Source organism: Luteolibacter yonseiensis, from assembly GCF_016595465.1.
In the GTDB taxonomy this organism is placed as follows: domain Bacteria; phylum Verrucomicrobiota; class Verrucomicrobiia; order Verrucomicrobiales; family Akkermansiaceae; genus Luteolibacter; species Luteolibacter yonseiensis.
In genome coordinates this window covers 1-115,343 of record NZ_JAENIK010000012.1, presented here as the reverse complement: position 1 = coordinate 115,343, position 115,343 = coordinate 1, and the positions used below count along the sequence as shown (strand labels likewise).

Here is a 115,343-nt window from a genome sequence, read left to right as displayed (position 1 = left end):
CTGAGCGAGCATTTGATGCGATCGACCTCTCCTGCAATCACCGAAGAACTTCAGGCGACACTCGCTGCTCTCGACATCCGCATCTCCATCGAGCAGGCGCGCTTGGAAACGCTGGAAAACGACAGCCTGATCCTCCGCGATAAGGCGGAGCACACGGCCCCCCTCACCTACCGGAAGAATCTTGAAAGCATCGCCCTCCGCAATGCCTACCTCAAGGCCTTGGAATGATCTTCATTTCCTACAGAGTTTTTCTTGAAACCCATGCGGTGGCCATTCATACCCCTCCCGCGACATCGCATCAGGAGAGGTGGTCGAGTGGTTTATGGCTCCGGTCTTGAAAACCGGCTTAGGGAAACCTAACGTGGGTTCGAATCCCACCCTCTCCGCCATCAGTCCCTGCCGCCAGGCTTTGCCCTCGCACCGTGCCCGTCAAGCGGTGGAAAATTCCTAACATCCGACGCTCTCTTGAGCTTGGCAATCGTCGGAAATGCGGACAGCTTACCGGCCATGTTTGATCCAGCGCGCTATGATGGCCGCATGCCTTACCGGCGTTGCGGTGATTCGGGACTTCTGCTTCCGGAAATTTCCCTCGGATTTTGGCACAACTTCGGCCACGTGGACGACTTCGAGGAAGCGCGCAGGATCATGCGCCGGGCGTTCGACCGGGGCGTCACCCATTTCGACCTCGCCAACAATTACGGTCCGCCTCCGGGATCCGCCGAAGAGAACGTGGGCCGCATCCTGGTGGAGGACTTCGCCAGCCATCGCGACGAACTGGTCATCACCACCAAGGCCGGCCATGACATGTGGAGCGGACCCTACGGACAGGCCGGATCGCGCAAGCACCTGCTGGCTTCGCTCGACCAGTCGTTGAAACGGTTGCGTCAGAACTACGTGGACATCTTCTACTCACACTGTCCGGATCCAAACACCCGTTTGGAGGAAACGATGTCCGCGCTCGCCACGGCGGTTCACAGCGGCAGGGCACTCTATGTGGGACTCTCGAAGTATCCGCTCAAGCGTTTGAAGAAGGCGGTGAAAATTCTCAAGGACATGGGCATCCGCTGCCTCATTTATCAACCGCCTTACTCGATCCTCAACCGCTGGCCGGAAACCGAGGGTATCCTGGACTACCTGCTGGAGGAAGGAATCGGCTGCGTCGTTTTCAGCCCGCTGGCGCAGGGCATGCTGACGCCGAAATATGTGGCGGGCATCCCCGAGGGTTCGCGCGCCGCCCGCTCGGAGGGATTCCTCCAAGCCGAGCAGGTCGTGGCGCAGCAGGAGAAAATCCGCGCGCTGGGCGATCTCGCGGCGGCGCATGGCACGCCGTTGAACCATCTCGCCATCCAGTGGTCGCTGCGCTCCCCTGCCGTCACCTCATCGATCATCGGTGCCCGCACGGTCGCGCAGCTTGATGATTCGCTCGACGCGCTCAGATCCCCGATGCCTGATGAAGGACTGTTGGCCGCCATTGACGCGATCGCGCCATGTGTGAAGAAAAAGCATGCGGAGGACTGATTTCCCCCTTCTACTACCACCATGACCTGGAACGACCAATTTCTCGCCCTCTTCGACCGCTGTCTCGCGAAATACCAGGAGGGCGACACCGACTTCGAAAAATACTACAGCTGCGAGGAAGCCAGATTCCTCGCGAGCATCGGCTGCAAGCCTCGTGAATTTTTCGACTTCGTCGAGGACTTCGGCAGCGAGGGAGAGCCGACGATCTCCACCGCCCTGCTCGTCGCCGCCGTCCGCCGCGACTATTTCCATACCGTGCAGAAAGGCATTCCAAGTGACAAGGAACTGACGCGCGACGACATCCCGACGTTCGGCGAGGAACTGGAAGGAATGGCCTACCTGCCGCGCATCCTCGCGAAGGGCCGGGCCAAGCTCCATGGCGAGCTTGATCCGGACCTCATGTTCGGATGCGGTGGAGACCGGAATTTCCTCAAGAAACACGGTGACATCCACCCGGCCGATTTCCTCCGCCATCTGTGGGCTTCCGGGAACGAGGACAACAAGATCGTCCACTGGATCAAGGAGCAGCAGGACTGAGACAAACCTGCGGAATCGCATCAGAATCAGTCGCGACAGAGACGCCGCGACGCCACAATCCTCAACTCCGTGCTTGCCTCGAAGGGCGGCGCGGCCTATCCCCCACCCACAAATCATGGCTAGCACACCCATCATCAACCTCCGCAAGGGACACGCCGTCCGCCACAACAACGAAGTCTGTCTCGTGATCGACCACGAACTCAAGACTCCTCCGCGCATGGCGTCGTATGTGCAGATGTCCATCCGCAGTGTCGCGACCAAGAAGGTTTTCAACCTCCGCATGACTTCGAACGACAGCATCGAGGGCGTGATCCTCGAGCGCACCCCGCACGAATACTCCTACAAGGACAGCAGCGGGTACCACTTCCTCGACCCGAACACCTACGAGGACGCCGTGGTTTATGAGGACCTCATCGAAGGAGTGAAGAACTACCTCATCGAAGGCCAGCTCTACAACCTCATGGTCGCGGACGGCATCGTCGTGGCCGTGGATCTGCCACTCACCATGGTGATGACCGTGGCCGAGTCCTCGGAAGGCGTCAAAGGCGATTCCGCGAACAACGTTTACAAGCCTGCGGTCATGGAGACCGGTCTGGTCGTCCAAGTCCCTCTCTTCATCAACGTCGGTGAGAGGATCAACGTGAAGACCGAGGACAACTCCTACACCGGTCGCGCGAACGGATAATCTCCCTCCCTTCCGTAAGATTTCAACCACCCGCGGGCTTCGGCCCCGGGTGGTTTTTTTGCGGAGGGACATTGTGACAATTCCGTCACGGATTAAATTTTGAGGATGTTCAGGAGTGAAGAACATTGGTCAGATCATGAAGAACATCCTCATTTCCATCACCGCGGCACTGGTATCCGTCGCAGGCGCCCAGACCATCAGCATCAAGGGCTCCGACACTCTGGGAGCCAAGCTGGTTCCCCAGCTCGCGGAAGCTTTCAAAGCCTCCGGCAAGTCCGGCATCAATTTCGAAATCGCTGCGGAAGGTTCCTCCACGGCGTTCCCCGCACTGGCGAACGGCACCGCCCAGATCGGCATGTCCTCCCGCAAGATCAAGGAGGACGAGGCGACCTCCGCCCGCTCGAAGGGCATGGCGCTGCAGGAAATCGCGGTCTGCCACGACATGCTGGCGGTGATCGTGAACAAGAACAACCCCCTCTCGAAAGTCACCAAGGACCAGATCGCCAAGATCTTCACCGGCCAGTCCAGCGACTGGTCGGAAGTCGGCGGCACCCCGGGAAAAATCTCGGTTTACACCCGGAACACCTCCTCCGGCACTTACAAGGACTGGCAGTCGCTGGCGATGGGCGGCCGCGACTATCCGTCGAGCTCGCAGAAGCTCGCCGGCAACGAACAGATCGTGAAGGAAGTCTCCGCCAACAAGAACGGCATCGGCTACGTCGGCCTCGCCTACGCCAAGGCCACGGGCATCAAGGCGCTCCCCATCGACGGAATCGCCCCGATTGCGAAAAATGCCAAGACCTACGTTTACGCCCGCGAATGCTACCTCTACACCTTGGAGAAGCCGAACGCCGAAACCCAAGCCTTCCTTGAATTCATCAAATCCCCCGCCGGTCAGGAAATCATCCGCAAGGTGGGATTCGTCGCCAACGGAGATCTCTGATTTCCGCCCGTGGCTTCGAGGCGAAATGGACAATCGCTAAGATTACGAAAAGACGCGTTCGGAGGGTCGCACTACGGGCGACCTGTCCGGCATGTCGAGCGGGCTGAATGATGGAAAATCCCGGGCGCCCGTCGACCTCGCGTTTCAATCCCATCACAGTTCCCGGCAAATGAGGTGACTCTCAATTCCGGGACACCATGTCATCGCATGATCCACGGGGATTTTCCCGCACGTAGTCCAGCCATTCAGGGCATCTTTCGAGCGCACGGAAGACGCCGTGAATGGCTGGACCACGTACGGACGCTCCGGCGGTTGCCCCGAAAGGAGCGCGTTCACTTGGAAGATGAAACGAGTGGGAAGCCGCATGACATCGCAAGGCGGTCCGCTTCAGGCAAGCGGAGTCAGGATGGCAATCCGATGCCGGAGGGTAGGACTACGGCCTACCCGAACAAGCCGCGGTGACCCACCCGCATGGTGGCGCGTCGGATAAATGTTATCACGAGCACGTCGTTTATCGCTTTGGCCCATCGCTTTGGCCCATCGCTTTGGCCCATCCCTTTGGCACGTCGCTTTGACACGTCGCTTTGACACGTCGCTTTGGCACGTCGATTCCAACGCCATCGATCCGGGTAGCCCGGAGTGCTACCCTCCATAAAAAAAGCCTGCCGGGAAACCCGGCAGGCTTTGGTGATTCAGACGCTTCTTACTTCTTCTTGCCGGGCTGGATGTCGGCGATGGTCACGTCCACATATTGTCCGCCGCCGGTTTGGTGGCAGTGGACCGCGATGACGTTCTTGCCGGGCTTGATGGCTGCCTTGCCGTCCTTGGTGAACGGGATGATTTCGTAGCCTTCATTGAATCCCGTGGCACCCGCAGCCAGGACTCCGTTGATGTAAACCTCGATGTCCTCATCGTGGTGCGCGATGATACCGATGCCGGACGGAAGCGTGTCAGGAAGAGTGACGGTGCGGCGCAGCCAGATATCGTCGGACTTCCACTCCGTGCGGGCCTTGGCGTTCGGAGTGCCGCTGGTGCCGAATCCGCCGGGATTGCGGTTCCAGAGGGAATCGTCGAAGTCCGCCTTTTCCCAACCTTCGGCGGGCTTCTTCGTGGTGTGGGTCCACAGCACGCTGTCATTCTCCTCCGCGCTGGGAGCGAGATTGGTGATGATCGGGGCGATGTATTCCGGCATGCTTGCCCAGCCCTTCGCCTTCGTCACATCACGATCCGCATACTTCTTCCAGAGCGGCTTGTCGTAGAGCGCCTTGAGGAACACGCCACCCACGACAGGGCGGGCGGTGAAACCGACCTTCTTCGCGGTCTTGGTTTGATACCAGTCCGTCATCGGCGAACGGTCGGGCGTCTCATTGAGGAAGCGGAAGACCGGGGTGACAAGAGCCTGGAAGTCCTTCTGATCCTCGGTAAGGGTGGCGCTCCAGAGGATCCAGTCGAGCTTGGAATAGTCCGCACGGTTGTCGAGTGCCAGGCCGTAGGTGTTCTGCGTCTTCAGGTAGAAATCCATTTCCGTGCGATACACGTCCGCAGGGAAAAGGTTCAGACCGAGGATCTTGTCCCAGACGAGGTTGTACTTCTGGCTCCAGGTGCCGGGGCGGTCGAAGGCGAGGCGGTAATGGTCGCCGTCCTTCGCGTCCTTGATCCAACGCTGGGCATATTCCCTCGCGGTGGCCATGTAGGAAGCGGCCTTCTCCTTTTCACCGCGCAATTCACAGAGCGTGGCAAAGGCACCGAGACCGCAGATGGCCTTGGCGCTCAGGTTCACGTTGTGCGCGAGATGGCCGGAGAAGTCATCGGTGCAGAGCTGGTTCGCGGGGTCGAAGCCTTCCTTCTTGAGATACTCCGCCCATTGTTCGAGACGCGGCCAGTAGAGGCTGGCATAGTCGGCATTGCCTTCCAGTTGGGCGATGGCGGCCATGAGAATGAGGACGTTTCCGCTTTCCTCGACAGGCATCTGGTTTTCCTCGGTCTTCTCACCACCGCCATAGACCTGGCCGTTGGCTTGCGGATAGGTTCCGAGGTCGTGCGGGGCGAACGGGAATTTCCAACGGTCGCTCTTCGCATACTCCATGAACGGAGCGAGGAAAGACTTCGCCAGGCTGGGTCCGAACAGCAGGAACTGCGGAGCCATCGGATAGAAAATGTCCGAGGTGGCGATGCAGCCGTTCGAATGGTTCTCCTTGCTGAACTGCAGCGGCTGGCCGTTGTCGTCCGCGACGAACTTGCCGGCGGCGAAGCACTGGCGGTAGGCGAGCGCGGTGATTTTCGCGTATTGTTCTCCGCCGATCTTCGCCATGTCGCCCATCAGCTCCTCGTCGAATGCGGCGCACTTTTTCTGCAGGGCGTCGTATTCCTTCGCGGAGGCGGCGAGCAGGTCCTTGGCTTCCCAGCCGTCCTTGCGCCAGAACGCGCGGAGGTTCTTGCGGTTGTACTGGATGCCGTAGATGTCGTCATAGGCGATCATCGCCCAGGTGGAAACGGGCTTGTCACCGACCTTCAACGCCTTCAGTTCGATACCGACACCGGCCTGGTCGGCACGTGCGGTTCCATCATTCTTGGCAAGCGTGTTACCTGCCGCGAAATTGGAGGCGAGTTTTTCCGGGCGGTCGAATCCGGTGGCGGCGGCGGCGCCTTGTGGCGCGGCGATGTAGGCGTATCCCCAGTCGATGCGGTGGTCGTCACCTTTCGAACCAAGGATCTTCTGGGTGGTGGAACCCATCTTCACCACGGAGAGGCCGGGAACGATGTCACCGGACCAGGAAACCGTCTGGTCGGGATTGTTCACCACCAGCTCGGCTCCGGCACCGAAGAAAACCGAAACATCGTGTTCCTTGCCGTCGGTGGCGCGGAAGTCGTAGGTCAGATAGGTCACCGGACGGGAAAGCACGGCGATGTCATCCGGCAGGGCGGGTGTGGTGAAGGTGAGATTCAGCGAGATCCCGGCACCTTCGAAGGTATAAATCGAACGGGTCGGCAGGACCGTGAGACTTTTCTGGGTCAGCGCGGGCACGCCGGCCGGCGAAGCCCCCATGACGCGGTGCGCCTGGCCATCGATGCGGATCACGCTGGTGAGCGGCTGCTTTTTCCCGGTCCAGTGGGTCGTTTCCACGTCCGTCAGCTTGTCGCCGGGCGACCAGACGCTGAAATACGGATCGCAGGAGATGAGAGGCGTGGACGGCGGGATGAGATCATTCTCGGTGGCTGGCTTTTCACGCCCGAAGGCGGAAGCGCTGAACAGCGTGGTCGCCGTCATCAGACAGGCGGCGGATCGGGTCAATCGTTTGGGCTTCATATGATTTGCTTGGTATGACTCCCCTTCAGGACCTGGGTGCGCCTGTTGGAGAGTCAGGCTCCGAGATTGGAACCTGCCGGGCTGGCGCGCAAAATCAAAATGCGCCACCGATCCACATGTGGATATTCAGGAAATCCCCGCGGCGCGGGACTCCCGCCACTGGCCCGGTGTCATGCCGTAGTGCTCCTTGAACAACCGGCCGAGATTTTTCGAACTTCCCAGTCCGGTCTCGATGGCGATCGGCTCCTGCTTGAAGTTCGTCTCGCGCAGCAGGTTCGCAGCGGCATCCAGCCGCCGCGTCATGAGGGCATCGCTCACGGTCGTACCCGTCGCCACCCGGAACAGCCGTTGCAACGAACGCACCGACATTCCGGAGTCCCTGGCCAGCGAGGTCACCGTGATCGGCTCCGAGTAGTCCCGGCGAATTTTCAGAACCGCCTTGGATATCCCCGGCACCGACGACACGAAGGTGGAGGTGGACCGGCGTTCCACCAAGCGCTTCGGCGGGATGACCTGACGGGGCGCGGTGACGGCCCCGCCGCGCATCATGCGGTCCAGGGTCTGCGCCGCCGTGTAACCGAGCAGCTCCAGGTTCATGTCGATGGAGGAAACCGGCACCGCCGAGCGCCCCTGCACCAGAGCAAGATCCTCACACCCCAGCACCGCAAGGTCCTCCGGGACCCGCAGCCCCATTGCGGTGGCCACGGTGATCACCTCCACGGCGAAACGATCGTCATCCGCCATCAGCGCACAAGGCAGGGGCAGCTTCTCCAGTTTCGCACGCAGCCATTGTTCACGTTGCACCTTGGGCAGGACAAAGCTGGGCGCGAGCTGGGGGTGATCTCCCGGATAATCCAGCACCGTCAGCGTCCGGCCGGCCTTGCGGCACGCGGCGCGGATCTGCGGCAGCAGCGCCTCCGACTCCCTCGGCTGGCAGTATTTATAAAAAGCGATGTTCGGCGTCCCCAGGGACAACAGATGCCGTGCCGCCAGTTCCCCCGCCTTTGTCAGATCCAAGGCCACCGTGTGGATCCCGTCCGGCGGCTCGTTGCTGGAAAACGGAGCCGCGTCCTCCAGCAGGCGGACCTTGGGTACGGAACAGGCGCGAAGCCAGTGCAACGCAGGGTCCGTCGCCGTGCTGCACAACACTCCGTCCGGAAGCCAGCCCTCGGGAAATCTCGAACCGTGATAGCCCCGGCAGCGCTCGTCATCCAGATTCCAATCCAGCTCGCGCGCCGCCCTCACCACTCCCGCGTGGATCTCTGGATAATAATGATCCATGATCAGGGAAACGACCAAACGCGTCTTCGTTGGCCTGCTCGTCTGCTGCATCGGCGGGTGGTTCAAATCCTTCTACGGTGGTTGGGCTGCGGCTTCACTCAGCCACAGCGATCGCGGCTCCGCAAGCCGCCGTTTACGGCGGGGATGACGCGGGCCTTTCATCAACCGCCCTATCACTTGCCGGAATCAAACATGGATCGCCGGTCCGACATTCTTTGGCTTTCCAAACCCGCTTCGGGGGCTATCACTAGCCCGGAACCCAACCCGCGTCCCCGCCCCCATCGAAAAGACCCGCTCCATCAACCGGCGAAGCCGCCTGGCCCTGTGCGTGGCGATGGCGGCCACGCCGATGACGTCCTACGCGGCCAGGATTCCCATGCGGTCCGTAGAAGCCAGCTATGCGGAGCGGCCGGCGGATGGCCTTCCATGTGTGATCGACGGCCAGGACGCCGGGCTCACCGGATGGTCGGTTTTCCCCCGCACCGACGAAGCCCACAAGCTGTTGATAAGGACGGTCTCGCCTGTGTACGCGGAGACGTTCGACGTGACACTGTGCTTTCTCTCGGGTCTTCCGAAACGTTATTTCGGAGATTTCACGATCTCCTGCACAAGCGATCCGCAACCCTCCTTGGAGGGAACGTGGCATCGGCTGGTCCCCCAACGCTTCACCGCCACCGGGACGGAACTCCGGCAGGGGGAAAACGGTCACCTGATCGCCGGGAGCGGTGACAACATGATCGCGGATGCGGTTTTTCAAGCGCGCTTTCCAGCCCCCCGCCAGGCGGTGACCGGGTTCCTCATCGAGGTCACCCCTTTCGTGAAACCCGGCTCGCCGGAACTCCGCGTCTCATGGAATGAATACCGCGATTTCTGCCTGACCGAATTCCGTGTCGAAGCCACGCTCCCCGGCACCACCAACATCGCGCTGGGCTGTCCGGTGACCTCCTCCCATCCGCTGTGGGCGGGGATGTCCGCGAACGTGCTGACCGACGGTTTTCCTGGGAGTTTCAATCACCCGGCGGAGGCCGGACACGGCGAGGCATTTCACTTCGGGATCGACCTGGGATCCGTCCGTGCGATCGACCACCTTGCCCTGCGCGGCAGGGCCGATGGATACGCGCTCGACCGGCTGACAAGGGTGCGCGTCCGGCTCTACGACCAACCCGCGGAATCGGGAGCGGCACCGGTTTGGGAAGCGATGGACCGGGCCGACGGTTCACATCCCAGCGCGGGTTCCATCGATGTTCTGCAGGTGGCCGGACATGCCCCCGTCCGGGGAAGGTATCTGCGGCTTTCCAGCGACAGTCCGGTACCGCTCTCCCCTCAATTGGCGGAGGTCGAGGTCTATGAGACCATCACTCCGTCCTTGGTCTCCATCAAGGTGGATGGACGTCCCATGCCCCATGAAAACAATCCGCGCGTTCCTCCGGGGACCTCGGTGATGACGGCGGCCCTGAGCATACCCGGTGCGGGACTACCGGAGAACCTGCCGATCCGCTGGCGGCTGCGCGGGCTGCACGATGACTGGCAGAGCATCCAGGGACTCAATGTGGAAGTCCACCGCCCGCCACCGGGTAACTATCACTTGGAGGCCCAGGTGGGACACTCGGACGGGAGGTGGGACAACAGCATGCTGAGCCTGCCGCTCACCGTGCTGGCACCCTTCTGGCGGACGCCGGTCTTTTATGGCTTGAGCGCGGCGGCCTGCCTCGCCACGGCATTCGCAATCCTACATACCCTCGCCCGGCGGCGGCGGGCGAGGGAGCTGGCAACCTGGCAACATCAGTCGGCCCTCGTCGAGGAGCGCCGGCGGATCGCCCGCGACATGCACGACGAAGTGGGCGCGCGGCTTTCCCAATTGGCGCTGATGCAGGATCTCATCATCCGTCAACATCCCATGCCCGCCGCCGCGGAACTCAGCCTGCGCGAACTCGCCGCCAACACCCGGCAGACCGTGGACGCCTTGGACCAGGTCGTGTGGGCGGTCAATCCCCTCAACGACACATTGGCGGGCGTCGCCGAATATCTGCCCTGCCTGGCCACCGGCTACCTGATACCGCTGGCGGTCCACTGCCGTCTGGACGCTCCATTCGAGTGGCCGGAAGTCGAGGTCCGCGCGCAGGTCAGACACGAGATCACGCTGGCTTTCCGCGAGGCGTTGCAGAACATCGCCAAACACTCCGGTGCGGGAATGGTGACACTCACCCTGCGCTACGAAGCTCCCGAGCTGGTGATCCGTCTCGCCGACGACGGGCGCGGCCTGCCGGAGACGCCCGCGGGTCCCGGCAAGGATGGACTGGCCAACATGCGATCCCGGCTTGCAACCATCGGCGGCGTCTGCGTCATTCGCGACCGTGAGGAAGGCGGCACCGAAGTCGAGATGCGCGCGCCCCTCATTCCTTCGAAATCGTGAACACCCCGATCCGTACCGTCCTGATTGAAGACGTGGCCTCGTTCGCCGAGGCCCTGCGGAAATACATCGAGGTCAGCGACCGCGGGGTGGAATGCACGGGCGTGTTCCACAACGCCGAGGACGCCCTGCGCCGCCTGCCGAAAAACCCTCCGGATGTGGCGGTGGTGGACATCAATCTTCCCGGCATGAGCGGCATCGAGCTTGTGGCACGGCTGAAGGATGCCTGCCCCGGCGTGCTCTGTCTCATCCTCACCACCTATGAGGACGGCGTTCCCATCTTCGACGCCCTCAAGGCCGGCGCTTGCGGCTACCTCCTGAAACGGGCTCCCGCGGAGGAGATCGTCAGCGCCATCATCCAGGTGCACGAAGGTGGTTCGCCGATGTCACCGCAGATCGCCCGCCGCGTCGTCAGATTTTTCCATCACGAACCGGCCTCCGACGAGCTCGGCGCATTGAGCGAGCGGGAACACGGGGTGTTGAAGCTTCTCGCCGAGGGATCCATGTACAAGGAAATCGCCGACCGGCTCGGCATCAGCATCGACACGGTCCGATCCCACGTCCGGAAGATCTACGAGAAGCTGCACGTCCATTCGCGCAACGGCGCGGTGCTCAAGTATCTCGGCAAGAACCGCTGATCCCGGCACGGAGGCCGGAGGACGAAAAATCACATCTTTATGCGGTAGAGGTATGCCGTGGAGGAATGGCAGGATGCCCGTCCTGACCGCGTGTCCGCGTGCCTGCCACCCAACCAGCCACATCCGGAAAGCGGCCATTTTTCCCATAACCCAATTTTTTCAAACCCCATGAAACCTACCCGCTCCATTTTCTCCCGGCCCGATTCCTCCGCATTTCCGGTGGTCGCCGTCCTGTCCGTCACTCTCGCATGCGCCAGCCACTCGTCCGCCGCGGATCTGGTCTGGACCACCAACGCCACGGGAGACTTCACCGACGCCTCGAAATATGTTTCGGCGACGGCTCCCGCCGCGACCGGCGACACCGTCGTCGCTAACGGAGCTTATGCCATCAATTATGTCGCCGGAAACACCCACCAGCTCGCCAGCCTCACCCTGAACGGCAGCAGCGGAGGAGGAGCCTTCAACCAGTCGGGTGGAGACCTCACGCTGGGAACCCTCTGGCTCGGCCGGACCTCGGGCGATGCGGGCGGAGCTTCCCGCATTCCCAACTACAACCTCACCGGAGGCACGGTGAGCGCCGGAGCGATCAACTGGGGCAATGGTTCGAACTCCCCCGGTGTCCGCATCTCGGTTTCCGCAGGAACATTCGGCTTCACGGGCACCTCGATGAGCATGGGCGGAAGCACCTCGGGAAGTTCCAATATCAACATGACCGGCGGCACCTTTGACGCCGGTTCCGCCACCACCCTTTATCTGGGAAATGGAGGAACCGGAAAAGGAACCATCAATCTGGCCGGCACCTCGGAATTCAACGCACCAGCCGCGACCCTCGTCCTCGGACAGTCCGGAAACTCCGGCAGCCTCGGCACCCTGACGCTTGCGGACAATTCGAAGATCACCACATCCACCGTCGTCCTCGGCGGAGCGAACGCCTCGTTCGCCACGAACGGAGTCATCAATCTGAACGGCGGCACGCTCGCGACCGGCTCCATCCGCAGGGGGGCCAGTTCTCTCGCCACCGGCACGACCGCCCTGGTCCTCCACGCGAACGGCGGGACGGTGAAGGCCCTAGCCCATGGCAACAACGGAGACTTTTTCCTCGGCACCTACGTGGATCTCGTCTCGGGAGGATTGAAATTCGACACCGGTGAAAACTATATCGCCATCTCCAACGCGCTCTCCGGCAGCGGCGGACTGACCAAACTAGGTCCCGGCTATCTCTCCCTCGGCAGCAACTCGCTTACCTACACCGGAGACACGGTGGTCACGGAAGGCACCCTCACTTTTACCAATGGCACGCTCCCGGACACCGCGAATGTCAGCATCGCCGGTGGGGACGTGGCGAAGCTGGACCTCGCCCACGGGATCGAAGACGCCATCGGCACCCTGACACTCGGCGGGGTCGTCAAACCGAACGGAGTTTACGGCTCCAGTTCCTCTTCCGCTCCTTTTGAAAACCAGGACGACACCTATTTCTCCGGTGCGGGAACCGTCCGGGTGGGTCCTCCCACGGCGGCGCCACGCAACCTCGCCTGGGATGGCTCATACAACCAGATCTGGAGCAACTTCGCGGATGACACGAATTTCCTCGAAGGTTCCACGCTCGTGGCCTTCAAGCCGTTCGACAACGTCACCTTCGGGAACGTCGCGAATCCGGATGAGTTCACGAACCTCCGTTCGGTTTACATCAGCACCGCCGTCCAGCCGACCAGCATCACCTTCAACAACGACACCGGCTTCGACTACACCATCAGCGGTGGATCCATCGGTGGGACGACGGGCATTGTGAAAAACGGCACGGGTTCGGTCACCTTGGGCAGCTCCGCCAGCTCCTTTCTCGGTCCCATCATTGTCAATGGAGGCCGCCTGATCCTGGGGCAGAACAAGGGCTTCGGCAACACCTCCGGCATCACCATCGCCAACCTCGCCCAGGTGGATATCAACGGCAGGACACCGGGCGTCAACCATGCCTACACCCTCGGCGGCACGGGCCCCGATGGCACCGGCCAGATCGTCAACAGCGGCGCGGATGTGGTGGGTGCCGGCGGAGTCGGTCCTGTCACGCTCACGGGGAACACCACGATCGGAAACGACGGGCAGCGTTTCGACATCGGCAGCGGCGGCGGCATCCTCACCGGGAACTCCCACACCCTCACCAAGGTCGGAAACAACAACATGGCCTTCCGTGGCAATGCTTCCGGAAGCCCCATCCACATCGTCGCAGCCGGAGGCAACATCTGGGCCGAAGGCACCGACGCTTTCGGAGGAACCACGGGAACACTCACGGCGAAGACGGGCACCCGTGTGGGCACCTACGGCACACGCTCCGTCACCACGCCGGCCACCCTCGAAAGCGGAAGCGGCATCAACAACCTGGGGAATGGCAAAGGCACCTGGAGCGGTCCCTTGTCGTTCGCGGGAAACATCACCATCGATTCCGGCGGCACCGCCAATGACCAGATCGATCTCACAGGTCCCATCACCGGCACGGCGGACGTCACCAAAAACGGCACCGCAAACGTAACCGTCTCCCATCCCTCTTGGAGCGGAAACACCACCGTCAACGGAGGCACGCTCGTCCTCTCCAATGCGGAACTCGCCGACAGCGGCAGCGTGTCCATCGCCGCCACCGCCTTCCTGAATCTGCCTCACGGGTTGGAGGACACCGTCGCCACCTTCTTCATTAATGGAACGCAGATGCCTGCGGGTGTCTACGGAGCCACAGGAAATCTCACCGCGGCCTTCACGACGGACCGCATCACCGGAGCCGGAAAACTCATCGTAACCTCCGGTCCGGTTGCGGGTGCCGCCTACGGGACATGGGCGGACGCCACGATCACCAACCCTGCCTATGCTTCCTTGAAAGGACGCCAGGACGACCCGGACACCGATGGATTCACCAACCTCCAGGAATTCCTGTTTGGCGGCGATCCGCAGGCAAACACAGGCACTCTCACCTCCATCACTCAAGGCGGGGGCAACCTCGTCCTGCGGTGGGTGCAGCGGGACAGCGGTGCCACCTACCAGCTCCTGCAGAGCGCCACGCTCGCGGATAACCCGTGGTCTCCGAGCGCCATCGTTCCCGTCAATTCGGTTGATCAAACCGGACTGCCCGGCGGCCATACCCGCAAGGAAGCCGCCATTCCGGTCGATGGCGACCGCAAGTTCCTCCGCGTCCAAGGAGCGGAAAACTGAACCGTCACCCTGACATCGACCAGACTCCCGGACGCGCTCCGGGAGTCGTTCATTCAATCAACACAAACCCGGAATCCCAAGCCATCCCCTCTCCATCGGGCTTCGATCAGGTGTAGGTTCCCAGGTAGCTGTGCACCCCTTCGATGGCGACGCCGCCCTCACCTACGGCGGCGGCGCAGCGTTTGACCGAACCGGAACGGACGTCACCGGCGGCGAACACGCCGGGGCGGCTCGTTTCGGCCGCGGCAGGCGGGCGGGAGGCCTTGACCCAGGCAGGCGAACCGGCGACGGCGGGGCCGGTTTTGATAAAGCCTTTTTCGTCACGCTCGATCTCCGGAGGCAGCCAGTGCGCACAGGGCTGGGCGCCGATCATGGAAAAGACCGCCGGGGTCTCGACGTGACGGATTTCACCAGTCCCGACGTTGTGGATTTCGACAGCCTCAAGTGTGCGCCTGCCGGTCATTTTACGGATCTCGGAGCGATAGAGGATTTCGATATTGTCCTTGGTTTCGACCCTACGGGAGAGGTAGCTGGACATGCTCTTGCCAAGCTCGGTGCCACGGACGACAAGGATGACCTTTTCCGCACATTCGGAGAGAAACATCGCCGCCTGACCGGCTGAATTCCCGCCACCGACAACAACGACCGTGGCTCCCTTGCAAAGCTGGCCTTCCATGGCGGTGGCGGCGTGGTAGACACCGAGACCATCGAAGTCCTCACGCCCCTCCGCCTCGATGCGGCGGTAGTTCGCGCCGGTGGCGATGATGACGCATCTGGCGCGCAGGATGGCGGAGGCCCCTTCGATGTGCAGGGTGTTCGGATATTCGCCATCGCTGAAAGTGAGCGCGAGAGCCTGCATGGGCGTGGAAAATTTCGCACCGAAACGGAAAGCCTGGAGCTGGGCCCTGCGGGTGAGATCTCCGCCGCTGATACCGGTGGGAAAGCCGAAGTAATTTTCGATCAGCGACGAAGTGCCGGCCTGGCCACCGGGGGCGTAGCTTTCGAGAACAACCGTCCGCAGACCTTCGGACGCGGAATTCAACGCCGCGGACAGACCGGCGGGACCGGCACCCACGATGGCGACATCACAGAAGACCTCGCTTTCGTCACCAGTGGTGAATTGGCGCATGAGTCCCGCCACTTGCGCGACTTCCCGCAACGAAGGACGCCGCAGGGGCGAGCCATTGGCGAGGAGCAGCGTGGGCAGGTCGCGCTTGCCGAGACCGAGGCGCCTGATGATGACGCCGCCATCTTCGGTATCGGCATCGATCAGGCAGTGCGGGATATGGTTTTTATCCAGGAAATCGTCCAACAGGCGGCCATCGGCACAATCGAGATGGGCGACGATGCGCATGCCCGCGAATTCACGATCACGCTTCAGGCGTTCACGGCGCATGATGAATGCGTTGACGATCGGTTCGCCAAGACCGGGCAGTTCCGCGAGGGCACGGCGGAGTTCGGGCGCGGGGACGACGAGGACCTCCGCTTCGTCACTGCTCACGCGGGCATCCGCATGGGCGACCGTGCCGGTGAGCATGGCCACGTCCCCGAGGAAATCTCTCGGACGGGCGGTGGCGAGGATCTGCTCCACCCCGTCACGATTTTCAAAAACCTCCACCTCGCCGGAAAGGATCACGGTCATCGGCACATCGCGCTGGCCGGAGCGGAAAACGCTGTCTCCCTTCGATATGACGCGCCGGGTGCCGATGGCCTCAAGCTGGGCGAGCTGGTGATCGCTGAGTTTGGGAAAGGCGATGGCTTCGGTATCGCGGTAGAATTGTTCGTCTGGATCTTCGTGGGAAACTTGCGGAACCATGTGGCGAAGCTAGTCATATTTCCACGGGAGTCGATCCGCTATTTCAGTGCCGCGCCGTGCGGCCATACGTTTCATCAAACGAAAGGGGATGAAGAATTGCCTTGTCTCCAATCTCCGGATCTTCCAACTCTTAAACTGTTAGGCCCTCGTGCGGGCCGGACTTGTTTTGAAAAACCCTTGTTCCCCATCCGAGTGAAACCACGCATCCTGCCCCGCTGTTCCATTTTCCAATTCACAGGAGCCATCCGCCTTCCCGGCGCGCTCGCGCTGGCAACGGCCTTCGTCACGCCCCTTCCCGCGGCCATCCTCGTCACGGGAAGCAACAGCCCGGCCAACGCGGACTGGGAGGACGGAGCGGTCATGAACGGGACGATAGGCGACAGCGGCATCGGCACCCTCACCCTTGACTCGGGCAGCACGCTCGGCAGCTCAAGCGCCACCATCGGCAGCGGCAGCAACGGCAAAGGCACCGCCACCGTGAGCGGAATCAATTCCGCCTGGCAGAACTCCGGCAACCTGTTCCTGGGTTCTTCCGCCACCGGAATCCTGACCATTGAAACAGGAGCGAAAGTCGTCACCAATGGGAACAGCTTCGTCGGTTACATGACCGGCGGCAACGGAACCGCCACGGTAAACGGAACCAATTCCCTCTGGCAGAACACGGGCAACCTTTTCCTCGGCCAGTCCGGCACGGCGGTTTTGAAAATCGAAGCCGGAGGAAAAGTCTCCAACTTCCACGCCAACATCAACTCGGGCAGCGCCACGGTCACAGGCACCGGTTCGCTCTGGCAGAACACGGGCAGCCTGGATGTCGGATTCGCCGGTACAGCCGCCTTGAACATCGAGAACGGTGGGAAGGTCTCCAACAGTGGCACCAATCTCGGATTCAGAGCCGGCAGCAGCGGCAGTCTCACGGTCACCGGCACCGGTTCGCTCTGGGAAAACTCCGGTAGTGTGATCGTCGGCTTCGATGGCACAGGGATCCTGAAAATCGAAGACGGAGGAAAAGTCACCACAACGCACGCCACGATCGGCTTCAACAGTGGCAGCAACGGCACCGCCACCGTCAAGGGCATCGGCTCCGTCTGGCAAAATGATGGGATGCTGAGCGTTGGGAACGATGGAACAGGGATTCTGAAGATCGAGGACGGGGGTAAGTTCACCAGCGATCTCGCCACCATCGGCAACCACGGCACGCTTTCGGTAACCGGCGCGGGTTCCCTGTGGGAGAGCACCCGTGACCTGATGGTTGGCTCTGGCGGTACGGGCACTTTGAAAATCGAAGCGGGCGGGAGGGTCGTCAGCCCCTCTGCCTACGTGGGATTCAACGCCGGGGACGTCGGCATCGTGACCGTCAGCGGCGCCGGTTCCATCTGGCGGAATGAAGGTGATTTGATCCTGGGATTCGGAGGATCGGGCATCTTGAACATCGAGGCCGGAGGAGTGGTGAGCGTTGGCGATGGCTTGGGCAACCTCGACCTCGCCAGGGATTTCAGCGACCCCAGCGCGCTCAACATCGGGAACAACAATGCTCCGGGACAACTCATGGCCGCGGAGGTCACCAGTACGGGCGATGCCGCCGTAAACTTCAACCACACGGCCGCCAGCTACAATTTCACCACGAAAATCTCGGGAAGCGCCGCAGTCAATCAGATCGGAACCGGCACGACCACACTCGGCTCGGTCAACACCTATGCCGGCACCACCCGTGTGACCGGTGGCAAGCTCATCATCACCGGCAGCATCAATGGGAGCACCGGCATCATCGTGAATGATGCGGAACTCGAACTGGCAGCCGGAAACATCCTGAAAGACAGCGCCTACATCACCCTGGAAAACGCCAGTCTCATCACCCGGGGAAACCGGGAAACCATGGGCGCCCTCACCGGGCTCGCGGGAGCCAATCTGCTCGATCTCAAAAGTGTCGGCAACATCCTGCATTTCGCCGATTCCTCATCCGCCACCTGGACCGACAGCCTGACCATCCTCGACTGGACCGGCAAAAGCAGTGGTGGCGGTGCGGACCAGGTTTTCTTCGGCAGCAATGCCGCCGGCCTCACTCCGGCCCAGCTCGCGAAAATCACGTTCCTCAATCCAACGATCAACGGCACCTCATTTCCCGGAATCTTTGTCGCCAACATGCTATCCAGCGGAGAAATCGTCGCAATCCCGGAATCATCCACCGGGTTGCTCGTGATTTGTTCCATACTTGGATTAGGCGTCCGACGCCGGAGGTAAGCGGGAGGGGCCCGCCTCTCATTTTTTCGGCACCGCTCTCGTCGCCCCCGTGGAAATCCCGCCGTCGATGAGCAGGAGCTGCCCGGTCATGTAGCGGCTTTCCTCCGACGCGAGGAAGACCAGCGGTCCATCCAGGTCGCCTGTCTGCCCGGGGCGCTTCAGGGGGATGCGGTCGCTCAGGTATTCCACCCACTCCTTGTCCTCATACATCACCGCGTTTTGGGCGGTCTTGAACCATCCCGGAGCCAGGCAGTTCACCGTGATGCCGTGGACGCCCCAGTCATCGGCGAGGCTCATCGTGAGCTGCTTCGTTCCGCCACGGCTGGCGCAATAGGGAGCGAGGCCCGCGTAGCCGGCGACGGAAGTGACCGAGCCGATGTTGATGATGCGCCCGTAGCCGGCCGGAATCATGAACTCCGCCGCCACCTGTTGGGCGACGAAAAAGGTGCCGCGCAGGTTGGTATCCACCACCAGGTTCCAGTCGTCCCAGGTGATCTGCGTCGCCGGTTTCCGCACGTTGCAACCGGCGTTGTTCACGAGGATGTCGATGCGGGCGGTGTGGTTCCTCATCTCCCTCACGGCGGACTGGATGCTCTCGAACGAACCGACATCCAGGGCCACCGGAAAAAACTTCCGCCCCAGTGCCTCGACCTGCCCGCGGATGTCCTCCATAGCGGCGACGTTTCTACTGGTGCCGATGATGTCCGCGCCCGCTTCGGCGAGAGTGAGGGCGAACCGCGCGCCCAGCCCGCGGCTGGTCCCGGTGACAAGGGCCGTCCGGCCTGTTAGATCGAATGATTTCATGATTGTAAAAGTAAGATGGGGCGCCGGCTTCAGGGCTTCAGCACCACCTTGAGAAGTCCCTCCGTGTTGCCCGCAAGCCTGGCGAACCAATCTCCGCCCTCCGCCAGCGGCACGCTCGCGCTCAGCAATGGCTCGACCTGGATCGACCCATCCCCAATACGCCGGATGGCTTCGGGATACTCGCCCGCACAAGCGCATGAGCCGCGCAGCGAGATCTGCCTCGTCACCACTTCCTGCAGCGGCATGGGCACGCTTGGCTGGAGATTGCCCACCAGCACCACGGTCCCCCCCTTGCACACACAACGGATGGCGAGATCCACCGGAGCTGCCGCGCCCACCACCTCGAAGGCGACCGCCGCGCCATCGCCGCCGCAGATGTCGCGGAGGTGGGAGGCCAGGTTTTCCTGTCTTGCGGAGAATGTGAGGGATGCTCCGAGTTCCTTGGCAAGCGCGAGGCGGGACTCGTCGAGATCCACGGCGATGACGGTTTTCCATCCCCGGGCCTTGAGCGACTGGATCACCAGCAGGCCGATCAGCCCCGCACCGATGACGACGGCGGGTGCTTCTAAATCCTCCGGTGCCAGATTCACCGCGTGCAGGGCGATGGCCACAGGTTCGGCGAAGGCGGCCTTTTCAAATGACAGGGAATCCGGGATGCGGTGCAGGATTCTCTCCGGCAGCACGATCTCCTCCGCGAAACACCCGTGACGGCGGTAGTCCCCGCAGGACACCCCCAGCACCTTCCGGTTCGCACAGAGATTGAAATTCCCGCGTTCACATTCCGCACACTCGCCGCAAAACTCGGTGGAATCGAAAGTCACGCGGTCTCCCACCTTCCAATCCACCACGCCTTCCCCGATCTCGGAAACGACACCCGCCGCCTCATGTCCCATCACGATGGGCGGGATGCGCCTGCCGCTGCGGCCGTCCATCCCGTGGATGTCGCTGCCGCAGATGCCGCACGCCTTCACGGAAATCCGCACCTCGCCCGTGCCCACTTCAGGAGCCGGAACATCGGTGAAATCAAAAGTGGACGGCGCGGTGAGCAGGAGGGCTTTCATGTGACAAACTCACTAGCAGGATTTTCCTCGAGACGGCAATGCCAAGTTGGAGGGCACGCTGTGACCGCCCCGGACCGGGAGAAACTTTCCGATCCTTATCTGGTTGAAATCCACCCGCAACGCTCCGAAACTCAGCGTCATGAAAAAACCGCGCGTCGTCATCGTCATGGGAGTCTCGGGCTCCGGAAAGTCCACCATCGGCGAGCTTCTGGCGGAGAGAAACGGCGGCGTTTTTCATGATGCCGACGATTTCCACCCACCGGCAAATATCGCGAAAATGGCGTCGGGCCACCCGCTGGACGATGAGGACCGTGCACCGTGGCTCGCCCGGCTGCGTGAGGAGGTGGTGGATGCCACGCCGGCTGGGAAATTCACCGTGCTCGCCTGCTCGGCATTGAAAAAGACCTACCGCGAAATATTGGGAACCCGCACCGGCGATGTGGCCCTGGTCTACCTCCACGGAACCGCCGAAACACTCACCGAGCGCCTTTCCAACCGCATCGGCCATTTCATGAAGCCGGGAATGCTGGAAAGCCAGCTCGCCACGCTTGAAGAACCGGCGGCGGATGAAGGACTGAATGTCAGCATCGAAGGCACGGTGGATGAAATCCTCTCATCCATCGAGTCGGCACTGGGCTTGCACTTTCCCTCACAACCGACAAACTCTCCTACGTAATGCCACTGCTCGACGTCCGGAATCTCACCACCCGCTTCCACACCCGCAACGGAGTCGTCCACGCGGTGGAAAACGTTTCGTTCTCGGTAGATCCCGGACAGACCCTCGGCATCGTCGGCGAATCCGGATCGGGCAAATCCGTGACCTGCTATTCCCTGCTCGGGCTCATCCCCCAGCCTCCGGGCCGCATCCACGCCGGACAGGCGTTGTTCGATGGCGTGGATCTCTTGAAAACATCTGAAAAGCAGCTGCAGAAGATCCGCGGCAAGCGCATCTCGATGATTTTCCAAGACCCGATGACCTCGCTGAACCCGTTCATGAAGGTCAGCGCGCAGATCACCGAACCCCTCGAACTGCATGAGAACTGCCACGGCAAGCAAGCGCTCCACCGCGCGATCAAAGCCTTGGAAGAAGTCGGCATCCCGGAGCCGGAAAAGCGCATCCATTCCTACCCCCACGAATTCTCCGGCGGCATGCGCCAGCGCGTGATGATCGCCATGGCTCTCATCACCCGCCCCGAACTCCTCATCTGCGACGAACCGACCACCGCGCTGGACGTGACGGTGCAGAAGCAGGTGCTGGATCTCATCCGCGACCGCCAGCGCGAGCTCGGCACCGCCGTCATCTTCATCACCCACGACCTCGCGGTGGTCTCGGAAATGTGCGACAAGATCAATGTCATGTATGCGGGCCGCATCGTGGAAAGCGCCCCGAAGGCCGAGCTTTTCCGCAACCCGCTGCACGCCTACACCCGCTCGCTGCTGAAATCCATTCCCGCGAGCCACCCGAAGGGCGAGCCACTTTACACCATTCCCGGCCTCCCGCCGGATCTCTCCCGCCCCGCGCCCGGCTGTTCGTTCCAACCAAGAAACCGGCTCGGGAATGCCAGGCTGTGCCTGACGGACAAGTCCCCCTCGCTCGACGAGATCGAACCGGGGCATTTCGCGCAGAACTGCCCGGGGTGTCTGGCTGGTGCATTAACAAGCGTTTGATGCCGTCAAATTTTCGGCTGGCTCGGAATCGGCTTCATGCTACAACGGTCCCTGCAAATGAGTGAGAATTCGTCCCACCTCCGATTCATCTCGGTATCCCCAGCCAATTGGGACGCGGGACAAATTTTGTTTTCTTTCTCGGGCAGGATTTCCCGCCTGACTTACTGGCTTGGGATGTTGGGGGTGTTCGCGTCCACCTTCGTCATCAGCGAACTGACCACGTCATTCATGCCGCGTCAGCCGGGATCGGCGATCGGGACCTTTGCCATCACCCTGAACATCGCGGTATTCACGATTTACACCTGGATCATTCTGGCGTTGCTGACCAAACGTTGGCACGACTTGGGAAAGTCAGGCAACTGGACATTGATCGGATTGATTCCATTCATCGGCCCAATCTGGGTGTTCATTGAATGCGGTTGGGTTCGAGGGACTCTAGGCCGTAACAAATATGGTCGGGATCCCTCTTGATTCTCGATCCACCCTGAGACCGTGATGGGCAAGCAATAAGCAAAAACGGGCGCGGCTTGCGGCAAATAATGCGGATTCCTCAATGCCCCGCGTCACGTGCGAGCATTTCCGCCTCCTCCTCGTGTGAGTGGATCTGGAGGGAAACCTGCACGCCTTCCCTCTCCGCAGCCGCCTTGAGCACGCTGCGGATGGCGGAGGCGGTGAAACCATTGCGGCCGATGAGCAACGCCACATCCTGCTTGGCGAGAATGAGCTTGAAGCGGAGCTTCTTCGGCCCCAGCTCCGCGACCTTGAGCTGGGCCTTGGCCGGTTCCTCAATAAGATTCACCGCCACGTATTGGAGGAAATTTTTCAAGCGATCTGTCACTGCCTGCATGATGGGAAAAGAGTGGGACGTTCCGGCGGATTCCGCAAGACAAGGTTGGCCGGCAGCCGGATGCGTAGGTGGAAAAGACTCTGGAAAGGGTGCCACCAACCCCTTTTACCCCTTCTCCCCTCCCGCCGGGCGATTTTATCCCGACCCGGCATTTTGCATACTTGCCACATGGCGAAGCGGTCGCCATTTTCCCGCGCATGTCACGCAGTCACCGCATCACCATCCTCGCCGGAGACGGCATCGGCCCGGAAGTCATGGCCGAGTCCGTCCGCATTCTTGAAGCCGTCGAGGCGAAATTCGGATTCACCGTCGCCCGCAGCGAGCACCTCGTCGGCGGCGCGGCCATCGATGCCACCGGCCACCCGCTTCCACCTGAAACCGTGGCCGCCAGCGAGGCTGCGGACGCGATCCTCTTCGGCTCCGTCGGCGGACCGAAGTGGGAGACCCTGCCACCGGACATCCAGCCGGAGCGCGGCGCCTTGCTGCCGCTGCGCAAGCACTTCGGCCTTTTCGCCAACCTCCGTCCCGGCGTCTGCCTTCCCGCCCTGACCCACGCCTCGCCGGTGAAACAGGAGCTCATCGCCGACGGATTCGACGTCCTCTGCGTGCGCGAACTCACCGGCGGTGTCTATTTCGGCACGCCAAAAGGCCGCGAAGAGCGCAATGGCGAGCCTGTCGCCTTCGACACGATGGTTTACATGAAGAGCGAGATCCAGCGCATCGCCCGCGTGGCGTTCACCGCCGCGATGGGCAGGAAGAAGCAGCTGCTCTCGGTGGACAAGGCGAACGTGCTCGCCTCCTCCGTTCTCTGGCGTGAAACGGTCGTGGAAATTTCCAAGGAGTTCCCTGAAGTCGAGCTCTCCCACATGTATGTCGACAATGCCGCGATGCAGCTCATCAAGCGCCCCGGCTCCTTCGATGTCCTGGTGACGGAAAACCTCTTCGGCGACATCCTCTCGGATGAGATGGCGATGATCTCCGGCTCTCTCGGCATGCTGCCATCCGCCTCGCTCGGCAAGCAGCGCGAGGACGGCCTCTACTTCGGCCTCTACGAACCATCCGGCGGCTCCGCACCGGACATCGCCGGCCAGGGAATCGCAAACCCGATCGCACAAATCCTCTCGCTCGCCATGCTGCTGCGCTTCTCCCTCGGGGAAGTGGAGGCCGCGGACGCCATCGAGGCGGCGGTCGCGAAGACCATCGCCGACGGCTTCCGCACGGGAGACATCGCCACCAGCCAGCCGGGCGAGACGAAAGTCGGCACCAGCGGCATGGGCGACGCCATCCTGGCGAGGCTCTGAAAATCTTCCACAGGCCCGCCGGATGCGTCGGGCCTGACGGGATATCATCAAAAACAGACAACCCGCTGTGAGAACAGCGGGTTGTTTCGTATGGAGCCACAAGGAGTGGCGGACTCCGATCCGCCACAGCCTGAGGTGACAATGCCAAAAGTTCCAACGCGATTCATTGGCGACACACGGGCAATGGCGATCACGTATCGCCGCTCCTCGGCTGCTCCAGATCTGGCGGGTCGACCGACCCCATGGCCATGGAGCGGCGGAACGCGTCCGCCATGCCCATGAAAGCCCATGAGAGGTGGTTTACCTCCCGGCATTCGCTTCTCATGGGCGAGGGCGATTCGGCGATCGCTCCTCCTTGATTGCGTCAGGCTCCCTCTTTCCGCACCGCCGCACTTTCCAACAAAAAACAGCCAGCCGGTTTCCCGACTGGCTGTTTTAAATCAAGAGCAGGCGCAAGCGCCCACCCCAAGCTGATCAATAGCGGTAGTGGTCCGCCTTGTAGGGACCTTCAACCGGGACGCTGATGTAGTCCGCCTGGGCCTGCGTGAGGGTCGTGAGCTTGGCTCCCACCTTCGCGAGGTGAAGACGGGCGACCTCCTCGTCGAGGTGCTTCGAAAGCACGGTCACCTGGCCGGCCTTGTAAACGTCCTTGTTCTTCCAGAGATCGATCTGTGCGAGCGTCTGGTTGGTGAAGCTGTTGGACATCACGAAGCTCGGGTGGCCGGTGGCGCAGCCGAGGTTCACCAGACGGCCTTCCGCGAGCATGTAGATGCTGTTGCCGGTCGGGAAGGTGTATTTGTCCACCTGTGGCTTGATGTTTTTCTGAACGACGCCGGGAGCGTTGTTGAGCTTGTCGATCTGGATCTCGTTGTCGAAGTGGCCGATGTTGCAGACGATGGCCTGGTCCTTCATCTTCTCCATGTGCTCGAGACGGATGATGTCGAAGTTACCGGTCGTGGTGACGTAGATGTCGCCCCAGCCGAGGGTGTCTTCAACAGTGAGGACGCGGAAGCCTTCCATCGCGGCTTGCAGCGCGCAGATCGGGTCCACTTCGGTGACGACGACCTGGGCACCCTGGCCGCGGAGGGCCTGGGCGCAGCCCTTGCCGACATCGCCGTATCCGCAGACGACGCCGACCTTGCCGGAGATCATCACGTCGGTGGCGCGCTTGATGCCGTCCACCAGCGATTCGCGGCAGCCGTAGAGGTTGTCGAATTTCGATTTGGTGACCGAGTCGTTGACGTTGATCGCCGGCACGAGGAGCGTGCCCGCCTTCGCCATTTGATAGAGGCGGTGGACACCGGTGGTGGTTTCTTCGGAAACACCTTTCCAGTCCTTCACGATGGTCGCGAAGATGCCGGGTTGCTCGGCGTGGATTTTCTTAAGGAGGTCCTTGATGACCTGTTCCTCATGGCTGCCGGACGGGGTGTTGACCCAGTCGGAACCGTTCTCGAGTTCGTAGCCCTTGTGGATGAGGAGGGTCGCGTCGCCACCATCATCGACGATCAGTTCGGGACCGAAGCCGCCGGGGAACTGGAGCGCTTCCCAAGTGCACCACCAATATTCCTCAAGGGTCTCGCCCTTCCAGGCGTAGACCGGGATTTCCGCAGCAGCGATGGCGGCGGCGGCGTGGTCCTGGGTGGAGAAGATGTTGCAGGAAACCCAGCGCACCTGCGCACCGAGAGCGACGAGCGTCTCGATGAGCACCGCCGTCTGGATGGTCATGTGCAGCGAGCCCATGATGCGGACGCCCTCGAGAGGTTTCTCAGGACCGTACTTGGCACGGGTTGCCATGAGACCCGGCATTTCATGCTCGGCGATCTCGATTTCCTTACGTCCGAAATCGGCAAGACCGATGTCGCGAACCTTATAATCTGTGAAGCTCATAGTAATAGTGGTTGGTTGGATGGAATGAAGCGCGGGACCCGGTTTTCAGATCCCGCGCTTCTGAAGAGTTGTCAGCCCACCGCCTTCTTAAGCGCGGCCGCCTTGTCGGTGGATTCCCAGGTGAGATCCGCGTCGTCTTTGCCGAAGTGGCCGTAGTTGGTGGACTTGGAATAGATCGGACGGAGCAGGTTGAGCTGCTTGACGATGTCCGCAGGCTTGAAGGAGAAGACCTTGAGGATGCCCGCGAGGATCTCGGCATCGGACTTGATTCCGGTGCCGAAGGTGTCCACGTGCACGCTCACCGGAAGCGGGTGACCGATGGCGTAGGCGAACTGGACCTCGCAACGCGACGCCAGACCGGCGGCGACGACGTTCTTCGCAACCCAGCGGCCCATGTAGGCGGCGGAGCGGTCGACCTTGGAAGGGTCCTTCCCGGAGAAAGCACCACCACCGTGACGGCCGGTGCCACCATAGGTGTCGACGATGATCTTGCGTCCGGTCAGGCCGGAGTCGCCTTGCGGGCCGCCGACGACGAACTTGCCGGTCGGGTTGATGAGATACTCGGTGTCCTTGGTGAGCATTTCCTTCGGCAGGACCTTCTTGATGACCTGCTCGATGCAGAATTTTTCGATTTCCGCATGCTCCACATCGGCGGAGTGCTGGGTGGAGATGACGACGTTGACGATGCGGGTCGGTTTGCCGTCCACATATTCGACGGAGACCTGGGACTTCGCGTCCGGACGCAGCCACTTGGCGAGCTTGCCGGCCTTGCGGATGCGGGTCAGCTCGCGGCCGAGGCGGTGCGCGAACATGATGGGCGCTGGCATGAGCTCCGGAGTTTCATCGCAAGCGTAGCCGAACATGATGCCTTGGTCACCGGCACCCTGCTCCTTGTGCTTCTTGCCTTCCGCAGCGGCGGCGTCCACGCCTTGGGCGATGTCCGGGCTTTGCGCGGTCAGGTAGTTGTTGATGAAAAGCGTGTCGGCGTGGAAGACGTCGTCATTGTTGGTGTAGCCGATGCCACGAACCGCGTCGCGGATGATCTTGCCGATGTTGATGACCTCATCCAGCGGCTTGGTGGTGCCCTTCTTCTTGTCCTGAAGCGACGGGATCGTGATCTCGCCGCCGACAACGACGACGTTGCTTTTCACGAAAGTTTCGCAAGCCACGCGGCTCTTCGGATCAAGGGTGAGGCAGGCGTCAAGGATTGCGTCCGAGATGGTGTCGGCGACTTTGTCCGGATGGCCTTCGCCCACGGACTCTGAAGAGAAAATGAAGGTGCTCATGTGCTTTTAATTTTTTCGTATCGTCAAATCGTGATGCGTTGATACAATCGCCCCGCCATGCCGTCAATGCTCAAATCCTTGAAGCTGCTGTCCGATCCCACCCGCCTGCGGATCCTGAAGCTGGTGGAAAACGAATCGCTATCAGTCGCTGAACTTCAAGAGGTCCTGGGCATGGGTCAGAGCCGCATCTCCACCCAACTATCCCAGTTGAAGCTGGAGGGTCTCGTGAGCGACGAACGCAGTGGCAAAAACAACATTTACACCTGCACCGCCGATCCGGACCTCATGGATGTGGCCCGCCTTGCCGCCGCGGAGGTTCCGGAAGTGGCTGCCGACGAAGCCGCGCTTCGCCATCTTCTCAGGAAACGCAGGGACACCTCGCGCGCCTATTTCGACGAACTGGCGGGTCGGTTCGGCAAGGACTATGTCCCCGGCCGCTCCTGGAAAGCTCTCGCCGAGGCTCTCATCAAGGTGCTGAACTACCGGGTCGTCGCCGATCTCGGCGCGGGTGAGGGAACGCTCGCCCAGCTCCTCGCGCAACGTGCGGAGAAGGTCATCGCGGTGGATCTCTCGCCAAAGATGGTGGAATTCGGACAAGACCTCGCCATCCGGAACGGTCTCACGAATCTGGAATACCGCATCGGCGACATCGAGGAGCCGCCGATCGAAGACAACAGCCTCGATCTTGCGATCCTCAGCCAGGCACTTCACCACGCGGAGCATCCGGAACGTGCGCTGGACGCGGCATTCCGCATCCTGAAACCCGGTGGACGCATCATCGTGCTGGATCTCCTCCAACACCAGTTCGAAGAAGCCCGCGAACTCTACGCCGACCGGTGGCTGGGATTTGCCGAAAGCGAGCTGGCCGCCATGCTGGAAAAGTCCGGCTTCACCAGCATCGAAACCATCGTTGCGGACCGGGAGACCGCCGCGCCGAAATTCCAGACACTGCTCGGCATCGGCGCGCGACCGGCATAAGTTTCAAGCGGAGATCGCCCGGTTGATGCCAACGGGCACATCTTGCCGACTTTGTTTTTTCGTGCGCTTGCGGGTGCCATCCATTCCAGGCATGCTTGCAATCCCCCACCCCGCATGCGATTCATCCTCATGCGATTTTTCATCTGGCCGGCGGCTTTCCTCTCCCTCACCGCCTGTTTCCCAGCGAAGCCTCCCGCCGTGAAACCTTCCGCACCGGGAGCTGCGGTTGCAAAACCTCAGGTAGCGGCAGCCTCTCTCCCACCCCCGTCGGTTTTGCCGCCCCCACGTCCTGCCTCACCCGTCACGCCACCACGGGTCACCATACGCGAAATCTCCGGCATTACCTTTGAGGGAGTGTCATTCGACTCCCGCAGCCACCGCCTCCGCGTGGTGGACCAGCCCGGAGGACCAACCTCCCGGTTCGCGGATTCTTCCTCGGCCGCGAAAGCCAACGGAGGAATCGCCGCGGTGAACGCCGGATTCTTCACCCCCGAGGGTGCGCCTCTCGGTCTCGTCGTATCGGATGGGAAAATATCAGGAAGCTGGAACACCTCGTCGCTCGGCAGCGGGGTGTGGTATGAAGCACCAGGTGGCGGCAATGCCATCACCCGGCGGGAGACGCTCGGACGCCCGGGTGCCGCCGCCATGAGCGGGCTCCTCCAAGCCGGACCGCTTCTCATCGAAAACCACCGCCCGGTCAGCGGACTGGAAGCCACGAAGCCAAGCGTCCGGATGCTCATCCTCTGGGATGGCGGAACCGGTTGGTGGATCGGCCGTGGCTCCACCTGCACCCTCGCGCAGCTAGGCAGCGCCCTCGCCGGCGGCTCCCCCGCGGGATGGCCCATCCGCTCCGCGCTGAATCTCGACGGCGGCAGGTCTTCGGACTTGTGGATTTCCGAATCCGTCTCCGGCGGCCCCCTTCTCCGCCGCTCGCCATGGAACCGCCCGGTCAGGAATTTTCTCGTGCTGGTGCCGCGCTGACGGTTCCGTCACGAAACCAGAATTGGACAGCATCATTATTGGTGATAAATTCCATGCCGTCACACTTGTATGAAACCCATGTCGCTCCCCGCCATCGTGTCCACGCTTGTCGTCACACTCGGGTTCGTCTCGTGTGGGGCGATCAATAAAGTTGGTGAAGGTTCCGTAGCCTTGGTGAAAAAAACCACCACGGCGACCACCACCGGAATTGCCTCCCTTTCGGACAAAATCCGCCCGGCGGGCATCAAGGTCGTGGAAGTCCGTGAACAGGATCTCGAGAAACTGCCTACGGGACACGACCGTGCGATCGCTTTCCAAAACACCAAAAAGAACAGCTTCTGGCTCTTCGACGGCCCCGTGGATTTCGTGGAGCCCCAGCTTCCCGAGCCCGCGCCCGGAGACGATCAGGTGGAGATTTTACTGCCTCCCAAGGACGAATGACGCGGGAGATTCCCGTATTCCCGGCTTGAAGATCCCGGCTTCCTGAGAATGATCCCCGCATGTCACGCCTGTCCTGTGTCCATCTCGCCGCCCTCGCATTCACTGCGGCGTTGATCTCTTCCTGCGGTGGAAATCCTCCACCTCCCATCTCCCGCGCCGGCCAGAATCTCCCATCGGAACAAAAGCCAGGCGCGCCCGTCCACGTCGCCGCCATCCCGCAAACCCCGCCTCCGCCCATCGCCGCGGAGAGCGCCATCGTCATCGACGTCGCCAGCGGTCGCGTGCTCTACGCGAAGAACGCCGATTCCCCGCGTGCCGTCGCAAGCACCCAGAAGATCATCACCGCCCTCTGCGTGCTGGATGCCGGAGACATCGACAAGCCCGTCACCATCCAGCCCTCCGACACCGCTTGCGAACCCACCAAACTGAATCTCAAATCGGGCGACGTCTACACCCGCCGCGAACTGACCAAGGCCCTCATGGTGAAGAGCGCCAACGATGTCGCACGCTCGCTCGCCCGTGATGTCGGCGGCAGCCAGGAGGGGTTTTCCGACCTGATGAACCAGAAAGCCGCCTCGCTCGGCATGCGGAACTCCCACTTCATCAACCCGAACGGGCTTCCGCAAGCCGGCCAATACTCCACGGCCCGCGACATGGCCATCGCCGCGCGCGCCGCCTACCGCAGCCCGCTCATCCGCTCCTTCACCGCCACCAAGTCGATGACCTTCCGTTTCAATGACGGGCGCACCCGCGAACTGGAAAACACCAACAAGCTTCTCAAGACCGTTCCGTATTGTGATGGCCTCAAAACCGGTACTACCAATGCGGCAGGCCGCTGTTTGGTTGCAAGCGGCTCTCTCAACGGCCGGTCGGTGATCACGGTCGTTCTGAAATCCAACACTCCGAACATCTGGAAAGATTCGAGCAAACTTCTCGCCTGGGCGCTCGAACGCCCGGCGTCCGGCAGCTGACCTCCAATGGTGCCGGCCACCCTCGGGTGCGGAGGCAAAGCGGCCGGAGCTTCCACTTCCGTCGTCCTCCTCTCTGGCTCAACCAATCGCCGCCACATGGCCGCCAATCCTGAAGAAACCCTCCGCCAGCTCGCGGCCGAGGGATTGTTGCGCGGACAACGCCCGCTGGATTCCCCGACCGGGACACGGATCACGCGGGAAGGCAGGACTCTCTGGAACTTCGCGTCAAACGACTACCTCGGACTCGCCCGCCATCCTGAGATCGAGGCAGCCCTGATCGAAGGAGTGGAACGCTACGGCGCGGGTGCCGCCGCCTCCCGGCTCGTCTGCGGCACCCTGCCCCCTCACCGCCTGTTGGAAAATGCCATTGCCCGGGCCAAACAAGCCGAAGCGGCGCTCACCTTCAGTTCTGGCTTTGCCACAGCCCTGGGAGCCATTCCGGCCATCGTTGGGAAAAACGACTTCGTCATCCTCGACAAGCTGTCCCACGCCTGCCTCGTGGATGGCGCACGGCTCTCAGGCGCGACTCTGCGGATCTTCCCCCACAACGATCTGGCGAAACTCGAACGCCTGTTGGCGTCCTGTAGGGAAAAATCCGCCTCCGCCAGGGTCCTCGTCGTCACGGAGTCGGTATTCAGCATGGATGGCGATGTCTGCCCGCTGCGCGAGATCGTCGAGCTGACCGAAAGCCATGGAGCGCTCCTTCTGCTTGATGAAGCCCATGCCTTCGGAGTGCTGGGCGAAAACGGCATGGGTCTCGCCGAACAGGAAAATCTCCAACACCGCATCGCATTCCAGATGGGAACCTTGAGCAAGGCCGCCGGCTTGTCCGGTGGTTACCTCGCCGCCTCCCGCGCCTGGATTGATCTGCTCGCCAACCGCGCCCGTTCCTTTGTCTACACCACCGCTCCCCCTCCGGCGCTGGCGCACGCGGCCATCCGCTCGCTCGAGTTGATCGTTTCGGACGAAGGGAAATCCCTGCGCGCGAAGCTGCGAGCCAATATTTCCCGGCTTTCGCAAGGCAACACGCCCATCGTCCCGAAGATCCTGGGAACGAACGAGGCGGTTCTCGCCGCCGCCGCCGCTCTCGAAGGCGCCGGTTTCCTCGTCCCGGCCATCCGTTATCCAACGGTCCCCCGGGGTACGGCAAGACTGCGGATCAGCCTCTCCGCGGCACATGCTCCGGAAACCATCGATGCGCTGGCGGCAGGTCTGGCCGGAATCCGTTAGCGCCGACGGATCTTTCCTGACTTTCCACCCTTTAGGAGATTGTCGAGGGCTTCCCGGACGATCTCTTGTTGTGACCGGTGCATGTATGGCAGACTCGAGGAATTGGCATCTTCCAAGACGACATCGGTCTCGGGTTCACGCAGTTTCATATCCAGGCGCAGCATGCGGATCGTGAAACCCCACTCCCAGCGGTCCAGATAAGTGATGACCCCGTCCACCGGGTCCGGAGGCGAGACCGCCGGCCCCGAAGTCGCCTGATAGCCCATTTCCCGCAGTTGGGAAACGACATCCCTTCCGAGGTTGTAGTCATCATCCGGGTGAGTACGGACGTAGAAACTGCGCATGCCGGCGATACGGGCCTTGATGGCCTTCTCGTCCCCAGTCTGCGCATTCCGGTGAAAACAGCCGACCGAGGAAAGCAGGAACAGGACCGCCATCCCCAGCCGGGCGTGGCCATTCAACCGTTTCACCAGAGGATGATTCATGTTCACAATGGATTTCCAATCACAGCCCGTTGGACATGACCATCACCATTTTCCCCAAGGGGAAAATCTCAGCAGGAAACCAGCGGCGACGGGACGCCGATGACCTGCATTCCGGCACGCTGGGCGGCGAGAATTCCGGCCGGCGCGTCTTCCACCGCAAGGCACTTGGTAGGCGCGACGCCCATGAGTTTGGCAGCTCTCAGGAAAATGTCAGGAGCTGGCTTTCCCTCCGCCACGTCATCCGCCGTCACCACTTCCTCGAACCAGTCTGAAATGCCGACGACCTGAAGGGTCTTCTCGATGACCATGCGCGAGCCGCCTGTGGCGATGGCCATCGGCACCTTGCCACGAAGGCTTTCGGCGAACGCGGCGACCTCCTCGATCAGGGTGACGGTGTTCAAGCGCTTTAGGAAAGCCTCCCGCTTGGCCATGGCCACGGCGGTGGGATCGAGTTTCAGGTTGTACTCGTCATTCAGCTCGACCACGATATCCAAGGTGGGTCGGCCGCCCATGGCGAAAAACACGTCTTCCTTGAAGACGCCGCCCGCCCCGTAGAGGGCGAGAGCCTCGCACCATGCTTCGAAGTGCGCGGGCATCGAGTCGACGAGCGTGCCGTCGCAATCGAAAATTACAGCGTCATAACCAGAGGACGGGAACGAGAAGGGACCGATACTTGCCATTTCGCCGCACGGCTTATGCACCGATCCGCCAGTTGGCAAGAGCGTGTCTTCAGAAAATTTCAAAATGTCCAAACCAGTTCCGAAATGGTAACGTAAACGCCAAAAACGTGCAATTAACCCACCTCTCCGGACAGATCGGCGTCAAAGTCCGATCGTCTGATCCTTATAGGTTCCGGATCTGACGATCAGGCGTTCGGGTGTTGTGTTATGAATCTCCACATCTCCCTCGATGACAACACCTTCCTCGAAATGAACCGGGCCGGTGATTTTCAACGAACGGCAGCCGATCAATCCCGGCACCCCCAACGGATCCAGTTGATCCACCAATTTGTAGTCATCCGACAGGATGATGTTGGGCGGAACCCCTTCCCGTTCAGCGGCAAGCCTTACCTGGCCATCCTCCAATACCTCGTAAGCATCTGATCGTAAGGCAAGCAGATCGGAAGTCGTTTTCACCGGGGCGAAGCGGCTGCGCGGCACGTCCAGCGCGGCGGCACCCTCGAAGCATTCGATGGCGGCTCCCATGGCGACCTCCAACTGGACCACCGGGGTGGATTTCTTGTCGCGCGGATCCACGGTCTTATTGTTCCGGATCATCGGCAGCGGCAGGACGCCCGAATCCGCGGCAAGCTGCTCCTTGAGCAGGTCCAGTCGCAGCCACAGGCTGTTGGTGTTGAAATATTGGTGACGCTCGATGTCCTGGAACGCATCCACGTCCTCATCCGGACACTGGGCCACCTCCCGCAGGAGCAGGCGCCCGTCGGACTTTCTCACGGCCAGATGGCCGCCCTTGCGGTCAGCGGCGGTGCGGCGGGTGACTTCCATCAGGAACGGCGAGCCGGATTTCGCGAAATAGGTGAGAATGGCGGGATCGAGGATGGCTCCGAGGTTGTCGGAATTCGAGACGAAGGCGTATTTCACTCCTTCCGCCAGAAGACGGTCCAGCCAGCCGCTGCCGACCAGCGCCGGGTAAAGGTCGCCGTGCCCCGGCGGACACCACTCCAAGCCGGGATCCGCAGGCCACTCGGCGGGAGCGAACGTCGCGGCGTCGATTTTCGGGATCTGGTTCTGCATCAGCTCCACCTCCGAAGCTTCCGAAAGGCCTTGGGACTGGTAATGCGTCAGGTGCGCCAGCGTGCCTTCGCTGGTGTTGAAGCTGTTCATGAGCAGCAGGCGGACGTTCGTGCCGCTGGTCTTGCGGAGGTCGAGGATCTGGCGCGCCATGAGATCGAGGAAGTTCACCCCTTCGCGCACGGAGAGCAGGCTTTTCGGACCTTGGAGTCCCATCCCGGTGCCAAGCCCGCCGTTCAACTTGATGACGACGGCTTGAGAAAGCAGGGATTCGTCCGCTTCCGCATTGGAAATATCCTCGAAAGAGGGCAATCCCTGCGCCGGGGAAATCGTTTCTTCGGGGATAAGGCCCGTTTCATTGCGAAGGAGCGCTTCGTAATTCCGGCGGAAGGCGCGGATGGCGGCGTCTCCCATCCCGGCGGCGGTCATCTTGATCTCGAAGGCGTCGAAGTTTCCCATGTTTCAAAAAGTAAGTTCGCCCTGAAAATGCCGCGCCAGCGCCCTGCGGTCACGTCGAAAAACAGTGATTCTTCATTCGGGATGGAGACCACGGAACACACGAAACACACGGAAACCAAGAGCGTTGAAAACCAGTCCGCCCAAGCAGGCAAGACGCCCATCCAGCGCTTGATCTTCAGGTCGCCCGCCTTCTCATTTTCGGTGTATGCCGGGTATTCCGTGGTCCGATCTTCTTTTTCGCGGGTTACTCGTCGCCACCCCGGATTTCCCTGATAACTTCAGCTCATCTTACGGAATGCCATCCAGGAACCTCCAGATCACCGTCGCATGGATACTGCTCGCCAGCCTCATCATGGGCATCGCTCTCTGGCAGGCGCAGGTCGTCGTGGCGCGTGAGGCAGCCTCACAGCACAAAAACCTCCCGCCACCGACCAATACCCGCCATGCCATCCGGGCCGGACCGGCAACCGCCGATATCGACCCGGTCGCCGACTACATCGCCCGCTGTGAAAAGGGCATGACGGTTCAGGAAATCCGTTGGGTGCTGACGGATTTCGAGAATGCGGGACTGGCGGGCGGAAAAACCAGCGATGAAATGACCGAGGCTGAAGCAGCGGCATATCACAAGGCACAACGACATTGGTACCTGAGATGTTTGGCACAGGGCCTGAATCTGAGCAGCGAGCAAAAGAAGGAGGCATCCGACATGATGGTAAAATTGGCCCGAGAGACATATCGTTCACATCTGGAATACCTCAAGAACGGTAAGGAAACCGGAGAGCAACCTCTTCCGGATCACACGATCACTATTGAAGGCATCGACCTGAAATTTTTAAACCTGACCATGGGTCACGAGTTCGGCAGGAGCAAGGCTTTGCAGTCATGGCTGCCTTGGAAATTTTGCAAACTGACACCTCCACAGGCGAGTTTGACATGGAAGTACGGGCATGACATTGCATTCCCCGATCAATCCAACCCCAACAGGATCGACGTGACCCTTGACCAGCCTGAATTGTCAGATCCACACCAGCTCGCAAAAAAAACGGGGGGCCCCGTGTTCCATGTTTCCAACCCGATCAACAACTCATCAATCGGAATTCCCATCTGGCTTAATGCGGCAAACAAGATCCACCCCTTGCTCGCCACCCAGAAATTGGCTGACAATTCCGACAATCCTGATGCTTTTTTCGAAGAAATGGATCCCAAAAAATTTATCCCACAACTTCGGGCGCTTCATCCGGTTCAGTTGAAAATGGCCCTTCTTCTCGACGCCGATATCTCAGGAAAAATCCGCGAGGCTCTGGAAAGCTGCGGATTTTGAAAAGTCCTTGTGCATCGCCCGTATCCCACCTCCCCCTTCCGTCACAAAACCGCACCCGTTTTGCAGTTGACCACAGGGCCGCATGACTGTTGGACGCACACGCATTTCCGACATACCGGTCTCCGCGACTCCTCCCGCATGAAAATCCTGATCCTTTCCCGCAACCCGAAGCTCTACAGCACCGACGCACTCGTCACCGCCGCCGCCGCGCGGGGCCACGAGGTGCGCGTGGTGGACTACCTGCGTTGCTACATGAACATCACCTCCCGCAAGCCGCGCATCTACGTGGACGGTGAGGAGCTCGTCGCGGATGCCGTCATTCCGCGCATCGCGGCAAAGCATACGTTTTATGGAAACGCGGTGGTCCGGCAGTTCGAGATGATGAACGTCTTCACGCTCAACGAATCCGTGGCGATCGCCCGCTCGCGCGACAAGCTGCGTTCTCTGCAGATCCTCGCCAAGCGCGGGGTCGGCCTGCCCGTCACCGGCTTCGCCCACCATACCGAAGCCACCGGCGAGCTCATCAAGATGTGCGGCGGCGCACCGCTGGTGATCAAGCTGCTGGAAGGCACCCAGGGGGTCGGCGTCGTGCTCGCGGAGACCGCCAACGCGGCGGAGTCCGTGATCGAGGCATTCAAGGATCTGAACGCGAACATTCTCGTCCAGGAGTTCATCAAGGAAGCCGATGGAGCGGACATCCGCTGCATCGTCGTGGGCGGCAAGGTGGTCGCCTCCATGAAACGCCAGGCGGCCCCGGGCGAGTTCCGTTCGAATCTCCACCGCGGCGGCACGGCACAGAAGGAAAAGATTTCTCCGGAGGAACGCGCCGTCGCCATCAGCGCGGCGAAGGCGATGGGCCTCAACGTCGCGGGAGTGGACCTGCTCCGCTCCAATCACGGCCCGGTCGTCATGGAGGTGAACTCGTCGCCCGGCCTCGAAGGCATCGAGCAATCGTCCAAGAAAGATGTGGCGGGCATGATCATCGAATTCATCGAAAGGTCCGCGGTGAAGCCACCGAAACCAACCAAGTCCACGGACAAGTAAGCGGCCGGGGAAGGACGGATGCCGTGCCGGCGCCCCCGGGCCACCGGCAGCCTGCCGATGGCGGTTTCAACGGGGCGGATGAGACGCCGGCCGGGGCAAAACTCCTCCGGCGGTCACTGCTTTTTCTCCGGCTCCGGCGGATGGACGGTCTGCATGATGACTACAGCGTTGCTGCATCCCCACGCATGCCTCGGACCCGGAGGGGTGGGCTTCGGCCAAGCACACCAGGAAAGGTTGTCCTCCGTGCGGCGGGCCTGCCATGCGGCCTCCGCGTTTTTCTGGAGCCAGGGTTCGAAGGTGGCCTGCTCGCGCTGGTCCTTCATGAAGCGTGCGATCCAGCGCACCCCGATGCCGTTGAACCCGCCGCCGTCGCCGTTTTCCCCGGAAGCCGGCAGATAGCCGTCCCTGCACAGTTTCTCCATCGTGAATTTCGCGGCAAGGCGGGCCTCGTCATTGTAGCCCAGCAGATTCGCCGCGCCGACGAAGGTGCCCTGGTTGTAGGTGAGCGCGAAGTTGTGCACCTTGCCGTTCTTCTCGATGCTGTCGAAGATCCGGCCGGTGCGCTTGTCGAACAACGTCTCGCGTTCCCACAGGAAAAGCTCGCGCGCCTTGGTGGTGTAGGACGTATCCTTCGTCGCGAGGCCCAGCAGGAATGCGGCGATGGCTCCCGGTCCGTTCACGCAGGCGTTCTTGGATTTGTTGTCCGTCTTCCACCACAGGCCGCCTCCCAGATCCTTTGAAATGGCCCGCGCGTAGCAGAGATCGAAATTCTCCTTGGCCACCGCGAGATACTCCTCATTCCCCGTGGCGAGATGCGCCCTCGCACAAGCGATGACCATCCACATGATGTCATCGTTGAAGTCGTTTTTTTCCCACGTCCTGCCGTGCTGGGCGATGAACCCGTGGAACAGCTCGTCGAACATCTCGAGCTGTTTCTTGCTCTTCGTCCGCACATGGACGTCGAGCACCATCTCCAGCATCTCCGCCTGCATCCAGAAGTCCGCCTTCCTTCCGCCCTCGGTCGTCTTGAGATGCCAGCCCTTGCCGTTTTCCACCCGGTAGAACGCCTTGGTGTGGGCCTCGAAAATCGTGTCCGCATCCGCGGTGGTGAATGCCTGGGCGAGGCCGCAGGTCAATGTGCCGAGTGCCATGGCGATCCCGCAGGCCAGGCGCGTTCGGATTGTCATCGGGTTCCGGTCGGATGCGGATGTCGCTTTCATGAATGCTCCGATTTACTCGGCACAACGGGCGATCCTTACATCAATCGGACCGGGACAAACATTACCCTCCATTCGGGTGGGGAGGACCGGCAGCCCATGAAAAAGACTGGAGGAAACACCGGCCCGCCATGAGGACAACGATCAGAAACACCCATGCCGCTTGCGGGCCGGGCCGGACGGGGTTATCACTCGCCCACGATGCCTTTCCGACTTGTGAGTGACTACCAGCCTGAGGGAGATCAGGCACAGGCGATTGCGAAGCTGACGAAATCGCTCGCCACGGGAAACCAGCACCAGACCCTTCTCGGGGTCACGGGATCCGGCAAGACCTTCACCATGGCGAACCTGATCCGGAACCACGGGAAACCGACGCTGATCATGTCGCACAACAAGACGCTGGCGGCGCAGCTTTACTCGGAGTTCAAGAACTTCTTCCCGCACAACGCGGTGGAGTATTTCGTTTCCTACTTCGACTACTACCAGCCGGAAGCCTACATCCCCAGGAGCGACACCTACATCGAGAAGGATTCCGCGATCAACGACGAGATCGAGCGGTTGCGGCTGAGCACCATGGGCTCCCTGCTGACCAGGCAGGACACCATCGTGGTCGCGTCGGTCTCCTGCATCTATGGTTTGGGATCGCCGGATGATTACCAGAACATGATGGTCCCGGTGTGGGTGGGACAGAAGCTGACGCGCGAGGAATTCCTCGGCTCGCTGGTGAGCATGCTTTTCGAGCGGAACGACATCGCCTTCGGACGGGGGAAATTCCGTGTGCGCGGGGACGTGGTGGAGGTCCATCCGGCCTACCTGGACGAGACGGCGATCCGTGTGGAGTTTTTCGATGACGAGGTGGAGCGGATCACGAGCATCCACACATTGACCGGCCATGTGATCGACCGCCTGGAGAACCACACGTTTTTCCCGGCGAAGCAGTTCGTGACATCCGGCGACAAGATGAAGCGGGCGATGACGGCGATCCGCGAGGAGGCGAAGGAGCAGGTCGCTTTTTTCGAAAAAGAGGGCAAGCTCATCGAAGCGCAGCGCTTGAGGATGCGGACGGATTATGATCTGGAGATGATGTCGGAGATGGGATTCTGCCAGGGGATCGAGAACTACTCGCGGCACATCACCGGCAGGGAGCCGGGCGCGCGACCTTACACCCTGCTGGATTTCTTCCCGAGGGATTTCCTGCTGCTGGTGGACGAGAGCCACGCGACCATCCCGCAGGTGGGCGGAATGTATGAGGGGGACAAGAGCCGGAAGACGGTGTTGGTGGATCACGGCTTCCGCCTGCCCAGCGCGCTGGACAACAGGCCTCTGCGGTTCGAGGAATTCATGCAGATGACGGGCCAGCGGGTATACGTTTCGGCGACGCCGGGCGCGTTCGAGGTCGTGAACTCCCGGCCCGAGAACAAGACCTTCATCCAGGTGAAGGGCAAGGATGACAAGGGGAGGAGCATCTCGTTGTTCGATCTGAAAAAGGCCCGCATCAAGCCCAGCGGAAACGAACAGGCGGTGGGCGACTTCCACCCGGAGCGGCGCGGAACGGCGCTGGTGGTGGAGCAGATCATCCGTCCCACCGGATTGCTGGACCCGGTGCTCACCCTGCGTCCTCTGAAGGGCCAGATCGATGAAACCATCGAGCTATGCCGCCAGCGGGTGGAGCGGAACGAGCGGGTGCTCATCACGACCCTGACGAAAAAGACGGCCGAGGACCTGAGCGAGTATCTGCTGGGAACCGGACTCAAGGTGCGCTACCTGCACTCGGACATCGACGCGGTGGAGCGGGTGGAGATCCTGCGCCAGCTGAGGGCGGCGACGTTTGACATCCTCATCGGCATCAACCTGCTGCGGGAGGGATTGGATCTTCCGGAGGTGTCGCTGGTCTGCATTCTGGACGCGGACAAGGAAGGGTTCCTGAGGAATGAAACCTCGATGATCCAGACGGCGGGCCGGGCCGCGCGCCACGTGGCCGGAGAGTGTGTCATTTTCTGCGACAAGATCACGGACTCGATCCAGGCGCTGCTGGATGTGACCGAATACCGGCGCACCCGCCAGAAGGAGCACAACGAGGCTTACGGAATCACGCCCCAGAGCGTGAAGCGAGCGGTGCAGCAGAGCCTCCACACCCATGAATTCGCGAAGGAGCATGCGGACAAGCTGAACAGCTCGCTGGTGGCCGACGATGTCGCCGCATACGACAAGCTGCGGGTGATCGCGGAGCTCGAGGAGGAAATGCGCGAGGCCTCGTCCCGGTTGGAATTCGAGCGGGCCGCCCATTTGCGCGACCAGATCAAGTCCCTCAAGGAGGATGCTCCCGCCCAGATCCAGAAGCCGGTCAAATATCCGACCGGCCGGAAGGGGCGATCGAAGAAATGAGCGTTTGCTTGACCCGGGGACGCGTTTGAGGCACGGGAAGGTCCGTGTTTCCTGGAAAAAACGACCGTCCTTATTTCGACGCCTGGCTGCGCCGGACGGGCCGGCAGTTCGCGGTAAGCGGGCGGCTGACCGAAACGGCGATGGCCCTCGCGAAGTCCGAAGGAGGCACCGTGGACGAGTGGCGTGCCCGTCTGCGGATCATTTTGGAGGGGAATGAAGTGCCGTCGCTGGATCTGCTGATGCTCATCGACAAGCTTCTGGCACGGACCTCCAAGAACAAACCTGCCGGAGATTCCCAGGATTTGTTGTTTTGAGGAAATCAACCGACGTTTTTGTCATTCGCACTGCTACATCGCTCCCCGGGTTGCTTAACTGCCGCCGTTTGGGACGCTTGTAAGGATATTTAAATTTTCCAAGAGAAAAGCACTTGCGAAAAATAACAGCGGCTCGAAATTCTTTCCTTTTACAAATCCATGCATCGTTTCCAGACCAAATCCGCCATCATCCGTTTGAGATTCGCGGCATTTTTTCTGGGACTCCTGTGGATCCTCATTCCTGCGGCAGGCGGCATATTGGTCTATTCCCTCGTCGAAAATGACAAGACCCTCACCTTGGTGGCCATGGGGGTGGCGCTGGCGGCGATCTGCGTGATGATCATCCAGTGGATCCTCGCGGCGAGGACGCGTTGCCCGCTCTGCCTAACGCCCGTGCTTGCGGTAAAGCGGTGTTCCAAGCACCGTAACGCGAAGAGACTGTTGGGAAGCTACCGCCTGCGGGCGGCACTGATGATTCTTTTCAAGGGGAGATTCCATTGCCCCTATTGCAACGAACCCTCGGTTCTCGAAGTGCGTGAGCGCCACGCGAGGGGACGATCCCACCACCGTGGGTGAAATTTCCGGAAATTCGAGGGATTGACAGAGGAGGCTGATCCGACGAGCTTCCGCGCATGAATTTCATCACGAAATCCTTGCGATCCATGATCCCGCACGCGGCCGGGTTGGCACTTGCAATTTCCGCAACCGTCCGCGCAGAACCCGTCATGCCTGAAACACCATCCGATGTAGCCGCCGCACCCGCCGATGCCGAGAAAACAACCTCCGGCCTTGCTTCCAAAGTCCTGCAAAAAGGAAAAGGCGAAGCCCATCCCGCGGCAGCGGATACGGTGACCGTCCATTATTCCGGCTGGACCACCGACGGCAAGCTCTTCGACAGCTCGGTGAAGCGCGGCACCCCTGCGAGTTTCCCTCTCAACGGCGTCATCAAGGGCTGGACCGAAGGTGTCCAGCTCATGGTGGAAGGAGAAAAGCGCCGCTTCTGGATTCCTGCGAATCTCGCCTACGGTGAAAATCCCGGTGGCGGACGTCCCGGCGGACTTCTCGTTTTCGACGTCGAATTGCTTGGCATCAAGCCGGCCCCAAAGCCACCCGCCGTCCCGGAAGACGTTGCCGCCGCTCCTGAAAGTGCTGAAAAGACAACATCCGGCATCGCCTCCCGGGTTCTGAAAAAAGGAACGGGCGAAGCCCATCCCAAGGCCACCGATCAGGTGCAGGTCCATTACTCCGGCTGGACAACCGACGGAAAACTTTTCGACAGCTCGATCCTCCGTAACGAGCCCATCGTCTTCCCTCTCAACCAGGTGATCCCCGGCTGGACCGAGGGCGTCCAACTGATGGTCGAAGGCGAGAAGCGCCGTTTCTGGATCCCGGGGAAACTTGCCTACGGCGACAGCCCGCCTCCGGGAGCACCTGCCGGCACGCTTGTTTTTGACGTGGAGCTCCTGAAAATCGTCAAATAACCATGCTTCGGTCGATCTGGCTCGTGGTGCCCGTCACGCTCGCAATGGTTTCCTGCGCCACGCCGGTGCGGAAAGCCCATGAGAGCAAGGAAGAACATTCCGTTAAAAAGACGGCACCCAAGCCAGTGCGGATGAACGGACGTGGCAAGATCACGTCCGTTTCACTCACCGACGCCTTCACGCTGCAGCAGTCCGACAAGGCGCTCATTCTCGATGCGCGTCCGGGATTCTTCTACGGCCTCGGCCACCTGCCCGGCGCGTTGAGTTTCCCCAAGTCGGACTGCGACGCCCTGATCGAAAAGCACGAAGGCGAGATCAAAGCCGCCCTCGCAGCGAAAAAGACAATCATCGTTTATTGCACCAATCTGCTCTGCCCGGACGCCCGGACGGTCGCCACCCACTTGGCCGATTCCGGCTACTCCTCATCCGTCCTCACCGGTGGTTGGGAGTCTTGGAAGGAAAGCGGGCTGCCGACCGAATAACCATTTCAACCCATCCCAATCCAATTTCATCATGAGTTCCTCATTTTCCAACGTCACTGTCGATGCCAAGGCCAACGTTTATTTCGATGGCAGCGTCGTCTCCCATACCGTGCACTTCGCGGACGGCACTAAAAAAACCCTCGGACTGATTTATCCCGGAAATTTCCATTTCGGCACCGCCGCGCCCGAGCGGATGGAGATCATCGCGGGTTCCTGCGAAGTCATTCTGGACGGCACCACCGATGTGCTGGCTGTCGAAGCCGGATCCGCCTTCGATGTCCCGGGAAACAGTGGTTTCAACATCAAGGTCGTTGACGGCATTTGTGAGTACATCTGCTCGTTCCTCCCGGCCTGATGCTCCAGCGGGGACCATACTTTCACACCATCGCCGCTTTGTTGGCGGTTGTCGCATTGAGTTCATGCGGCATCCGCCTGCCGGACTCCCCCGCCCCAACCTATGGAGCGGGCGTTGTCCCTGCGAAACATGATGCGGACCAGACTCCCGACGTGCTCGTCTGGCTCATCGCCGACGAGCTGCATACCGGGATGGTCTTCGAGTACGACTGGCTGCTGGAGTCCGGCTTCGTGCCTCCCGCCGGTTTCGGCAGACCGAAATATGTCACGTTGAGCTGGGGCAACCGCACCGCTTACATGGAAAAAGGCCTGCACAGTCCGGGCAAATTCCTTGCCGCGATGTTCACACGGAGTCCGTCCGTGATGGAGCTGATTCCGGCGAACTGGAATGTCGTGGAGGTCTGCCCGCACCAACGGATCTGGCGGAAACTTGTCCCACGCGGCCGGGGAAAAGATCTCGCGAATTTCCTCAATGATTGCAGCGACCGGGGCTCCGATGGAAGGCCCATCGTCTGCGGCACCTCAAGCTGGGGGGGTGGTGTTCTCCTCGAATCCCGCCACGTCTATTTCCTACCCCGCGTTTGCAATATCTGGACGGTCCAGGTGATCGAGGCGCTGGGAGGCGAGATGCATCCATGGTTTGCCATCACCGCGAACGGGCTGATCCGTCAGGCCAAGAAACCGCCAAATGATTTCGAGCAAATCTGGTGGGGCGGCGGGTTGGCTCCGGATCGATAAACCGATCTCATGGCTCCGGGGCATCAGTCGAAGGCGCGGCTTCGATCAGTTCGCTGAATTTCCTTCGCTCAGATGCCTGCAAGGAATCCCAAGGAAATTCCGTGATCGAAGGATCTTTTTTCGACAGGCGCCCGTTGAGCACCTGGACGGTGAGATAAACGGCACGGTAGCCCGGAGCCAGCTGCTCCGGCTTCAATTCCAGCGAATCGAGCAATGCCGTCGCCTTTCCGAGCTGATCGTCGCAAAGGTAGACCGTCGCCAGCACGCACTGCACCGGTATTTCCTTTGGAACGGCTTTTGCGATGGGCTCCAGAACGGTCAGGAGGGTCTTGGGTGCGGCCAGATTGTTCAAACAGGCGAAGTAGGAATACTGCGTGACGATGACAGGATTGCTGGGCTCGAACGTCAGATAGACCGAGCAAATTTCCATCAGCGTGTTCTCCTTTCGCTGTTCCGCCAGTGAATTGAGCAGCGGCATCAGATCCTTGTAGAGAGGGAGCGGACCACGTCCCACCCGTATCCCTTCGACTAGCATCTGCTCGGCGATGTCCGGAATGTCCGCATCCAGAGCAATCTTGCGGAGTAAGAGGTAGGGATTCAGGGTCTGGCTGTATTTCGCCTCCAGGATCGCCGTCTGCCACTTCTCCAGTTTATCAGACGCATCTCCCGTTTTGGTCGCAATGACCGCGAGATAGGCGAGTTTCTCGAAGTTCGGCAGAGAGACTCCGGGAGCATCGAGCAAGACAGCCATCTCCGGCCACGCGCCCGTACGAAGCATCGCCTCAAGCAATGGTGCGAAAAGCGCGGGCTTCGCCTCCAGCGCGCTGACGGGGATGGAATCGAGAAGTTTCTGATGAAGGCCCAGCTTGGACAGGAAGCCGGCCAGCGCCAGAGGATCTTCCGACTTCCACAAGCCGACGGCCTTTTCGATCACCCCCGTGCGGTCCGCCCCTGCCGCGGCATAGTCCAGGCGTGCCATCGCCAAGGAGGCGCGTGCATTTTTCAGCAAGGATGGACTTGCCAGTATCGACCTGACGGGCTCCAAAGCCGCACGCTCCAGGTGATCGATCGGAATTTCTTCAAGCAGGTCAAGCCATCCGTCCGATTCACCTCCGGACTGCGGAAATCTGGCAGCCAATCTTTTTTGAGCTTCATCGTACCCCTGCTTGTCACCCCGGGCGATGAGGATCCGGATGAGATTCTGTTCGACGCCGGCATTCCTCGATTGCTCAGGCACCTGCAGGAGCACGCCCGCCGCCTCATTGAAATGCTTTTCCTGAATGAGGCGTTCGGCGAACAGGACCGCGAAACGAGGTTGTTGGCGCAGATCCGGCGAAAAACCCACCCACGCCTGCCCCACCAGACCCAATGGAGAAGTGGCGGCGAGTCCGTTAAAGCCGTTGAAACGATCTTCGTCGGTTCCCTTCGGATGGGAAACAAGGGCGATCGAGACCTCGCCATGCTGGGGATCACCCAACCCGGCCGTCGCCTTTTCCAGAATCCGCAGGGCCTCTATTCTGGACTCCCCCGCACGCAGCACGGCGAGCGAAAGATCACGCGCCTTGTCCATGCGATTCTCCTGTACGGCGACTTGGGCGGTTTCAAGATTCTGCTCCAACCGCCATCCCTTGAAGAGGCGGTAAGCCGGTTTCACGATCAGCAGGCCAGTGATGCCCAAAACGGCGATCACCACCAGAAATCGCAGGAACGCGTGGGTATTCGCCCAACGGTCCCAGACAGCACTTATCAGATTTCTCGGCATTGGATCATAATGAAAGCGGACTTTCCGTCAGGGTTTCACGGTTCTCAACACAACGCGACGCGAAAATGCGGCCAATCTGCCCGATATCAAAAAGAACAGCACCCCGCTGACGAGGAAGGCCAGCAGGCCCAGCCAATCGTGAGCGTTGTCAAAAGCTTCTTTGCCGTGTTCGAAACGAATGTGTGCCAGGGCGTAGGTTCTCGCCATGTTCACGAGGAACGCCACTACGCAGGAACAGATGAGCAACACCAACGCCCGCGTCAGCGAGAGCCGGTAGAGTTCCGTGAAGAACCAACTGGCCATGACGAAGCTCTGAAAGGAGCGTACCCCGCTGCATCCGTCGGTCACCTCAACCGTGATATCATGCAAGATCAACTGGTCACCAACCACCTCCACAGGTGTGCCGAAAAGTTGGAACAGCTCCGCCGCCGCAGCGATGACCCCTTGGGTCAAATGATGGATGAGACCCTTCTCCACCGCGAAAAACCAAGGCAGGGCGGACAGCCATAACAAGGTGATCCACAGATAGCCCGCGGAGAACCTCCAGCCCCGTGTCATGCCGATCAACACATGGCCGCAGATCGCCGCCGTGAATCCCAGCGTCCCGATGGGCAGGCGCCACGAGGGATCGGTATGGTTGAGTATCCTGAGGAGCAGAATCCAGGGAAACAACAAGGCGGCTCCAATAAGAAGCGCCCTCCGGCCAAGTGGAATCAACGGAAAACGGTCGTCCCGCCAACGCCGTATGGACAGCAGGATCGCGGCGGGAGGAACCACCCAGCCATAGTCATAGTAATCTCCGTATTGCCAGATGTAGGAAGCGGCGATCATCGCCGGTGTCCACAGTGCGAACACCAACACCAATGGCACCCACTGGTCTGAGGATCTGGTGATGTCGGAACTTGTTTTAATGACGATGCTGGGAAATTAATCGTGAGCCGTTTATGCAGTCCATACAATTTTGCTTCCAATGCGCTTTGGGACCGGGCGAATCAGAAGGAGCGCGGGCCTGAGAGGAAATCGAACCTCTTTTCCGATCACGACTTCAGTGCCCCCCTTGGACGCATGACCGTAAAATACGAAAAGGCGCGAAAAATCCACCAAAGGAGACCACACCAAGCCGGCATCTTCTCCCGATGGATTTTTCGCGCCTTTCAGGTATCGAGAACGTCGGGGGATGGTGAGAAGATTCCGCCAGCTCATCGCGCATGCGGAATACCGCTCGCGGGCAGATCGGAACACCCTGCGGATTCCGCTCTTTCCCACTAATAAGCTGTTTTCGGCGGTTTGATCATGCTGATCCCGGTCATGGCGACAATGCCGAGATCCATGGCGACATCCCAGTGGGTGACGTAGAAATTGTCCAATCTCGCCCTGTTCCGCAGGTCCTGAGGCTTGCAGATCTCGCCCCGGAACCCTTTGACCTGGGCAAGACCGGTCACACCCGGTTTCACATACCGCCGGACTCCGTAGCGTTCGAAAATCTCACGGAATTCGAAGTCGTGCTGCTCCATGTGCGGACGCGGTCCCACAACACTCATGTCGCCCATCAGCACGTTGAGAAACTGGGGCATCTCATCGATACTGGATTTGCGCAGGAAGTTGCCGCCTTTGAAAATTCTCAAGTCACCCTTGGTCGCCTGTTGCGTCTCGTCAGGATTTTTGACGTGCATGCTGCGGAATTTATACACCTGGAAAGGCAATCCGTTCCGCCCCACCCGGCTCTGCTTGAACAACAATGGACCCGGAGAGTACATGCGGTGGATCAGCGACACCACCAGGCAGAGCACCGGCAGGATGGTCACCACCACGAACGAGGCGAACACCACGTCAAACGAACGCTTGATGAACTGGTTCGACGTATTCTCCAATGGTTCGACGGGTGGGGAAAGCACATCGAGGCACCCGACTTTTTGCAATTCGAAACGGCGTCCGTAAGTCCTGGTGAGCTCAACCGGCAACCAGCAACGGAATCCGAATCTGTCCCCACATCTCAGAAGGTCAATGACGGTGGCGTCGGGCAGGTGCCTCGGAGGCATGATCAACAGGTCGATCGGCTGCTCGGCCACCAAACGCGCGTATTCGGCGGTATTCCTCTCCTTCTTGTCCGTCGCCTCCACCCTCGTGATGTCGAGCATGGAATGGATGGTCTTGATCTCGGGAATGATCGACTCGCACCAGTGTTCCGGGCCAAGGATCAGGGTCCGCAACCTCAATCGGGAAAATTGGGTCGCGCAAAATGTGGACAACCAGCGAATCAGGAAGCGGTTGCTCGCGAAAAGCGCCAGAAGGGCCATGACGGCGAAAATACCGATGAACGCACGCGAGATTTCCAAATCGCGGGAAAACACCAGCAGGATGGTCATGCTGGAAAGCATCCAAACCCACTGCCTGCGCGCCACGGACAGCGCGATGTGTCTCATCCGGCCCGGAGTGGGACGCAGATGGTTCGGGCGCGAAAGAGCCTCAAGGGCGATGGTCACGATCGCGACCAACCAGTATTTCACATAAGAAAGCACGTCGACCACCCCCCGCTCCGCAGCGACAAAGCTCAATAGGAATGCGAGCCAGTAAACGGCAGAAATGACTGCCATCTGGAGACTTACGAGGATTTGGAAAAATCCTTTTTCGCGGGCGGAGATCATGGAAACGTTCGGGGGGCGCTAAAATTGAGGTGGTCCGGCAGAGTTGACTGGATTCAACGATGGCGTGTCACGGATATGTCCTCGTCTGTAGAGCAGTTGTCATCGTGATTCAACAAAAACCTGTTAGGCTTTCTGCATGTTCAAAATGACACCCGATCGCTCTCGGACATGACTCCTTTTGCCACGGATGCATTTTTCATGCCAGCCTAACCTTCGCAAAGCCGGATATTTTTGGATTTCGAAGGTCGGTTCGCTTCCAGCGATGCCAACCGGCGACTGTCCGGCCGAGGTGAAAGAAAGCGGCCCGGGAAGTGAAATGCCGCGAAGACAACGGGTTGACCGGGTTCACTCCGTCCCCTTTTTCACAAACAAGCTCCCACGCCGCTCCCAGAGCAAGAGGGGAAATTCGTAGGCAGCCACCCAGTAACGTGGCAGAAAAACCTTCGGAGATGAGGTGATACGGAAGAACCAACCGAGATACAAACGATCCGCCCACGTCGGGATGTTTGCCTGCCCCCCCGATAAGAACGCTATCGCCCCGCCGGTACACAATATCACAGGCCCCTTCGGCCGTGATGTCCCTTCGGCTGATGCCTCATCCGGCCCCTCCGCTTCGAGGCCTGATTCCGGACTTCCAGAGCTCAGACTTCTCAGGAAATGGCCGAGCTTCTCCTGCTTGCCGCCCGCGATGCACAGGATGATCCAGTCAGGCCGCACCTCGGCGACTTTTGCGGCCAAAGCCTCGTCTTGGAAATCTTCGGTCTTCCGATAAAACGGTGCGTAATACCAATGACGGAGCTGATGCGGGAATCCCTGGTCCTCCAGATAATAATCGATCCTGTCCTTCTCCTCCGCGGTAGGCACGACCCAAAGGATCCGGCGCTCGTGGAAAGGGATGGACCGCCGGCTCTTCTCTCCCACCAGCCGCTGCAGTATCTGCAGACCGGAGATCCGCGGCAGATGGCGACCGAAACACATGCGCAGCACCAACGCCACGTATCCGCCGTCGACAACCGCCCAGTCAGAGGCCTGGTAGGCGCTCATCAAGTCCGGATCCCGCCTCATCTGCGCCAATGACGGCGCCGAGGGCACGGTGAACAGCCCGCCTTCACAATCCGCAGATTTCAAAAGGTCGCCAGTGGAACCGCTCCAGAAATCGATTCCTAGAAAACACTTTTTTGACATTAGTTTCGCTTATGGCTGGTTTCTTCCATCTCTCTGATCTTGCAATACACTTGGGTGAAATAGGCCATTTTCAAGATCGCGAAGGCCATACCCCGCCCTCCGTCCCGAAAGCCGCCCATCACCACAAAACTGCCGATAAAATATATCGGACCTATCAACGGGCTGCGTATCAGCCGGTACTTGATTTTCTGCTTCCAGGTCCAGGCGGCTCTCACCTCGGGATCGTTGGCGGTCATCAGGAAACGGTGCGCTTCCCACGAGGAGTATTCGTTGTGCTTCGCCACATAGTGGTTCACCCCACGAAAATCCTGGTGATCGATTTTCGCCGGGATCACGCCGATTTTGCCGGTCAGCACAGGATGCTCATGCACCTCCATGTCCAGCTGGCTCCATTGGCTCTCGTCGATTTTTTCATATTCCCCCGCCCCTGTCTGGAACAACGCCAGCTTGCGCAGCGGATAACCCGCCTTCAGCTCCCGTCCTAAAAAATAAATCGAGTAACTGAGCCAATAGCCCGTCTTTCCCACATCCTCGAGTGCGGAAGGCAACTCCGCCTTGAAGGATTCGGTCAGATACTCGTCGGCATCGAGAAACAACACCCAGCGCGTTGTCGGCCGGTGGTTGCGGAGGTACCAGTTCCGCTTCTTGGGGAACCGCCCGTTCCACTTGAAATCGATCACTTCCGCACCCCAGTCGAGGCCGATCTGCCGGGTCGCATCCGTGCTTCCGGAATCGAGGATCACCACCCGGCTCGCCAACCCTTTTCCAATGGCATCGAGACATCCTGGCAGATTGCGCTCTTCATTGCGGACGGGGATGGCGATGGTAAGGTCTAGGGGCGACATAGGATAGGTTCACAAACTGGCTGTGCGACTGCGAATCACGCGGGCTGGATTCCCGGCTGCGACAGTATTGGCAGGAAGGGACTTCGTGACAACGCTGCAGGCGCCGATCAGGCTATGTGCGCCTATTTCCACCCCAGGCATGATAAAAGCACGCGCCCCCACGAATACATGGGCCCCGATGACGATTTTCGCCGTGATCAGATTCAGTTCGGGACGGTCAAACGCATGGGTTCCGGTGCACAGGTAGACCTCTTGTGCGATGGTGGCGTGTTCAAACAGTTCTATTTCGCCAAGGGTATAAGCGTTCGCACGGTCTCCCAAACAAGCCCGGTCATGCATGGTGAGGTTCCAAGGGATCTGGATCCGCGCGCGCTGGTGAACGAACGGCCTGCCATAGAGCTTGGCCCCGAATAGTCCCAGAATGAAAATCCGCCAGCGGTTGGCCGGCTTGGGCGTCCAGGAGCAAAGAAGGATCCACACATATTCCCAAGCGACCATCAGCACGCGCTGTCGCAAGGTCCATGGACTCGAATAGGGGGATTCTTGTTGGTATTCCATCTTGATCAACGTTGCTTCAGACGATGAAAATCCTCTAGAAATTTCACTGCCACCGACTGGCTTGAGTAGTCGTCCACCACCCGCCGGGCCGTGCCTGACAGCCTTTCCAACAGTTCTGGATCCGTCATCAGGCTCTTGAGCCATCCTGACAGCACCCCCGGCTGGTCCTTGGCCAGATGATCGTAGCAGATTCCGTTCACATCGTGATGGATGACATCCCCGAAACACGGCAACTGCGACACCACGGGGACCGCGCCGTAAGCCATCGCCTCCCGGGGCGCGACGGGAGCGGCATCGCCACTCCCTTCCTGGGCGGGATAACAGAAAATCGAAGCTCTCGCAAAATAATCCTTAAGCAGGCGGTCGTCGAAAACCGGACCGGTAAACTCCACATCCAGTCCTTCCGCACTTTTCACCAAGGCGCTTCCGAACTCCTCTCCCCCTCCCCCGTCCTTTGTTGCGGAAGGTCCGACGACGATCAATTTCCAACCGACATTTCCCTCCTGAACCAGAATTCTGAAAGCATCGATCAACACCCCGACACCTTTTTCCGGATGCAGCCTGCCAACAAACAGGATCACCTTTTCTTTGCCCACCCCGGTATCGACGACATCGAACGGCACCGGATTTGGAACGTACGATACCAAATCGTGATCGCCATCGGGAAGCTCCCGCTTGACGGCGTCACTGATCGCCGGAGAGCAGCCCCGTAACATTCCGACGTGCCGATAAAATTTCATCTGTCCCCTGGGGACCCGTTGAACATCCACATACACTTTTTTCCCGAGACGCCCCCGAAGCAGAAATGGTGCCCAAAACGTATTGGTCACGACCACGTCACACTCACGCGGGATTTTACGGATCGCCCGGATGGTGTAAATCAGATCCATCAGCTTCAAGACGGCAAGCGATGACGGCGTGTCGAAACCACGGACCCGTACATACCTAACGCCATCGGCCACCTCCGCATCCGCCAACGTTTTGTCGGCTTTTCCGATGTGACAGACCGCATGGCCATGCTTTGCGAACTCAACTCCCATCCGATACCAAATTTTCTCCACCGCCCCTCCATGGATCGCCGGAACCGGCAAAAACGCCCCCTGAATGATAGCTATATTCATCTTTTAGAAACTTTGGATTAACTTGCCGGGTTTGGGATATAAATCGCCGGACTTATTGGGAATCCCGCCGGCCTGGCAACGCGCGGTTGCCGTTTATCGTTGGTCGGGCCCGGCTCCCGAACATGCCCGGATCAGAGAGGAGCGGATTCCGCGTGGTTTCCCGACGGGTTGCTAAGGGGTGGCGGATAATGTTTCCGCGAACGTTTTGGCGACGTTCTCCATCCGGTAATGTCCGGTGAAGCACTTCATCGCATTGCCAGCCATCTCCTTCTTTTCAGCATCGGTCAGAGAAAACCAGCGGGACAGGGATTCCTTAGTGCCCTCCACGGAGTCATCCGCCACCATACCGGCCCCGGCACCATCGATCTCCCGCCAGATATTGACCTTGTCGGAGATGATCACCGGTTTGCCACACGCCAGCGCTTCGACCACCGCGATGCCGAAATTCTCCTGGTGGCTGGGAAGGACGAAGGCTTCGCAACCGTAAAACGCGCCCCATTTTGCATCCCCCTGCAACATTCCCACGAAATGGATCCGCGGATGGGATTCCCCCGGGGGCAGGCCAGCGAGACAGTCCGCAGCCAACGCTCTCATCTCGTCGGCATAGATCGAGTCCAAGGGGCCCGCGATCACGAGCGATGGAATTCCCTCCAACCCTGCGGAGCGTTCCTTCACCAACGAAGCAAAGGCATGGATGAGCAGATCGACGCCCTTCTTCGGGTGGATTCTGCTGAGAAAGAGAAGGTAAGGACGGTCGGCAAGCCCGGCGCCGGCGGCTTGGAATGAATCCCTCTGTGTCTCGCGGAACGACGGTGGTGCGGCAACCCCGTAGCCCACGTTGATCTCGCGTTTCGGGGAATAGTTGCGGAACGTCTCACGTGCCAGCCTCAGCTCCTCCTCGCAGGTGAAAAGGACACCGTCGGCCTCAGCCACATTCTTCGACTCCATCAAGTTCCAATAAAGAAGGTTCCTCAAGGCCTTGAGCCTGCGGGATGGGTCGCGCTGGAAATAGGGATCCAGCATTCCATGCGGCATGACATACATGCGGGGGACTTTCTCCGCAGGTTGTCTTCGCCGGATGACCGAAAGGGCCTTTCTCACCGCGTAGCCGTGATGAAGCCAAAGTCCGTGGACGATGACCGCCTCGAACTTTGGCAGATTGTCCACCAGCCAGGGGACGAGGGCGGCTCCATAACCCCACGATCCCTTCGCCGGTCCCACGGCGTGGATCGGAAACGGATCATTGCCGAGAAAAGGCGCGGATGGCGGATCGAGCGACACAACCTCGTTGGCGACACCAAGTTTCGCGAGGCTCGGAATGGAATTCCGAATACCCTGGCACGGTCCTCCGTGGACCGGATCCATGCTTGATATGACGCGGAGGAGTTTCACAATCCGGTTGGATCAACAATTGTTCAAACAGGGGCTTCGTCCCACTTCATCTGCCGGCAAGCACGCTGGAGTATATCCGGGCGATCTGGTCCAGCGCGGCTGCGGAATCAAACCGCTTCGCGTTGGCAATCCCCCGGGTGACGACGTTTTTCCGTTCGTCGTCCGACAAGCTCACCAACTTCTGAAGCACGTCGGCCGAACGCGCCGCCCATGTGGCTGTCTGGCTCTCATCCTGCGGACGCCGGGGAATCAGGAAGGCCGCTTCACCAGCCACTTCGGTCATTGGCGCCTCATCTGTGGTCAGAACGGGACAGCCGGATGCCATGGCCTCGGCGATGGGCCAGCCGAAACCCTCCGCAAGCGAAGGAAAGATGAAGGCAGCGGATCCCGCATACGCGAGCCGGACGGCCACATCGTCCAGTCCGGCCAGAAGGTGGATGTCGTCCCTGAACGGCGAAGCGTCGCGCATGGCTTGCAGGTCGCCCGAAGCCTTCGGGCCGATCATCAACAAAGGCAGTCCCGGGTTTGTTCCAGCTCTCCACGCATTGTAGATTTCAATCACCCCGATGCGGTTCTTATACCACTGGTTGCCCCCCACATGCAGCAGATATCCTCCGTCCAGGTCGATCGAGGTCAGCTTCCGCAGTTCAGTGCGGGCGTATGACGGGTCAACCAAACCAAATTCCTGGTTCAAGCCGTTATACACCATTTCGGACCGCTCCACCCCGCCATTCACGAAGCGGTTGAGATCGGAGCGGGTCTTTTCCGAAACCGAAATGAAATTGCGCCCCTGCCGGAAACCCTGCCGGATATAGGCTTGGTACCACTTGCCCGTCCTTCCGGTCGGATTTTCGGGAATTTCTCCCAGAGCGGACCGCTGTGCGAGGAAGTCATGGCAGTGGATCACATGTGGTCGTCCCGAAACGACCGGCACCCAGGGCCCCAGCGCCTGATCGGCGAAAACAAACAGCGTGTCCCGAGAGCTTTTCCCGAGGCGGTTGCGGATCTGTAGCGGAAACACCAGGTACTGGTCCAGATAACCCACCCACTTCCGCAAAGGAGCCGGCACGGGAATTTTCAAAAAGAACTTCTCGCTGGTCCAGACTTCGACGTCATGGCCCCGTTCCACCATTCCGCTTTGCAACATCGCCGCGAATCTCGGCATGCTCTGTGATGGCACGAATTTCGGGTGTGTGAATAAAACGATTTTCATCATCCTGCCGATGGCTCAGCCATCCAGTTTGCCCATTTCGGCCAACAAAGCGGAAGCTGTCGCCGTGATCGAATACCCCTTCAATTCCTCATCCGCCCAGTCGAAGGAACGGGGGTAAACCGAGAGTTTCGCAATGCGGTCCGCCAGTTGGGTCGCATTTCCCTCGTCGAAGATTTCAAACCGCTCCAGTGCATTGAAGTCCGCTCCGGAGCCGACGGCATTGCTGACCACGACGGCACACCCGGCCTGCATCGCTTCGTTGGCCACCAGTCCCCAGGTCTCTCCACTCCTACGGGAGGGAAGCACCAGCAGGTCCATCGCCAGATAATGTCCCGGAAGTTCGGACTGGTTGGCAAAGCCTGCGAAATAAGTCGCCACACCATATCGCGACCGTGCGGATTCAGCCAATTCCCGCAGGTCGGCCTCCATTTCCCCGCTGCCCAAAAAGTATAAGGCAACTCTCGCACGGAGCGTCTCATCCAGATGGTCCAGCATCGAGAACAACAGATCCGGATTCTTTTTGGGGATGAATTTCCCGGAAAATCCGACGACAAAAGTCCCGTCCGAAACACCTGCGGCGTCGCGCTGGGATTTCCTCAGCCTGCTTTTGGTTGAAGAATCCAGCGAGGCGAAACGATCCACCGTGCCATAGCGCGCCGGAAACAATTGCGCGTCCCTCACGGCATGATCCTCGTAGTGCTGGCGGTTGAGATTGCCAATGTAGAAGAATTTGTCGATCAACCGGTAGATGTTCCGATAAATGAAATACCGGGCGAGCTTCTTCGAATCGCTCCGGTTCACCGCTTGATCCTGTGTCTCGCATCTGAGCCAGACAGGGATCCCCCTCAGCCGCGCGGTCACGCAGGCCACCAGATCATAACGGTAGTTCAGACCGGTCAGCAGCACCACGTCCGGTTGGAGACGATCCAGGACTTCCTTCACCCCGGCACCGGTCAGGGATCCCCAACCGGACAAGGGCTTTCCTTTCTCGCAGTTGAGGATTGTGTTTTCGTAGTCCTCCAGCATCGGATCATCCCACGCCACCATTCTTCCGAAACCACCGTCCATGTGTCCGCGCACGGAACAGTCGGAGGCATACACCACATGGACCGAGGACGGCGAGAGCTTCTCCATCGTCTGCCAGATGGGCACACGGTACTGGACCGGATGTGAATCAAAAACCACCAGCCTCATGGCGTCTCTTTCGCTAAATTGGGATTCATTTCGTCAAGTTTCCTTCCGGGTTTTCGTGAAATCCCGCGTGATCGACCGAGGTTGGGGGGGCGCAACAATTTCCCCTCGCCCATGAATCTCATCGCCGCCAGCACGAGTGCATACAAAAGCAGGACTTCCCAAGCACCTCTGAAAACGAAGCCGGTCGAATTCGTGATCCCATCCAGGGAGATGTCGGTGAACACCTGGAACGCCAGGATCATTCCCAGCGTGGACACCCTGAAGAAGGCGAATTTGTTGGAAACTATCCCGGCGAGGATGATCCAGATCATCATGTAGACGAGAATGACAACCGCGGGATACCACCATCCGAAAATAGCGAATATCTGGGCAGGGATGGAGCCGGTGAGACGTCTGCCGAGCACCGGGTTTCCGCCAAGGCTTTCCATCAGGTCTCCGGTGGAAAAGGAATTGACGAACTCCTTGTCGATTGAGATTCCCAAAGGTTTGAGAAAAGGGCCCGGGATCAGGGCGAACATCTTGTCCCTGCTGATGGTCGTCAGGCTCTGGATGTCGTCCGGAGTATAATGTCTGACCCTCTTCAGGCAATTGTCGTCGAACTTGATCTGGATGAACCGGGCAAGAATGGGATTGTCGACGTAGTTCTCTTTCCACCCGCTTCTCGCCTCCTCGACGTCCCGGAAATAGGTCCTGTACAGCGCGAGCCTGTCCTTATCAAGGAACGTGTCCCATGTGGCGCCCGCCTGCGCGGCCAAACTTCTCGCACCACGGCGGTCACGCTCGATGAGCATCGCGGTGGAGAAATCCACGAACTGGCTCATGACCACCAATCCCGCGATCGAACTCAACGCGGCTTTCCTCATCCAGCGGGCATCGACGACCAGATGGCCGGAAATCAAACATACCAGCCATGCGGAGGCCACGGCGGCGAGCGGGCCGACAAATCCCATGCGGCTGTTCGTGCCGGCTGAAATTCCGGCCTGAAACAGATAGAGCAAGGCCAGCGGCCAATAATCGGTGAGAGACTTTTTCCTGTCGAAATAAGGGGGGATCAGGAGGATGTAGGGTGCCCAGTTGAGGAATCCGACACCGTCCAGGATCTTGGTGACCAGACTGGGCAAGGGCAGGAACTTCAAGAGGCCCGCACCGATGCCGATGAAACCGATGATCCACACACTTCTGACGGAAAACAGCTTCGAGGTGCCGAGCGAGCGTCCGAGTCCGACAAAAATGTTTCGTACCGGTGACAGCCAGAGTGAAATGGCAATCAGGTAGGCAGCGAGCAAGGATACTCCGTACACCGCCCTGTGCTGGAAAACCGCGACCGGATCCGACAGACTGAATGACAGGGGTTTGCCTTCGAGGAGCGTCCCATAAAGCGGCGCGATGCTGTTTCCGGCAATCATGAGGAACACGATGGTTCCTGGCAATGGGGCACCCGCGCATGACGTCGGACGACGGAACACGATCAGGACGGCGGCGACGAACGGAATCGCGGCCAGAATGCTTGCGAACGTATTCCGCGTGTTGGCGAACACGAGCGCCTGGGCCACCACCGCAATTCCCAATACGACAAGCAGCGCGCCACGCACCGTCGCAAGGCTCTCTCTATGTTCCGAGGGTGTGATCATTTCAAGGACATGCGGGCCGTTTCCCGGATGGAATTCAGGAATTCCCGCATCCTTTCCTCCAAAGCCCATGGCTTCGAGCAAATTTTTTCAGAACCGGCGGATGCGATTTCATCGCGGCGGCCTTCATCCGAGAGCAACTTCTTCACCGCGGAAGCGCATTCCTCGTTGTCGGAGAACAAGACGATCTCCCTGCCCTCTTCAAACCACTTCTCATGAGTGGGTGTCCTTTCGGCCAGAAGCAGGCTGCCACAGGCAGGCACCTCGTAGGTGCGCATCGTCCATTCGTCACGGTTGGAATGCGACACCAGGCCGAGGCAGATCCCCGACTGTCTCAGGACGTCGGCATATTGTTCCGCACGAACCGCCGGATGGAAGTTGTCCGGATAGCGTTTGGGCAGATCGCTGCGTTTTTCCCAGTGGGTGCCGAACACATGGATGGGAAGCCCCTGCTCGAGGAGGAGTCCGACGAGTTTCTCGCGCCCATCCATGCAGGTGCCGACGAAGCTCACAGGGTAGGTTTTCGCGCCTTTGCCTTCGCCGGGGTGAAACAGCGGAGAATAGGCGCCGTGCTCCCATAGCCGGCTCGCTTTGCCGCCCAGTTCGCGGATCCGGTCCTTGTCCTCGGGTCTCTTCACCAGGTGGATGTCGAACTCGGGAATGATCTTGAAATACCGCTTCCACATCCATTGATCGGCCGACCGCTCTCCCCATGGGTTGTCATCTTGGAACGAGACGAGGAACGGAATTTTCGGAAGCTCCCGCAATTTCCTGAATAGGGAGGATTCGAATTCCTTCGGCCATTCCATCCAGATGAGGTCGGGCTCCGTCTTTTTACAAAGCTCGATCAGGTCGTGTTCCAGATCCCGCCACCTTGAGGATAGCGATGGATTCCTGGAAAGTTTGATCAGCAGGTTTTTCAAACGTCCCGAATTTTTCCGATAAGCGTCCTTGTCCAGCGACTCGACCTCCACGCCGCACTGCCGCAAGGCCCAAAGCCGCTGCCGCCCGGAGGCGCCCGCACAACCCAGATGCGCCACAAAAACCGCTTTCGGGGTATTTTTATTTTCGGAAGGCATTTCTTACCACCAGTTGCAGCGTTTGCCGATTTGTGAAGCCCAGCCCTGCTCCACCGGCAGGTCTTTCAACAGCGCGGGATCGGGATATTTCTCCCGAATGCCGGCGATGTGATCAATCAGTCCGGAGGAAAACTCCCCGCTGCTGTTTCCCGTGACATGGGCCCAGGGGTTGTCGGCCAGGATTTCGGAAATGCGCGATTCCCTGTTCAACACCACCGGCACATTGCGATACAGCGCCTCAAGCACCGGCAATCCGTAGCCCTGGCGGCCCGGCACGAGGAAGACGTCGGTCGCCTGAAATGTGTTTTTCAACTGATCCGCATCCAGGAAGCCCGGGAAGCTCACGATTTCGGTCACCCCCAGCTCCCCGGCATGCTTCTTCAGATCCTCAAGTGCCGGTCCCTTGCCTGCGATCACGATTTCAAAACTGTCGAACCATCGCGCGATTTCCGGTGACTGTTTCAACCTGACGGCGGCGTCGACAATCCAATCGAGATGTTTCGAGCCCGTCAGACGGCAGATAGAGAACAGCCGCAGGACCGGCCCCTGGCAACGTTCCTTGAACACGACTTCTCCCTCGGGCAGGAGACCGCCTTGGTAGATGACATCGAAAGGATGGGAATAACAGCGCTCGAGCTCCTCGGCGTTCCAGCGGGTCATTGTAAGACGGACACGGGCATTGGAGACCCCGCGGGAAGTGATCTTGTCGGAGAGCTTCGACCGGAAGTCCCCCAGCAGCTTCATGACACCCTTGCGGTCCGGTCCTTTGCTGAGAAGGCTCGGCGGATCCGTGTAGTGCAGGGCATAGGCTCCCATCGCGGCGAGACCTCCATAGAAACCGGCTTTTCCGCCGAAGAAAAACGGAAGTCCGAGGATCTCGTGCCGGTGCGCGTCCAGCCACTGCCTGACTTTCCGGGCCTTGGCAAACGGACTTCCTCCCTCGCCCAGTTGGACGACGGAGATTCCCGGTCCCCATTTCTCCATCTGTATCCGGTCGTAGAAACAGAGCAGCACCGGCTCACACCCCATCGCGATCGCTTCGTCGGACAGCGCGATGATGTTCCGCTCGATTCCGCCATATTCGCCGATATAGGGATAAAAGATGATGATTTTGTTATTAGGCGTCTGCTTCACTGCTGGTTTTGAAAGATAAGTCTGCTGAAGGGGTCACTCATGCCGTCGTGGCGATCATCTCGATCTGGTCTGTTCCACGACATTCAGAAACCCGGTCGTGTATTCCTCCCAGCCCCCCGAAGATCCGGTGCCGCTCGCGATGGCTTCCCGGCAAGACCTGTTGAATGCCTCATCGGTCAACAGGCGCTCGATGGCATCCCGTAGTTCCTCACGCGAGGTCGCGTCATAGACGATGCCACCACCGGTTTTCAGCACCACCTCGCTCGCTCCGCAGCAATCCGAGACGATGGCCGGGATTCCGGCGACAAATGCTTCGGTAACCACCCTGCCGAAGCCATCCTCCACGCTGGGCAGCACCAGCGCATCCGCGTGGGCAAGCTCCTTCATGACCTGTTCACGGGGCAGGGCGCCCTTCCATACGACGCGGGGATCATCCTTGAGCGCCGCAACCACTTCCGGATCCACGACGTTCCCGATGACAATCAACTCCTTGACCGCCTTGGACGTGCGGAGCACTTCGGCCAGGATGTGGAAACCCTTGCGCACGGACAACTGCCCGACGTAGATCAGCTTTCCCTGCAAGGCGCGGCTCTTGTCCGCGACGTCCTGTCGTGGTGGAAGAGGCGGAGCTCCGAGGGAAATCACCGATATCTTCTCCGGGTCCACCCCTCTTGAAACATAGGTTTTCGCCGCCACCGCGGATGGCACCACGATGCGGTCCGCGAACGAATATTCATATTCCTCCTTTTCCAAATAATAGGCGGCCAGCCTTTTCCGCCTGATTCCCAAAACCGCATACTCGCGGTCGAGGAGATCCTCCAACCAGGTGATATGCGCGGATCCGCGCTGGAGGATGCATTTGACCGGCTGCTCCAGCCGTCCGTTCTCCCTGGCGCGCAAGACCCCCTCTCCCGAACCGGAAAGGAAACAAACGGTCGTCCCCGGAACGATGTTGTCCGGCACGAATCTGACGAAGTTCCTGTCCTTCATCAGCTTGAGGGCGGACGCGAACTTTTTCTCCAACGCGGGAGAGCGTGCCAGACCGGCTTCCAGATAACGGTAGAAGCTCCGGCTCCTGATCAGCTCCGCCGGAATGCCGGACTGGGCCGCCTTCCAACGGGGATTTGTGGTCAGGTATCGCGCGAGCAAACCGCGTTTGTGCAGCTCCCCGGCCAGCTCCTTGCGAAAGCCGCCCCAGTCCACCACCGTGATTCCCTTGTCCGGTTGAGTCGTCATTTATTGATCATCGCGTCCATGCGTTTCAGCGGTAACGCCAGTGCACGCCGGTGCTCCAGAGAATGCCACGTGCCACCGTGCGCCAGATGCGCAGCGCCCCCACCCCTTCATCCGCCAGCACACGACCGGCCGTGATGCAGCACACGAACGCCTTCAAACGGTCGCGCTCGGCAATGCGGGAATTGATTCTCTCGCGGACCTCTTCCGTCCGCCAATGCGCGGCGGCTTTCAAAAGTTCGGCACGCTTCGCGCTCCAGCCGGGCTTGTCCAGAAGCTCCACGCATTTCAAATGACATTCACGGAAGCGGTCCGCGAAATATTTCGCGTGCCGGAACCCTCCCCGCTTGGTCATCGACTCTCCGTGAACACGATAAATCGTCAGGGGGGCGGGGATGAATTTGTCTCCGAACGCCTTGCCGATGATGTGGAACGGCAACTCGTTGTTCACCGGCAGAACGTCCAGCGAGGGAGCCTTCCTGAATCCGATCGTGCTGGTCTGTCCCCCTTCGCCATACACGCGCTCCGGACTGTCCTCGGTAATGACCTCATGACCGTTCACCACGAATTCAGCCCCGTTCCTGAAAGCGGCATCGAAGAGCTCGAGCTTGTCCGGGAGGAAATAATCATCCGCATCCAGCAGGATCACGTACTCTCCCCGGGCCTCCGTGACAGCGCGTCCCAAACTTGCCGGGAACCCCTGGTTGGCGGTACGTGACACGCGGATCCGGTCTCCGTATGCGGCACAGACTTCCGGTGTTTCATCCGTCGAACCGTCATCGATCACCAGAACCTCATACAAGGATGCGTCCAAAGTCTGGTCGAGACAGCTGTCGATCGCCTGTCCGAGAAAACGCCCGTAGTTGTAGCAGAGGATCGCGCAGGTGATCTTGGGTGAAGTCGAGCTCATGGAAAAAATGTCGTGGCCTGGCAATGGGGAGGCCTTGTCACGGGGAAACCTAGTAGCCCGCCACCTTCTTGAGAAAACCGGTGCATTTTTGAGCGGCCTTGTGGGAAGGTTTCTCCACCGCAATATAGAACAGGAATGTCGCGATGTGAACCGCGATGACGATAATCAGCCATTCCAACAGATAACCTGGAAAAGAAGGACCGGCAAAGAAACGCTCGATGTGCCAGATCACACCGATATGGACCAGATACAGGGAATAGGACGCCTTGCCGAATTTTTCGAACAGGGCACAAACCGGCCGGTTGAGGGTATTATGATAGGCGACCTCGCGCTTGAGCCACATGAAGGCGAAGATGCCATAGAGCAGCAGGGTCGTTTGGGAGGCGAAGGGAAGTCCCTTGATTGGATCCCTGACAATATCAAGATAGAGTCCGATCCGGTAGAGAGGGAATGTCGGAACAGACAGCAGCACCGCCGCCATTCTCCACTTCCAAATGGAGGCGCGGGTTAGTTCCGCATGCCAGTCGGGTGGTGCTTTTGAAAATTGTTCCGCTATCAGGAGGCCGGAAAGCCAGCAAGGAAGCGCCAACAGCGCCGTCTTCCAAAAAAACAGTCCGCCCATCCCCCCCTCCTGGAAATTCATCTCCCTCTGCGAGCCGAGAACGATGATCATTGCGAACGAAACAACGCTCGAAACGAGGATGAGAGCCGGAAGCCACCCTCTCTTGGTCATCTGTAGAACTACGGGATAGATCGCATAGTAGATCGCCTCGCAAAACAGGGTCCAAACAGGAACCGCGTAGAGCCACCAATGATGTTTGTCATACCCCGACGACCGGACCAGAAAAAGGCATATCGCAACCGGCAGTCCCAGGCGCAGGATACGCCCGCAGTAGAAGGATATCACATTGATTTTCTTCCTGTGGATGTTCGGATAATGGATGCAGAGCCCGGAGATGATGAAAAAACCGATCACCGCGGCCTGGCCGTTGACACTCCACGCGTAAAGCTTGTCGGCCCAATCCCATATCGCCGCGCTGCCGTGCCCTTCGAGAAAAGGAGGACGTCCGCCGTGACACAGGAAAACCCAAAGGGCCAGCACGTAGCGCAATTGGTCGATTCCGACCATGCGCTGAGCCCCCGTCGGCTTCTTATCTACTCCGGCGTTTGATGACTCGATCATATTCCCAATTCCACTGAAAACCGCGCCGCATGCCCGGCTTTCCACCACCCTGCGATCAGAACGATTCCATCGCCGCCTTCATCCGGGCCGCCAGATTCCGGCTATGACAACGATTATGATACCACGTTCGCAACGCGGCCGGATTCAGTTTCGCGGCATCTCGTCCCTGCTCTGCCTGATTCAAGAAAACCAGACCGGGATGGCCGGACGCGGTCATCCATCCCAACCCATCCTTTGGAGTCACTGTGATCACTCCATGGGAATTGGCGGCGGCGAAGGTGCCCGACTTGAGCAGCATGTCCAACCAGGGCTCGTCCATGTCCGCGAGGTAATCGGTGAAGAAGAACTCGCTTTTTTGAAAGACGGCGCTCACTTCCGGAGCCGGCAGATTGGGCAGGACCTCCACCTGCACCCCGAGGTCCGATAGCTTGGAAACCTGTGCTGTCAGGGCTTCCATTTTCCGTCCCCCGGCAACCACGCGGATGACCGAGGGTTTCAATGCCAGCTCTCCGGCCTTCACCATGCGTTCCAAGCCCCGCAGGGAATTCCTCGCCCGGTCCGCCGAGCCGAAGATCACCCACGAACCCGGTTCCTTGCCCCCTGTGTCGGAGGGATCAGGTTCGCCAATATTCGAAAAAATCGGAGCCACTTCCGGAGTGGCGCCCGGACAGATCCCGGCGATGCGTTTCGCGTAAACCTCGTTGTTGGTGAAACAATGCGACGCGGCACGGATCAGGCGTCGTGCGGCGGCAACCTGCACCGGCCGCAACCAGCGGTGGAGTCTGCGCGGAGCACGCGACGGAAGGAATTCATGGAAAAAAACGAACAGCGGCAGGCCGAAGCTTTTTTTCAACGACCCCAGAAGGGAGTTGAGATGGAAGTGCAGTCCGTGCGGATGAAACCCTCCACGGTTGAAGTGAAGCAACAGCGCGATCCTGTCACCAGGATGACGGCTGCGATGACGATTGATTTCCGCTTCGATCCTGGTGCGGTAGTCGGTGAAATCCGAAAGCTGCCGGTCGTTCTCCGTCGCTCCGGTTTCCCTCATCGGAAGCAGGGCGTTGGAACAGGCCCCGATTTCCTCAAGCCTCCGGGATAATATCAGTGCAAAATCACCGATGCCATCAAACGCGGGAGGAACCCTTTCAAGAAGATGGATCAGATGCATGATTGTGGGCCACCACCCGGCAAACGGGTGTCTGATGGAGATGGACAGAAGATCTTCAACTGGTGAACACTAAAACCGCAGCTTCGTTTTCCCTATCGCTTGCGGGGCTGCAAACACTCCTCAAGGCTCGCCGAAGATTTGTCTCCCACCCTTCTCGCGGATTCCGAGGCCATCCTCGACATGGAACGAACTTTCTCCTGATCCTTCAACAACAGGATACATGCCTCCGCGAAGGCACCAGGATCATCGCACGCCATGATCCCGTCCGGATAGAGATCGAGCAACCCCGAGGCTCCATGTTTGGTCGTTACCAGCGGCCGGGCGTGGAAGAGAGCCTCCACGGACTTGATTTTCAGGCCCGTTCCACCACGCACGGGATTTACCACGAACGAACATTGGTTATAGAAGTCCACGCGGTCCTTCACAAAACCGATCTCCACCACGCCGGAAGGCGCTGGCACACGACCGCAGATGCTGCCCGCAAGCACCATCTTTGCTCCCGGGACCGCGTTGGTGATTTTGGGCCAGATGCTCTCGTAGAACCACGCCAATCCTTCGAGATTGAAAGGGTTTGGAGAACCGATCAGGCCAAAAACACCGGGGCTGTCCGACGCATCCGAAACGACCGGCAATTCGGACAATTGCTCCACCAGATGCACGGCGCTCCGACCGGCGGTCAATCCGCGGAAGTAGGCGGCCTCCTCCTGTTGGATGGCGATCACATGATCCGCCCTCAGCAACGCCTTGCGTTCTTGGCTTTTCGTGAACGACAGCCAAGGCAGGATCCCCTGCCTTCCGATGTTGCTGTTCCTGTCGGTGAATTTGTCATGCGTGTCGATGATCTTGATGACACCGGAGTCGAACTCATCCAGGAAAGCCGATAGAACCGCGTATTCGCAGACAACCGCTTCCGGTTTGAATGCCTCCACCACCTCACGCAGTTTGCCGCCGGCGCGTCTCGGCACCCAACGGTCGGCTCCTCCGATCACGTCGGACAACGAATAGAATGACGGCCGCAAGCTCCTTGGAAGCTTGTGGCCCAGTCCGAGTATCTTTCGATAAAGGGCATATCTCGGTGTGATCGCAGGCCCTTTGCCCTTGAGGTTGCCGGACACTTCCACGTGGGCGACCCTGTCGGGCCAGGCCTCGTACAGGGCATCCAGATTTTTCGGTTTGCTGAAGGATTGGATCTGGAAATAAAGGAGGAATACATCGTGCCCCTCCTTTTTGAGATGGGTCATGATTTGGAAAACCCGCTCGGTGTTCCCCTCGTCCTGGGGATGGCTGCTTATCGGGCTGATCACCAATATACGCATGAATAATACTTGTAACGAACCCGCGGCCCCGTCCTTATTTTTTCCCGCCAGCTTGGAGGGCGAGAAAAGCCTGCTGTGTCATTCCTGAACCGAGCATGAGCCGGCCCCGCGCGTATCCCCGGTCAATGGCCTCGTTCAGCTTGCGGTCGATTGCGGATTTCCCACGGTTCCGCCACCGTTTCAGCTGCCGGCTTTTCCATCCCGGAGGTGAGAATGATTTGTCGATTTGTCCCCATTTGAATTGGAGGAAAGCACCGCTGAACATCGTCTGGTCCACGAGCCGCTCCAGATATTCCTCTGTCAGCCGGCCGGCGGGAATGAGGTGATCCAGCTCCAGCTCCGGTGTCACGGCATAACCCATGTCCAGTTTCACCGAATGATAGGCGAGATCGAGATCACCGCAGCCCAGCAACAGGTCGCCGCAACGGTCCAGTTTCAGCTCGTCGGAGTTTTTCTGCTCCTCCGCATAGGCAACCGCCACCGCGCGGCGGACGCAGAGTCCCGCCCCGATGGGAGAGCATTTCGCATTGCAAGGAACGTTGGTCCAATTGAAGCGGTCATGTTTCTTGACACCGATATATTCCGCCCACTTGCCAAACCATTCCGGAGGAGTGACCTCATAGACGCCCTTGGTGTTGCCGCCCCAGGCTCCGAGGAATGGATGCTTTTCCGCGATCTCCACGGCTTTTGCGAGATAATCGGGACGAAGGACGTTGTCGTCATCCACGAAGACCAGCAGCTCTGACGACGCGTTGGCGATCCCGCACATCCTGGCGGGGGTGAGCCCCAGCTCCTTTTCCAAAAGGTGCCGGCCGTTCGGATGCCACGACAGGTCGTACCTGCCGGCAAGGGGATCCGCCGATGAATTGTCGATCAGCATCAGCTCCCACTGGTCACGGGGAAGAGTCTGATCTTTCAGCGCCTCCAAGGTCCTGGTGATATAGCCGTCCTTGGGGTTGTGGGTACAAAGCAAGACTGATACTTTAAGCATGGATGTCCGGGTGGAGGATGTTTGCGTGAATCATCTCATTCCTATGGAACGAGCCGGGTCTTGAGCTTCGCCAGCAGCCGGTCAACCCGGTGGGCGATCTTGAACAGCGGGCCCTCCAGCTTGGCGGCAACCCGCGCGGATGACTCCGCCTCGGCCTGAAGCAGCCGGGACTGCATCTGGATGAAGAACAGGATATGCTTGCGGAACAACACCTCATGAAGGCGCCGCATTTTTTCGGGATCGCTGGTCGCCGCCTGCGGATGCTTGCGATAGCGGCATGTCGCGGTTTGGAGCAGCTCGAACCCCGCCTCGAGCTGGGCGAGCCTGATCCACAGATCATAATCTTCGATATGCTGGATCTCCGGCGTGGTGTCGAATCCCGAAATCCTATCCAGAAAATCTTTGCGGACGACCGCCGCGGACGGCTGGATGAAATTGTGATACACCAGGGATGCGGGAAAACTCTTGATTTTCCACGGCGGTATCCGCCAGCGGACGATTTCCACACCTTTCTCATCCTCGGTGAACGCCTCCACCTCGCATGACACCACGGCGGTTTCCGGCTTGCTCTTGAAAACTTCGACGGCGGCCTGGAGATGTCCCGGAAGCCAGTAGTCGTCCGGATCGAGGAAAGCCACCCACTCCCCCTTCGCAGCCGCGATGGCGGTGTTCCTGGCCTTGCTGACTCCTCCGTTCTGTTCGTGACGGATGAGCTCGATCCGGCGGTCCGGAAAACGGGCGGCAAAAGCTTCAAAAATACCTTTCGTGCCATCCTCCGGTCCGCAGTCATCGACGGCGACGATCTCCCAGTTGGCGTAACTCTGCTTACCGATCGATTCCAACGCGTCCCCGACATACCGGGCCATCCGGAAACAGGGAATGACAATGCTGACAAGATTGGGTTCGGACATACCGAGGAAAATTCGCGAAGAGGCGTGGGATCGACCGATCACTGATGAGGGAAGACGGTCATGACAGGAGTCGGCGCGATCCGGCCAGTTGGGGACAGGTTGTGGATCGATGCATGGAGTTGAGGAAAACTTTTTCGAGAACTGGCGAAAATTGCCACGATCAGGACATCGCCTTCACCGGGAGGGATGGCTCAAGGTTTGCTCTCTCCCAAAGCGAGTTCGAAGGATTCCATCAATGCGGGATAAGAATGCCTTTTTTGATAAGCCAAACGCAGATCATCATCCGAATCGCCGGGCTGGGATTTCTGATTCAGTATGGTAAGGACAGCCTCCCTCATCTCTCCGATATTGCCTTCCTCGACGATCTGCCCGAGTTTGAAATTTCTCACCCTCTCAGCCATCAGGTAACCATTGCTCACGATGACGGAACGTCTCAGGAAGGCCGCTTTGGTAAGAATATTGCTGCTGTTGGGGAAATCCGTATAGGCGGCCATCACGATGTCGGAGACGGATATCAGGGCATTGAGACCGCTTTCCGTTCCCACCCGCTGGAGGTGGGCATAAACGTTGGGCGCTCTTTCCCAAATGGCCCGGACTTCCTCGCGCTCCTTTTCAGGGATCTCGACCCAATTGACCTCTCCCCCCAGGAAAAAGAACACATCCTTCATGGAAGGATCTTCCGCGAGCCTGGTGAATTGAACCATTCCCTTGGTCCTTTGAAGATGACCTACCAATGAGATGATCGGCCTGCCCGCCGCAAAGCTCCGGATCTTGTTCGCCAGACCCCAATCCGGATCGCCGGCGGGCGGCAGGCGGGTGTCCGACAGATCCGGAAATCCGACCACCTTCCGGCCATTGGTGATGGCCCCGAGCGGCCCGACCGCTCCTTCGTCCAGAACCCCGGCCGAATGCAGCGACCCAATCGAAAAAATCTTTTCAGGACAGGGCAAGCTCCCGACATAAGGAATGGGAGAACCCGGCATCCGGAAGGAGCGTGCGTGGAGGTAGAGACCCGACCACCTGAATCCGAAAAATCGCTCACCGAGGGCGATGTTCGCAAAATCGAAATCGTAAACACACGCGAAGAAAACCAAATCGATCCGGGCGGAATTCTGACGTTCCCAAGCACGCAATTGATTGCCCAATCCACCGAATTTCCGGATCGCATGAACCGCGGGCCGGAACCGGGCGGGCCTCATACGGGATGCCCGTGGAACCGGAACACGATCCGCGGGTTCGATTCTCGCCATTGCCGCGGAATCCGCCACAGGCGTCTGCGCGATCAGCGCGGGGAACTCTTCAGGAGCCGGACAGAAGGGCACAACCCGGCATCCGATCTCCGCCAGCGCCGAAGCGAACAGCGCGAAATAGACCGGATGATGGCCCGACCAATGCCACTCGACCAGCGCGACTGTCTTGAACTCCGGCATTCGTTTGATAAATTGAGACCAGAAGGGCCGATTTCAGCGGCTTTCCAATTGCGCCAGGATTTCATCCAAATCGCCCCGCGGAAAGGCCTCCAGGTGCCCGCCACGCGTCGCATTGATGATCTGGATGTTGTTCTCCGCCGCGAAACGCTGCGCCGTTTGGTAACTCTTGGTCATTTCCTTGATCGGGGCCACGTGGACCACCTCCCCCTTTTCCCAATAGTTGGGAATGAAATGATTCGACTTTTCTCCCACCGCAATGACCTGTTCGGCTTCTACGGAGTCTTCCCCCATATAATAATGATCACAGCCAATCACATAAATCGGGTTCAATCCGAGATAAACGGCCAGTTGAAGATTTTCGTAGGTGACGGTGTAGCCGCCATAAGCTCCTTTCGTAAAATCCCTTGAGAAGGCGATCCCCTCGGCCGGTGGGGAAACCGCTGCATTGCCCAAATATCTGAATGTTTTGATGTGCTTCGCCCCTCTTGTCGGAGCATCCAAATACGTAGGAATGATGACGGCTTGAACAAACCGGCCCACCACCGAACGGACTTTCTCCCAAATAAGGGGATCAGCGACGGTGTAATAATCCGGACGCCATGCCGTCTGATCAAAGGCGAGATATACTTTATTGGATGCGATGCTCACGATTCCCTTAAGCCTGTCAAGATCTTCAACACGCAGGCTCGGTCCGTTCCCAATCACGAAGCCCGGTTTGCCAGCATGCTTGTTTCGAAGGGATTCGAAAAAAGCGAGACTAGAACGAACCCTGCGGCCCTCCTTGTCGGGCTTCTTGAAAACCGCCCTGAAAAGCCTGCCTAATACCTTCCGTGTGAACTTAACCATAATTTTTCTATGGAATCGATGTCTGTGCGACGGATAGCTCGCTGTGGAACGTCACAAGCGCTGTCATGTTTTAAGCCAACATGAGATGCCAGTGAATTTCCATATTTATGTCTCTGTCCGGGAACCAATCACAATCGCTCCCCAAGACACCCCCCCGCCAAACGAAGCGAGAGCTATATAGTCCTCCTGGACCGGGCTAATTATTCTCCTGCACCACATATTTGTGGTGCTCCTGGTCCTGAACAAGCTTGATCTCACGCCCGGTCAGAACCTCCGCCTTACGGACATCTGCGACGAACGCGGCGAATTCGCCGTTTTCCAAGTCTACGGCCACCTTGTCAAAATGAACCCATTCGACGTCACCCAGTTTGACGTGCTTTTCGATCATCTTTGCACCGGCCGCCACGGCCAACATGGAACCCAACGAACCAGAGTCATGGCTGGAATAGCCTGGAATGAGATTGGGATGTCTTTCTGCCAGGATCCTGTAGTGCCGGATTACGGCCAGTTGGCATGCTTCTGGCGGGGTCGGATACGCAGAGGTGCACTGCAGGAGGAAAAGCGGCGCCGCATGACCGAACTGATCCAGAACATGCTGTTCATACCCGGAATCGGTCATGCCGGTCGATACTACAAAACCGCCCTGATAGTTCCTCACAATTCCGTCATGGTACCTGTGATGATTCGATATGGTGGACGGAATCTTGATGAGTTGCGGAGAAAACCGCTCCAAGGCCCTGTAGGATTGGATGTCCAGCACCGAGCAAAACCAATGGATATCGTTGCGACGGCACTCATCTTCCAAGGCTTCCAAAGCCTCATCGGTAAGTTCGACTCCCCTCCGATAGTCACCCAAGGTGTTGCCAAATGGCGACCAATAATAACTGTCGAGCTGGTCTTTTGAATAAAAACTGTCCACATCCCTCTTTTGAACCTTGATCAGGTCTGCTCCCGCGCTTTTGGCAAGCTGGACCATTCGGCGCAGACGCTGGATGTCGCCCAGATGATTGTTCGTAAGTTCGGCGACGACCCAGACCGGCTCGTCGGCCGCTTGGGCATAGCTCGTGGGGAGCTCCCGGCGTTTGCCTGCTGCCGTGCCATATTCAGACAAGAATCGTTGGACATTGATGCGGCTGTATGGCTTTCCGCCAACGTGGACGAGTTCGCCATAGCCCTTATCCTCGAAATAATGGCTGAGCTGCACGAACATGCTCTCCTGAGACACAATGATCGAGCGTCTTACCGAAGCCTCGGCACTTTGTTCCTCGCTTACCGCCGTGGCGTGCTCACCCACGCTGAACCCGAAATCAAACCCAAGAAAGACCAGCTTCTGCGGAATGCCGGATATCATCGCCAGATGGCGCCCGATCTTGACCGATGTGGCAATGGCAACTGGCTCGGCATAAAGTTGAGGGTCCTCGATTCGGCGAATCAACAGGCCATCTTGAGAAAGGGGGCCGGGGATCGATTCCAGAAGCCTCTCGTTGGGAAGTCCCTGCAGATGATTTACAAGGTATAGCTCGGCCTTCGCTCCATCGTCATCAAGCCGCTCTGCCACCCATGGCTGGGTCGCGATCGCGATATGCGACGGAATCGCCAGCTCCGCGTCGTTCACGGACAACGTCAAACCATCGGGTCTGAAACCCGTGGGCAAGCTGTCCAGGGAAGCTCCCTTGCCGATTACATAAATCGGTTTACCGCGAAATCTTGAAGCGATACTTTCGATTAGGTTCCAAGAATCTTCCTTCATAAGGTTGTTCGTTCACAGTGACATTAAGACCAGCTTTGCGGGCGATGTTCAGAGCCCCGAGAATATCCCATATCCAGGCACCTTTGGGATTCTCAAAGGTGGCGTAGGCACCACGCAGGACGTTGATCATGTTATACACGCAGCAACCCATTATCCTGTATTCGTAACCGGGTTCCAAGCGCAACAGATCTTCCCTCGTGAGGGAGGAAGAGATTCCAGCGATCCGTGAATACTCGATCGCGCTCCTGTCGCCATGACGGACTTTCAATCCCATTTCAGGGCAGAAGAGGAGAGAATCAAGGTGTTCGCCATTCTCGTAGAGGCAAAGTGCGACGCCCCATTCGGGCAAACCCGAAGTGAAATTCTCAGTTCCATCGATCGGATCTACCACCAGTATTCGACCGGTCAACCAATCAGCTGGAAGCAGCGGCATTTCCTCCGAAAGCAACACGAGGCCCGGTTCCTGTTGTTGGATCAGGTCCATCACCAGACGTTGCACGAGCAGGTCGCCCTCGGTGACGAACGAGCCATCGTCTTTTTGGACGCGCTGGTTCCGCAGGGAGAGGATCTGCGGGAGATGCTTGAGGACCTCCTCGTAGATGGAATCCAGAATGTTCATTGGGGGCTAAGAGTTGTTTCCTGATCCATTTTCCGCTTGCGGAGCAGATATTCTGCGAATTCGAACTGCTCCGGAGTGTCTATATCGAACGCTTCCTCGTGACTGAGTTTATGAAGATAGGGCTTCAGGCCGACTATCGCCTTGCGGCGGATGAGATTCTCTCTGTGCATAATTCCAGCAGCCCAGTTGAACGCCAAGACGTCAGGCAGATCTTGCGAATGGGGAATCGCTTCAATTCCAAAATTCAACGGAGCATTCCCAAGCCAAAGAAATTCCTTCACGTCGTGCACTGTATTGAGCGAATCATATTCAGCAGGATCAAGGCCAAGAAACTGCGTGATCAACTCATCAAACGTGGCACTGGTGATCAACGGACTTGTGGCGGGAGCGTGCACGATCACATCAGCGTCCGTCGTTTTCGCGAGGTATTCGTAAACCTCATTCATGGGGACCGTGGCACTTGCGAAATAGGGATCCCTCTTCTCAGGTCTCGCTCCGCAGTTCGCCGCCAGTTCGAGCATCTCGTCGCTGTCGGAATTGACAACCACCTCGCTGATGTGAGCACACGCTTGGAGTTCACGGATCTTAAGTTCAAGAAGGCTTGAACCCGCGAAAGGTTTGATATTCTTGTTCTTTACCCGTTGTGAACCGGCACGAACCGGAACAATTGCTTTGATGATCATGGATTTTACCTTTCTGGGGTTACTTGAGAAGCTCCCGGAGCCGACTCGTGGACAATTGCGAGTTATTTCGAAGCCTTGATCGGAATCTGGCAGTCAGAAATCGCGGCGGGATGAGAATCCGTCACCCTCACCACGTGTTGCTTGTAGGACCAAACGACCAGCTCTCCTGCAGGATCGATCAGATTGAGCGCGAAATGGTATTTCCCAGCCTTCAACGGCACGGACGAAAGCTCCACGTTGACCCGATTTCCACCGGGCTGCAGCACAGATTCCTCGTCGGACATCTCCAGATTACCATCTGCAGCAAAACCGCCCGAGGCATTGTAAAACATCACACGGATCGTATACCGAGGAACCAGTTCCAGCGCTTCGATTAAAATTTCGAACGTCAAACTTTGTCCAGAACGCAAGGACTCGGTAATATTCCGGATTTCAAAACCGTTGATTGGAGGTGAGAATGAGAGGAATGAATCATCACCTGAGTTTTCGTCCTCGTTCTCCGCTTCGTAGGCGCGGACCCCGTCGGCAACATTTCCGATATAGTGAACCTGTCCTTTTTTCAGCATGAGGACCTGGTCACAGATCCGTCCGACTTGTTCCATGGTGTGAGACACGAAAATGACCGCAGCGTTTTTACGAAGAGAGCTGACCCTCTTGTAACATTTGTTTCGGAAGGACGCGTCACCAACCGCAAGAACCTCGTCCAGAATCAATATATCCGGCTCCAGAGTCGTTGCCACAGCGAATCCGAGGCGCACCTGCATGCCCGACGAATAACTCTGGACGGGCGCGTCAATAAAATCGCCGATCTCGGAAAACTCGATGATATCATCAACTTTCGAATCAATCTCTTCCTTTGTCAGACCGAGAATGGAGCCGTTCACATATATATTTTCCCTACCTGACAGGACCGGATTGAAGCCGGCACCGAGTGCGATCATCGCCCCGACCCTGCCTCTCATTTCAATGTGTCCGAAGTCCGGCTTTATCAATCCGTTTAAAATCTTCAGGAGGGTCGTCTTTCCGGCACCGTTGCGCCCGATAAGCCCCAGACATTCTCCCCGGCGCAGTTCGAATGTTACATCCTTGTTGGCCCAGAACTCTCCCGGGCGAAGATCGGGTGCGGAGCCTGACGATGTTTTCTCGAAGGGATTTAGTTCGGAAAGAACGTCTTTCGTACCATACCACAGGGACTTTTTCAGATCCCGGCAAAACTTTTTGGATACGCCTTCAACCCTGATGAGAACTTCGTTCGCTTGGGCTTCGTTTGGGTGGTGAACTTCCATGATTGGTCGTGTCTGAGGAAAATGGAGAAATGGAAACGAGACGCCCGGAAATTTAACCTCCCATACGCGCGATGAGGTGTGGCATCGCGATCCGGAAACCCACGAGACCAACAAAGGAGACAACCAGAGCACAGATTAAAATCAGGAAAAACGCGGGCAGATGGGTGAGCTCGTGTCCCGTCAGGCTCTGCCTCGCACTGATGATCAGCGGCGAGATGGGGTTCCAGACGGCCAGCCAGCCGGCGATTCCCTCGGTACGGGCGGGATAGACCACCGGGGTCAGCAACATGCCGAACGATGCCGCCATGGGAATGGCGCGTGTGACGTCACCATAAAATCCGGAGATGGGGGTGAGCGTGAGGCCGATGGCAAAGCCCGCGGTCATCAACGCGGCCATGGCCACGGGAAAGAACATCACGGTCGCCGACGGGGTCACATTCCAATAGATCATGACGGCCGAAAGCAGAACCATCCGGATCATGAAATTGAAGAGAACCATGTAGAGACCCGCCATCAGGATCGCTTCGCGTGGGAAATTGATCTTTGTCAGCATGCTTTTCGCCCCTCCCAAGGCGGCGGGAGAACTCGTGATGGAATCCACGAAAACCTGCCACAGAAGCGTCCCCATCATCGCGAAAGCGGGGTAAGGAACGCCTCCGGTATCGACTTTCACGATGCCCTGGGAGTCCAGGAAGATGAAGGTCATGGACGCCACCAACGGCGGCAGGAAGGCCCAGATATACCCAAAGAACGTCTGCCGGTATTGCGCGCTCAGATCCCGGACGAACAAGCGCCAGGCGAGCTCCCTTCCCGCCATCAGGTCCTTGGCGATGTTTTTGACAAGTGTCAACGGGTGCCCCAGAAGCGGCTCCGGTGAATAGGTCCTCACCGGAAGCTCGCGTGTCCGGGAACCGGAATCCGCGCCATGCGGGATGGTCGCATTTCTATTAGATGCAGTCGATGACATGATGAATGGAATTTAGATGTCCCAGGAACATCCGGTTTGGCTGGTGGCCGCTGTCATTTGGTTGGCGGCCATGCTCCATGAGGGTCACATTCAGGACGAATGTTTGACGAACTTGAGATCGCTCAGGGTGACTTTTTCAAAAAGCTCCCAGGCGGCGGCCCCGCTGGGAACTCCCCTCACGGCACCTTGGATGACACGGGCGTGGGCGGGGCGGTAGCGGGACAGCGCGCTCTTGAGACGGATGGGGCCGAGACGTTTCATCTGATCGCCCAACAAGCCCTCGCGATAGTCCGTGCCATCCATCCCCTCGACCCATACGGCGCGGAATGTGTGCACTTGTTGGGAATAGCCGACTCCCCTGCCCTTCAAAGGCTCGCGGAAGATGATGTGGTCGAAGACCAGCGACCGGCCATCGAGCTCCCACGTGATGGGCTTCTCCTTGGAGACCAGCTCCATGCCCAGTGATCCGAGGCAGATCTCCGGGGTATGGCGGAATGCCTCCAGAACGCTACCGGTATCCGTCCCATCCCATTCGAAGTAAGCGATATGGAGGCCGGTCCGATCATCGAGCTGTGCGTGCAGCACCTCCCCGCCGGAGCACCGCAATTTCGGGGCGGATGTCTGATAAATTTCCGGCAGCGGCGTGAATATCGGTTCCTTACGGGCATCGCCAGCCTTTCCACCCTGGGTGGCGGCATTGTCCTTGGACGCTGTGGATTGGTGCGTTTGGTAAGTGAGGACAGGATAAGAATCGCCCGAGTCCCTCGGATGCATCCACCACCAGGCGATCGCTTCTATCGAAACGAGCAGGACGGCAGCGCCGCCGATAATCAAACCAGATCCGGGAATAGCCATGGCAATAGGGAAGGTTACTGATTCAACTGACGTTTCAATCCCAAAGAGAAGCTTTCTCCTGTCAAAATCTCTATACGCTGCCGCCCTTGGTTGTCTCACCAGTTGTCAGAGAAAACCACGAAAACAGGGTATGTCGTTATTCGTTCGGGGGGAACAAGGGGGGGACCGCCGATATTCAAGGAGGCGCGGTCAACCTGCGCTGAAGCTGATAGACCGAAAGCCTAAGTTCAAGAAAAAATGAACAAACTTTGCCAAAACGGTTTGCAGCAGGCCTGAAAACATCATCACAAATCGTTGAAAACCAGATCACAATCCACCAAAAATAATCCGGACGTCCGATTCCCGAGCCGAGGGATGGAAAAAATACTTCGGATCATTTTACTAAAAAACGGGCGTTATTCATGGGGGCCAGGGACGCAAGTTTCCGCTCGATTTGCAGAATTTGATTCCCCGTCACTCCGATAGCACAAGCTGCGCCAAAACCGCGCGAGTTCGACGCAGGTTTGAAAAATACGGCATTCCAAAAAGCAGGCCGCCACCCATCCCCCTTCCTCCCCGTGGTCCGTTCAGGGGTGGTGCCGCTTTCTCCATCCGGGGTAGTCCTTTTCGAGCAGATCCCGCGGCCAGCTTCCGTACCATGAATAACCGTTCCTCCGTTCACGGCCGATTTCCGCCAACGAGGATTTTGGCGCGCCGTCCCGGTCGCAAAATACGGGCTGTTGTGTCTCCAGATCATAAAAACGCGCCCAGAGCGGTGGAGCGGCGGGATCGCCAATGACCACCAGATCGGCGGCATTCTGCGCCTGAGGATCGGACTGTTTCACCAACCGGATGCCCGTGAGCCTCGCGGCATCCATCCAGGAGACCGCCCCCTCCACGGCGGCGACAATTTCAGGAGAAGGTTTGTCGAGCGACATGAGCAGCCGGGTGATGGCCACGGATTCGGCACCGCTGAAGGAGGCCGGTTCGAAGGTTCTGGCCGGGCGGGGCCTATAGTCCAGTTCGTCATGCTGGGCGCACCAGACGGTGGGCTTCCCATCCACCCGGATCTGGCATTTCAGGATGCAGGAGACGCCATTTTCAAACGCCCTGCCCGCGGATTGGCGATCCACAGCGGGAACGAAGGAGTAAATCCCGGCGGTGTGAACCTCGCGGAGGAATTCCAGCAATCGGACCATCGCTCCATCATTGAAGGTGATGTGACGATGATACCCCTTCCCCGGCGGATAAAACTGCGGCCAACCGCCATTGGGATATTGAGCGTGGAGAATGTACGCAAGCCCTCTGGAGAAGGCGGCGCGCTCCGATTCCCGGCCGGTGCTGTTGAAACTCCGCGCAAGGAAACGAAGCTCATCGGTGGTGGCACCGTTGTCGAAGGTGGGTTTGAGATTCTCCCGATCTCCCGCATCGGGGTTCCCCGTGGTGTCCGTGTTTTTCGGCCAGCCCCCGGCAGCGGATTGGAACGACAGAATGTTCGCCGCGATCCGACCGCACTCTGCGGAAGCAAACCATGCGTCGTTTTTCTTCAGGTAATCCGCCGCGCCGCCCGCAAACGCACATGGCGACGGGGCAATCATGCAAACCGCTGCCAATGTGGAGGTGAAGTAAGGAAATGTGGACATGCCGGGCAGAATGGTATTTCCCGCCCCGGAAATGCGCCATAACCTATTTGGCATGCCACGCCGCTACCTGATCGCCCCGGACAAATTCAAAGGCTCGCTCTCGGCGCCGGATGCAGCGGCGGCCATCGCGGCGGGCATTTCACAGGGCGAGCCGGATGCCACGCTCGATCTCTGCCCGATCGCGGATGGCGGCGAGGGATTCATGGACACACTGGCCGCGGCCCTGCACGGAAGATGGATTTCCTGTCCCGCGGTGGACGCGCTGGGGCGGGAGATCACCAGCCGCTATGTGTTGGCTGTCACGGACGACGGGCCGATCGCAGTCATGGAAATGGCGGAAACCGCCGGCTTGTGGCGGCTCGGCCCCGGAGAGAGAGACCCGCTCGCCGCGACCACCTTCGGCGTGGGCATGCAGATGGCGCACGCGGTTTCCGAACACGCCGTGACCCGCATCATTCTCGGCATCGGCGGCAGCGCGACAAATGACGGTGGCAGCGGAATGGCTGCCGCCCTCGGCGTGGATTTCCTGACAGCATCCGGTGGCAAGGTCCGCCCCACGCCATCGAATCTGGACGATGTCTGTGAGGTGGATATGACGCGCCGCATCAGGCTTCCGGAAGTCATCGCCGCTTGCGACGTCGAGAATCCCCTGCTCGGACCACAAGGAGCGACCGCTATTTTCTCCGCACAAAAAGGCTCCACCTCGGAAACCCGGCCACAACTGGAAACCGCCCTCGCACACCTCGTGACGATCAGCGATGGCGAAGAAGCCGCACTCACGCCGGGGGCTGGCGCGGCGGGCGGGCTGGGCTTCGGTCTGCTGCATTTCGCCGGGGCGGAATTGATCTCGGGGTTCGACCTGCTGGCCGGACTGCTCCACCTGGAGGAAAGAATCCGCCAGGCGGATGTGGTGATCACCGGTGAAGGTTCCATCGACCACCAGAGTCTTTCTGGAAAAGGCCCGGTGGCGCTCGCCCGGCTGGCCGGAAGCCATGGCGTCCCGGTCATCGGCTATTGTGGCATCGCGGATGATGCCGCGCGCGGCAGCGGCGTTTTCCACTCCCTCCACGCATTGGCGGACGGCGGTTTGCCATTCGAAACCCTCATTTCCCAGGCCGGTCCGTTGCTCACGGAGCTGGTCGCCGGGAATCCCCCTCTCTGAATCATCTTATGAAAACTCCATTCATCACCGAAGCCGAAGCCATGAAGGAAGACTTCAAGGGCCGCACGAACTACTGGATGTGCCGCCCGGAAATCACCAATGCGGAGGGACTGCAAGTCTGCCGCGCGGTCCTGCCCGCGGGCGAGGGGCACAATTTCCACACGCATCCGGAGCTGGAGGAGGTCATCTATGTCCTGGAAGGCGAGGTGGAACAGTGGGTGGGTGAACAAAAACAGCTCCTCAAGGCCGGGGAAGCCGCGCACATGCTCCCGGGCGTGGTTCATGCGACGTTCAATCTTTCCGACAAGGATGCGGTGATCCTGGCAATCCTGACGCCTGGCTCGCAGGTGGGTCCGTTCATGGTCGATGTGAGCGGCGAGGAGCCGTGGGCCTCCATCCGCGGCTGATTTCGCCCGCAGAGCGCGTGATCCCGCTCATTTCCCGCCCTCCGCAGGAAGCTTGTCCTTCGCGTATTCCCTCACCATTTTCGCGAAATGCTCCACGGTGGCGGCGTTCTGCGGGAGATCGGCGAGATTGGTGAGTTCGTTCGGATCCTTGGCGGGGTTGACCAACATCCTCCCCGCCCCACGGCCGAAGAACTCGCCGTAGCGCCACTGCTCGGTCCGGACGAGGACGCCGCTGAAGGTTTTGCCATCCTCACTCCACACGGTGTAGGCGGGATGGTTCCATTCCCGGTCCGGGTTTCCAAGCAGAGGAGCAAGACTGCGGCCTTCCACGCCCATGGGCGGTGCCAGACCACAGAGCTCGGCCAAGGTGGGATACAGATCGATCATCTCCACAACACGCGTGCAGGTCCTCCCGGCGGTTTGTTCGCGGGGATCGCAGATGAAAAACGGCGTGCGCGCGCCTTGTTCCCATAGTGATCCGGCCTTGGACCACTTGCCTTTTTCCCCGAGCTGGTAGCCGTGATCCCCCCAGAACACGACGATGGTTTTCTGGCGCAGCCCGAGCGCGTCGAGTTCCGCCAGAACCCGTCCCACATTCCAGTCCATGAATGCGGCGGAGGCCATGTAGGCGCGGATCATTTCACGGGCCTCTTCCGGTGACGCGTCCCGCCCGATGAACAAATCCGCGTTTTTCGGACGGATGGAACCCGCGGGAAATCCGTCGGGCACGGTCGGACGCGTCGCGAAGTCCACGGGCAACGGGATGTCCTTCACCTCCCACAGATCATAAAACGATTGCGGAGCTTCCGGCGGGCTGTGGGGTTTGACAAATCCGCAGCCCAGGAAAAAGGGACGATCCTTGTTTTCCCGAAGGTATTTGATCGCCCGGTCCGCCGCCTTGTAGTCGCCGTGTTTTTCACCCTTGCCCTCCAGGACGATGCGGCTGTCGGATTTACCGTCCCGGACCTCGGGCGGAACCTCTTTCACCACATCGTCCGGGTCGGCTTCCTTGGTTGGCTTCGGAGCATCCTTCGGCACTCCGGCGAGCGTTCGGATCTGGCCGTCGATGCTCCACGCTTCTGTATCGTCGATGCCGCCGTGGAAAATCTTCCCCACCCGGATGGACGTGTAGCCGTGGTTCTTGAAATGCTTCGGCAGGCTGACCACCTCGGGATGCGCGTCGCCGAACCACGTCCGGTTTCCGATGACGCCGATGGTCGCCGGATAACGACCGGTCAGCATCGAGGCCCGGGAGGGACCGCACAGCGGGAACTGGCAGTACGCCCGGTCGAACTTCACACCGCTGGCGGCGAGGCGGTCGAGATTCGGTGTCTTGGCCAGCGTGCTCGCGTAGCAGCCGAGTTGGGTGCGCATGTCATCCGAGATGATGAGCAGCACGTTCATCTTCTCCGCCGCGCGGAGGCAGGCGAACGAGGCGGCCAAGAGGATCAGGATTCGTTTCATGTGCGTGCTATTCCGCGTGGAAAACCTCCGTCAGGGGGACACAGACCGGAGAGTTGTCAGGATTCACCTCCATGATGTCCGCCATGTGGTCCCACCACCGGCGCACCACCGGGTGACCCGGCAGGAAATCCGCGCGATGCCCATCCGCCAGTTTTTGCACGGCGAAGAGCGTGAGGGTTTCCTCATCCAGGAAAATGGAATAGTCTGAAACCCCCGCAGCGCCCAGGGCGTCGGAAAGCTCCGGCCAGATCTCATCGTGGCGTTTCCGGTATTCCGCTTGGTATCCCGGCTTGAGTTTCATTTTGAAAGCGTTTCGCGTCATGTTTTTTTCAAACGGAGGATTCTGTGCCGGAGCGTCGGTTCGCCGCCATGCGAATCGATTAACCCAACCGGGTTGCTGGAAATACGGCGCACGGGCGGCATAACGTTCGCTTCATGGCATTCCCATCGCTCCGCCTGTCTCTTGCCGCAGCCCTGATGCTGGGATGTCCTGGCTCCATCGTTGCGGCGGACTTCCCCGCCGATCCGCTCGCCTGGCCACCCGTCACCTCCACGAACAAGCCATGGACCCGCTGGTGGTGGCTCGGCAGCGCGGTGGACAAGAAGAACCTGACGCGGCAGCTCGAAGACTTCGCGCGGACCGGGCTCGGCGGTGTGGAAATCTGCCCCATCTACGGAGCGAAAGGCGCGGAGGACCGGTTCCTCAAATTCCTGTCACCCGCTTGGATGGAGGCGCTGGGCCATACGACGACCGAAGCGAAACGCCTCGGCCTCGGTGTCGACATGACGACCGGCACTGGCTGGCCATTCGGCGGCCCGCAGGTGACACCGGACATGGCGTCGGTCGGCCTCAAATGGATCCGGCAGGAAGCCACCGGTGGCACGCCATTCAAAATCGACCTGCCGCAGGGGAAAGTCGTTTGCCTCCACGCCTATCCGGAATCCGGCGAGGCCGTTGATCTGATGGAATCAACCCATGAAGGAAAATCCGGCTGGCAGCCACCCGCCGGAAAATGGACCGTTCTCGGCCTTGTCGCCCATTCGCCCGTCCAGCAGGTGAAGCGTGCGGCTCCCGGCGGCGAGGGAAATGTGCTGGACCCCTTTTCCGCCACGGCGATGGAGCGTTACCTCGGGCGCTTCGATGAGGCGTTCGGAAATTTCGCCGCACCGATGCCGCGCGCGCAGTTTCATGATTCCTTCGAGTATTACGCGGCGGAATGGACACCCGCGTTTTTCGACTCGTTCGTGAAAGCCCGTGGCTACGATCTGCGGGATCAGCTCCCGGCATTCTCCGGGCAGGGCGATCCGGATACGGTTTCCCGCGTGCGTGCCGACTACCGCGAGACACTGGGCGAACTCCATCTCGCCTACCTGAAGCGTTGGCACGACTGGGCGAAATCCCACGGCGGAATCACCCGGAACCAGGCCCACGGTTCGCCGGGAAACCTGCTGGACCATTATGCGGTATCCGAAATTCCCGAAACGGAAATTTTCAAGCACGTCGAGGAAGGCCAGATTCCGATGATGCGGATGGCCGCCTCCGCCGCCCACGCCAAAGGAAACAACCTCGTCAGTGCGGAGGCGTTCACCTGGCTGGACGAGCATTTCCAGGTCACTCCGGAAGAACTCAAGGAGGCCGCGGATTTCGTTTTTCTCAGTGGAGTGAACCACTTGTTTTTCCACGGCATCCCCTACTCTCCCGAAGACGCCCGGTGGCCGGGCTGGCTCTTCTATGCCTCCACACACATGGGCCCGAACGGCGGTCTCTGGCGCGATCTGCCGGCTTTCACCGCCTACATCCAGCGATGCCAATCCATCCTTCAGGAAGGCCGGCCTTCGCAGGATGTCCTGATCTACTATCCCATCCACGACATCTGGCATGGCAACCAGGAAAAGCTTCCGCTTTTCACCCTGCACAATCAGGACACCTGGCTTGCCCCGACACGTTTCTACCAGACCGCGATGGAGCTCTGGAACAATGGGATCACCCACAGCTTTGCCAGCGGTGACATGCTTTCGGACGCCACCGTCCTTGATGGGAAAATTGTCCTGGGCGGTCATGCCTATGGCGCGTTGGTTCTTCCGGGCGTGAAACGCATGACACCGGAGACCCTGGCCCGGATCACGGACCTCGTCCGCCAAGGCGCCAGGCTGGTGGTTCAGGAGGCATTGCCTGCGGAAGTTCCCGGATTTCACCGCAAACGGGAACGCGGTGCGGAGTTGTCAGCGATCGCGGAAAAACTCAAGACACAGGCCACGCTGATCCCCCCCGGAGGATCCATCGTTTCCGCTCTTTCACCACTGGTGCGCCGCGAGACAATGACCGCATCCGGCCTGCGCTTCGTCCGCAGGGCACATGATCAAGGGTATCATTATTTCATCGTGAACCGCGGCAATGAGACCTTCGACGGTCCGCTGCCACTCTCCGTTCCCTTCAAGAGCGCCGCGATTCTTGACCCATGGAACCCCGGACATACCGTGACCGTTCCCGGGAATGAAGGAAGCGTGCCGGTTCGGTTGGAACCGGGAGAGTCGGTTGTCATCCGCACTTTCACCGACCGGATCGTGGAGGGCAAGGCTTGGACAGCGGCACCTCCGGGAGCCCGGGAGGTCACCATCGGAGGACCTTGGAAAATCGACTTCATCGAAGGCGGTCCGTCCCTCCCGCCTCCCTCCGGAGACCTTCCGCCGGGAACCTGGACCAAGCTCCCCGGCGCGGCGGATTTTTCGGGCACCGCCCGCTACACCACCACGTTCCAAGCACCGCAGGATGTTACGGACGATTGTCTGCTGGATCTTGGAAAAGTGGCGAACACCGCACGGGTTTTCCTGAATGGCGAAGCCCTCGGCATCTCTTGGTGCGCGCCACACCACATCCGCCCCGGCAGGGCTTTGCGCCCGGGAGAAAACCTGTTGGAAATCGAGGTGACGAACCTTGCCGCCAACCGCATCGCGGACCTGGACCGCCGCAAGGTCCCTTGGAAACAGTTCCATGAAATCAACTTCGTGAACATCGATTACAAACTTTTCGATGCCGCCGGCTGGCCGGCCTTCGATTCCGGCCTGCTGGGCCCGGTCAGGCTGATGGTCCCGCTCCCGCCCTGACCGGTCGCTCCTAACCGTATCGGGCAAACCCTTCAACGATCCACGCCAACGGGCGGTTCTACGGAACCGCCCGTTTTTTTGGCGGCAAATGTCTCGAAAAGTGTCATAGTTAGTTAGCAAAGTTAAAATTTCACTTGATCTTAAAGGATATTTTTGAAAAACCTACTGCATCATGAAACCGCACCTGCTGTTTGCCACCCTTTCCCTGCTTCTCGCGTCACCCGTCGCGTTCGGTAAATCCGAACTGGAGACCTTGCGTTTGCGGTGTTCGGAGCAGGAACGCCAAATCCACCTGCTGGAGGATGAGAATTCCAAGCTGCGGGCGAATGGACACGAAGCGCAGGCCGCCTTGGCCAAACGCGCGGCCGCTCCAGCCGCTGCCTCGCGGGCCGACGATGCTTCAAGCGCTTCAACTGCCTCGTCTTACACCGTCAAATCGGGCGACAACTGGGAAAAGATCAGCCGCAAGATCGGCTCGTCCCCTCAAAAACTGGCAAAAGCGAATGGCTTGAAAGTCAGCTCTGTCATCCACCCTGGCCAGAAACTGAAGGTTCCGGCAGCCGCTGCAACCGGCGGATCATCCGCTGCGGTGGCAGCTCTCTCCACCCAGGAAGCAGCCTCACCGGGAGGTTCATACACGGTGCAACAGGGAGACACATTCTCCAGCATTTCTAAAAAACATAGCGTGAGCACCCAGTCGCTCATCGCCGCGAATCCGAAAATCAAACCCTCGGCGCTGCAGCCCGGTCAGGTTCTGCGTCTCGGCCGCACGGCTTCCGGCACTACCATGATCGCAGCCTCCAAGCGCCCCCTGGCGGCCGAAACCGATTCTCTCCCGGCGGTGAAGGCCCCGATGGCCCATCAGAACATCCCGGTTTCCATCGCGGAGCCGCTGGCCAAACCGGCCCCCACTCCGAAACCTTCTCCCGCACCAAAACCTGCCCCGACGCCGAAGCCCGCTCCCACCCCCAAGCCAGCTTCCACGCCGAAACCCGCTTCCATTTCTGCTGCGGTGGAGAAACCAGATCCGGCCCCCGCGAGCCAGCCAGTCGCGGAACCGGAACCACCCGCCCCACAGGAAAACAAGATCCGCGCCATCACGATCAACGGCGAGATGACCTACGGTGAATTCGCGAACCAACACGGAACCGATACCGCACGTCTGAACGCCCTCAACGGCCTGGATCTCACGACAGCAACCGTTCTGGCGAAAGGCTCGGAACTATACGTACCCGCCCAGCCATAAGCGAGCCGGGCCAGCCAGAATAAGAAAACCCGTCCGGTTTCCGGGCGGGTTTTGCTTTTTCTAAAAACGAAAAATTTCAACGATACATGATCGGCATTCCGTTCCGGTAGGTGACGGACTCCACACTGCCGTCCCCTCCCCGGTTCATGGTCCACGGTTGTTGCCGATCATGGCTTTCAAGATCCCTCTCGCTGCGTCTGCTGGGAGCGTGGGTGATCACAACCGGTGTGCCGACACTCACCACGTCGTACACCAGGGGTACGAATTCCTTCGGCAGACGGATACATCCGTGCGAAGCGGGTTTTCCCGGCTCGGGAATGAGGCCACCATGCATCCCGATGCCATATGAGGTCAAACGCATCCAATAGGGCATGGGGGCCGGGACATAAACCATGCCTGCCGGGACCTTGTCGTTATATTTCGCGTCGCCATCGGTGACGTTGCCATATTCATCCTCAAACCAACCATAGCGGTTGGAATACTTGTCCTCGATTTTTTCGGTGATCTTATAACTTCCGTCGCTGGTTCCGTGCCCCTCCTTGCCCGTGGCGACGTAGCACCAGCCGATGTCACGGTCGCCGCGTTTGAACTCCGCGATCTGGTCGGTCAGGCTGATGCGCACGGACACCTTTCCCTCGCCACCGTCATCGTACCACTTGTAGAGTTGTTTCTTCGGTTTCAACGATGCCAGCGGAGCAGGGGCGGGGCCGCCGACACCACATGAGGATGAGACCAGAGCCAGAACCGCACTTGAGAGGGCGAGGAGTGAGGAGGGTGAAACGCGCATGAATCAAATATCGGCTGTGAGTCGGACAAGAGCCGCGACGAATTCCGCATTTCCCGCCCACACTTTTTTTCCTGCTGATTCTATAGGAGTGAAAATCCCTTGGGTCAAGTGAACGGAAGAGGTATCTCGTGTCCGGCGGTGTGGACGGATGACACACATGGAAGGATCCCCGGGATGTTGTGGCGGATGGAGGGACACCCGCCCCTCGCTACCGCGCCACGATCTTTCCACAAATCCGCTCTGGACGAATCCGAGATCCGCGACGACCGGGTTATGATCATGAGCGAAAACACGGCCCGCAACATCAGCATCGACCTCACGGACGATGAATTCGTCAGGCTTCACGCGGCGGCTTCCGCGGATGGCCTGGAGGTGAATGACTTCATCGTCGCCACCTTGAGGAAGCATGCCCGTATCGCCGAGGAAATAGAAACCCTCCGGCAGGACGATTCCGCGCCGGAAACCTGAGGAGCGCGCCGGGTCACCGCAGCTTGATTTGATATCCCCTGCCGGCGGGAAGGTTCACAATTCTTCATCTTGGAAAAAGTCTTCCGCCTTGAACTCAAACCGCAGCCCGCGGTTGGGCCCGCTGACGATCTGGCAAAAACGGCCTCCGGTCTGAACAGGCCCCGGACTGAGATGCACGCCGATCTGGCACAACGTCCCGGCACCGACCGACAATCCCGGGGTATCCCGAAGCACATAGGTTCCCCGCGTGTTCCGGATCCATATCTTGGAGGGTGAGATGTTCCTGCCGAGCCGGCGGAACATGGCGTCCTCGTCATCGAGGAAATCGAAGCGATCCCTGGTTCGCCGAACGGGGAAGGATGCCCGGAGGGAGTGATGAGAACGGGACGACAGTTCTCCTTCGTCGTCGATATTTGCGATCATTGTTTCCCAGACCTTGTGCTTGCTTGAAATCAACCGCCGCTTGTGAAATGGCGAAACCACCGGATGCGCCGCACAAGGATGCGTAGGAAACATCGACGGCCCGATCTAACATAACAGATGCGTGGCGTCAATCAAAACATTATAAAACAACCCAATTAAGTATTGTTTTAAAATTGACAACCCCGGCCGCTCCCATAAGCTCCGCCCGCGTGGCGAAAACGTTCGCCATGATTTCTCGGAAGAATACCAGACCTCTGGATGATCCGGCCAATGCTGTTCATCATGAAAGGGTTTGTTCCATCGCTCATCGGTTTCTCGTCCCGTCTGATACTGCCGTTTTTCCTGACGCGGGCGGTCTTGGCAACGGAAAACAGCCCCAATATCGTTTTCATCCTCGCGGACGACCTCGGTTATGGAGACGTCTCCATCTACAATCCGGAATCGAAGATCAGGACGCCTCACCTTGACCGCCTCGCCGGGCAAGGCATGCGTTTCACCGACGCGCATGCTCCGAGTTCCGTCTGCACTCCCACCCGCTATTCAATCCTCACGGGCCGTCTGGCATGGCGGTCTCCGTTGAAGTCCGGCGTCCTGCCTCCCTGGGGCGCGCCCCTCATCGACGCGAAACGCCTCACCGTGTCCGCTTTTCTCAAGCAGAATGGCTACCGGACCGCCGCCATCGGAAAATGGCACCTCGGATGGACCTGGCCTACCCGCGACGGACAGCCGCCCGCCAGCGGAGCGGACCGCCTCAGCAACGTGGATTTCACCAAGCCCGTTACCGGCGGTCCCACCGACCGGGGATTTGATTACTATTTCGGTGTCGATGTTCCCAACTATCCGCCCTATGTGTATATCGAAAATGATCGCACCGTGGGCATCCCGGCGGAAGCAAGCGGCCCTGCCTACAACCGTCCCGGTCCCGCACTCCCGGGCTGGGATTGGACCAACGTCCTGCCGGAAATCACAAGGCGCGGTGTCACCTATATCGAGGAAGCCGGGAAAAAGTCCGGACCGTATTTCCTCTATGTTCCGCTCACGTCGCCCCACTACCCCGTCGTCCCCACGCCGGAGTTCCGGGGAAAGAGCGGCGCGGGCGATTATGGAGACTTCGTGCTGCAGACAGATGACGCCGTGGGGCGGATCCTCGATGCCATCGACCGCTCGGGACAGGCGGAGAACACGCTCGTCATTTTCACCAGCGACAACGGCCCCGAGGTCACGGGCGAGGTGAAGCCGGGTGTCTATGACCGGGTGAAGCAATACGGTCATTCGAGTTCGGGCGGCCTCCGGGGGGCGAAGCGGGACCTGTGGGAAGGAGGACACCGCGTGCCGTTTATCGCCCGCTGGCCACGCAGGATCAAACCCGCCCTCACGTCGGAAACGACGATCAGCCATGTGGACTTCTTCGCCACAGCCGCCGCCATCCTCGGGAAACCGCTGGATCCGGAGGCCGCTCCCGACAGTTTCAACATTCTCCCGGCCCTTATCGGTGAACCTTCCGGACAGGTGCGCCCGGCGACCATCCACCACGGGCAGAACGGCAACCTCGCCATCAGGCAGGGAGACTGGGTTTTCATCAACGCACCCTCCGGCGACGGCAATCGCGAACCCTCCTGGCGGAAGGAGGAATGGAAGATCCAACCACACGACGAGCAGGCCGAACTCTTCAACCTGAAGGACGATCCCCGCCAGACCAGGAACCTCTATTCTGGAAACCGCGACAAAGCCCTTGAATTGAAGTCATTGCTGGATCGTTTCATTTCCACCGGCCGCAGCACGCCCGGCCCGGACCTCGCCAACGACCCCGCGTCCAAGGACAGATCTCCCTCCCGCTCGAACGCGACAGCAAGCGGTCCGTGGAAATCCGGAGACGTGCTGGATGCCGCAAACGCTCCGAAAATCTCAGGCCGCGGGTTCACCTTCAACGCCCGCATCACTGCGGAGAAAAACGAGGGAGTCATCGCCGCCCAAGGAGGCGCCCGGCATGGATACGCGCTTTATCTGCAGGACGGAAAGCTGGTCTTCGCCCTCCGCACGGACGCGAAACTCACCACGGCCAGCGCGCCGGCTCCACCCCTTCACGAAGCGACGGACATCGAGGCAACCTTGGAAAATTCCGGAAAACTCACGCTGAAGATTCAAGGCGAAACCGCCGCCACCGGCCAAGCTCCGGCCGTCATCGCCCAACACCCGGGCGACCCGCTCAGCATCGGCAGCGACGCGCGGTCTCCGGTAGGCCCCTACCCCTCTCCAAACCCTTTTCAGGGTAAGATCGAACAAGCACGCATCCACCTCCAGAATCCCGAATGACAATTCCCATCCCCCCCGTATCCCGTATTCTCCTGCTTCTTTCCGGGCTGATCACTTTCAGCCATGCCGCCCCCAAGAACGTGCTTTTCATCGCAGTGGATGATCTCAAGCCGAGCATCGGCGCGTATGGTGACAGACTGGCAAAAACGCCGAACATCGACAGGCTCGCGGCCCGCGGACTGTTGTTCGAGAGCGCCTACACCAGCCAGGCGCTTTGCGCGCCATCGCGGAACGCGCTGTTCACCGGCCTCCGCCCGACGACGCTCGGCCTTTATAATTTCGAAGCTCACTTGCGGGACGCCCTGCCGAACGCGGTGACACTGCCGCAGCAGTTCATGAGAAACGGCTATCGCTCGGAAGCGGTCGGCAAGCTGTTCCACGTCGGCCGGGGGCTTCCGGACGACAGGAAATCCTGGAGTGTCCCATTCCTCGATCCCTCGGCACCGGTTTACGCGTTGAAGGAAAGTGAAGCGGCCGCCGACATGACCACGCGTGAAAAAAGAAACCAACGTGGCGCTTTCTACGAGTCGGCGGAGGTCGCGGATGAGACCTATGTCGATGGAAAAATCGCCACACAGGTCATCAATCGTCTGAAAGCCGCGAAGGCACGGCCTGACACTCCGTTTTTCATTGCGGCCGGATTCCACCGCCCTCACCTGCCATTCGTCGCTCCGAAAAAATATTGGGATCTCCACGATCCGGCGAAGTTCAAGCTTGCTCATTTCCGCACCGCTCCGGAAGGGGCGCCATCCGCATCCATGCGCCCGAACAGCGAGCTCGGCATCTACAGGGGCATTCCCTCCAACGGCGTCGTGGATGAAGCGACGCAACGGAAACTCATGCACGGTTACTACGCCGCGGTGAGTTACACCGATGCGCAGGTCGGCAAGGTCATCGACGCCCTCGACCGCCTCGGACTTGCGGAAAATACCATCATCGTCCTGTGGGGGGATCACGGATGGCACCTCGGCGATCACGGGCTGTGGGCGAAAATGACCAATTTCGAAGAAGCCACACGCATCCCCCTGATCATTTCGGCCCCCGGCGTGACAACGCGGGGTTCCAAGACAAAATCACTCGTCGAATCCATCGACATCTACCCCACCCTTCTGGAACTTGCCAATCTGCGGCGGCCGAATTCCACCCCGAAGCTTGAAGGAAAAAGCCTTGTTCCCATCCTCAGAACGCCAACCGCCAGCGTGAACGATCACGTCCTGCAGGTCATCCCCCGTCAAAAGCTGCTTGGCCGGTCGCTGCGGACCAGCACCCACCGTCTGGTGGAATGGAAAAGGCCCGGAGCCGCCGCGCATACCGCGAAGGTGGAACTCTACAACTATTCCACCGATCCTGAGGAGAAGAAGAATCTCGCCGCCAGCCAGCCCAAGCTCGTCGCCAGGCTTCGTCAGAAACTCCACGCCTACCCCGAAGCGAAACCCCAGTTCGTCCGCGGTCGCGCAGGCTCGGCGGCGGATCCAACCATTGATCTCCTTTTCTTCAACAGGGACAAGGAGGGACAGTCCGAGGATCGTCCGGAACCCTGAAAAACCGCACGATCCCCACTCATTTCATCCGCATGAAGGTCCCTGCCGTTCTTTTTTTCGTGACCGCGCTGGCCGCCGCCGGGCCGGTGCCCCCGAATGATTTCCCCGCTCCGAAACCGGTCACCACGCCGGGCGGCTCAACCGACTATTGGCCTGCGTTCTCCCGGGATGGGAAAGACATCATCTTCAGCAGACGTTCCAAGGAAACGGCATGGCAGCTCATGACCGTTCCCGCAGACGGCGGAAACACCCGGCCGCTGTTCGATCCCAAACCATCCGCGGTCGCCACCCGGGTAAGCCGCTCGGCAGGCGGACGTCTCGCGTTCGCCGGAGCGAACACCCTCTGGATCACGGACGCGGAAGGACGCAATCCAAAACGGCTCGATCTCAAGGGGGTGGACGGGACAGCTTCCTACCCGTCCTGGTACCCGGATGAGGAACATCTTCTCATCGTCGCCTATCAGAAGGAGAGCGGTGGTGTCCTGTATCGGGTGGACATCGGCTCCGGCAAGGCGACGGCCCTCACAAACCCCGAGGAAATCCATTGCGGCATGCCCAATGTATCTCCGGATGGGAAGTTGGTGATCTTCGCAGGCCAGAAGAACGACGGGCAGGTTTACGACCAAAAGAAAAATCTCATTTGGATCATCGCCGGGGATTCTCCAGCCAAGCCTCTCACCCCGCACCAGGGCCGTGCGGCGACCTGGTCGCCCGACGGGCGCCGGATCGCCTATGAATCCACTGCGGGAAGTCCCGGCGGGCGGCTTCACGCCCTATTCCTGATCGATCCGGATGGCCGGGAGAATCGCCGCATCACGTCCTATCAATGGGACGCCAACCATCCGGTCTGGTCACCCGATGGGAAATCCCTGGCGTTCTCGATCAAGGATTCGGACAACCCCCAACGCTCGAGGATCGCCACCCTTCCGGTTCCTGTGGTTTCGGACTCCCTTTGAGTGGATTTCGAACCGACCCAGACGCGGTGACTCGCATCGTATCTGGCCCCACCCCTGCAAAGATTGCAGAACGCAATAAGTTTATCGCCAAGTTCGAGGCTTGATGTTCCACTAAATTTTGCAGTGCGCTTGATAATAGACAGAAATTTCGCAGGGGACGATAATATGGGGATCGACAATGATTTCCAAGGGTTTCTATGGAACCGCCGCTGCGGTCCGCAATGTAGTCATTGTGATTTGAATCGCATTGAGTCATAGAAGTCCCAACACGACACTGTCATGAAAAAGCAGTCCTTCCATTCCGGGATACTCGCGGCGGTCATCTGGCTGCTGGTGGTGGTCGGCGGCATGGGTGCGCTCATGAAATATTCCATGACACCCGGGCCCGCCACGGGGATCCCCACAAGTTGGCCGGTTTCCAGCCGCATCGCTCTGGATGTCACAAAACCGAATCTGATTCTCTTCGCCCACCCGCACTGCCCCTGTACGGCGGCGACGATCGGTGAGCTGGAGATCCTGATGAATGACCGCCCCGGCAGGCTCAACGCCCAGGTATGGTTCATCAAGCCCGAAGGAGTGTCCAAGGGCTGGGAGGAAACAGCCCTCTGGCGGAAAGCCTCCGCCATCCCCGGAGTCACGGTTCACCGGGACGATGACCTGTCCGAAGCGAAGCGGTTCCACGCGGGGACCTCCGGCCTCACCTTGGTTTACGCACCGGATGGACACCTTCTCTTCCAAGGCGGCATCACCCTCTCCCGGGGGCACGCCGGCGACAACGCAGGACGCGACGCCATCATGGCGCTCCTGGATCAGAAACAGCCACAGGAATTTCACACGCCGGCTTACGGCTGCCCGCTCTCCGGGGACGACTGCCAACCGGAACAAACCGTATGCAAACCATGACAGGTCCAGACGTCGCAACCAAATCGAGAACGGTTGAACTGTTCCAAGAGGCGCAATCCAACGTACACCGCCACACGGACCGTTTGTTCGCGAACCTGATGATCATCCAATGGCTCGCCGGCATCGTCGCGGCGCTGGTGGTTTCTCCACGGACGTGGATCGGAACCGACAGCCAGACCCACCTGCACGTGTGGGTTGCCATTTTCCTCGGCGGAGCCATCACCGGATTTCCCGTCTTCCTGGCTTGGAAGAAGCCGGGTGATGTCCTGACCCGCCATACCATCGCCGTCGCGCAGATGCTGTATTCCGCGCTGCTCATCCACCTCACGGGCGGACGCGTGGAAACCCACTTCCATGTCTTCGGATCACTGGCGTTCCTCGCCATCTACCGGGACTGGCGGGTGCTGGTTTCCGCCACCGTCGTGATCGGCATCGACCACTTCGCGCGGGGGTTGTTCTGGCCGCAGTCCGTTTTCGGCATCGCCACCGCCAGTCATTGGCGCTGGCTGGAACACGTGGGCTGGGTCGCTTTCGAGGATGCGTTCCTGCTGGTCTCCACGCGCCAGAGCCTTCGCGACATGTATGAGGTCGCCTCCCGGCGCGCCGTTCTGGAAACGAACAACGCGAGGATCGAGCAATTGGTCACGGAACGCACCGCCGAGCTGGTCGCCACCCACCAGGAACTGCGTGGCAGCGAGGACCGCTTCGCCAGCGCCTTCGAGCATGCTTCGATCGGCATGGCCCTGGTTTCACCGGAAGGCCATTGGCTCAAGGTGAACCGGGCTCTCTGCGAACTGCTCGGCTACACACCGGAAGAGCTGTTCACCCAGACTTTCCAGGACATCACCCACCCGGACGATCTGGATATCGACCTGGCCCACATGCAGTCGGTCATCGACGGAAAGGCACCCTCTTATCAGATGCAGAAGCGGTATCTGGACAAGGAGGGCCGTCTGGTATGGGTGCTGTTGAGCGTTTCCCTGGTCCGCGACGCGGATGGGAAACCCCTGCACTTCATCTCCCAGATCCAGGACATCACGGAACGCAGGAGGGCGGAAGCGTCGCTTGATGCGGTTCAAGGCGAGCTGATCGAAGCCTCGCGCAGGGCGGGAATGGCCGAGGTCGCCACCAGCGTGCTGCACAACATCGGCAACGTCCTCAACAGCGTGAATATCTCGTGTGCGATGGTATCCACCAAGGTCCGGAATTCCCGTGTCGGCAGCGTGATGAAGACCGCGGAACTGCTCGACGAGCATTCGACCGATCTCGCGGGCTTTTTCGCCAACGATCCGCGCGGCCCCCAACTGCCCGGATTCCTCCGCAAGCTCGCGGCGAGACTCGAGGAGGAACAATCGAGCGTCATCGCCGAGTTGCAGTTGCTGGAGAAAAACATCGACCACATCAAGGAGGTCGTCGCCATGCAGCAGAGTTACTCGAAGGGCTCCGGCGTCACGGAAATCGTCAACGTGGCGGATCTCCTGGACGACAGCCTCCGCATGAACGGAGACGCCCTCGCCCGTCACCGGGTGGAGGTCATCCGCGAGTATTCCAAGGTTCCTCCCATCACCGTCGAAAAACACAAGGCGGTCCAGATCCTCGTCAACCTGATCCGCAATGCCAAACAGGCCTGTGACGAGTCGCTGAGAAAAGACAAGTCGATGACCGTGCGCCTCACCGGCACCGAGAAAGGCGCGCGGATCGAGATCATCGACAACGGCATCGGCATCGCGCGCGAGAACCTCACCCGCATCTTCGAACACGGCTACACCACGAAGCCTCAAGGACACGGATTCGGTCTCCACAGCGGTGCCATCGCTGCTCGGGAACTCGGAGGTTCGCTCACCGTCCACAGCGAGGGGACCGAACAAGGCGCCACATTCATTCTTGAACTCCCGCTCGCCCCGAACTCTTGATTCCCCAGAGATGAACCCAGCCACTCCAAGTCATCCCCCGGCCGCCGATCCCCCCCACCGCATCCTGGTGGTGGATGACAACCGGGCGATCCACGAAGATTTCCGCAAAATCCTCGAGGGAGATCCGGTCGTGGATGACTTCGAGGACGAGGACGCGGCGTTTTTCGGCACCGCTTCCACCGCGCCGAAGAAAACGCAGTTCAAACTGGATTTCGCCTCCCAAGGACTTGAGGCGCTGGAGATGGTGGCGGCCTCCAGGGAAAAGGGCTACCGGTATTCGCTCGTCTTCATGGATGTCCGCATGCCTCCCGGTCTGGATGGCATCGAAACGACCGCGCGACTGTGGGAGATCGACCCCGATGTCCAGATCGTCATCTGCACCGCCTACTCCGATTATTCATGGGAGGGAATGGTCGAGCGGCTGGGCCTGACAGACCGCCTGCTCATCCTCAAGAAACCCTTCGACGTGGTGGAGGTGATCCAGTGCGCCCACGCCCTGACCGGAAAATGGCTCCTCCTCCAGCAGACCCGCCTTCATGCGGAGAAGCTGGAGTGCGCCGTCCGGACCCGGACCGCGGAACTTGAAAAAACCAATCTCCAGTTGAATGAAACGCTTGGAGAACTGTCGATCGCCCGTGATGAGGCGCTGGAATCCGTCCGTCTGAAGAGCCGCTTCCTGGCGAACATGAGCCATGAGATCCGCACGCCGATGAACGGAGTCATCGGCATGGCGGAACTCCTGCTCCATACCGAACTGAATGCCGACCAGCGCGATTACATCGACACGATCCGCGGCAGCGCGGATCTTTTGTTGAATCTCATCAACGACCTGCTCGACTCCTCCAAGATCGAGTCCGGCTCCCTTCATTTCGAGACCAGCGACTTCGATCTCAACATGGTGGTCGAGGGCACGTTGGACATCGTCGGCAGCATCGCCCGGCACAAGGGCCTGGAACTGGTCGGCTATGTCGGCAAGGATGTCTTCGCCAATCTGCGGGGGGATCCCGGCCGGCTGCGCCAGGTCCTCACCAACATTCTCAGCAATGCCGTGAAATTCACCAACGACGGCGAGGTGATCCTCAATGTCTCGTCGCTGGAGGAAACCGAAACGGAAACCCGCCTGCTCTTCGAGGTGCGCGACACCGGCATCGGGATCGCCAAGGATCTGTGCCTGAGAATTTTCGAACCATTCGTGCAGGCCGACGGTTCGGATGCCCGGAAATACGGCGGCACGGGCCTCGGACTCAGCATTTCCCGCCAGATCGTCGAGGCGTTGGGCGGGGAGATCGGCGTCGAGAGCGAACCCGGCGAAGGTTCGAGGTTCTGGTTCAGCGCCGGTTTTCAAAAGCAGACCGGCCAGTCCCCCCAGGCTCCCGCGGTCGTGGATTTCCCGGAAGACATGCGTGTCCTCGTGGTGGATGACAACGCGACCAACCGCAAGATCCTGCAGCTCCAGCTTTCCAATCTCCAGATGAGCTCGACCAGTGCCAGCGGAGGACAGGAGGCCATGGAAATGCTGCGCAAGGAAAACACCGGCGACGCCCCCTTCACCCTCGCCCTGCTGGACATGCAGATGCCCGGCATGGACGGCCTGTCCCTGGCCAAGCTCATCAAGTCGGACCCGGCCACTTCCGGCACACGCCTCCTGCTGCTCAGTTCTCTGGGCGACCACCTTTCCGAATCCATCCTGACGGAGGCCGGCGTGGAAGGCCATCTGGTCAAACCGCTCAAGCAAACGCGCCTGCACTCCGCCTTGAGCACCATCCTCAGCCACCATTCCAGCGGAGCCGCTGCCGGGCCCGCCGCCTCCAAGCCAAGCAACGACATGCAAAAACCTGTTTCCAGCCTCCGCATCCTCCTCGCCGAAGACAATCTGGTGAACCAAAGGGTGACGCTCCTGCAGCTCCAGCGCCTCGGCTACACGGCGGACGTCGCGAAGGATGGCTTGGAAGTGCTGTCCGCTCTGGAAAAGACCCCATACGATGTGATCCTCATGGACTGCCAGATGCCGACCATGGACGGATACGCCGCGACACGGGAAATCCGCCTCCGCCATACCCGTCCCATCCACATCATCGCCATGACCGCGAATGCCATGCCGGAGGAACGCGACATGTGCCTGGAAGCCGGAATGGATGCGTTTCTCAGCAAGCCGGTGTCACCACCGGTTCTCGGAGACCTTCTGGAGAAGGTCATGGTCCAGGCAACCGCATAGCCTTGTCGGGGGCGGCTGTTACCGGAAGAACCTGATCCGACTCGAGGCACGGGCCGGAGTCGTGACGGCTTCAACAACCACACATCCGGCTGGCAGCCATTGTCCGGAGTTCAAGCTTCAGTTGACAGCGCCAGCTTGCTCTTTCGAATGGTAATCCGAACTTCGTTGAAGAAGCGGAGGCCTGTGAACATGCTGTGGTTCGTGAAAGAGCTGGAGTCTTGTGAAAGACCACGCTGGAGCGGTCCGCTGAAGCGTGAACTCCGGACATCGCAAAGGACTGACACGATTTTTCCAAATTCCGGAAATATCTTTTGGCAATCCATATACCGAAATTTTAAAAACGACTTGATCCGGCGCGATGATTTTTGTTAGTGGGACGTCAATGTCATTATGAAAACCTATCTTGTCGGAATAGCGGTGCTTGCCACCATCCAGTCGCCGGCACCCGCCGCCACGATCTATAGCGGCTCTCAAAACCTCACCGTCTCGGCGGTGGATCTGGAAGGCATCTACATCAACTTTGAAACCGGAAGCATCGTGAACGTGTTTCCCGCCGGTTTTGATGACGGACCTTGGCTCAATATCACCTTGGGCGGATATGGTATTTTCAATGGGGAGCTGCTCAGGCCGGTGGCCGTCAGCGCCACCAGCACCTATGATCCCGAGGAGGAAACCGACCATTACCTCAATGTGCCGGTGGGAACCACGATCGACGTTTCCTCCGCATTCATGACGGATGCCTGGGCTTCGCAATATCACACCGCCGCAACCGCGGTCGCGGGCAAATTCGTCCCGGACGAGCCCGGCATCCTGGCTTTCGAGTTCACGAAGGAGGCGGGATCCACGATCCACCATGGCTGGCTGCGTTTCATCCCCGGCAATGTCGAGGGAACGATCGTCGACTGGGCGTTCGAGGATACGCCGGGCCAGGCCATCCAGGCGGGAATCATTCCGGAACCATCCTCCGTTGCGATCGCAACAGTCGTCTTGTTCGGAACAATGCTGGGGCGCCGCCGCATCTGACCACCCCGGGCGGCGTTTCATGACGGCCCGACATCCCGCCTGATCCAACGGTCGGGAATGCCGATGAGAAGTGGCTCAACAGCGCATCGCCCGTTGGTTTTCACCTCTCATCGGCGGAGCTGGATGAATCCGCCCGCATGCGTGACTCATGCCTGCTTCACGTCCACCCACTGCTTGGTGCGGGCGGATTCGAGGACGGCGTCGCAGACATACTGCGTGCCCAAGGCATGGCGGAAGTCCGGGTAGCGTTTCTCGGCGGATGGATCGTCGAGCGACTTGAAGAACTCGGCCAGCTCGTGGGTGAACGAGTGTTCGTAGCCCAGGCAGAGGCCTGGCACCCACCAGTTCCCCGCATACGGATGGTCTCCATCCGAGCAATGGATGCTGCTCCAGCCTCGGCGGTCGCCGGGAACTCCGTGGTCGAAGTATTGGAGGTAATTGAGATCGTGGAGATCCCAGGAAAGGGATTTTTTCTCACCATTGATCTCGAAGGTATTGAGCGCCTTGTGGCCACGGGCGTAGCGGGTGGACTCGAAAATCGCGAGCGAGCCATTTTCAAATCGGGCGAGGAAGGCACAGGCATCGTCGATGGTGACAGGGTGCTTCTGGCCGGTGGCGGTGTGGACACGCTCCTTGATGAAGGTTTCCGTCATGGCGCTGACCGAAACAATCTCGCCGTTGATCCAACGCGCGGTGTCGATGCAGTGGGCGAGAAGGTCGCCCGTGACACCGGAACCGGCGGCCGCCGCGTCCAGACGCCAGAGGCCCGCCCCGCCTTGTGGAAGCTCTTCGGAAATCGTCCAATCCTGGAGGAAGTTCGCGCGGTAATGGAAAACGCGTCCGAGTTCACCGGAGGCCACGATGTTCTTCGCGTGGGTGACGGCGGGTAGGAAACGGTAGTTGTACCAGACGAGGTTCGGCAGGCCGGATTTCTCCACGGCCTCGACCATTTTCTCGCCTTGTTCGCCATTGAGGGCGAGCGGCTTTTCACAGAGGATCATCTTGCCATTCTCGATACACGCGAGGGCGATCTCGGCGTGGGAATCGTTCGGTGTGCAGATGTCGATGGCGTCGATGTCCTCGCGTTTGACGAGCTCGCGCCAGTCGGTTTCGTAGGACTCGTATCCCCACTTTTCAGCGAAGGCTTTGACTTTCTCCTCGTCACGGCCACAGACCGCCTGGCGGACGGGATAGTGCTCGGTGTCGAAGAAATGGGAGAGTTGCGAGTAGGCGTTCGAGTGGGTGCGGCCCATGAAGCCATAGCCGATGAGGCCGATGCGGATAGGTTTTTTCATAAATGAATTCTTAACTTCGATGTTCGATGTCCAACGTCTGATGCCGGGTTCAAATCGCCTTCTCGACGGAGATCATCGCTTCAAGGATGTGTTCCCAAGTCTTCGGGTTTTCCAATGTCTCGTTGGAGAACATGCAGCCATCCCAACAGATGTGCTGGATGCCACGGTCGGCGGCGTCCTTGAGCCAGTAGCTGGAAGCGCGGGCGATGTCGAGTTTGCCATTCGGATCATCCGCGAGGCAGTGGCGGCCGGTCTTGTCGTGCGAGCCGGTGCCGTGGACCGAGCCGTCGTTCTGGGCGACGTGGAAGTCCAAGGTCCATGGGCGCAGGCCGTCGGTCATGATCTTGTAAGCAGACCAGAACTCCTCTTCGGTATAACCTTCCTGAAGGAGGGCGGCCTCCGGTGCGTTGTAGCCCAGCAGATAAAGATAGGTGTGCGCGAGGTCCGCCTGGAAGCCGACGACGCCGGGCATCGCGGTGGCTTCGAGCGTGTCGAGCATGGCTTTCCACGAGTGCATGCCCGCCCAGCAGATCTCCCCTTCCGCCGCGAGGCGCTCGCCGTAACCGGCGGCGATCTTGCCCGCCTTCTGGAAGGTCTCCGCGATCTTCTTGGTGTTGCCCGCAGGATCGTTCACCCATTCGGCGGGGCCGGTCGCGGAGTCGATGCGGATGACGCCTGACTTGCGCACACCATGCTCGTTGAGAATTTTGGCGATGCGGCACGCCTTTTCCACCGCGAGCAGGAATTTCCCCTGATCTTCCGCAGACCCCATGGCCGAGGCCCCCACGGTCCCCGGCCAGATGGGGGCGACAAGCGAACCCACACCGAGTCCGTAACCGGCGATCTTGTCCGCCATCGCTTTCAGATCGTCATCCGAAATATCGGGGTCCGTATGCGGGTGGAAAAGGAAAAGATCCACACCGTCAAACTTGCGGCCGTTCACCTCGGTGGCGGCGGTGAGTTCGAGCATGTGATCGAGCGAGATCGGCGGGTGGTCCGTGCCGGGTTCCTTGCCGACGAGACCGGGCCACATGGCATTGTGAAGTTTCATATTACTAAGGTTTCTTGTGTTTGGAAGTTGTTAGCGATGCGAGTCCGATGAAGAAAACTGGAAGACCAACCATCACCAGCATCCACCCGCGCTCTCCCTTGATCACCAATGCCAATCCGGCAATGACTGCGATGAGTCCGGTAGCCAGGCGTAAGAGCGGATTATTTCGCATCGCAATGAAGATTACTGGTTTTTATAAGCACCCATGGCAGGAGCATCCGGATTCACTTCCGGTCCGAAGTAACGCAGGGCGACGAGAGGCTCGGTGAGGGACGTGTTGGTGAACGTGACGCCTTGTTTCGCGGCGGACTCGGTGCAGAAGAACTCGTCGTTCGCGAGCTCGTTGAAGCGGAGCAGTTTCGGGCAGTTCAGGCGGAGCTTGTTCGCGAAGCCCTCGCCCTGCACGACGATGAGCGAATACGCGCCATTGTCCTTGATGGTGACGGTCTGTCCCGGCTCGACGGTGATTTCCTTCGCGGTGAAATATTGGAAACCATCCACTTTTCCATAGACGATCCACTTGTCATGGAAGCCCTCGCCCTTGCTGGAGGTGACAGGTTCGAGGTAGTGGTTGTCCTTGAAGTTCGGATCGACGTTCTTCTCCCAGTCGAGCTGGTCGATGATGAAGTCGATGTCCTGGTGCTTGTCCTGCGGCATGTCCTTCACGAGGAGCGACCATGGCACCTCGCGGCCTTCGACAAGGTTCTGATACATGCCGAAGACGTCCGAGCCCCACTGGGGTTCGTAGGTGCAGAGGGAACCCGGAGCGTGGAGGATGCAGGGATCGATGAGCCAGCCGGTGCCGACCTTGAGACGGTAGGCTTTCGAAAGGTCGAGGATGCCGTTCTCACCCTTGTTCCAGTTCTTGATGCACTTGTAGACCTGGTCGCGGGTCGTGCCCGGTTCGAAGCCCATGAACGTGTATGGGAAATTGTTCCCCACATTGTTGTGCTGCGGCGGGAAATAATAACTCTCCGGCTTGCCTTCCTGGCCGACCAGCGCAGCCTGCTCCGCGCTCTGGTGCATGTGGTGCGGGATGGGTCCCATGTTGTCGAAGAACTTCGAGTAAACCGGCCATTTGCCATACTTGTCCCACATCGTCTGGCCGATGATGGCCGCGCCGCTCTCGGCGATGGCGTCACGCAGGGTGAAGCGCTCGTTGCCGACGATGACATAGGAAAGCCCCTCGTCCGCCGCACGCCCTTCGTTCGCCGTTTCCGTGGTGGAGCCGAACCAGCGCTCGTCGATGCCGCCGCGGTTCAGTCCGTAGGCATAGGTGTCATCGGGATGCAGCTTGATGCGCAGACCGGGCTGCAGGAACGAGCGCGGCACCCAGGTGGGGGAAAGACGCAAAAGACCGCCGGTGTCCTCCAGATGCCCGTCGATGAGGGCCTTGAGATTCGTCGTGGTGGTGGATAGGTCGGCGGTGGTGAGAGGAACGCTCATTGGGTTGGTTAAGTCGGAATGTTACGGGTGGATTTTTGGAAATTTACATGAAATCAGACATATCAGGCAGGCCGGACAACGTGCCGCCAGTGAAGCGGCACGACGATCTCCCCGCCGGACGTGCCGATGAGTTTCACCGCGTCTTCTCCAGCCGGAACGATGCGGCCCACGGCTCCAAAGCCATCGGGCAGCGCCGCCACCGCATGGATATTGCGCAGCGTGACGGGTGCATCTTTCCGGAAAGTCCTCGTCGTCGCTACTCCATGTTTCTCTAGTAAGCCCCGGCGCGACTCGACCACGCCATCCGCGAAATGGGAACAGACGTCCTCGATGCCCATGCGCCCGCGGTGCCGCCCGAGCCATGGTGCGGCGGTCCGGCCGCCATTGGAAATCCACAGGATGGTGCTCGGAAAATCCACCGGATTTTTCAGCGAAAACCAGACATACCCGTCCAGCACCGCCGCCGACCACGCGAAGGGTTGCTCGTCCGTAACCGGCTGATGGGCGACCATCACGAGATCCTCGTGACCCACGGGCGTGGGGTAATGCGTCAGATCCAGCGTGCCGCCCGCGGCCAGCGCGACCGCGCTGAGATCGGTGATCACCGCGCCTTTCTCAAAAACCTGGGTTTCACCCTCGGCAGGATTTGAAAACGCTCCGGGGTAAACGGAGGCCCAGTGGAACGCGCTCGTCGTCACCCTCCCCTCGCCTTCCGCAAGATTCGAAAAATCGATGACCGGATGGTTGCCATAGCTGAACTCACCTTCCGCTCCGGAAATCTCGTGGGTGAAATAAACCGCATGGTGGCCCTCCCGTGTCTCCAGGGTTTTCACCACTCCGGCTCCGCTGTCGGTCGTGTCGATCCTGCAACGGAGCGAACGCCCGTCGGATTCCAACCGCATCCACTCCGCATTCGCCGTTTCTCCGTGTGGTGGTCCCACCTCCTGCCCACCGAAGGGAAAGCACAGAAAATCCCCCCGCAGCACCGAGAGCAACGGCGGTAGTTCCGGATATTCCGCAGGCTCCCATGGCGAGAGCGAATACGGCGAGACATCACGACCGGCCAGGTGGAAAACCACCGGTGCCATGTGTCCGCCGCGTGCGGTGAGATGGAGATCCAGCTCGGGCGTGCCGAGATGGAATGACGGCTCGCCATTGACGGTTCTCATGTCTGTCAGGCGTTGAGGAATCCGCGGACCTTCAGGTTGTTCAGGCGGTGGGCGACATCGCCCAGGCCGTCCGCCGTCACCTGCATGTAGCTCCGGCCGTCACGGGTATCCACGCCGTGGCCGGGATCCAGCTTCCTGACGAGTTCCAACGCCGGATCCTCGTGGTCGAACACTTCCACGAAAACGTGCTTCAGCTCTCCGGATTTCGCGGCGGCGGTGAGAAGCGCGCCGATCCAGCCATCGTCCGTCGAGAGACAGCCGCGCGTGGTTTTTGCCGAAGCGTGGAAAATGCCGAACTCGCCCGCGGCGGCGATCTCCGCGATGAGCTTCTCATTTTCCGCGATGCTCAGGCCGGAGTCTCCGCAATGCGCGGCGTCCACCAGCAGCTTGAAGAATTTTTTCCCGAGCGCGAGGTTCGCGGCCTTCACGAAGGACCAGCCACGGTCCACATTGGTGAACGTCTTGAATTCGCCGGGCCGCAGGAACTCGATGTGCCAGTTCTCGATACACGATCCCTCCACGCCCGCTTCCTGATAGACACGCATGTGGACCTTCACATTCTGCTCCACCGCCGCCGTGAAGGCATCGCCCGTGCGGGCGGTGTCGGCACTCATCCATTCCTCGATGGAGGTGGAGGAAACGTGGCGGATGCCATGCTTGATCGCGGCCTTGAGGCTCGAGACAAGCTGGGCGACCACGGCATCCTCATCGGCGGGATTCATCGGATTCGCACCGCCGACCATGATGATGAAATGCACTTCAAGGCCGAGCGCCTTCAGACCATCGATCATCTCGGTCACCTCGTCCGCATCGGCCGAGGCGAAGAACGGGATCTGCACGATGTCCATCGCCACCGGCGACGCGTCGCCGAGTTTCTTCATTTCCGACAGGATGAGCAGCGCGCCGTCCGCGTCGCGAGGAAATTTTCCGTTCTCATCGGGCACGATTCCACCGACGAATTTGAAATGGGTCGGCACGACGCCGAGCTGGATCTTGGGTTTGAGAGCGATTTTCGCGGACATACGGTGAGTAAAATGGGCGATCCGCGAGGGGGGAAGTTTGAAATTTCCACTTTTTGGGGGACATGAATTAGGGATTCCCACACCGGGATGGTTTGTTCAGGTTTCGTTTCATGGATTTACCCATTGCCATGCTTTCACCGAATGGTCTGCTGCTGCTCGCGCTGGCGGCCATCATCGGTCTCATCGTCCTGATCGCCCGCTTCAAGTGCAACGCGTTCATCGCGCTGATGATCGCATCCCTCGTCGTAGGGGTCGGTTCCGGCATGCCGCTGCCGGGCATTTCAAAGAGCTTCCAGGAAGGTGTGGGGAACACGCTGGGCTTCCTGGCGATGATCATCGGACTGGGGACCATTCTGGGAAAACTGCTCGCCGAGTCCGGAGCGGCGGAGGTGATCGCGAACCGGATGGTGAATCTGTTAGGAATCAAGCGGCTCGACTACGCCGTGATGCTGGTGGCGTTTCTCGTGGGAATTTCCGTGTTTTTCGGTGTCGGCATCGTCCTGTTAGGTCCCATCGCCTTCATGCTCGCCCGGCAGACGAAGACACCGATCCTCTATCTCGCGCTGCCTCTCGCCGCCGGACTCTCCGTGGCCCACGGACTCATCCCGCCGCATCCCGGTCCGATGGTGGCCATCGGAAAAATCGGTGCTGACACCGGAAAAACGATTCTCTGGTCGATCGCAGTCGGTCTTCCCACCGCGCTCATCACCGGTCCGTTTCTCGCCCGCTGGGTCGCCCCGCGCGTGCCGGTGGCCATCGGCGGACTGGGTGCCGAAGCTTCCGGAAAAGCGGCAGCCCCCCGCCCTCCCGGATTCGCCCTGAGCATTTTCACCATGCTGCTGCCGGTGCTGCTGATGCTTGTCGCCACGGCGGCGGACGTGTCGCTGCCGCCGGAAAACACGGTGCGGCAGGTGGCGGACTTCATCGGAGCGCCGGTGGTGGCCATGCTCATCGCCGTGGTGTTCTCTTTCTGGGCGTTCGGCACCCACTGCGGACTCAAGGGCGGTGAGATTCTGAAATTCACCGAACAATGCGTCGGTCCTGCGGCGAGCATCTTCCTGGTGGTCGGAGCCGGCGGCGGCTTCAGCAAGGTGCTGGAACACTCCGGCGTGGCCAAGGCCATCGCCGATCTTGCAGTACAAATCCCGGTGACACCCATCCTGTTAGGCTGGATCATCGCCGGGCTGCTGCGCATCGCGGTGGGATCGGCCACGGTGTCCATCACCATGGCCGCGGGACTGATGCTGCCCGTCGTGGAAGCCCGGCCGGATACGAACCGCGAGCTGCTGGTGCTCGCGATGGGCGCCGGATCCCTGATCCTTTCCCACGTGAACGACTCGGGCTTCTGGTTCGTGAAGGAATACCTCGGCATGTCCATTTCCCAAACCTTGAAGACATGGACCGTCGTGGAAACAGGGATCGCCGTGGTTTCCATCGTGATCATCCTGCTGGCGAACGCGGTGATCTGAAGCTCCACGTCCGCAACCATTCCCAAGCTGCGGAAGCGAGACATCCCCCCGTTGTGGGGTTGCCAATTTCTTGACAGTGCGGTGCCTGGAAAACAGTCTCCGCATCATGGCAAATGAATCTTCTTATTATGCTGGCCTCGATATCGGCGGCACCACGGTCAAAGCGGTTTTGGTCAATCATCTCTCCGAACAAGTCGGGCCATTGACGGAGGTTCGCAGCATGGTGAAAAACGGCTATGAGACGACATTCGGCCAGCTCGACCAAGCCCTTGACCAACTCGCCGCGGGCGCCGGCATCGAGAAGAGCGCCATCGCCGGCATCGGTCTTGATGTGCCCGCCCCCAGCAGCGACGGCGTGATCTGGGGCCAGGCGAATCTCGGCAGCGACTGGGTGGGCACGGACATCCGTGGAAAACTTTCCGAACGCACCGGCGTGCCGGTCTACATGACGAACGACGGCAATGCCGCCGCACTCGGTGAATACGCGCTGCGCCGGAAACACTTCGGCAGCCTGCTGCTCGTCGCGCCAGGCACCGGGCTCGGTGGCGGCCTTGTCCTGCCGGGCGGACGTGGCTACGAAGGCGCGAACGGCATGGCTCTTGAAGTCGGACACATCAGCGTGCCATTCCGTGAGGACGATGGAGAACTCCCCACCTGCTCCTGCGGCTTGAAAGGCTGTGCGGAGGCATGGGTCTCACTGGTCGCTCTGCGCCGCCGCCTGCGCCTTGAACTCGCCAAACCCGAGTGGACCACCCACCCGCTCAACGAGGGCGACACGCCGGTCGAGGAGAAAGCCTTCAAGCTCCGTGACTTTGCGGAAAAAGGCGACCAGCTCGCGGTCCAGATCTTCAAACAGCAGGGTTACATCCTCGGCTATGCGATCGCCGACATGGTCCGCACCGTGGATCCCGGCCTCGTCGTCATCGGTGGCGGTCTGGCGGAAACCACCTTCCGCGACCAATACATGGAGTGGATCGGCGAAGGCTTCGCGGAACGTGCGTGGCCGGTTTACCGCAACAGTCCGCTCGACCCGGACAAGGTGACCACGCAGTTCGAATGGGCCAGCGGCGGTGACGCGGCGGCGGCCATCGGCATGGCCTACACCGCCCGCGAATTGTTCGGCGAGGTGTGAGGTGGCTTCCGCAGGGGCTGATGTTTCCGGAGGGTGGCGCTGCGGGCCACCCTTGTCAGCCTCTGGTCAGCCCCTTTCTTGCCTCCCGCCATGCGTGGACGAAAAAAGCCGCGGCGAAGAGGAACATGAAGATGGAGAAAAACTGTCCTTTCGTGAGGAGCCTCACCAGCTCGGCATCCGGTTCGCGGAATTGTTCGCCGAGAATTCTGAAAATCGCGTAGAGAGCGAAAAACAGTCCGGTAATGAGACCCGTCGGGGCATTTTTAAATTTCACCCGCACCGTGTAGAGAATCAGGAAAAGCAGGAGGCCCTCCAACAAACCTTCGTAAATCTGTGACGGGTGGCGTGGTTGCAGGAATTCACCGAGTGTCTCCGACACTTTGGGATTCTCGCGTGCGACGGTAACAAGTTGATCGAGAGAAGTCGCCTTTGCCAGCGAAGGCTCGACCTGTGTGCAGGCCTGCCAGGCCGCGCCCTGCACGTCCTGGGATTCAAGTTCGAGAGACTTGGGAAATTTCACCGCCCATGCCACTCCATCCGCCACACGGCCATATAATTCTCCGTTGATGAAATTCGCCATGCGCCCGAAAAACAGGCCCAACGGCCCAACCACGCAGAGGCCATCGGCCAGGCCGGCCCATGACACCTTGTTTTTCTTCGCATAAATCCAAGTGAAGATTGCCAACCCAAGGATGCCACCGTGGCTTGCCATCCCTCCTTCCCATACCCGGAAAACGACCGAAGGATTTTGCGCGATGGCGTTCACCCACTCCGCATTGACCAAGGATACGGCTACATGGTTTTGTCCTGAAGAAAACAGGTTTCCAAACCACTCCCAGTTGATCGCTCCGTCCTTGAAATAAAGAAGGATATAGCCCAGCCGCCCGCCCAAAAACACCCCGAACAAGGCACATGCGGCGATGAAATCCGCCGTTTTCTCCGGCTTCAACACCCATAAGCCACGTTGTGCGAGGTTCTTCAGCAGCAGAAATCCCGCCACGAAGCCCATCAGATAGGCCAGTCCATACCACCTCAGCGCCAGTCCGCCGTAAATCGGCAGGGCCACGGGATCCAAATCATGCACGTAAGTCGCTAACACGCCCGAAGCTCACACCATCCCCGCCCGTCGCGCAAGCGGCACCTCATTTTCCCCATTCTTCGGGATAGGAATTTATAAATCCCTGCTTAAACTTTCCCCATGCCGAGCAAGAAGGACCTCCTAGACCTGCAATTCATCGACGCTAGACACAAGCTCATCGACCTCGCCGCGTTCCTCGACCGCATCGATCGCCACGAGGGCGAAGAAGACTACCGGTTCACCGCGATGAAGACAGCACTTCCCATCCTTCTCTCCGACCGTCCTGACCGCGCCCGCGTCGTCCTGGAGTCCTTTTCGGACCATAGCGGGGAAATTTCCGGAAGCGCCCCTTTCCAAGGAGCCTTCGGCGCGGCCCTCCCAACAAGAAAGCCGGGTGTGGAAGGTTGATGTCCGGGAGGCGGGAAACACCCGCCTCTGCCTCGCTCATCCCCTCCATCAGCTTCCCACCATCCTCCATCAACTTTTTTCATGAAATACATAGAGCCACACGGCCACATGGTCAGCCGGACGACCGACGACTACGAGAAACTCGCCCTTTCCGGCTGCGAGGCAATTTGCGAGCCCGCCTTCTGGGCAGGCTTCGACCGCTCCTCCGCCGACGGATTTTACGACTATTTCCGCCAGCTCACCGAATACGAACCCAAGCGCGCGGCGAAATACGGCATCAGGCATTACTCGTGGCTCTGCATCAATCCGAAGGAAGCTGATGACCCGGGATTCGCCCGCGAGGTCATGGACCTCATCCCGCGGTTCCTCGATTGTCCGACGGTATTGGGCATTGGCGAAATCGGCCTGAACAAGAACACCCGGAACGAATTGGAAATCTTCGAAGCGCACGTGCAGCTCGCGCAGGACCGGGATCTCCCCATTCTCATCCACACTCCCCATCTTGAGGACAAACTCAAGGGAACCAAGCTGATCCTCGATTCACTCGCATCGTTTTCCAAACTGGACCGTGGGAAAATCATCATCGACCACGTCGAGGAACACACCATCTCCCACGTGCTTGACGCCGGCTACTGGGCCGGCATGACGCTCTACCCGGAAAGCAAATGCTCTCCGCACCGCGCCATCGACATGCTCGAAATCTACGGTGCCGAACGCCTTTGGATGAATTCCGCCTGTGATTGGGGTCACTCCGATCCCCTAGCTGTCCCGAAATGCGCGCTGGAAATGAAACGCCGCAGGCACACTGCGGAAGACATCGAACAGATCATTTACAAGAATCCCCGTCGCTTCCTGGGCCAGTCTCCGAAGTTCGAGGCATGAGTCCGCCGGTGTGAGTCCGGCTCCAGCCTATCCACCGGAACCCAGACCGGCTCACGGTATTCCCGAATCCCGCGGAGCTCCCGCCCAAGCTTGGCTTTCCACACTCCGGTTCGATCAGAAGCTGCCGGAGCATGACCTAGTGGATTTTCCAAGTCCCTTTCCGACGGATTCCAAGTTCCTTTCCCACGGATCATACGCCGAAGAAACAGGGCTTCCGGATTCACCAGATCCACCGCCTCCCGATCGCGTTTCATCCTGCCTCCGGACCCAGTTTCGTTCCGCAGCCGGACAGCATGTCCACGGCACACAGCGTTCAGGGTAAACACGCTCCCTTCGGCATCAGTCCCCGGCATCAGCCCCCGGCATCGGTTCTTCGGTATCAACTCTTCCGACGGGCAGTCAACGGGGCGTCGTCATTCTGACGATCGCTCCGGGGGACATCCTGTCCCACGGATAATCCCGGGGAGGTTGAAAATCCTACAGCTCCGCTTCTTTGGCATTGCCTTTGTTTCTCCGGTGCTACGCATGAGATCACGCATTTGACCGGCCAGCCGGACAGGTGGCCCGGAATTGAAAATGGTTTGCGGCAACCGATGTTTCGCGCGACCGGCCCAGGCGGTTTGATTCCTGATTGCCGGTTCTCCTTGGCTGGTTTTCTCGTGAATTTCCGGTTCCTGATCGACAGATGACCGATCCCGGTCCGTTTCATCCCGGGCACCCATTCAAGGACACCTCGGTGGATCCGCATGCGGTTCGTCGGCCGTGGCGGCGGGCGATCCCGATCCTCCTGTGGAGCATGGCTCGGATTGTCCCGTGCTGTCCCCGACGACGAAGAGTCGATTGTTCCCACTCCCCACCGTTTCCACCGTTTCCACCGTTTCTCCTCTTCTACCCCGGTTGTGCTCCCCGGTTGAGCTCCACCGGTTATGCTCCTCCTCTCTCCACGATCCTTTCCACCCTTTCCACCCTTCCCTCTCTCCTCCCCCCGCACAAAAAAAGAGCCCGGCTCCCTTTTACAGGAGCCGGGCATATACCTGGCGACGACCTACTCTCACAAGACCTATCGTCTCACTACCATCGGCGCTGCGGCGTTTCACTTCCGGGTTCGGAATGGGACCGGGTGGTTCCACCGCGCTCTGGTCACCAGAGGGCAATCCTGGAGCCAACTTCCATTGGCGCAAAACTGAATCTCTGACGATCTGAGCTATGTCTTTGTCGACGGTCAAGCGGGCTTCGTTCCCTTCGCCCGCTCCCTGACATCCACACGGAGTTTTCAATAATTCCAAAACCTGATTTCCTCAGGTCCATTCACGGTCTCTTGTCTTCACTAATTCAAAAATAGGAATCAAGCCAAACGGATGATTAGTACTTCTCGGCTGAATACGTTACCGCACTTACACCTGAAGCCTATCAACGTCGTAGTCTTCGACGATCCTTTGGGGAAAATTCATCTTGGGAGCAGCTTGGCGCTTAGATGCTTTCAGCGCTTATCTGTTCCATACTTAGCTACCCGGCCATGCCCTTGACAGGACAACCGGTGCACCAGAGGTATGTCAATTCCGGTCCTCTCGTACTAGGAACTGAACCCCTCAATTTTCCTGCGCCCACAGAGGATAGAGGACCGAACTGTCTCGCGACGTTCTGAACCCAGCTCGCGTGCCGCTTTAACCGGCGAACAGCCGGACCCTTGGGACCTTCTCCAGCCCCAGGATGCGACGAGCCGACATCGAGGTGCCAAACTTCATCGTCGATATGAACTCTTGGATGAAATCAGCCTGTTATCCCTAAGGTACCTTTTATCCGTTGAGCGACGGCAATTCCACATTCAACCGCCGGATCACTTAGGCCTACTTTCGTATCTGCTCGACTTGTGGGTCTCACAGTTAGGCGGGCTTATGCCTATGCACTCGACACACGGTTACCGACCGTGCTGAGCCCACCTTCGCGCTCCTCCGTTACTCTTTGGGAGGATACCGCCCCAGTAAAACTGACCGGCTGACAATGTCTCTCGCCCGGATTCACGGGTCGAGGTTAGATCTTCCAACACCCAAGGGTGGTATCTCACTGGCGACTCCGCCATCCCCTAAAGGATGGCTTCAAAGTCTCCCACTTATGCTGAGCATGAAAATCGAAAAACCAATGACAGCTTACAGTTAAGGTCTATAGGGTCTTTCCGTCCTTCTGCGGGTAGGCGGCATCTTCACCGCCATTACAATTTCACTGAGCACCTGGTTGAGACAGCGCCCAACTCGTTTCACGATTCGTGCAGGTCGGAACTTACCCGACAAGGAATTTCGCTACCTTAGGACCGTTATAGTTACGGCCGACATTCACGGGGACTTGGGTTCAAAGCTTCGCATTGCTGCTAACATCTTGCCTTAATCTTTCCGCATTGGTCACGTGTCACATCCTATACTTGGACTTGCGTCTTGGCAGAATGCTGTGTTTTTGCTAAACAGTCGGTTGGGCCATTTCACTGCGGCCTAGGTAAACCTAGGCACCCCTTCTCCCGAAGTTACGGGGCCAATTTGCCGAGTTCCTTAACCAGGGTTCACTCTTACGCCTTGGTATATTCTACCCACCCACCTGTGTCGGTTTACGGTACAGGTTCCTTAGCATACACCGGATCTTTTCTCGGCACCTTCTTTGGTAATGCGGATCGGCCGTAGCCTCACCTCGGAATTCAATCACCTAGTTACCTCCAAAAATGCGTCAATCCGGGTTAAGGGTCGGAAGTGCAGGAATATTAACCTGCTGTCCATCGGTTACGCCTGTCGGCCTCACCTTAGGTCCTGACTAACCCCGGGACGAAAATCGTAGCCCGGGAAACCTTGGGTTTACGGCGGACGGGGATCTCACCCGTCTTATCGTTACTCATGTCTGCATCCTCTCTTCTTGATACTCCACGGTCAGTCGCCATCGCGCTTCAATGCAATCAAGAATGCTCCTCTACCGCTCCCGTCCCCAGGGACGGAAGCCCAGAGCTTCGGTATAACGCTTATCGCCAATCATTTTCGGCGCGGAATCTCTCGATGAGTAAGCTATTACGCACTTTTTAAATGGTGGCTGCTTCTAAGCCAACATCCTCACTGTCTGTGAAATTCCACATCCTTTCCACTTAGCGTTATTTAGGCACCTTAGCTGCTGATCAGGGTTGTTTCCCTTTTGACGATGAAGCTTATCCCCCACCGTCTCACTGCCGCGTTCTGTTGAATGGTATTCGGAGTTTGATAGGGGTTGGTAGACGGGTATGCCCCCTAGCCCTTTCAGTGCTCTACCCCCATTCATAAACACGCGACGCTGCACCTCAATGCATTTCGAGGAGAACCAGCTATCACGGGGTTTGATTAGCCTTTCACTCCTACCCTCAGCTCATCAGAGAATTTTTCAACATTCACCTGTTCGGTCCTTCACGCAGTATCACCTGCGCTTCAACCTGGCCAAGGGTAGATCACCTCCGCTTCGGGTCTAGCACGTGCAACTAAGGTCGCCCTGTTCGGACTCGCTTTCGCTTCGCCTCCGTCCCCTAAGGACTTAGGCTCGCCACACATACTAACTCGCAGACTCATTAAGCAAAAGGCACGCCATCATCCCCGAAGGGACTCTGACACCTTGTAGGCACACGGTTTCAGGTTCTATTTCACTCCGCTCACAGCGGTTCTTTTCACCTTTCCCTCACGGTACTTGTTCACTATCGGTCGCTAACTAGTATTTAGCCTTATGCCGTGGTCGGCACAGATTCATACGGCGTTTCACGTGTGCCGTATTACTCAGGAACTCCCTAAGGCCTCGTTGGATTTCGGTTACGGGGGTATCACCCTCTGTGCCGGAACTTTCCAGTTCCTTCACCTATCCATTGAGGTCCCATGACGGGGTCCTACAACCCCGGGAGCAAGCTCCCGGTTTGGGCTGATCCGCTTTCGCTCGCCACTACTGACGGAATCGATTCTCTTTCTTTTCCTCCGGTTACTGAGATGTTTCACTTCACCGGGTATCGCGTCTTCTTTCTTAACTTCCCATATGATCCTAAGATCGGGCTTCGGAAAGAAACGATGGCTTATTAAAACCACCAGGTTACCCCATTCGGAAATCTCCGGATCAAAGCGTATTTGCCGCTCCCCGAAGCTTATCGCAGCTTAACACGTCCTTCATCGCCTGTTAGCACCAAGGCATCCACTGTGTGCCCTTTAAAGCTTGATTCCTAATTGAAATCAGCCACGCGGACTTTTCCTTATCTTCCGATGAGGATAGTTTCCACGCTTTGCAGGTCTTTCGACCTGCCTACTGCCGGCATCTCTGCCGGCTTTGCCGTAAAAATTGATGTATTTGGGAATTAGAATATATTCAAGGACCGCTAAGAATGGCTCTTTATGAGTCATCAATATTTATTGCAGTCTTGAAATTATTTGTTTCTCCATGTGGATGTCAAAGAGCGGACTCGTTTTTTCAGTATGGAACTTCAATCTCTTCGGTAATGGAATGGTGGGCCTGATAGGACTCGAACCTATGACCCCCGCCTTATCAAGGCGGTGCTCTAACCAACTGAGCTACAGGCCCATTTGGATTCCACAAAGCGTTCCCTCCGTTGCCGGAGTCCGAGGCGCTTCATGAAAGATGGTGGAGGTTAACGGATTCGAACCGTTGACATTCTGCTTGCAAAGCAGACGCTCTACCAACTGAGCTAAACCCCCTTTACCGAGGGTGCCCGTTTCACGGGGTGGTGTTGAAGTGAGGAGAAAAGATTAAATTGTGCACTGCGTAACCTATCAATAAATACACAGTTGCGTGGTTTTTTGGTTTGGAACATCCTGCGATGTTCCGGTTTTAAGTGTTTCAGGTGTCTAACTTGCGTTTTGACAACCCCATCCCCCGTTGCCGGGAGCGGGGTCTCGACCTTTCACAGGGACCGTGAGAACGGTTTGTGAATTTCTCCGTAGAAAGGAGGTGATCCAGCCGCAGGTTCCCCTACGGCTACCTTGTTACGACTTCATCCCAGTTACCAGCTACACCTTAGGACCCTACCCCCTTGCGGTTGGTACGGGCACTTCGGGTGCGACCGGCTTCCATGATGTGACGGGCGGTGTGTACAAGACCCGGGAACGTATTCACGCCGTCGTAGATGATACGGCATTACTAGCGATTCCAACTTCATGGAGGCGAGTTGCAGCCTCCAATCCGAACTGAGCCCAGTTTTGCAGATTTCCTCCACCTCGCGGTCTCGGTTCTCATTGTGCTGGGCATTGTAGTACGTGTGCAGCCCAAGGCGTAAGGGCCATACTGACCTGACGTCGTCCCCACCTTCCTCCCAGTTGATCTGGGCAGTCTGACTAGAGTTCCCACCTTCACGTGCTGGCAACTAATCACAAGGGTTGCGCTCGTTGCGGGACTTAACCCAACATCTCACGACACGAGCTGACGACGGCCATGCAGCACCTGTGCAAATTCCCCGAAGGGTCACGCGCTTTCACGCGCTTAGAGATGCATGTCAAGCCTTGGTAAGGTTCTTCGCGTTGCATCGAATTAAGCCACATACTCCACCGCTTGTGCGGGTCCCCGTCAATTTCTTTGAGTTTTAGTCTTGCGACCGTACTTCCCAGGCGGCACGCTTAACGCGTTAGCTCCGGCACAAGGGGGGTCGATTCCCCTCACACCAAGCGTGCACCGTTTACTGCTAGGACTACAGGGGTATCTAATCCCTTTCGCTACCCTAGCCTTCGAGCCTCAGCGTCAGGAATTGTCCAGTAGCTCGCTTTCGCCACGAGTGTTCCTCTTGATCTCCACGCATTTCACTGCTACACCAAGAATTCCAGCTACCTCTCCAATCCTCAAGCACGGCAGTATCGGATGCAGTTCCGGGGTTGAGCCCCGGGATTTCACATCTGACTTACCGCGCCGCCTACGCTCCCTTTACGCCCAGTGATTCCGAACAACGCTCGGGACCTTCGTATTACCGCGGCTGCTGGCACGAAGTTAGCCGTCCCTTCCTCTTCTGGTACTATCAATCATGTCCGCTATTAACAGCCATGCCTTACTCCCAGATGACAGGAGTTTACAATCCGAAGACCGTCATCCTCCACGCGGCGTTGCACCATCAGGGTTGCCCCCATTGTGAATTATTCTCGACTGCTGCCACCCGTAGGTGTCTGGACCGTGTCTCAGTTCCAGTGTGCCTGATCGTCCTCTCAGACCAGGTACCCGTCGTAGCCTTGGTGAGCCGTTACCTCGCCAACAAGCTGATAGGGTGCGAACCAATCCTTCAGCGACAGCCTTGCGGCCACCTTTAATCTTGCGATACCATGGGGTATTAATCCAAGTTTCCCTGGGCTATTCCCCACTGAAGGGCATGTAATTCACATGTTACTCACCCGTGCGCCACTAAACCAGAATTGTATTACTACTCAACTGATCCCGTGCGACTTGCATGTCTTAAACACGCCGCCAGCGTTCGTTCTGAGCCAGAATCAAACTCTCCGTAAAAATGATCTGATCTTTCAGATGCCGTCGCCGGCACCCGCGATTCAAATCGGGGTTGTTGACTTCAAGAGCCAACTTCCGCGCACTGTTTCGATATTGAAACCAGATGCGCAGCGCACAATTTAATCTTTTTCCTCTTCCCAGCGATATCATAGTCTGCTTACGACCGCCTTGCTTGAAGCGTCGGAATCCTTCGCAGGACTTGAATCCTTCGCAGGATCCACCGGTTCACTTTCTCACTTGGCACGATTACCGCTGAGCCATACTGTCAAAGAGCTTGTTTCGAGGGGACTAAAAAGCCGATCGGGTGGTTTGCACCGCGATCGACCGTCTGTCTCTCGGTCGCCCTCCGTCGTGGCGACGGGGAGACCCTAGATTGACCGGCCGCCCCCGGTCAATCCATTTCGTGAT

93 protein-coding genes, 3 tRNA genes and 3 rRNA genes (1 of these 99 running past the window's edge) are annotated in these 115,343 nt (G+C 59.2%); 44 read left to right on the top strand and 55 right to left on the bottom strand.

Features of this window, described 5'->3' with window-relative positions; all coding sequences use genetic code 11:
- The 6 genes from JIN84_RS16305 to JIN84_RS16280 form a co-directional block, all read left to right on the top strand.
- Window positions 1-228 carry the 3' end of a WD40 repeat domain-containing protein gene (locus JIN84_RS16305; RefSeq protein WP_234043543.1) on the top strand. The gene continues 1,476 nt to the left of window position 1, outside the view, so 228 of the gene's 1,704 nt are visible here — the last part of the coding sequence; its start codon lies beyond the left edge, outside the window; it ends in the stop codon at window positions 226-228.
- Between the two features lie 73 nt (window positions 229-301).
- Window positions 302-389: transfer RNA gene (locus tag JIN84_RS16300), tRNA-Ser, on the top strand.
- A 118-nt stretch (window positions 390-507) separates the two neighbouring features.
- Window positions 508-1,518: an aldo/keto reductase gene (locus JIN84_RS16295; RefSeq protein ID WP_200352132.1), complete on the top strand. Its 1,011-nt coding sequence runs from the start codon at window positions 508-510 to the stop codon at window positions 1,516-1,518.
- A 21-nt stretch (window positions 1,519-1,539) separates the two neighbouring features.
- Window positions 1,540-2,055 (top strand): DUF5069 domain-containing protein, encoded by a 516-nt coding sequence (locus tag JIN84_RS16290; protein WP_200352131.1) that lies wholly within the window; start codon window positions 1,540-1,542, stop codon window positions 2,053-2,055.
- A 115-nt stretch (window positions 2,056-2,170) separates the two neighbouring features.
- Window positions 2,171-2,740, top strand: coding sequence for an elongation factor P (locus JIN84_RS16285; protein WP_200352130.1), 570 nt, complete (start codon window positions 2,171-2,173; stop codon window positions 2,738-2,740).
- A 136-nt stretch (window positions 2,741-2,876) separates the two neighbouring features.
- Window positions 2,877-3,683, top strand: coding sequence for a phosphate ABC transporter substrate-binding protein (locus tag JIN84_RS16280; RefSeq protein WP_200352129.1), 807 nt, complete (start codon window positions 2,877-2,879; stop codon window positions 3,681-3,683).
- Between the two features lie 703 nt (window positions 3,684-4,386).
- Here the strand turns inward: JIN84_RS16280 and JIN84_RS16275 are convergent.
- Together JIN84_RS16275 and JIN84_RS16270 are read right to left on the bottom strand one after the other, a co-directional pair.
- On the bottom strand, window positions 4,387-6,990 hold the full coding sequence (locus JIN84_RS16275; protein WP_234043542.1) for a glutaminase family protein: 2,604 nt from the start codon (window positions 6,988-6,990) through the stop codon (window positions 4,387-4,389).
- Window positions 6,991-7,116: 126 nt separating this feature from the next.
- The gene (locus tag JIN84_RS16270; RefSeq protein WP_200352128.1) at window positions 7,117-8,271 is read right to left on the bottom strand and encodes a substrate-binding domain-containing protein; all 1,155 of its coding nucleotides are present in this window, start codon (window positions 8,269-8,271) and stop codon (window positions 7,117-7,119) included.
- Between the two features lie 376 nt (window positions 8,272-8,647).
- Here JIN84_RS16270 and JIN84_RS16265 point away from each other — a divergent pair, with 376 nt between their 5' ends.
- From JIN84_RS16265 to JIN84_RS16255, 3 genes are all read left to right on the top strand, one after another.
- A complete protein-coding gene (locus JIN84_RS16265; RefSeq protein WP_200352127.1) occupies window positions 8,648-10,684 on the top strand; it encodes an ATP-binding protein in 2,037 nt (678 codons plus the stop codon).
- A complete protein-coding gene (locus JIN84_RS16260; protein WP_200352126.1) occupies window positions 10,681-11,319 on the top strand; it encodes a response regulator in 639 nt (212 codons plus the stop codon). The genes JIN84_RS16265 and JIN84_RS16260 overlap by 4 nt, the downstream gene beginning before the upstream one ends.
- Window positions 11,320-11,487: 168 nt before the next feature.
- The gene (locus JIN84_RS16255) at window positions 11,488-14,514 is read left to right on the top strand and encodes a beta strand repeat-containing protein (RefSeq protein ID WP_200352125.1); all 3,027 of its coding nucleotides are present in this window, start codon (window positions 11,488-11,490) and stop codon (window positions 14,512-14,514) included.
- A gap of 106 nt (window positions 14,515-14,620) precedes the next feature.
- On the opposite strand, the gene JIN84_RS16250 is transcribed toward JIN84_RS16255, so the two are convergent.
- The gene (locus JIN84_RS16250; protein ID WP_200352124.1) at window positions 14,621-16,330 is read right to left on the bottom strand and encodes an FAD-dependent oxidoreductase; all 1,710 of its coding nucleotides are present in this window, start codon (window positions 16,328-16,330) and stop codon (window positions 14,621-14,623) included.
- Window positions 16,331-16,522: 192 nt separating this feature from the next.
- Between JIN84_RS16250 and JIN84_RS16245 the strand changes: the two genes are divergently transcribed.
- Complete coding sequence (locus JIN84_RS16245; RefSeq protein WP_200352123.1) at window positions 16,523-18,568, top strand: hypothetical protein; 2,046 nt, start codon at window positions 16,523-16,525, stop codon at window positions 18,566-18,568.
- Between the two features lie 18 nt (window positions 18,569-18,586).
- Here the strand turns inward: JIN84_RS16245 and JIN84_RS16240 are convergent, their stop codons facing one another.
- Together JIN84_RS16240 and JIN84_RS16235 are read right to left on the bottom strand one after the other, a co-directional pair.
- Entirely contained in the window at window positions 18,587-19,372 is a 786-nt protein-coding gene (locus tag JIN84_RS16240; RefSeq protein ID WP_200352122.1) for an SDR family NAD(P)-dependent oxidoreductase, read from the bottom strand.
- Window positions 19,373-19,401: 29 nt separating this feature from the next.
- Entirely contained in the window at window positions 19,402-20,433 is a 1,032-nt protein-coding gene (locus JIN84_RS16235) for a galactitol-1-phosphate 5-dehydrogenase (RefSeq protein WP_200352121.1), read from the bottom strand.
- A gap of 139 nt (window positions 20,434-20,572) precedes the next feature.
- Between JIN84_RS16235 and JIN84_RS16230 the strand changes: the two genes are divergently transcribed.
- The 3 genes from JIN84_RS16230 to JIN84_RS16220 are packed head-to-tail and all read left to right on the top strand — an operon-like array spanning window position 20,573 to window position 22,572.
- Window positions 20,573-21,109, top strand: coding sequence for a gluconokinase (locus JIN84_RS16230; RefSeq protein WP_200352939.1), 537 nt, complete (start codon window positions 20,573-20,575; stop codon window positions 21,107-21,109).
- The gene (locus tag JIN84_RS16225) at window positions 21,109-22,101 is read left to right on the top strand and encodes an ABC transporter ATP-binding protein (protein ID WP_234043541.1); all 993 of its coding nucleotides are present in this window, start codon (window positions 21,109-21,111) and stop codon (window positions 22,099-22,101) included. Before JIN84_RS16230 ends, JIN84_RS16225 begins: the two co-directional genes overlap by 1 nt.
- A gap of 57 nt (window positions 22,102-22,158) precedes the next feature.
- Window positions 22,159-22,572, top strand: coding sequence for a DUF805 domain-containing protein (locus tag JIN84_RS16220; RefSeq protein WP_200352120.1), 414 nt, complete (start codon window positions 22,159-22,161; stop codon window positions 22,570-22,572).
- A 79-nt stretch (window positions 22,573-22,651) separates the two neighbouring features.
- On the opposite strand, the gene JIN84_RS16215 is transcribed toward JIN84_RS16220, so the two are convergent.
- Entirely contained in the window at window positions 22,652-22,948 is a 297-nt protein-coding gene (locus tag JIN84_RS16215; RefSeq protein WP_200352119.1) for a KH domain-containing protein, read from the bottom strand.
- A gap of 197 nt (window positions 22,949-23,145) precedes the next feature.
- Here JIN84_RS16215 and leuB point away from each other — a divergent pair, with 197 nt between their 5' ends.
- Window positions 23,146-24,249 carry a 3-isopropylmalate dehydrogenase gene (gene leuB, locus JIN84_RS16210; protein WP_200352118.1) on the top strand — a complete coding sequence of 368 codons (1,104 nt, stop codon included), beginning with the start codon at window positions 23,146-23,148 and terminating at the stop codon, window positions 24,247-24,249.
- Window positions 24,250-24,723: 474 nt separating this feature from the next.
- Here the strand turns inward: leuB and ahcY are convergent, their stop codons facing one another.
- Window positions 24,724-26,136 (bottom strand): adenosylhomocysteinase, encoded by a 1,413-nt coding sequence (gene ahcY, locus JIN84_RS16205; RefSeq protein WP_200352117.1) that lies wholly within the window; start codon window positions 26,134-26,136, stop codon window positions 24,724-24,726.
- Window positions 26,137-26,207: 71 nt separating this feature from the next.
- On the bottom strand, window positions 26,208-27,422 hold the full coding sequence (gene metK, locus JIN84_RS16200) for a methionine adenosyltransferase (protein ID WP_200352116.1): 1,215 nt from the start codon (window positions 27,420-27,422) through the stop codon (window positions 26,208-26,210).
- A gap of 57 nt (window positions 27,423-27,479) precedes the next feature.
- Between metK and JIN84_RS16195 the strand changes: the two genes are divergently transcribed.
- From JIN84_RS16195 to JIN84_RS16175, 5 genes are all read left to right on the top strand, one after another.
- Window positions 27,480-28,400 carry an ArsR/SmtB family transcription factor gene (locus JIN84_RS16195; RefSeq protein WP_200352115.1) on the top strand — a complete coding sequence of 307 codons (921 nt, stop codon included), beginning with the start codon at window positions 27,480-27,482 and terminating at the stop codon, window positions 28,398-28,400.
- Window positions 28,401-28,529: 129 nt separating this feature from the next.
- Window positions 28,530-29,381: a phosphodiester glycosidase family protein gene (locus tag JIN84_RS16190; protein WP_234043540.1), complete on the top strand. Its 852-nt coding sequence runs from the start codon at window positions 28,530-28,532 to the stop codon at window positions 29,379-29,381.
- 78 nt (window positions 29,382-29,459) lie between these two features.
- Entirely contained in the window at window positions 29,460-29,822 is a 363-nt protein-coding gene (locus tag JIN84_RS16185) for a hypothetical protein (protein WP_234043539.1), read from the top strand.
- Window positions 29,823-29,881: 59 nt separating this feature from the next.
- The gene (locus tag JIN84_RS16180) at window positions 29,882-30,793 is read left to right on the top strand and encodes a D-alanyl-D-alanine carboxypeptidase family protein (protein WP_200352112.1); all 912 of its coding nucleotides are present in this window, start codon (window positions 29,882-29,884) and stop codon (window positions 30,791-30,793) included.
- A 96-nt stretch (window positions 30,794-30,889) separates the two neighbouring features.
- Complete coding sequence (locus JIN84_RS16175; RefSeq protein ID WP_200352111.1) at window positions 30,890-32,023, top strand: aminotransferase class I/II-fold pyridoxal phosphate-dependent enzyme; 1,134 nt, start codon at window positions 30,890-30,892, stop codon at window positions 32,021-32,023.
- On the opposite strand, the gene JIN84_RS16170 is transcribed toward JIN84_RS16175, so the two are convergent.
- The 3 genes from JIN84_RS16170 to JIN84_RS16160 form a co-directional block, all read right to left on the bottom strand.
- Entirely contained in the window at window positions 32,020-32,508 is a 489-nt protein-coding gene (locus tag JIN84_RS16170) for a hypothetical protein (protein WP_200352110.1), read from the bottom strand. The two genes, JIN84_RS16175 and JIN84_RS16170, sit on opposite strands and share 4 nt — an antisense overlap.
- A gap of 68 nt (window positions 32,509-32,576) precedes the next feature.
- A complete protein-coding gene (locus tag JIN84_RS16165) occupies window positions 32,577-33,188 on the bottom strand; it encodes an HAD family hydrolase (RefSeq protein WP_200352109.1) in 612 nt (203 codons plus the stop codon).
- A gap of 141 nt (window positions 33,189-33,329) precedes the next feature.
- The gene (locus JIN84_RS16160) at window positions 33,330-34,718 is read right to left on the bottom strand and encodes a UTP--glucose-1-phosphate uridylyltransferase (RefSeq protein ID WP_200352108.1); all 1,389 of its coding nucleotides are present in this window, start codon (window positions 34,716-34,718) and stop codon (window positions 33,330-33,332) included.
- A gap of 205 nt (window positions 34,719-34,923) precedes the next feature.
- Here JIN84_RS16160 and JIN84_RS16155 point away from each other — a divergent pair, with 205 nt between their 5' ends.
- Together JIN84_RS16155 and rimK are read left to right on the top strand one after the other, a co-directional pair.
- Window positions 34,924-36,039, top strand: a complete 1,116-nt coding sequence (locus tag JIN84_RS16155) for a hypothetical protein (RefSeq protein ID WP_200352107.1) — start codon at window positions 34,924-34,926, stop codon at window positions 36,037-36,039.
- A 138-nt stretch (window positions 36,040-36,177) separates the two neighbouring features.
- Entirely contained in the window at window positions 36,178-37,083 is a 906-nt protein-coding gene (gene rimK, locus JIN84_RS16150; RefSeq protein ID WP_200352106.1) for a 30S ribosomal protein S6--L-glutamate ligase, read from the top strand.
- A 113-nt stretch (window positions 37,084-37,196) separates the two neighbouring features.
- Here the strand turns inward: rimK and JIN84_RS16145 are convergent, their stop codons facing one another.
- On the bottom strand, window positions 37,197-38,303 hold the full coding sequence (locus tag JIN84_RS16145; RefSeq protein WP_200352105.1) for a glycoside hydrolase family 76 protein: 1,107 nt from the start codon (window positions 38,301-38,303) through the stop codon (window positions 37,197-37,199).
- A gap of 198 nt (window positions 38,304-38,501) precedes the next feature.
- Between JIN84_RS16145 and JIN84_RS16140 the strand changes: the two genes are divergently transcribed.
- The 7 genes from JIN84_RS16140 to JIN84_RS16110 all read left to right on the top strand — a co-directional run bounded on the left by JIN84_RS16140 (window position 38,502) and on the right by JIN84_RS16110 (window position 44,054).
- A complete protein-coding gene (locus tag JIN84_RS16140; protein ID WP_200352104.1) occupies window positions 38,502-40,685 on the top strand; it encodes an excinuclease ABC subunit UvrB in 2,184 nt (727 codons plus the stop codon).
- A gap of 44 nt (window positions 40,686-40,729) precedes the next feature.
- Window positions 40,730-40,999 (top strand): hypothetical protein, encoded by a 270-nt coding sequence (locus tag JIN84_RS16135; protein ID WP_200352103.1) that lies wholly within the window; start codon window positions 40,730-40,732, stop codon window positions 40,997-40,999.
- A gap of 159 nt (window positions 41,000-41,158) precedes the next feature.
- Entirely contained in the window at window positions 41,159-41,575 is a 417-nt protein-coding gene (locus JIN84_RS16130; RefSeq protein WP_200352102.1) for a hypothetical protein, read from the top strand.
- A 149-nt stretch (window positions 41,576-41,724) separates the two neighbouring features.
- Window positions 41,725-42,480, top strand: a complete 756-nt coding sequence (locus JIN84_RS16125; protein ID WP_234043538.1) for an FKBP-type peptidyl-prolyl cis-trans isomerase — start codon at window positions 41,725-41,727, stop codon at window positions 42,478-42,480.
- A 2-nt stretch (window positions 42,481-42,482) separates the two neighbouring features.
- Window positions 42,483-42,962: a rhodanese-like domain-containing protein gene (locus JIN84_RS16120; RefSeq protein WP_200352101.1), complete on the top strand. Its 480-nt coding sequence runs from the start codon at window positions 42,483-42,485 to the stop codon at window positions 42,960-42,962.
- A gap of 31 nt (window positions 42,963-42,993) precedes the next feature.
- Complete coding sequence (gene ppnP / locus JIN84_RS16115; RefSeq protein WP_200352100.1) at window positions 42,994-43,317, top strand: pyrimidine/purine nucleoside phosphorylase; 324 nt, start codon at window positions 42,994-42,996, stop codon at window positions 43,315-43,317.
- Window positions 43,317-44,054 (top strand): DUF2459 domain-containing protein, encoded by a 738-nt coding sequence (locus JIN84_RS16110; RefSeq protein ID WP_200352099.1) that lies wholly within the window; start codon window positions 43,317-43,319, stop codon window positions 44,052-44,054. The genes ppnP and JIN84_RS16110 overlap by 1 nt, the downstream gene beginning before the upstream one ends.
- A 7-nt stretch (window positions 44,055-44,061) precedes the next feature.
- Here JIN84_RS16110 and JIN84_RS16105 read toward each other — a convergent pair whose 3' ends face one another.
- From JIN84_RS16105 to pelA, 29 genes are all read right to left on the bottom strand, one after another.
- Window positions 44,062-45,816 carry a hypothetical protein gene (locus JIN84_RS16105; protein WP_200352098.1) on the bottom strand — a complete coding sequence of 585 codons (1,755 nt, stop codon included), beginning with the start codon at window positions 45,814-45,816 and terminating at the stop codon, window positions 44,062-44,064.
- A 27-nt stretch (window positions 45,817-45,843) separates the two neighbouring features.
- On the bottom strand, window positions 45,844-46,686 hold the full coding sequence (locus JIN84_RS16100) for an exosortase/archaeosortase family protein (RefSeq protein WP_200352097.1): 843 nt from the start codon (window positions 46,684-46,686) through the stop codon (window positions 45,844-45,846).
- 395 nt (window positions 46,687-47,081) lie between these two features.
- Window positions 47,082-48,410, bottom strand: coding sequence for an exopolysaccharide biosynthesis polyprenyl glycosylphosphotransferase (locus tag JIN84_RS16095; protein ID WP_200352096.1), 1,329 nt, complete (start codon window positions 48,408-48,410; stop codon window positions 47,082-47,084).
- Between the two features lie 396 nt (window positions 48,411-48,806).
- Entirely contained in the window at window positions 48,807-49,505 is a 699-nt protein-coding gene (locus JIN84_RS16090) for a WecB/TagA/CpsF family glycosyltransferase (protein WP_200352095.1), read from the bottom strand.
- Window positions 49,506-49,645: 140 nt separating this feature from the next.
- Window positions 49,646-50,491, bottom strand: coding sequence for a glycosyltransferase family 2 protein (locus JIN84_RS16085; RefSeq protein WP_200352094.1), 846 nt, complete (start codon window positions 50,489-50,491; stop codon window positions 49,646-49,648).
- 9 nt (window positions 50,492-50,500) lie between these two features.
- Window positions 50,501-51,049, bottom strand: a complete 549-nt coding sequence (locus JIN84_RS16080) for a DapH/DapD/GlmU-related protein (protein WP_200352093.1) — start codon at window positions 51,047-51,049, stop codon at window positions 50,501-50,503.
- A 5-nt stretch (window positions 51,050-51,054) separates the two neighbouring features.
- A complete protein-coding gene (locus tag JIN84_RS16075) occupies window positions 51,055-51,765 on the bottom strand; it encodes a glycosyltransferase family 4 protein (RefSeq protein ID WP_200352092.1) in 711 nt (236 codons plus the stop codon).
- A gap of 576 nt (window positions 51,766-52,341) precedes the next feature.
- On the bottom strand, window positions 52,342-53,535 hold the full coding sequence (locus JIN84_RS16070; protein ID WP_200352091.1) for a glycosyltransferase: 1,194 nt from the start codon (window positions 53,533-53,535) through the stop codon (window positions 52,342-52,344).
- A 73-nt stretch (window positions 53,536-53,608) separates the two neighbouring features.
- Window positions 53,609-54,727, bottom strand: a complete 1,119-nt coding sequence (locus JIN84_RS16065) for a glycosyltransferase family 4 protein (protein ID WP_234043537.1) — start codon at window positions 54,725-54,727, stop codon at window positions 53,609-53,611.
- Window positions 54,728-54,790: 63 nt separating this feature from the next.
- Entirely contained in the window at window positions 54,791-55,969 is a 1,179-nt protein-coding gene (locus tag JIN84_RS16060; RefSeq protein ID WP_200352089.1) for a glycosyltransferase family 4 protein, read from the bottom strand.
- Window positions 55,966-57,600, bottom strand: coding sequence for a hypothetical protein (locus tag JIN84_RS16055; protein WP_200352088.1), 1,635 nt, complete (start codon window positions 57,598-57,600; stop codon window positions 55,966-55,968). Before JIN84_RS16055 ends, JIN84_RS16060 begins: the two co-directional genes overlap by 4 nt.
- Window positions 57,597-58,676: a CgeB family protein gene (locus JIN84_RS16050; RefSeq protein WP_200352087.1), complete on the bottom strand. Its 1,080-nt coding sequence runs from the start codon at window positions 58,674-58,676 to the stop codon at window positions 57,597-57,599. Before JIN84_RS16050 ends, JIN84_RS16055 begins: the two co-directional genes overlap by 4 nt.
- A 3-nt stretch (window positions 58,677-58,679) precedes the next feature.
- Window positions 58,680-59,810, bottom strand: coding sequence for a glycosyltransferase (locus JIN84_RS23445; protein WP_200352086.1), 1,131 nt, complete (start codon window positions 59,808-59,810; stop codon window positions 58,680-58,682).
- Window positions 59,811-59,864: 54 nt separating this feature from the next.
- A complete protein-coding gene (locus JIN84_RS16040) occupies window positions 59,865-61,046 on the bottom strand; it encodes a glycosyltransferase family 4 protein (RefSeq protein ID WP_200352085.1) in 1,182 nt (393 codons plus the stop codon).
- Between the two features lie 25 nt (window positions 61,047-61,071).
- Entirely contained in the window at window positions 61,072-61,953 is an 882-nt protein-coding gene (locus JIN84_RS16035; RefSeq protein ID WP_200352084.1) for a glycosyltransferase family 2 protein, read from the bottom strand.
- 49 nt (window positions 61,954-62,002) lie between these two features.
- Window positions 62,003-63,136 (bottom strand): acyltransferase family protein, encoded by a 1,134-nt coding sequence (locus tag JIN84_RS16030; RefSeq protein ID WP_200352083.1) that lies wholly within the window; start codon window positions 63,134-63,136, stop codon window positions 62,003-62,005.
- Window positions 63,137-63,191: 55 nt separating this feature from the next.
- On the bottom strand, window positions 63,192-64,304 hold the full coding sequence (locus tag JIN84_RS16025) for a glycosyltransferase family protein (RefSeq protein ID WP_200352082.1): 1,113 nt from the start codon (window positions 64,302-64,304) through the stop codon (window positions 63,192-63,194).
- Window positions 64,305-64,396: 92 nt separating this feature from the next.
- Window positions 64,397-65,545 (bottom strand): glycosyltransferase, encoded by a 1,149-nt coding sequence (locus JIN84_RS16020; RefSeq protein WP_200352081.1) that lies wholly within the window; start codon window positions 65,543-65,545, stop codon window positions 64,397-64,399.
- Window positions 65,546-65,654: 109 nt separating this feature from the next.
- Entirely contained in the window at window positions 65,655-66,611 is a 957-nt protein-coding gene (locus JIN84_RS16015) for a glycosyltransferase (protein WP_200352080.1), read from the bottom strand.
- A 41-nt stretch (window positions 66,612-66,652) separates the two neighbouring features.
- Window positions 66,653-67,522, bottom strand: a complete 870-nt coding sequence (locus JIN84_RS16010; RefSeq protein ID WP_200352079.1) for a glycosyltransferase family 2 protein — start codon at window positions 67,520-67,522, stop codon at window positions 66,653-66,655.
- Between the two features lie 191 nt (window positions 67,523-67,713).
- Window positions 67,714-68,952: a hypothetical protein gene (locus JIN84_RS16005; RefSeq protein WP_200352078.1), complete on the bottom strand. Its 1,239-nt coding sequence runs from the start codon at window positions 68,950-68,952 to the stop codon at window positions 67,714-67,716.
- A gap of 33 nt (window positions 68,953-68,985) precedes the next feature.
- On the bottom strand, window positions 68,986-69,798 hold the full coding sequence (locus JIN84_RS16000; protein WP_200352077.1) for a 6-hydroxymethylpterin diphosphokinase MptE-like protein: 813 nt from the start codon (window positions 69,796-69,798) through the stop codon (window positions 68,986-68,988).
- 196 nt (window positions 69,799-69,994) lie between these two features.
- Window positions 69,995-71,548 carry an N-acetylneuraminate synthase family protein gene (locus JIN84_RS15995; protein WP_200352076.1) on the bottom strand — a complete coding sequence of 518 codons (1,554 nt, stop codon included), beginning with the start codon at window positions 71,546-71,548 and terminating at the stop codon, window positions 69,995-69,997.
- Entirely contained in the window at window positions 71,493-72,167 is a 675-nt protein-coding gene (locus JIN84_RS15990; protein ID WP_200352075.1) for an inositol monophosphatase family protein, read from the bottom strand. The genes JIN84_RS15995 and JIN84_RS15990 overlap by 56 nt, the downstream gene beginning before the upstream one ends.
- Complete coding sequence (locus tag JIN84_RS15985; protein WP_200352074.1) at window positions 72,164-72,850, bottom strand: acylneuraminate cytidylyltransferase family protein; 687 nt, start codon at window positions 72,848-72,850, stop codon at window positions 72,164-72,166. The genes JIN84_RS15990 and JIN84_RS15985 overlap by 4 nt, the downstream gene beginning before the upstream one ends.
- Window positions 72,851-72,912: 62 nt before the next feature.
- Window positions 72,913-74,136, bottom strand: coding sequence for an ABC transporter ATP-binding protein (locus tag JIN84_RS15980; RefSeq protein ID WP_200352073.1), 1,224 nt, complete (start codon window positions 74,134-74,136; stop codon window positions 72,913-72,915).
- 52 nt (window positions 74,137-74,188) lie between these two features.
- On the bottom strand, window positions 74,189-75,103 hold the full coding sequence (locus tag JIN84_RS15975; RefSeq protein WP_200352072.1) for an ABC transporter permease: 915 nt from the start codon (window positions 75,101-75,103) through the stop codon (window positions 74,189-74,191).
- A gap of 90 nt (window positions 75,104-75,193) precedes the next feature.
- Window positions 75,194-75,958, bottom strand: a complete 765-nt coding sequence (locus JIN84_RS15970; RefSeq protein ID WP_200352071.1) for a hypothetical protein — start codon at window positions 75,956-75,958, stop codon at window positions 75,194-75,196.
- 566 nt (window positions 75,959-76,524) lie between these two features.
- Window positions 76,525-77,580 carry a pectate lyase gene (gene pelA / locus JIN84_RS15965; protein WP_200352070.1) on the bottom strand — a complete coding sequence of 352 codons (1,056 nt, stop codon included), beginning with the start codon at window positions 77,578-77,580 and terminating at the stop codon, window positions 76,525-76,527.
- A 52-nt stretch (window positions 77,581-77,632) separates the two neighbouring features.
- On the opposite strand from pelA, the gene JIN84_RS15960 reads away from it, so the two are divergent.
- Window positions 77,633-78,742 (top strand): glycerate kinase family protein, encoded by a 1,110-nt coding sequence (locus JIN84_RS15960; RefSeq protein ID WP_200352069.1) that lies wholly within the window; start codon window positions 77,633-77,635, stop codon window positions 78,740-78,742.
- An 8-nt stretch (window positions 78,743-78,750) separates the two neighbouring features.
- The gene (locus JIN84_RS15955; protein ID WP_200352068.1) at window positions 78,751-79,149 is read left to right on the top strand and encodes a cupin domain-containing protein; all 399 of its coding nucleotides are present in this window, start codon (window positions 78,751-78,753) and stop codon (window positions 79,147-79,149) included.
- Between the two features lie 27 nt (window positions 79,150-79,176).
- Here JIN84_RS15955 and JIN84_RS15950 read toward each other — a convergent pair whose 3' ends face one another.
- Together JIN84_RS15950 and rhaM are read right to left on the bottom strand one after the other, a co-directional pair.
- The gene (locus JIN84_RS15950; protein ID WP_200352067.1) at window positions 79,177-80,613 is read right to left on the bottom strand and encodes a sulfatase; all 1,437 of its coding nucleotides are present in this window, start codon (window positions 80,611-80,613) and stop codon (window positions 79,177-79,179) included.
- 7 nt (window positions 80,614-80,620) lie between these two features.
- Window positions 80,621-80,935, bottom strand: coding sequence for an L-rhamnose mutarotase (rhaM, locus tag JIN84_RS15945; RefSeq protein WP_200352066.1), 315 nt, complete (start codon window positions 80,933-80,935; stop codon window positions 80,621-80,623).
- A 113-nt stretch (window positions 80,936-81,048) separates the two neighbouring features.
- On the opposite strand from rhaM, the gene JIN84_RS15940 reads away from it, so the two are divergent.
- Window positions 81,049-83,718 carry a glycosyl hydrolase gene (locus tag JIN84_RS15940; RefSeq protein ID WP_200352065.1) on the top strand — a complete coding sequence of 890 codons (2,670 nt, stop codon included), beginning with the start codon at window positions 81,049-81,051 and terminating at the stop codon, window positions 83,716-83,718.
- Window positions 83,719-83,890: 172 nt separating this feature from the next.
- The gene (locus JIN84_RS15935; RefSeq protein WP_200352064.1) at window positions 83,891-84,964 is read left to right on the top strand and encodes a LysM peptidoglycan-binding domain-containing protein; all 1,074 of its coding nucleotides are present in this window, start codon (window positions 83,891-83,893) and stop codon (window positions 84,962-84,964) included.
- A gap of 76 nt (window positions 84,965-85,040) precedes the next feature.
- On the opposite strand, the gene JIN84_RS15930 is transcribed toward JIN84_RS15935, so the two are convergent.
- Window positions 85,041-85,751, bottom strand: coding sequence for a L,D-transpeptidase family protein (locus JIN84_RS15930; protein WP_200352063.1), 711 nt, complete (start codon window positions 85,749-85,751; stop codon window positions 85,041-85,043).
- A 279-nt stretch (window positions 85,752-86,030) separates the two neighbouring features.
- On the opposite strand from JIN84_RS15930, the gene JIN84_RS15925 reads away from it, so the two are divergent.
- The 8 genes from JIN84_RS15925 to JIN84_RS15890 all read left to right on the top strand — a co-directional run bounded on the left by JIN84_RS15925 (window position 86,031) and on the right by JIN84_RS15890 (window position 97,506).
- Complete coding sequence (locus JIN84_RS15925; protein WP_200352062.1) at window positions 86,031-86,219, top strand: hypothetical protein; 189 nt, start codon at window positions 86,031-86,033, stop codon at window positions 86,217-86,219.
- 705 nt (window positions 86,220-86,924) lie between these two features.
- Window positions 86,925-88,955: a sulfatase family protein gene (locus tag JIN84_RS15920; protein ID WP_200352061.1), complete on the top strand. Its 2,031-nt coding sequence runs from the start codon at window positions 86,925-86,927 to the stop codon at window positions 88,953-88,955.
- Complete coding sequence (locus tag JIN84_RS15915) at window positions 88,952-90,496, top strand: sulfatase (RefSeq protein WP_200352060.1); 1,545 nt, start codon at window positions 88,952-88,954, stop codon at window positions 90,494-90,496. Before JIN84_RS15920 ends, JIN84_RS15915 begins: the two co-directional genes overlap by 4 nt.
- A gap of 32 nt (window positions 90,497-90,528) precedes the next feature.
- Complete coding sequence (locus JIN84_RS15910) at window positions 90,529-91,452, top strand: TolB family protein (RefSeq protein WP_200352059.1); 924 nt, start codon at window positions 90,529-90,531, stop codon at window positions 91,450-91,452.
- A gap of 279 nt (window positions 91,453-91,731) precedes the next feature.
- The gene (locus tag JIN84_RS15905; protein WP_200352058.1) at window positions 91,732-92,355 is read left to right on the top strand and encodes a thioredoxin domain-containing protein; all 624 of its coding nucleotides are present in this window, start codon (window positions 91,732-91,734) and stop codon (window positions 92,353-92,355) included.
- Window positions 92,352-94,268, top strand: a complete 1,917-nt coding sequence (locus tag JIN84_RS15900) for a two-component system sensor histidine kinase NtrB (RefSeq protein ID WP_200352057.1) — start codon at window positions 92,352-92,354, stop codon at window positions 94,266-94,268. The genes JIN84_RS15905 and JIN84_RS15900 overlap by 4 nt, the downstream gene beginning before the upstream one ends.
- 10 nt (window positions 94,269-94,278) lie before the next feature.
- Complete coding sequence (locus JIN84_RS15895; RefSeq protein WP_200352056.1) at window positions 94,279-96,483, top strand: response regulator; 2,205 nt, start codon at window positions 94,279-94,281, stop codon at window positions 96,481-96,483.
- Window positions 96,484-96,873: 390 nt separating this feature from the next.
- Complete coding sequence (locus JIN84_RS15890; protein WP_200352055.1) at window positions 96,874-97,506, top strand: hypothetical protein; 633 nt, start codon at window positions 96,874-96,876, stop codon at window positions 97,504-97,506.
- A 146-nt stretch (window positions 97,507-97,652) separates the two neighbouring features.
- Here JIN84_RS15890 and JIN84_RS15885 read toward each other — a convergent pair whose 3' ends face one another.
- The 5 genes from JIN84_RS15885 to JIN84_RS15865 all read right to left on the bottom strand — a co-directional run bounded on the left by JIN84_RS15885 (window position 97,653) and on the right by JIN84_RS15865 (window position 103,489).
- On the bottom strand, window positions 97,653-98,801 hold the full coding sequence (locus JIN84_RS15885) for a Gfo/Idh/MocA family protein (RefSeq protein ID WP_200352054.1): 1,149 nt from the start codon (window positions 98,799-98,801) through the stop codon (window positions 97,653-97,655).
- A 49-nt stretch (window positions 98,802-98,850) separates the two neighbouring features.
- Window positions 98,851-99,852, bottom strand: a complete 1,002-nt coding sequence (locus tag JIN84_RS15880; RefSeq protein WP_234043535.1) for an apurinic/apyrimidinic endonuclease family protein — start codon at window positions 99,850-99,852, stop codon at window positions 98,851-98,853.
- A 183-nt stretch (window positions 99,853-100,035) separates the two neighbouring features.
- Entirely contained in the window at window positions 100,036-101,298 is a 1,263-nt protein-coding gene (locus JIN84_RS15875) for a cupin domain-containing protein (protein ID WP_200352053.1), read from the bottom strand.
- A gap of 62 nt (window positions 101,299-101,360) precedes the next feature.
- Window positions 101,361-102,467, bottom strand: a complete 1,107-nt coding sequence (locus tag JIN84_RS15870) for a hypothetical protein (protein WP_200352052.1) — start codon at window positions 102,465-102,467, stop codon at window positions 101,361-101,363.
- 5 nt (window positions 102,468-102,472) lie between these two features.
- Window positions 102,473-103,489, bottom strand: a complete 1,017-nt coding sequence (locus tag JIN84_RS15865) for a hypothetical protein (RefSeq protein ID WP_200352051.1) — start codon at window positions 103,487-103,489, stop codon at window positions 102,473-102,475.
- 128 nt (window positions 103,490-103,617) lie between these two features.
- On the opposite strand from JIN84_RS15865, the gene JIN84_RS15860 reads away from it, so the two are divergent.
- Window positions 103,618-104,958: a GntT/GntP/DsdX family permease gene (locus tag JIN84_RS15860; RefSeq protein WP_234043534.1), complete on the top strand. Its 1,341-nt coding sequence runs from the start codon at window positions 103,618-103,620 to the stop codon at window positions 104,956-104,958.
- Between the two features lie 106 nt (window positions 104,959-105,064).
- Window positions 105,065-106,090: an ROK family protein gene (locus tag JIN84_RS15855; protein ID WP_200352049.1), complete on the top strand. Its 1,026-nt coding sequence runs from the start codon at window positions 105,065-105,067 to the stop codon at window positions 106,088-106,090.
- Between the two features lie 55 nt (window positions 106,091-106,145).
- On the opposite strand, the gene lgt is transcribed toward JIN84_RS15855, so the two are convergent.
- The gene (lgt, locus tag JIN84_RS15850) at window positions 106,146-107,189 is read right to left on the bottom strand and encodes a prolipoprotein diacylglyceryl transferase (RefSeq protein ID WP_200352048.1); all 1,044 of its coding nucleotides are present in this window, start codon (window positions 107,187-107,189) and stop codon (window positions 106,146-106,148) included.
- Window positions 107,190-107,288: 99 nt separating this feature from the next.
- Between lgt and JIN84_RS15845 the strand changes: the two genes are divergently transcribed.
- A complete protein-coding gene (locus JIN84_RS15845; RefSeq protein WP_200352047.1) occupies window positions 107,289-107,576 on the top strand; it encodes a hypothetical protein in 288 nt (95 codons plus the stop codon).
- Window positions 107,577-107,657: 81 nt separating this feature from the next.
- On the top strand, window positions 107,658-108,458 hold the full coding sequence (locus JIN84_RS15840; RefSeq protein ID WP_200352046.1) for a TatD family hydrolase: 801 nt from the start codon (window positions 107,658-107,660) through the stop codon (window positions 108,456-108,458).
- 1,032 nt (window positions 108,459-109,490) lie between these two features.
- On the opposite strand, the gene rrf is transcribed toward JIN84_RS15840, so the two are convergent.
- From rrf to JIN84_RS15815, 5 genes are all read right to left on the bottom strand, one after another.
- A 5S ribosomal RNA gene (rrf, locus tag JIN84_RS15835) occupies window positions 109,491-109,606 on the bottom strand.
- 193 nt (window positions 109,607-109,799) lie between these two features.
- Window positions 109,800-112,658: ribosomal RNA gene (locus tag JIN84_RS15830) — 23S ribosomal RNA — on the bottom strand.
- A gap of 280 nt (window positions 112,659-112,938) precedes the next feature.
- Window positions 112,939-113,015, bottom strand: a tRNA-Ile gene (locus JIN84_RS15825).
- Window positions 113,016-113,073: 58 nt separating this feature from the next.
- Window positions 113,074-113,149: transfer RNA gene (locus JIN84_RS15820), tRNA-Ala, on the bottom strand.
- A gap of 246 nt (window positions 113,150-113,395) precedes the next feature.
- Window positions 113,396-114,935: ribosomal RNA gene (locus JIN84_RS15815) — 16S ribosomal RNA — on the bottom strand.
- Together the 16S, 23S and 5S rRNA genes with 2 tRNA genes alongside form the textbook arrangement of a ribosomal RNA operon.
- Window positions 114,936-115,343: the final 408 nt, after the last annotated feature.

Coding starts and splice junctions, on each gene's coding strand:
- JIN84_RS16295 (WP_200352132.1), top strand. CDS start 508: ATGTTTGATCCAGCGCGCTATGATGGCCGCATGCCTTACCGGCGTTGC.
- JIN84_RS16290 (WP_200352131.1), top strand. CDS start 1,540: ATGACCTGGAACGACCAATTTCTCGCCCTCTTCGACCGCTGTCTCGCG.
- JIN84_RS16285 (WP_200352130.1), top strand. CDS start 2,171: ATGGCTAGCACACCCATCATCAACCTCCGCAAGGGACACGCCGTCCGC.
- JIN84_RS16280 (WP_200352129.1), top strand. CDS start 2,877: ATGAAGAACATCCTCATTTCCATCACCGCGGCACTGGTATCCGTCGCA.
- JIN84_RS16275 (WP_234043542.1), bottom strand. CDS start 6,990: ATGAAGCCCAAACGATTGACCCGATCCGCCGCCTGTCTGATGACGGCG.
- JIN84_RS16270 (WP_200352128.1), bottom strand. CDS start 8,271: ATGGATCATTATTATCCAGAGATCCACGCGGGAGTGGTGAGGGCGGCG.
- JIN84_RS16265 (WP_200352127.1), top strand. CDS start 8,648: ATGCGGTCCGTAGAAGCCAGCTATGCGGAGCGGCCGGCGGATGGCCTT.
- JIN84_RS16255 (WP_200352125.1), top strand. CDS start 11,488: ATGAAACCTACCCGCTCCATTTTCTCCCGGCCCGATTCCTCCGCATTT.
- JIN84_RS16250 (WP_200352124.1), bottom strand. CDS start 16,330: ATGGTTCCGCAAGTTTCCCACGAAGATCCAGACGAACAATTCTACCGC.
- JIN84_RS16240 (WP_200352122.1), bottom strand. CDS start 19,372: ATGAAATCATTCGATCTAACAGGCCGGACGGCCCTTGTCACCGGGACC.
- JIN84_RS16235 (WP_200352121.1), bottom strand. CDS start 20,433: ATGAAAGCCCTCCTGCTCACCGCGCCGTCCACTTTTGATTTCACCGAT.
- JIN84_RS16230 (WP_200352939.1), top strand. CDS start 20,573: ATGAAAAAACCGCGCGTCGTCATCGTCATGGGAGTCTCGGGCTCCGGA.
- JIN84_RS16225 (WP_234043541.1), top strand. CDS start 21,109: ATGCCACTGCTCGACGTCCGGAATCTCACCACCCGCTTCCACACCCGC.
- JIN84_RS16220 (WP_200352120.1), top strand. CDS start 22,159: ATGAGTGAGAATTCGTCCCACCTCCGATTCATCTCGGTATCCCCAGCC.
- JIN84_RS16215 (WP_200352119.1), bottom strand. CDS start 22,948: ATGCAGGCAGTGACAGATCGCTTGAAAAATTTCCTCCAATACGTGGCG.
- leuB (WP_200352118.1), top strand. CDS start 23,146: ATGTCACGCAGTCACCGCATCACCATCCTCGCCGGAGACGGCATCGGC.
- ahcY (WP_200352117.1), bottom strand. CDS start 26,136: ATGAGCTTCACAGATTATAAGGTTCGCGACATCGGTCTTGCCGATTTC.
- metK (WP_200352116.1), bottom strand. CDS start 27,422: ATGAGCACCTTCATTTTCTCTTCAGAGTCCGTGGGCGAAGGCCATCCG.
- JIN84_RS16195 (WP_200352115.1), top strand. CDS start 27,480: ATGCCGTCAATGCTCAAATCCTTGAAGCTGCTGTCCGATCCCACCCGC.
- JIN84_RS16190 (WP_234043540.1), top strand. CDS start 28,530: ATGCGATTTTTCATCTGGCCGGCGGCTTTCCTCTCCCTCACCGCCTGT.
- JIN84_RS16185 (WP_234043539.1), top strand. CDS start 29,460: ATGTCGCTCCCCGCCATCGTGTCCACGCTTGTCGTCACACTCGGGTTC.
- JIN84_RS16180 (WP_200352112.1), top strand. CDS start 29,882: ATGTCACGCCTGTCCTGTGTCCATCTCGCCGCCCTCGCATTCACTGCG.
- JIN84_RS16175 (WP_200352111.1), top strand. CDS start 30,890: ATGGCCGCCAATCCTGAAGAAACCCTCCGCCAGCTCGCGGCCGAGGGA.
- JIN84_RS16170 (WP_200352110.1), bottom strand. CDS start 32,508: ATGAATCATCCTCTGGTGAAACGGTTGAATGGCCACGCCCGGCTGGGG.
- JIN84_RS16165 (WP_200352109.1), bottom strand. CDS start 33,188: ATGGCAAGTATCGGTCCCTTCTCGTTCCCGTCCTCTGGTTATGACGCT.
- JIN84_RS16160 (WP_200352108.1), bottom strand. CDS start 34,718: ATGGGAAACTTCGACGCCTTCGAGATCAAGATGACCGCCGCCGGGATG.
- JIN84_RS16155 (WP_200352107.1), top strand. CDS start 34,924: ATGCCGGGTATTCCGTGGTCCGATCTTCTTTTTCGCGGGTTACTCGTC.
- rimK (WP_200352106.1), top strand. CDS start 36,178: ATGAAAATCCTGATCCTTTCCCGCAACCCGAAGCTCTACAGCACCGAC.
- JIN84_RS16145 (WP_200352105.1), bottom strand. CDS start 38,303: ATGAAAGCGACATCCGCATCCGACCGGAACCCGATGACAATCCGAACG.
- JIN84_RS16140 (WP_200352104.1), top strand. CDS start 38,502: ATGCCTTTCCGACTTGTGAGTGACTACCAGCCTGAGGGAGATCAGGCA.
- JIN84_RS16130 (WP_200352102.1), top strand. CDS start 41,159: ATGCATCGTTTCCAGACCAAATCCGCCATCATCCGTTTGAGATTCGCG.
- JIN84_RS16125 (WP_234043538.1), top strand. CDS start 41,725: ATGCCTGAAACACCATCCGATGTAGCCGCCGCACCCGCCGATGCCGAG.
- JIN84_RS16120 (WP_200352101.1), top strand. CDS start 42,483: ATGCTTCGGTCGATCTGGCTCGTGGTGCCCGTCACGCTCGCAATGGTT.
- ppnP (WP_200352100.1), top strand. CDS start 42,994: ATGAGTTCCTCATTTTCCAACGTCACTGTCGATGCCAAGGCCAACGTT.
- JIN84_RS16110 (WP_200352099.1), top strand. CDS start 43,317: ATGCTCCAGCGGGGACCATACTTTCACACCATCGCCGCTTTGTTGGCG.
- JIN84_RS16105 (WP_200352098.1), bottom strand. CDS start 45,816: ATGCCGAGAAATCTGATAAGTGCTGTCTGGGACCGTTGGGCGAATACC.
- JIN84_RS16095 (WP_200352096.1), bottom strand. CDS start 48,410: ATGGCAGTCATTTCTGCCGTTTACTGGCTCGCATTCCTATTGAGCTTT.
- JIN84_RS16090 (WP_200352095.1), bottom strand. CDS start 49,505: ATGAGCGCCTACCAGGCCTCTGACTGGGCGGTTGTCGACGGCGGATAC.
- JIN84_RS16085 (WP_200352094.1), bottom strand. CDS start 50,491: ATGTCGCCCCTAGACCTTACCATCGCCATCCCCGTCCGCAATGAAGAG.
- JIN84_RS16080 (WP_200352093.1), bottom strand. CDS start 51,049: ATGGAATACCAACAAGAATCCCCCTATTCGAGTCCATGGACCTTGCGA.
- JIN84_RS16075 (WP_200352092.1), bottom strand. CDS start 51,765: ATGTTACGGGGCTGCTCTCCGGCGATCAGTGACGCCGTCAAGCGGGAG.
- JIN84_RS16070 (WP_200352091.1), bottom strand. CDS start 53,535: ATGGATCCGGTCCACGGAGGACCGTGCCAGGGTATTCGGAATTCCATT.
- JIN84_RS16065 (WP_234043537.1), bottom strand. CDS start 54,727: ATGCCGAGATTCGCGGCGATGTTGCAAAGCGGAATGGTGGAACGGGGC.
- JIN84_RS16060 (WP_200352089.1), bottom strand. CDS start 55,969: ATGAGGCTGGTGGTTTTTGATTCACATCCGGTCCAGTACCGTGTGCCC.
- JIN84_RS16055 (WP_200352088.1), bottom strand. CDS start 57,600: ATGATCACACCCTCGGAACATAGAGAGAGCCTTGCGACGGTGCGTGGC.
- JIN84_RS16050 (WP_200352087.1), bottom strand. CDS start 58,676: ATGCCTTCCGAAAATAAAAATACCCCGAAAGCGGTTTTTGTGGCGCAT.
- JIN84_RS16040 (WP_200352085.1), bottom strand. CDS start 61,046: ATGACGACTCAACCGGACAAGGGAATCACGGTGGTGGACTGGGGCGGC.
- JIN84_RS16035 (WP_200352084.1), bottom strand. CDS start 61,953: ATGAGCTCGACTTCACCCAAGATCACCTGCGCGATCCTCTGCTACAAC.
- JIN84_RS16030 (WP_200352083.1), bottom strand. CDS start 63,136: ATGATCGAGTCATCAAACGCCGGAGTAGATAAGAAGCCGACGGGGGCT.
- JIN84_RS16025 (WP_200352082.1), bottom strand. CDS start 64,304: ATGCATCTGATCCATCTTCTTGAAAGGGTTCCTCCCGCGTTTGATGGC.
- JIN84_RS16020 (WP_200352081.1), bottom strand. CDS start 65,545: ATGACCCATCTCAAAAAGGAGGGGCACGATGTATTCCTCCTTTATTTC.
- JIN84_RS16015 (WP_200352080.1), bottom strand. CDS start 66,611: ATGCTTAAAGTATCAGTCTTGCTTTGTACCCACAACCCCAAGGACGGC.
- JIN84_RS16010 (WP_200352079.1), bottom strand. CDS start 67,522: ATGTCCGAACCCAATCTTGTCAGCATTGTCATTCCCTGTTTCCGGATG.
- JIN84_RS16005 (WP_200352078.1), bottom strand. CDS start 68,952: ATGCCGGAGTTCAAGACAGTCGCGCTGGTCGAGTGGCATTGGTCGGGC.
- JIN84_RS16000 (WP_200352077.1), bottom strand. CDS start 69,798: ATGGTTAAGTTCACACGGAAGGTATTAGGCAGGCTTTTCAGGGCGGTT.
- JIN84_RS15995 (WP_200352076.1), bottom strand. CDS start 71,548: ATGAAGGAAGATTCTTGGAACCTAATCGAAAGTATCGCTTCAAGATTT.
- JIN84_RS15990 (WP_200352075.1), bottom strand. CDS start 72,167: ATGAACATTCTGGATTCCATCTACGAGGAGGTCCTCAAGCATCTCCCG.
- JIN84_RS15985 (WP_200352074.1), bottom strand. CDS start 72,850: ATGATCATCAAAGCAATTGTTCCGGTTCGTGCCGGTTCACAACGGGTA.
- JIN84_RS15980 (WP_200352073.1), bottom strand. CDS start 74,136: ATGGAAGTTCACCACCCAAACGAAGCCCAAGCGAACGAAGTTCTCATC.
- JIN84_RS15975 (WP_200352072.1), bottom strand. CDS start 75,103: ATGTCATCGACTGCATCTAATAGAAATGCGACCATCCCGCATGGCGCG.
- JIN84_RS15970 (WP_200352071.1), bottom strand. CDS start 75,958: ATGGCTATTCCCGGATCTGGTTTGATTATCGGCGGCGCTGCCGTCCTG.
- pelA (WP_200352070.1), bottom strand. CDS start 77,580: ATGTCCACATTTCCTTACTTCACCTCCACATTGGCAGCGGTTTGCATG.
- JIN84_RS15960 (WP_200352069.1), top strand. CDS start 77,633: ATGCCACGCCGCTACCTGATCGCCCCGGACAAATTCAAAGGCTCGCTC.
- JIN84_RS15955 (WP_200352068.1), top strand. CDS start 78,751: ATGAAAACTCCATTCATCACCGAAGCCGAAGCCATGAAGGAAGACTTC.
- JIN84_RS15950 (WP_200352067.1), bottom strand. CDS start 80,613: ATGAAACGAATCCTGATCCTCTTGGCCGCCTCGTTCGCCTGCCTCCGC.
- rhaM (WP_200352066.1), bottom strand. CDS start 80,935: ATGACGCGAAACGCTTTCAAAATGAAACTCAAGCCGGGATACCAAGCG.
- JIN84_RS15940 (WP_200352065.1), top strand. CDS start 81,049: ATGGCATTCCCATCGCTCCGCCTGTCTCTTGCCGCAGCCCTGATGCTG.
- JIN84_RS15935 (WP_200352064.1), top strand. CDS start 83,891: ATGAAACCGCACCTGCTGTTTGCCACCCTTTCCCTGCTTCTCGCGTCA.
- JIN84_RS15930 (WP_200352063.1), bottom strand. CDS start 85,751: ATGCGCGTTTCACCCTCCTCACTCCTCGCCCTCTCAAGTGCGGTTCTG.
- JIN84_RS15925 (WP_200352062.1), top strand. CDS start 86,031: ATGAGCGAAAACACGGCCCGCAACATCAGCATCGACCTCACGGACGAT.
- JIN84_RS15920 (WP_200352061.1), top strand. CDS start 86,925: ATGAAAGGGTTTGTTCCATCGCTCATCGGTTTCTCGTCCCGTCTGATA.
- JIN84_RS15915 (WP_200352060.1), top strand. CDS start 88,952: ATGACAATTCCCATCCCCCCCGTATCCCGTATTCTCCTGCTTCTTTCC.
- JIN84_RS15910 (WP_200352059.1), top strand. CDS start 90,529: ATGAAGGTCCCTGCCGTTCTTTTTTTCGTGACCGCGCTGGCCGCCGCC.
- JIN84_RS15905 (WP_200352058.1), top strand. CDS start 91,732: ATGAAAAAGCAGTCCTTCCATTCCGGGATACTCGCGGCGGTCATCTGG.
- JIN84_RS15900 (WP_200352057.1), top strand. CDS start 92,352: ATGACAGGTCCAGACGTCGCAACCAAATCGAGAACGGTTGAACTGTTC.
- JIN84_RS15895 (WP_200352056.1), top strand. CDS start 94,279: ATGAACCCAGCCACTCCAAGTCATCCCCCGGCCGCCGATCCCCCCCAC.
- JIN84_RS15890 (WP_200352055.1), top strand. CDS start 96,874: ATGAAAACCTATCTTGTCGGAATAGCGGTGCTTGCCACCATCCAGTCG.
- JIN84_RS15885 (WP_200352054.1), bottom strand. CDS start 98,801: ATGAAAAAACCTATCCGCATCGGCCTCATCGGCTATGGCTTCATGGGC.
- JIN84_RS15880 (WP_234043535.1), bottom strand. CDS start 99,852: ATGAAACTTCACAATGCCATGTGGCCCGGTCTCGTCGGCAAGGAACCC.
- JIN84_RS15875 (WP_200352053.1), bottom strand. CDS start 101,298: ATGAGCGTTCCTCTCACCACCGCCGACCTATCCACCACCACGACGAAT.
- JIN84_RS15870 (WP_200352052.1), bottom strand. CDS start 102,467: ATGAGAACCGTCAATGGCGAGCCGTCATTCCATCTCGGCACGCCCGAG.
- JIN84_RS15865 (WP_200352051.1), bottom strand. CDS start 103,489: ATGTCCGCGAAAATCGCTCTCAAACCCAAGATCCAGCTCGGCGTCGTG.
- JIN84_RS15860 (WP_234043534.1), top strand. CDS start 103,618: ATGCTTTCACCGAATGGTCTGCTGCTGCTCGCGCTGGCGGCCATCATC.
- JIN84_RS15855 (WP_200352049.1), top strand. CDS start 105,065: ATGGCAAATGAATCTTCTTATTATGCTGGCCTCGATATCGGCGGCACC.
- JIN84_RS15845 (WP_200352047.1), top strand. CDS start 107,289: ATGCCGAGCAAGAAGGACCTCCTAGACCTGCAATTCATCGACGCTAGA.
- JIN84_RS15840 (WP_200352046.1), top strand. CDS start 107,658: ATGAAATACATAGAGCCACACGGCCACATGGTCAGCCGGACGACCGAC.